The organism is Pseudomonas sp. GM50, assembly GCF_000282375.1.
Classification (GTDB): domain Bacteria; phylum Pseudomonadota; class Gammaproteobacteria; order Pseudomonadales; family Pseudomonadaceae; genus Aquipseudomonas.
Genome location: NZ_AKJK01000009.1, coordinates 1 through 81,980, shown reverse-complemented (window position 1 = coordinate 81,980; position 81,980 = coordinate 1). Strand labels below are relative to the sequence as shown.

Below are 81,980 nucleotides of genomic sequence, written 5' to 3'. Positions count from 1 at the left end.
GCCTTCGGCAGCTCCTACGGGATGTATGGCAAATCACCGATGCCCGGCAACCAACGTTTCCTCGGCTACTGGCACCGCCAGGCTATCAATCACATGCACGCTATACCCCGGAACATTCTTCGCGTGATGCTTGGCCTGTGATGCCATCTCTGCCAACTGGCTCGCATCGAGTTGTCCACAAGCCTGTGGATGCAAATGCACCACGCCGATGGACAGGGACAGCAGCGCAAATTCCTGTCTTACGCCTTGGCGGTTGGGTGCGATGAAGCAGCCGGCTTCCAGGTGTTCGCTGCGGTAAAAGCGTCGGCATTGGCTGTGGAAGTCGTCCAGCAATTGGTTCAGGCGTTTGCGCCAGTCTTCCGGGCCGAGCACCAGCAGAAAGTCGTCGCCGCCGATATGGCCGACGAAGTCGCGGGAAGGGTCGACGCGGTCGTTCAGGCATTGCGCCAGGCACAGTAGGACTTCATCCCCGCGACCGTAGCCATAGATGTCGTTGAAGGGTTTGAAGCTGTCGATGTCCACGTAGCAGATCACCGATTCCCGTTCCTGTTGCAGCAGTCGTGTCAGGCATTGCTGGATCGGCACGTTGCCCGGCAGCAGGGTCAGCGGGTTGGCGTAGCGGGCTTGCTGGATTTTCAGTTCGGTAATCAGCTTGAGCACGTCGATCACCCGACCTAGCCCCAAATAGCCGCCGTTGAGGGTGATGATGAAGTCTTCTTCGATGCGCTGGCGCGCGCGGCTGGTGATCAGGCGGCTGACCTGTTGCAGCGACTGGCTCAGCTCCACGGCGAGGAAGTCGTCGCTCATCAAGCGACTGATGGGCTTGCGGGCGAACAGGTCGGTGGCGAAGGGCTTGAGCAAGGCATCCGAGAGTGAATGACGGTGGACGATGCCGCAGGGCTGGCCCTGTTCGTCGAGCACCGCCAGGGAGTTCAGGTTGGCCTGGCGGCGGAAGGCTTCCAGCACGGTGGCGGTCGGGGTGTTGCTGGTCACCGCCGGTTGGTCATTGAGCAGGGCGCTGAGGTCACTGACTTCCTCGTTCAGTATCGCGGCGACGCTGTTTGGTTTGGGCATCAAGGCTCGGGCTTCGCGGGGCGGATGCTCCTGGGGCCGGCAAAGCAGATAACCCTGGACCAGATCGACGCCCATTTCGGTCAGCACGGCCAGTTCTTCCGGCAATTCGATGCCTTCGGCGATCACTTTTGCCCGGGAAGCCTTGGCGATCTGCAGGATCGAGCCGACGAACTCACGCTTGAGCGCGTCCTGGTGAATGCCGTCGATAAAGTGCCGATCGATCTTGACGTAATCCGGGCGCAATTCAGACCAGAGCCGCAAGCTCGAATAACCGGCACCCAGATCATCCAGCGCAATGGAAAACCCCATTGCCCGATAGTGATGCAGGGCGTTTTGCAGCAACTGGAAATCGTCGGTTGGAGTCTGTTCGGTGAGTTCGATCACCACCTGGCTCGGCGGTATGCCGAAATCCTGCAGCAGTTGCAGGGTGCGTCCGGGTTGGTGGGTGGCTTCGAGCAGGGATTCCGGGGACACATTGAGGAAGAGTTTGCCGGGCAATTGCTGTTCATTGAAGCGTCGGCAAGCACTTTGACGGCAAGCGATCTCCAGTTCGCTGAGGCGACCGGCCTGGCGAGCTACCGCGAACAGGGCAACGGGGGAGTGCAGCGGACTGTTGGAGGGGCCACGGCTGAGGGCTTCGTAACCGATGATACGTCGTTCAGAGAGGGAAATGATCGGCTGGAACAGGCTGTGCAAATCGCTTTGAGTCAGTATCGAGCTCAAGGCACTCAGCTGTTCGGTCGTGGTCATGGCGTTCTCTGGCGATAAAAAAAGGACTGGGCGTGCTCTCGTTAAAGAGCACGCCCAGTCCTGTATTTCACGACAGAATGATGACTGTTTGATGACGCTCCGGGGAGCGTCAGCATTAAATTGCCATCATGCTGATTACAACCACTTAGTGCTTGGCAACCGCGGTGTTGAGTTTCAAGTAATCGAGCAGAATCCGCCCGGTCTCGCTCAGATAAGCATCGTCTTCTGGCTTGGTCTTGTCCGGCTCGGCCGCGAGGGCATCTTCGTCTTCTTTCTTCAGCTCTTTGAGCGGCTCTTCGCCCTTGGCCTTGCGACGGATGTTTTCCATGACAAGTTGCTTGGCTTCGATATCGGCATGTTGTGCGCGACGGTCGGCTTCATTGAGGCTGACGGTTTTTTCGCTCATCAACTTCTGCGCCAGGGCCAGTTTGTCGCGGATGAACACGAACTCCGCGTCTTTGGCCGTGCGCACGTCATGCTCGGACTTGAGCTGCGTGATGTACGGTTTGAACGGGTCTAGCGCAGGCTTGATGGCCGCACGAATGGTGTCCCACGGCATGGCTTCCGGCAGGGCGCTTTCGCCGATTTCCTTGGTGTCGATGATCGACGGGTAATCGATGTCCGGCAGCACGCCCTGATGCTGGGTGCTCTGACCGGAAACCCGGTAGAACTTGGCCAGGGTCAGTTTCAGTTCGCCATGGTTCAGCGGCTGAATAGTCTGCACGGTGCCTTTGCCGAAGGTCTGGCCGCCGATGATCAGTGCGCGGTGGTAGTCCTGCATGGCACCGGCGAAAATCTCCGACGCCGAGGCGGACAAACGGTTGACCAGCAACGCCATCGGGCCTTTGTAGAACGCGCCCGGGTTTTCATCTTCCAGTACATCGACCCGGCCGTCGGCGTTACGCACCAGTACGGTCGGCCCTTTGTCGATGAACAGACTGGTCAGCTCGGTGGCTTCCTGCAAGGAACCGCCGCCGTTGTTGCGCAGGTCGATGACCACGCCGTCGACCTTGTCTTTCTGCAGCTCGGTCAGCAGCTTCTTGACGTCGCGGGTGGTGCTCTTGTAGTCCGGATCGCCGGCACGGAAGGCCTTGAAGTCCAGGTAGAAGGCCGGGATCTCGATGACGCCGAGCTTGTAGTCCTTGCCATCCTGCTTGAGGTTGAGGACCGACTTTTTCACTGCCTGGTCTTCAAGCTTCACCGCTTCGCGGGTGATCGGCACGATCTTGGTGGTCTGGTCGTTCGGCGCATTGCTGGCCGGAATCACTTCCAGGCGCACCACGGTGCCTTTCGGACCACGAATCAGTTTGACCACTTCGTCCAGGCGCCAGCCGACCACGTCGACCATCTCTTTGTTGCCCTGGGCCACGCCGATGATCTTGTCGGCCGGTGCAACCTGCTTGGTCTTGTCGGCCGGGCCGGCAGGCACCAGGCGCACGACTTTCACTTGATCGTTATCGCTCTGCAACACGGCGCCGATGCCCTCGAGGGACAGGCTCATGTTGATGTCGAAGTTCTCCGCGTTATCCGGCGACAGATAGTTGGTGTGCGGGTCGTAGGACATGGCGAAGGTGTTGATGTACGCCTGGAAGATGTCTTCTGCACGGGTCTGGTCCAGACGCGCCAGCTGATTCTTGTAACGCTTGGTCAGGGTTTCCTGAATCTGCTTGGACTCTTTGCCGGAGATCTTCATCCGCAGCACTTCGTCCTTGACGCGTTTGCGCCACAGGTCGTCCAGCTCGGCGGTGGTCTTGAGCCAAGGGGCATCCTTGCGATCGACCAGCAAGGTTTCCTTGGTGGTGAAGTCGATTTTGTCGACGCCCTTGTTCAGCTCGGCAAGGGCAAAGTCCAGACGCGCCTTGACGCGGTCCAGGTAGCGCTTGTAGATGGTGAACCCGGCGTTCAGGTCGCCGCTTTTGAGGAAGTCGTCAAACTGGGTTTTCCATTTGTCGAATTCGGCAATATCGCTGGCCATGAAGTAGCTGCGCGATGGGTCCAGCAGCTTGAGGTAGCTGTCGTAGATGATCACGGAGCGTGCATCGTCGAGCGGTGGCTTGCTGTAATGGTGACGCTTGAGCAATTCGACGACGTTCAGACTGGCGATTACTTCATCACGATCGGGCTGAAGCTTGTCCCAGCTGTTGGCTGCGAACGAATTGCTCGACATCGGCAAAATACCGAGACCAATGACAAGAGCGAGGGCGGTGCTGGGGAGCAGATGCTTCATGCTGATTCGACGCGGGGACAATTGATAACGCATATTAGGCCGTCTTTGAAGTCGCCGGATCCACAAGGACCGGTCGCATAATGCAAAAAGCCCGGCGCTACAGCTTCGGGCTCAGTCCAGACTCACTATGGAGGCACTGTGAAAGCATTGCAAGGCGTTGAGGGGCGAGTGGAGTGGGTTGAAGAGCCGAGTCCTACGTGCGATGTAGGACAAGTTCGCATCCGAGTGGCGGCAGCAGGACTCAATCGCGCCGATTTGTTACAGAAAGCAGGACTTTATCCGCCACCGCCGGGGGCCAGTCAAGTACTGGGTCTTGAGTGTTCGGGGGTGATCAGCGAGGTCGGTCCGGGCTCTTCCTGGCAGGTCGGTGATCGGGTTTGCGCCTTGCTGGCCGGGGGCGGGATGGCCGAAGAGGTAGTTGTCGACGGACGGCATGTGTTGCCGGTTCCCGAAGGTTTGTCGCTGGCCGAGGCGGCAGCGTTGCCGGAAGTGTATGCGACCGTTTGGCTGAATTTGTTTCAACTGGCTGCGCTCAAACCGGGTGAGAAAGTTCTCCTGCACGCCGGAGCGAGTGGAATCGGTTCAGCTGCCATTCAGCTGTGCAAGGCGTTTGGTAACCCGTGCTGGGTCAGCGTCGGTTCCGCCGAGCGTCTGGCTTACTGCGAAGCGTTGGGCGCACAGGGTGGCGTAGTGCGCAATGGCGATCTGGATAGCTTGAATGATCTTGCCCCGTTCGACGTGATCCTCGACCCGGTGGGTGGTAACTATGCGGCGTTGAACCTCAAGCTGCTGGCTCGCGATGGACGTTGGGTGCTGATTGGCTTGATGGGCGGTCGTGAGGCGCAGCTGGATCTGGCGCAGGTGTTGGCCAAGCGGGTGCAACTGCTGGGGTCGACCCTGCGCAGTCGCGACGATCAGTTCAAGGCCGATTTGTTCAGCGATCTTGGCCGGCATGTCTGGCCGCTGTTTGCCGAAGGGCGTTTGAGCCCGCAACTGGCCAGGACATTTGCGATCAAGGATGCTGAAGCGGCGTTTGCGGAACTGGCGACGAATAAGGTTTCCGGCAAACTGGTGTTGGTGATCGACGAAAGCCTGACCTAAACCCTGTGGGAGCGGGCTTGCTCGCGAAGGCGGTGTGTCAGTCGACATCAATGTTGAATGACACACCGCCTTCGAGCAAGCCCGCTCCCACATGGGTTTTTTATTACTTCCAGATATGGATCGGCCAGCCGGCCTTTTCAGCGTGTTCGAGCAGGACCGGATCCGGATTCACCACATGCGGAAAGTCCACTTTCAGCAGCAGCGGCAAGTCATTGCGCGAATCTGAATAGAAACTCGCGCCTTCCAGGTTTTCCTCTTCGGCATCGAGCCATTCCAGCAACCGGGTGATCTTGCCTTCGCGGTAGGTCAGGGTACCAACGGTTTGGCCGCTATAAACCCCGTGGGCCACTTCCAGCTCGATGCCGAGAATCTCGTCGATGCCCAAACGGTCGGCAATCGGCTTGACCAAATGCGTGCCCGAGGCCGAGATCACCAGGATCCGGTCGCCGGCCTTGCGGTGGGCGGCGATGGCTTTGGTGGCGTCGCTGAAGATGATCGGCTCGATGAAGTCTTCCACCCAAGGCCCGACCAGATGGTCGACTTCTTCCGGTGTGCGCCCGATCATCGGCTCAAGGCTGAAGGTCATGTACTCCTCCATGCGCAACTTGCCGTGGCTGTAAGCGTCCATCAGTTCGTTGTTCTGACGCATGAACGACTCGGGATCGACCCAGCCCAGGCGCCCCATTTGTTCGCTCCAGAGGGTGGCGCAGTCGCCGTGGATCAGGGTTTCGTCCAGATCAAAAATTGCCAGGGCCATCAGTGCAGTTCTCTCTTCAACATCAGCAAGATCATCAGGCTACCTCACACAGGGCCGTCGGATCGATGGAAAGTGCCAGGCGCTGACCATCGGGATGCAGGTCGGCTGCCGAACGGTTCAGCACATCCACCACCAATTCCACGCCCCGGGCTTCGACCCGATAGCGAATCACGTTGCCCAACAGGCTGTGGCTGCGAATCTGCGCGTCGAGTTCGCCGTTGAGGCTTAGCTCGATAGCTTCCGGGCGAATCGCGAGGCGATGGGTGATCGGTCGTTGCAACAGCTTACTGGCGCTGTCGGCGTCCAGTAGGTTGTAGTTGCCGATGAAGCCTGCGGCAAACACATCGACTGGTGCGGTGTAGAGGGTTTCTGCATCGCCGCTTTGTACGATCTTTCCCTGATTCATCAGGAAAATTCGGTCAGACATGGTCAGGGCTTCTTCCTGATCGTGAGTGACGAAGATCGTGGTCAGACCCAGTTCGCGCTGGATCTGACGGATCTGTTCGCGCAGGTGCTTGCGAATCCGCGCATCCAATGCCGACAGCGGCTCATCCAGCAACAACAAGCGAGGCCGGGTCACCAGCGAGCGAGCCAGGGCGACACGTTGACACTGGCCGCCGGACAGTTGATGCGGGTAGCGGGCGGCAAAATCATTGAGTTCCACCAGTTGCAACACTTCGGCGACGCGTTTTTGGCTGTCGTCGGCGTTGACCTTTTGCATGCGCAAGCCGAAGGCGACGTTCTGCTCCACGGTCATGTTCGGGAACAGTGCGTAACTCTGGAACACCATGCCGATCCCGCGTTTTTGCGGGCTCAGCGGGACGAGATCCTGACCCTCCAGCAGAATCTTGCCGCCGTCCACCGAGGTCAGGCCGGCGATGCAACGCAACAGGGTGGACTTGCCGCAACCGGACGGGCCGAGAAGGGTGACGAATTCACCTTTCTTGATTTCGCAGTTGATGTCGCTGAACACGGTAGTGCCCGAGTAATTCTTTTGAAGATGTTGGACGCTGACATAGCTCATTCGCTTTTGTCCTTGTTCAAGATATTGGCCGCCCAGGTCAGAACCAGCACAAAGAAGAAGTAGGAAATCACCAGCGCGCTGGTGAAGTGGCCGCTGCTGTTACGCATGTTGTTGAGGTAGACCTGCAGGGTTTCATAGCGGGTGCCGACGAGGATGTTGGCGAACACAAACTCACCGAACAGGAACGAGAACGACAGCAGCAACGCCACCATCAGACCCTTGCGCAGGTTCGGTAGCACCACCAGGAATGCCGCTTGCCAAGTGCTGGCACCGAGCAGTTGCGCGGCGTCCATCAGGTCGCGCAGGTTGATCGCTTGCAGGTTATTGGTGATCGCCCGGTACATGAACGGCAGCGCCACGGTGAAGTAGCAACCAATCAAAATCCAAGGCGTGCCGACCATCGCGAACGGCCCCGAACCGTAGAGCTGCAGGAGCCCGACCGACGATACCACCGGCGGCACCGCGAAGGGCAGCAGGATCAGGATGTTCATCAACGCATCGAGTTTCGGGAAGTGGTAATGCACCACGAACAGCAGCGGCAGAATCAGCACCACCGACAGAATCAGCGAGCCGACACAGACCAGTAACGACTGGCCGAACGCGTCGAGAAAGCGCGGATCGCTCCACAGCTGGATGTACCACTTGAAGGTAAAGCCGCTGGGCAGAATGGTCGCCGACCAACTGCTGGCGATCGAGTAGATCAGCGTGCCGGCCAGCGGCAACAGCAGAATGGCAAACAGCAAATACACCACGACGCGGTGATAGACACCGACGGGGCCCAGTTCAGCGCGAGACATGGTAGCTCCTCTTCAACAGCAACTGATGCACGATGGTCACCAGGGTCATCAACGCCACCAGCACCACGGCCAAGGCGCTGGCCAGGTTCGGGTCGAGGGAAATGTCGCCGGAGACCATCGCCGCGATGCGGATCGGCAACACGTTGAAGTTGCCGGTGGTCAGGGCGTAGACCGTGGCATACGCACCGAGGGCGTTGGCCAGCAGAATCACGAACGTGCCCAGCAGCGCCGGGGTCAGTACCGGCAAACCGATGTGCCGCCAGAACTGCCAGCCGTTGGCGCCCAGCAGCGCGGCGGACTCACGCCAGTCTTCGCGCAGTGCGTCGAACGCCGGGTAGAGCAGCAACACACCCAGGGGAATCTGGAAGTAGGTGTAGAGAATGATCAGCCCGGTTTTCGAGTACAGGTTGAAATCCTGAATGATCCCGGCCTGTTTGAGCATGATGGTGAAGGTGCCGTTGAAGCCCAGCAAAATGATGAACGCGAAGGCCAGGGGCACGCCGGCGAAGTTGCTGGTCATGTTGGCGAAGGCATTGACGAAGTTGCGCAGTTTCGAGTCGACCCGGCGCAAGGAGTAGGCGCCGAGTACGGCGATGATGATGCCGAACACACTGGACCAGAAACTGATCTCGAGGCTGTACTGGATCGCCTGCAAATAGAATCTCGAGTTGAAGATTTTGCTGAAGTTGGCCAGGCCCCAGCCGAACTCTTCCGATTGCAGGCTGTTGATCATTACCCAGAGCAGCGGGGCGATCTGGAACACGAAGAAGAAAATCGCGAAGGGCACCAGGCACAGAGCGGCCAGCCATTTACCACGGGTCATGGCGTTCACTTGAGCAGCTCCCGGCACACAGGTTTGTCGTGGGGCACGCCCAACAGTTCGCAGACGGTGCCGCAGATTTCGGTCTGTTTCGGTGCGGCATTTTTGTTGAAGCTGAAAGCATCGCCGAGGACGAACAGCGGCACTTCGCGTTCTTCGGGCAGCAGGCCGTTGTGCGAGCGGTCGTTATTCATGCCGTGGTCGGCCGTCACCAGCACCTGGTAACCGGCGTCGAGCCAGCCTTGCAGGTAATCGGCGAGGATGATGTCGGCCGAGCGAGCGCTGTTGCGGTACTGCGGGGTGTCGAGGCCGTGCTTGTGCCCGGCGTCGTCGATGTTCATGGGGTGAACCAATAAAAAGTTCGGCGCGTGGCGCAGGCGCAGGTTTTCCGCGTCGGCGAACAGGTGCGAGTCCGGGTAGTGGTCGCTCCAGTAGAAATGACCGTGCTGGATCGGCAGTTTGGCGTCGTCGGTATGACGATCCCGGGCGGCCACGAACGGCGAACGGTTATACAGCTCGCTGACCCAGTGATAGGCCGCGGCGGCGGTTTTCAGGCCGGCGTCGGTGGCGTAGTGGTAGATGCTGCGCTGGTTGGACAGGCGCGAGACGTTGTTGTGAACGATGCCGCTGTCGATCGGCGTAACGCCGGTCAGGATGCATTCATAAAGGGGGCGGGACAGGGCGGGCAGTTCGCACTCCAGCTTGTAGAGTGCCGCGCGTCCTGCGCCAACGTAAGCCTGCAGATGCCCCATGGCGTGGCGCGCGACTTCGTAATTGAGGCCGTCGAGCACGACAAGGATGACGTTGTGCTTCATAGGGGCTGGGACTCCGCAAAATATCGTCAAACCTGTAGGAGCGAAGCTTGCTCGCGAAGGCGGACTGTCAGCCAACATCAATGTTGAATGTCAGTCCCTCTTCGCGGGCAAGCCTCGCTCCTACAATGGATCTCCATCAGATCCCCGAATGGGGATCTACCGTGTTACGGCATATTGATGATGACTTCTTCCTGCCACTTCTGCGGCAGTGCCTTGGAGGTCTTTTCCCATGCATCGGCGTCTTTGATCGGCGTAACCTTTTTGTACTGCTCGTTCGGCAGCAGCTTGGCCTTGACCTCTTCCGGCAGTTTGATGTGCTCGGCACGGATCGGACGGGCGTTGCCTTTCGCCAGGTTGATTTGGCCGGCATCGCTGAAGATGTATTCGCGGGTCAGCTTGGCGGCGTTCGGGTGCTTCGCGTATTTGTTGATGATGGTGGTGTAACCGGAAATCACCGAGCCGTCGGACGGAATCAGCACGATGTAGTCATCCGGATTCGCCATCTTGGCCTTGTAACTCAGGCCGTTGAAGTCCCAGACCACGCCGACTTCGATTTCACCCTTTTCCATGGTGGCGATCGTCGGGTTGGCCATCGACAGGCGGCCTTGCTTGGCGATGTCCGCGAACAGCAACAGGGCTGGCTGAATGTTTTTCTCGTCACCACCATTGGCGAGGGCGGCGGCCAGTACACCGTTGGCAGCCTGGGCCGCGGTGCTCACGTCACCGATAGAAACTTTGTACTTGCCAGTCTTGAGGTCGGCCCATTTGGTCGGTGCTTCAGAACCGTGCAGCAGCTTTTTGTTGACGATGAACGCGATGGTGCCGGTGTAGGCCAGCGCCCAGTTACCGTCCTTGTCCTTGGCCCAATCCGGAATCTGTTCCCAGGTCGTTGGCTTATAAGGTTGCACCACGCCCTGCTTGACCGAGATAGGGCCGAATGCGGCTCCGACGTCGCCGATGTCGGCGCTGGCGTTGTCTTTTTCGGCGGCGAACTTGGCGATTTCCTGAGCCGAGCTCATGTCGGTGTCGATGTGTTTCAGGCCATATTTCTTGGCCAGGTCTTCCCAGGTGCCTTTCCAGTTGGCCCAGTCATCGGGCATGCCGACGCTGTTGACTGCGCCTTCCGCTTTCGCAGCGGCTTCCAGGGTTTTCAGATCATCCGCCGCCATGGCGGAGGTGCACAGGGCAATGGTCGAGCCTAACAATGATGCCAGGAAAAACTGTTTCATCCGAAGCTCCTTTGGGCGTTTTCAACGCTGCGATTGCGGTTGTGTTGGTCTAGGTCAGCAATACCTGAGCCAATTTAGGCGGGTTGGATGACATTTTGATGTCGACGACCGGTCGGCCTGAATTTTCTGCGCTCGGATACGCGGGGTGCGAGATAAGCGTAGACCATGGCTAAAGAGCTGATATGAAAGGGACTTGGCCATAAAATTGCAGGTGTCTGGCGCAACCGTTCGGCGGCTTTGTCATCTGTCAGTCATGTGCAGTGCCTAGGCTTGCAGGCAGTTGAAGGAACCGATTTGAATCACGGTTCTGCCCTGAATCAGTGCTGGTCTAGTCCAGATAGGTAACGTTGATGCGCATCGAGACAACCAAAGCGGTGACAGCCATCGGGCAGGTTCTGCAAGAACAGCTCGACCACGGCTTGTTGGCGCCCGGGAGCAAGTTGCCGGCAGAGCGCAAGCTCAGTGAGTTGTTCGGTACCACGCGGATCACCGTGCGTGAGGCTTTATTGCAGCTGGAGGCCCAGGGTCAGATTTATCGCGAAGAGCGACGCGGCTGGTTCGTGTCGCCACCGCGACTGGCTTATAACCTGATGCAGCGCAGCCACTTTCACGCGATGGTCAGTGCGCAGGGGCGGGTGCCGTCCACCGAGGTAATCTCGGCGCGCTTGCAACCGGCGTCGGCGGCGGTGTGTGCCTGGTTGCAGTTGCCGGCGCTGTCGAGCGTGATCCAGATCTGCCGCTCGCGACGGATTGACGGGCGCTTGGTGTTGTATGTGGAGCACTACCTGAACCCGCAGTTTTTCCCGGGGATTCTGGACTTCGATCTGAATCAGTCGATGACCGAACTGTATGCGCGGCATTACGACTTGCACTACGGGCGGGTGCGTTTCGAGATTGTGCCGACGGCGTTGTCGGTGGATGCGGCGGCGGCTTTACGGGTGTCGGTGGGCAGCCCGGGGTTGCGGATTGCCCGGGTCAATTACGATCAGCACGAGCGGTTGATCGATTGCGACCTCGAATTTTGGCGCCATGATGCGATTCATGTCGGGGTGGATGTGGTCTGAATCCTGGCTGTGCACACGAGCTGCCGAAGGCTGCGATCTTTTGATCTTGATTTTGATCTTCCGTAGGAGCGAGGCTTGCCCGCGAAGAGGGACTGACATTCAACATAGATGTTGGCCGATAGTCCGTCTTCGCGGGCAAGCCTCGCTCCTACAAGGGCTTTTATTCCTTGGCGACTTGCACGCTCATCCGTGGCGTCGCCAGATCCAGCCCGGCTTCATCCAGATGGCGCTTGAGCGACAGGTTGAACGCCCGGGAAACTTCCCACTGTTTGATCGGCGCGGTCTTGAAGCGTGCGCGAAGAATCGCGTTGCCGGATTCGAAACTTTCTATCCCCTGAATCTCCAGCGGCGACCAGATGTTTCGCCGTTGCAGCGGGTCGGTGCGCATTTTCTGGCCGACTTCGCGCATCAGTTTGATCGCTTCGTCGATGTCCATGTTGGAGGGCACCGCCACCCGGAAGATCGCGTAACCGAATTCCCGGGAGTAGTTCTTGATGCTTTTGATTTCGCTGAACGGAATGGTGTGAACGATGCCGTCGATGTCCCGCAGGCGCACGGTGCGGATGGTCAAGCCTTCGACCGTGCCCAAGTGGCCGCCGACGTCCACGTAGTCATCGATGGCCAGGGAGTCTTCGATGATGATGAACAGCCCGGTGATCAGGTCGGCCACCAGTGATTGCGCGCCGAAACCGATGGCCAGGCCGATCACACCAGCACCGGCCAGCAACGGAGTGACGTTCATGCCCATGTTCGCCAGGGCGACGATCAGCGCAATGATGAAAATCGCCACGAACAGCACGTTGCGGATCAACGGCATCATCGTCTGCGCGCGGGCATTGGCCAGGCCTTTGCGCGAGCGGGTGAGGGCGTGATGCACGGCGGTGTCACTGAGGATCCAGATCAGCCAGGCAAAAATCAGCGTGCCGCCGAGGCTGAACAGTTTGACGCTGACTTCATGACCCTCGCCTTCGGTGAAGCGGATCAGCGACATACCCCAGACGCGCAGGCCGAGTTCGATGAATGCCAGCCACACCAGCAGATGGGCGAGGGTGTAGAAGAAGCTTTTCAGGCGATCCGAATACAGCGCGTGGCGCTTCACGCTGCGTTGCGGTTTGAGTGAATGGCGGCGCACCAGCCCATTGATGACCATGCACAACACCAGCAGCACGGTGCAGATCAGTGACTGACGCAAGGCCGTGCTGGTGTCGCCGGCGGAGACGAAGGTGGCGAACAGCGAGATGCCCACCAGCACCAGCGCCGGCAGATACCAAAAGGTGCCGAGGATTTCGATCGTGTCGCTCAAGGCCCGGCGAGTCAGGCGCCGGGATAGCGGTTGATTGCGGATCAAGTGCGCGATGGGCCGACGGAAACGCAGAACGAAAAAACCGGTGGAGATCGCCGCCAACACATTGGCGAACGTTGCTGCGGTGTGAGCCAGGTGACTGCCGAGGCTTTCAACCAGGCGCGGATCGTTCAGGGCTTCACCGAAGGCGGCGAAACTGCCGATCAGCCACAACGGGCGGAAGGCCTGATGCCGCAGGATGTACAAGGCACGGTGGCGATGCGGACCATCCAGCACGGAAAACGCGATCACACAGATCGCCGAGAAACAGGTACCGACGACCAGCGCATAGGCCAACACCATGGCCAGGCTTTTGCCCAATGACGAAGGCAGGGCGTAGGTCATGTAAACCGTCATGACCAAGGCAATCAACCACGGCCCGAGTTTGCGCAAGGCAAAGCGCAGCATGTCCAGCGCCTTCGGGTGTTGTGGCAGTTCTTCGGTGAGACCGAAGCGCATACGTACCCGGTGGCCGAGCCAGATCAGGGCGGCGGCCAGCAGGCTCCAGACCATCAGGATTACAGCGAAAGCGAAGATGATTGGCAGCCATTCATTGGCCGGCAGCATCAGCGCCGCCAGTTCATTCTTGGCCAGATCGACCTCTTCGGACCAGCGATTGAGCGGACTGTCGGCGCCGGAAAATTGCTTTTCGAGACCGGCCAGAGTGCCGCCGATCAGCCCCAACACGCCTTGTTCAGTGGTCGGCTGAGCCTTTTGGGTGACGTCGCGAAGTTTTTTCAGGTCCGTCAGTAGCTGGGTGCGCTGCTGATCGTTTTCCAGGGACTTGATGACTTCGTCCAGCGATTGCCCCAGCGGTTCTTGTGCTTGCGGCTGGGTTTTCGCCGAGCCATTGAGCAGCCCCGGCAAACTGACCGCTTGGGCAGGTGTCATCGGCAGCAGTGTCATCAGGCAGACAAGGAACAAACACGGCAGGGCAAAAAGACGAGCGAACACGGTCAACCTCGGATGAGCGAATCGGCCGAGTGTACGAGCCCGTCAAAATCAATGCGAGCCAGGCGCAAGGTTTTATTCGTTGAGTTTGGCGAGGATCTTGTAGATCACGGTGGCAAGGATCATCAGCATGCCGACCCACATCGCGAATACACCAGCGTTCTTGTCGCGAAAGTTGAAGCCGATGGCCAGCATGATCATCCCGGAAAGAATCGGGATCAGCATGGCGTGGAACGAAGACATCGAGATCATGGTGACAGCCTTGTCGGGGAGGGTACTGCAAGTCTAGGCGGCTTTCGGACGAGGGGAGGTGATGTGGGTCAGAAGTGAGTCAGAAGCAGCGCAATCCGTGTGGGAGCGGGCTTGCTCGCGAAGGCGGGGTGTCAGGCAACATTAATGTCGACTGACACACCGCCTTCGCGAGCAAGCCCGCTCCCACAGGTTGCGATTCGCTCGGGCTACGGCAATTCGCGACAGGCGTAGAACGCGCTCAGCACTTTGACCAGATGCGCCAGATCATGGCTGCCGCACAACTCACGGATCGAGTGCATGGCGAACGTCGGCAAACCGATGTCCACGGTGCGCACGCCCAGGTGGCTGGCGGTGATCGGGCCGATGGTCGAGCCGCAGCCCATGTCGCTGCGCACCACGAAGCTTTGCACCGGTACTTCTTCGGCCATGCACAAATGGCGGAAGAAGCCGGCGGTTTCGCTGTTGGTGGCGTAGCGCTGGTTGCTGTTGACCTTGATCACCGGGCCGGCGTTGAGTTTCGGGCCGTGGTTGGCATCGTGCTTGTCCGCATAGTTCGGGTGCACGCCGTGGGCATTGTCGGCCGAGACCAGCAGGGATTTCTGAATGGTCCGTACGAATTCATCCCCTTCAGGCAACAGGCGACGCAGGGTTTGCTCAAGCATCGGACCGTCGGCGCCACAAGCCGAGCAGGAACCGACTTCTTCGTGATCGTTGCAGACCAGCACGCAGGTTTCGTCGGTTTCGGTCGTCAGCAAAGCTTGCAGGCCGGCGTAGCACGACAGCAAGTTATCCAGGCGCGCACCCGCAATGAAATCGCCATGCAGGCCGATGACCGCAGCGCTTTGGGTGTCGTAGAAGCTAAGCTCGTAATCGAGCACTACATCGGCGTTCAGGCCATGTTCGCGGGCCAGTTGGTCGGTGAGCACGGCGCGGAAGTCCACGCGCTCGTCACCGGCGAATTGCGCGAGGATCGGCGGCAGTTCGGTCTGGGCATTGATCGCCCAGCCCATATTGGCTTCACGGTTGAGGTGAATGGCCAGGTTCGGAATGATCGCGATCGGTGCCTTGAAATCGATCAACTGGCTCTCGACCTTGCCATCACGGCGGAAAGTCACGCGGCCGGCCAGAGACAGATCGCGGTCGAACCACGGCGCCAGCAGTGCACCGCCATAGACTTCGACGCCCAGTTGCCAGAAGCCCTGGCGTTGCAGTTCCGGTTGGGGTTTGACTCGTAGGCACGGGCTATCGGTGTGCGCGCCGACCAGACGGATGCCGCCGTGCAGGGGCGAATGACGGCCCATTTTGAACGCGACGATCGAAGAGTCGTTACGGGTGACGTAGTAACGACCATTGGCTTCGGTGGTCCATGGCTCGCGCTCGTCGAGGCGTATAAAACCGGCCGCTTCCAGACGCTGAACAAGGCTGGCGGTGGCATGGAACGGGGTAGGGGAGGCCTTGAGGAAGTCGATCAGGCCTTGGTTCAACTCTTCGCGCATAAGAAACTCCAGACAGCAATGGGCGGGAGTTTAACGTATTGGCTTGAGGCTTTGGGCCTGACGTTCGCAGGTTGCGTCAGCGGGCCGCGGCTACCCGTTTTTTCAGGTACTTCATGATGATCTGCTCATCTTCAGGCTTTTCTGGCTTGGGCAGTTGTTTGGGCCAGCGATTCTGATGGGTGTCCAGCAGCTGTTTCTGACGGGTGTGGTTCCAGCGAAGAATCTCCCGCGAGGCGGATTCCCACCACTCATGTCGGCATACCGTGTAGTACGGATGATCGGGCGCTGCGCTGCCATAAAGCAAATCGCGACCGACTTTTCTCATGGCGCCGTTCTGGTTGCGTAATTTCCATTTGATTTTCAGCCGTTGCCAGGCCGACGGAACGGGTTTGACTCGCGGCACATCGCGGCACAGTTCCACCAGATTTTGGCTGAACTGCTCGCCATGCTGGGAGAAGAAGTACGCCTGCATCGCATGGAAGAAGCGTTTTTCCGCGAAGTAGTGATAAACGTATTTTTTCGCTTCACCCACCGGTTTGTCGCGCATCGCGAACGACAGGGCGATTTGCTCGATGGTGTGAATGTCGAAGCTGTCGCGGGTCCATTCGTCGATAAACTGGATCGACGCTTCGAACAGCGGCGCGTCGCGCTCGGTCACGCCGCAAAGTCCGCTGTTGTACAACTTGAAACCGTTGTCCGGGGTGATGCCGTGAGCGCGTAGGCGTTCGCCAAGCTTCAGGTAGTCGTGGCGTTCGCAGACGTCCCGCCAGTCGTACTCGAAGCGGTCCATCAGGTAGTGCCCGGGCTGAATCTGGTTGAAGATTCGGTTCGGGTCGCTGGTGAACAGGGTGTCGGTATCGACGAACAAGGTCTTTTCAGCAAGCTTCAGACCGGCGGCCATGGCACAGGCTTTGCGGCGATGGTGATAGCCGTTTTCGCCCTGCCACCGGGTCAGGGTTTCTTCGGTCAGGAACACGGTTTCAACCGGCCAGCCAGCGTAGTCTTGCGGGCGATCCGTCAGGATTCTGATGCACGGCAGCTCGCCGTTCTTCACATGGGAAAGCGCAGTCAAAATGCTGAACTTGGCTTCGCGCCGATAAACGTCCTGATTGCCGTAGATCAGATAAAGCAGCTGATTTCGGGTTTTCTTGACGGGCGTTGCCAAGGAGTCAGTACTACTCATTCTGTTCAATCCTCGCTTTGAAGCGGTGACGCCATGTGGCAGATTTAAAACGGTGCCGGGCATTCGAAACGCAAGCGGTCGCCAGTTTGGGGGTGGGTAAAACTCAACATGCTCGCATGCAGGCACAAGCGCGGCCAGGCAGCCAGTGCTTGCTCATGGGCGTAGAGCCCGTCACCCAACAGCGGGTGGCCGATGGAGAGCATGTGCACGCGCAACTGGTGAGAGCGGCCGGTGATCGGCGTCAGCTCGACGCGACACCAGTCGCCACAACGCTCCAGCACACGCCAGAAGGTCAGGGCGTGCTTGCCAAACTCGTGGTCCACCACATGGCGTGGCTTGGTCGGCGGGTCGTAGCGCAGGGGCAGGTCGATGCTGCCGCTGTCCAGTTCCGGTTGTCCCCAGCACAGGGCGGTGTAGGCTTTTTCGGTTTCGCGGTCGTGAAATTGCCGAGACAGCTCGCGATGAGTGTCCGGGTCACGGGCCAACAGAATGATGCCGGAGGTTTCCCAGTCCAGCCGATGGACAATTCGCGCTTCCGGGTAGCCGTTTTCTTGCAGGCGCGTGATCAGGCAGTCCTTGTTGTCATCGGCCCGGCCAGGGACGGAGAGCAACAGGGTCGGTTTGTCCACCACGAGTACGGCGGCGTCCTGATGGATGATGCGGATGTTGGACAACGGCATTAAAACAGCCTCGTAACAAACGCCAACGGCGGCTCAGGCCCTCACACTCTGTAGGAGCGACCTGTGGCGAGGGGGCTTGCCCCCGTTGGGCTGCGAAGCAGCCCCAAAACTTCCGGTGAACCGAAGGTCCTGTGAGTGCTGCGCACTCAAACGGGGGCAAGCCCCCTCGCCACAGTTCGCCCCCAAACAGGGTCTGGAAGGCCTGAGCCGCCGTGGCTCCCGCCGGATCGACTCAGCGATCTGGCAGGGTGATATTGAGTTCCAGGATCGAGCAGCTGCCCTGGTTTTCCAGAGCGACGTGCACGTCATCGGACCCGATATTGACGTACTTGCGGATCACTTCCACCAGCTCCTTCTGCAAGGCTGGCAGGTAATCCGGCGTACTGCGCTGGCCGCGTTCATGCGCCACGATGATCTGTAGACGCTCTTTCGCTACCGACGCGGTGCTGACCTTTTTACTGGCACGAAAGAAGTCAAAAAGGTTCATTACCTACCTCCAAAAAGTCGCTCGAAGAATCCCTTCTTCTCGACATCGAGGAAACGATGGTCCACGGTTTTGCCCAGCAGACGATCGACGGCATCGCTGTATGCCTGACCGGCATCGCTCTGGTCGTCGAGAATGACCGGCACGCCCTGGTTGGAGGCCTTGAGAACGGCTTGCGATTCCGGAATCACGCCCAGCAGGGTCACCGCCAGGATTTCCTTGACGTCTTCGACGCCGAGCATTTCGCCGTTGCTCACGCGTGTAGGGTTGTAGCGAGTAAGCAGCAGGTGTTCCTTGATCGGGTCTTCGCCGTTTTCGGCGCGACGGGACTTGCTGGCCAACAGGCCCAGCATGCGGTCCGAGTCACGTACGGAGGAGACTTCCGGGTTGGTCACCACGATCGCTTCGTCAGCGAAGTACATGGCCAGGTGGGCGCCTTTCTCGATACCCGCCGGGGAGTCGCAGACCACGAATTCGAAGTCTTCTTTCAGCTGCATCAGGACCTTTTCGACGCCTTCGACAGTCAGCGCGTCTTTATCGCGGGTCTGACTGGCGGCCAGTACGTAGAGGTTTTCCAGACGTTTGTCTTTGATCAGAGCCTGTTGCAGGTTGGCTTCGCCGTTTACCACGTTGACGAAGTCATACACCACGCGGCGCTCGCAACCCATGATCAGGTCGAGGTTACGCAAGCCGACGTCGAAGTCGACGATAACTGTTTTGTGACCACGCAGAGCGAGGCCGGTACCGATAGCGGCGCTGGTGGTGGTCTTACCCACACCACCCTTGCCGGATGTAACCACGAGAATCTTGGCCAAGGTGTTTTACCCCTAAGGAAAAAGGACGTTTAGCCCCTGAAAAACATCTCTTGAAAAACTACTGCAGTCGGACAGCCTTGGCTGGAATCCGGTTTTGAGCGGCGCTTACCCCCGGTAAACACTACTTTTAGCCTTTTTCCTACTTCGTTTGAGCCGTTTTCGCTACGTTTTAGAGATGCTTGGAAAATGCGGCAGTATCCGTTAAAGCCGAATGATGTTCAACACGTCGCCCGACAGGCTGACTTGTACGCCCGCGCCCCACAATGGATCACGACGCAGATCCTCGGAAACCTTGTAGTGGCCGGCGATGGAGACCAGTTCAGCGGTCATTTGCTGACAGAAAATCCTGGCTTTCGTGTCACCTTTGACGCCGGCCAAGACACGACCGCGCATCGCGCCGTATACATGGATGTTCCCATCGGCGAGAAGTTCCGCCCCCGGGCTGACCGACGAAATCACCACCAAATCGCAACCCTGGGCATAAATCTGCTGGCCACCGCGTACCGGCGAGGTAATGATTTTGGTCGGTTTGATGGTCGGTTCCGGTGGTTTTTCCGGTTTTTTCGCAACAGTGCCTTCGAGCGGGTCGAGCGGGCGCTCGCGGGCGCCGGACGGCGGCAGCACTGGCAGATCGACGGCGATGGCGGCGGCAATGTCTTCAATGCGGCTGGCACGAATCGCCAGGGTGCGCAGGCCATGCTGGCGGCAGATGCGCATCAGGCCCGGCAGATCGACCGAGCCTTCGCTGGCCGGGAGTTTGTCCAGGGCCAGTACCAACGGCGCGTTGCTGAAGAAGTTGGGCGCCTGGGCGACCTTGGCGGCCAGTTGTCGATCAAGGTTCTCAAGGTCGTTACGGGCCAGTTCCAGCACCGTAATGGCGAGCATGCTGCCCTTCAACTGGAACACGGGATCTTGGTCTAGCGGTTCGGTTTGGCTCATGGTCGGCATACAACGACTTGTCACTAAAAGTGCCGAGACTTATAACGAGAACGCCCGCGGGCCGCAAGCCGGGTCGAACGATGTAGAATGCGCGGCCACTGTCTTGACGGAACCTTTAATGGATCGCCCGCGTTTTCGAACAGCATTTCTTTCTCCACGTTTCTGGCCGCTGTGGTGTGGCTTGGGGCTGTTGTGGCTGATTGTGCAGCTGCCGTATCCGGCGTTGCTGTCGGTCGGTCGCGTCTTGGGCGCCTTGATGTATCGGGTGGCCGGCGACCGACGGCGCATTGCCAAGCGCAATCTTGAGCTGTGTTTCCCTGAAAAGTCCGCTGCCGAGCGCAAGCGTCTGCTCAAGGAAAACTTCGCCTCCACCGGCATCGCCTTCTTCGAGATGGCCATGAGCTGGTGGTGGTCGCGCAAGCGTCTGGCGAAACTGGCCCATGTCGAAGGCCTGGAGCATTTGAAGCAGGCCCAGACAGAGGGCAAGGGCGTGATTCTGATGGCCGTGCATTTCACCACGCTGGAAATCGGCGCGGCGCTGCTCGGCCAGCAGCACACCATTGATGGCATGTACCGCGAACACAAGAATCCGCTGTTCGACTACATCCAGCGTCGTGGCCGCGAGCGGCACAATCTTGACTCGCTGGCAGTGGAGCGCGACGACGTGCGTGGCATGCTCAAACTGCTGCGGGCAGGCCGAGCGATCTGGTACGCGCCGGATCAGGACTATGGCGCCAAGCAAAGTATCTTCGTGCCGTTGTTCGGGATTCAGGCGGCGACCGTCACCGCCACCAGCAAGTTCGCGCGGTTGGGCAAAGCGCTGGTGGTGCCGTTCACTCAGCAACGCCTGGCTGACGGCAGTGGTTATCGGTTGGTGATCCATGCGCCGCTGGAGGGCTTCCCCGGCGAGACGGAGGAGGCTGACTGCATTCGGATCAACCAGTGGGTCGAAAGCGCGTTGCGCGAATGTCCGGAGCAATACCTTTGGGCACATCGCCGCTTCAAGAGCCGTCCACCGGGCGAACCGAAGCTGTACGCCAAACGCGGTTGAGTCACCGATCCCTTTAAGCACCATGGAGTGTTGCAATGAGTTCTGCTGAACCGGTTACAGGGTTGATACTTTCCGGCGGCGGGGCTCGGGCGGCCTATCAGGTGGGCGTGCTGGCGGCGATTGCCGAGCTGCTGCCGGTGGGGGCGGCGAATCCGTTTCCGGTGATCGTCGGCACCTCTGCCGGCGCGATCAACGCGGTCAGCCTGGCCAGTGGGGCAATGGACTTTCGCGGCGCGATTCAAAGCCTGACCGCCTTCTGGCAAGGATTCCGCAGTCATCTGGTGTTGCGCAGCGACTGGCCGGGGGTGATCCATCAAGCCACCCGCTTTGTCAGTCACAGTCTGCTGGGGATTGGCTCTCAGGTACCAGTGGCCTTGCTCAACAGCTCACCGCTGCGCGGTTTACTCAACGACAAACTGCACATGCCCGGAATTGCCGAGGCCATCGCGCAAAAGCAATTGAAGGCGGTGGCGGTCACGGCGTTTGGCTATGAATCCGGTCAGGCCGTCACGTTTTATCAGGGCGGGGGCACGATCGAGTCCTGGTTGCGCCATCGGCGAATCGGCGTGCCGACCCAATTGAGCGTCGACCATTTGCTGGCCAGTTCGGCGATTCCATTGCTGTTTGCGCCGGTGAAGATCGGCGAAGAATATTTCGGCGATGGCGCGGTGCGTCAATCAGCACCGATCAGCCCGGCCCTGCACCTGGGCGCCAGCCGCGTGCTGGTGGTGGGCGTCAGCGGCAACCCGCGCGGGGTCGACCCGCAACAGCCGTTGCAACGTGCCTATACCGGTCAGCAGCCAACCCTGGCGCAAATCGGCGGGCACATGCTCAACAGTACGTTCATTGACAGCCTGGAAAGTGACATCGAGTTGCTGCAGCGTCTGAACCAGTTCAGCCATCTGCTGCCCGACGGCGCACCGAGTCGGGCATTGGGAGCTGCGCCGGTGGAGGTGCTGGTGATTTCGCCGAGTCAGCCGATCGATGAAATTGCAGCGCGGCACCGACAGGAATTACCGGCGGCCTTGCGCCTGTTTTTGCGCGGGCCGGGGGCGACCAAGACCAGCGGGGCGGGGGTGCTGAGTTATCTGCTGTTCGAGGCGGGGTATTGCAGCGAGTTGATCGATCTGGGGCGGCGCGATGCGTTGGCCAAGCGGGATGAGCTGTGCCGGTTTCTGGGGTTGGTGGAGCCTGCGGTTCCGGCTTGAGATTTGCGGTGTGGCTGTTCGCGGGCAAGCCTCGCTCCTACATTGATCTGTGCCGTTCACAAATCCACTGTAGGAGCGAGGCTTGCCCGCGAAGCTTTTACGATTAGAAGTGGAACTTCACCAGCAAGCTCGTGTTGCTCTGATCGGTCTTGAAGGCCTGGCTGTCCTTGATCCCGTACTTGTCTGACCAGTAGTCGTACTCGACACCCACGTACAACTGCTTCTCGCCAATATTCATCGCTTTACCCAAATCGTATTTGATCTGCGGGTTGAAGTGCAGGTTGGCGTGGTAGGTGCCTTTGCTGTTCTTGTCGTTGTCGACCACCCAGTCCATGAAACCATCGATCAGGATGTTCGAATCGCCCACGGGAATGGTGTAGGACCAGACCGGGGTGATCTGCCAGACGTTGTCACCCGGGCGGCTGCCCTCGGTGTGACGCTGGTAGAAGTTCAACTGGAAGTAGTCGAACCCGGGAATCGCCAGGTCGAAACCCGGACCGATCAGGTAGGACTCGGTATCGCCCTCACCAAACTCGTACGTCATGGCCAGCAGCACGTCCTTGACCGGGCCGAATTCGATCTTCTGGTCGAGAACCTTGCCCAGCGAAATACGTGGCTGGAACTCCCCGTAATAGGTGTTCGGGCCGGCGTTGAAGTCCTTCTCGCCGTTGTAGAAGATCTTGTCGAGGAAGAAGAAGTTATCCCCGTATTTCCAGGCATCGGCGTGCTCGAAGGTGACGGTTTGCTGAATGCGCGGGTTGACCTGGAAGTCCTTGCCATAAAGGTAGGTCAGGCTGTTGTTCTGCCATTGCAGCAAGTCGCCGGCCATTGCCTGGCCCCCGGCCAGCAAGGATCCCGCGAGCATCAGGCTGGTGCACGTACGTTTCATTCGGTTGCTCCCAAAAAGTAGGTGATTCCACGTTATTTTTCTAAGGTCGGCGCTCTGGTGTGGCGCCTTTTCTTGCTGCTTTAATAAATCATCCATTCGGTCAGCTTTGATGCTGTTAGCAAGAGCTGAGCCAAGGCTTTCAAAAAGCCAAAAGACGCCCGTTCGGCTGTTCGAAAACAGTCGATTGAGCGTCATTTCGAGGTGCCTTGGTGCTGTCCAGAGCCGGGATAAGTTGGCTTTCTGGTCAGGAATTAAATCCGGGCTTTTTTTTAGACCGGATTCGGGCGGCCGCGGAGAATACTGACTCCTTGGCCAGGTCTCAAGTGCCCCGCAACAGAGCACTGGTGAGAGGTGTGGGGCACGGTTGTCGGCGGTCAGCCTGGTGTCGCTAGACGACAGGCTTTTCTGGTCATGAATCATCTGTTGCTCCCTCTTGTTTTTATTGTTTGAGGCGCAGGCAGCCACCCTGAGGGAGCAAGCAGGCTCGCTCCCTCAGGGTGTGTGTCTTTACTGTGTCAATGCGGGTGGGCGTGGCAGTCGTTGACGGTCGCGCGGTCGTGACCGCCCAGAATGTTGAACAACAGGTTCAACGACAGGGCACTCAGCGTGGCCATGGCAATACCGCTGTGGGTGATCGGGCTCATCCACATTGGCAGGTGCGCGAAGAATTCCGGACGCACCACGGGGATCAGCCCCATGCCGATGCTCACCGCCACCAGCAACTGGTTGCGACGGTCACCGATGTCGGCTTCCTGAAGAATCTTGATCCCGGTGGCGGCGACCATGCCAAACATCGCAATCGCCGCACCGCCGAGTACTGCAGGTGGAATCGATGCCACCAGGAACGCCGCTTTCGGCAGCAGGCTCAGCACCACCAGTAACCCGCCGGCGACGATGGTCACCGAACGGCAACGTACACCGGTCATCTGCACCAGGCCGATGTTCTGGGCGAAAGAGGAGTGGGTGAAGGTGTTGAAGAAACCGGCGAAAAACGAAGCGCCGGCATCACACAGCAAGCCGCGTCGCAGCATCCGTGGCGTGACATCCTGGCCGGTGATTTTGCCCAGCGCCAGGAACATCCCGGTGGACTCGACGAAAATGATCACCACCACCAGGCACATGGACAGAATCGGTGCGAGTTCGAATTTCGGCATGCCGAAATGCAAAGGGGTGACGATCTGCAGCCATGGCGCCTGGGCCATGCCGCTGAGGTCGACCATGCCGATCACGCCGCAAATGACATAGCCCAGGCACATGCCGATCAATACCGAAATGTTCACCCAGAAACCGCGCATGAAACGATGGACCAACAGAATCGTGGCCAGTACCAGCGCGGCGATGGCCAGGTAAACAGGCGAACCGAATTGAGCCGCACCCGCACCGCCACCAGCCCAGTTCACGGCCACGGGGAACAGCGATAAACCGATCGAGGTGATGACGGTACCGGTCACCAGCGGCGGGAAGAAGCGCACGACTTTGGACATGAACGGCGCGATGAGCATGCCGAAGAAACCGGCGGCGATGGTCGCGCCGAAAATCCCTTGCAGGCCGATGCCAGGCATCCCGGCCATGGCCACCATGCTGCCGACTGCGGCGAAACTGGCGCCCATCATCACCGGCATGCGAATGCCCATCGGGCCGATGCCCAGTGACTGGACGATGGTGGCGATACCGGCCACCAGCAGGTCGGCGTTGATCAGGAAGGCGATTTCTTCACGGCTCAGCCCCGCGGCCTGCCCGATGATCAGCGGCACCGCAATGGCTCCGCCGTACATCAGTAGAACGTGTTGCAGGCCGACCAGGATCAGTTGCAAAAGGGGTAAGCGCTGAATGGCGGGTGCGTCGGGGATGCGGGCTTCGGATAGCTCGGACATGCAACACCTCGGATCTTTTTTATTCTTGTGATTTTTGTATCAGGTGGACCCGTGGCGAGGGAGCTTACTGTGGCGAGGGGGCTTGCCCCCGTTGGGCTGCGGAGCAGCCCCAAAACCAACAACCGCGTCCCATCTGGAGGACCGCATCCTCTGGTTTTGCGACCGCTTCGCGATCGAACGGGGGCAAGCCCCCTCGCCACAAAAGCTCCCACGCCACAACGGCGTGTTGCTTATTGGGTTTGGGCTCCCTGAACAATCCACGCACCAATCAGGTCACGTTCCTGCTGGGTCATCTGGGTGATGTTGCCCAGTGGCATGATCTGGCTGGCAACAGCCTGGGCCTGGATGCGCGGGGCCTGGAGTTTGATCTGCTCGGGGGTATCGAACATCACTCCAGCCGGCGCCGCGCTGAACAGTGGGCTGGTGGGTTTGGCCGAATGGCACACGGCGCAACGTTCCTGAATCACGCTGTGCACCTTGTCGAAACTCGGACCGGCGTTTGCAGCCTGGGCCGGTGCTTCAGCAGGCTTCTCGACGGCAGGTTTGGCACCACCACCCAAGGCAGTTTCCGGCAGCGGCTGGTACTCGATGGTCCCAGGCGCCTTGGCCACTTCAGGTGCGCTGGACATCGGCGCCGGCCCGGTCACGTAGGCCAGGCAGATCATGCCGACCGCCGCGACGGGCAGGGTCCAGGCAAATTTGTGGCTGTCATGACGGGTGTTGAAGTAGTGACGCACCAACACCGCCAGCACCGCGATCCCGGCCAGGATCAGCCAGTTGTATTGGCTGCCATAGGTACTCGGGAAGTGGTTGCTGATCATGATGAACAGCACCGGCAAGGTGAAGTAGTTGTTGTGCCGCGAACGCAGCAAACCTTTGGCCGGCAGGGCCGGATCGGGCGTGCGGTTCTCGGCGATCGCCGCCACCAAGGCGCGCTGCGCCGGCATGATGATGCGGAATACGTTGCCGACCATGATGGTGCCGATGATCGCGCCGACGTGCAGGTACGCACCACGACCGCTGAACACTTTGCTGAAGCCGTAGGCGGCGCCGATGATCAGCACGAACAGGATGAAACCGAGCAGGGCAGGGCGTTTGCCCAGGGCCGAGTCGCAGAGGAAGGAGTAGACGAACCAGCCGATGAACAGCGAGCCGAGACCGATGGCCACGCCTTCAGGGCCGCTCAGTGTGCTGCCCGGTGCCAGCAGGTACAGCGTCGGGTTGGAGTAGAACACCACGCACAGCAGCGCGATCCCTGACATCCAGGTGAAGTAGGCTTCCCATTTGAACCAGTGCAGGTTGTCCGGCATGGTCGGTGGAGCCAGTTTGTATTTTTCCAGGTGGTAGATACCGCCGCCGTGGATCGCCCACAAATCGCCTGCCAGCCCGTTTTTCGGGTTGACCCGGTTGAGGTTGTTCTCCAGCCAGACGAAATAGAACGACGCGCCGATCCAGGCCACGCCAGTGATCATGTGAACCCAGCGCACGCTCAGGTTCAGCCATTCCAACAGATGTGCTTCCACAGTCTTTACCTCTCGCCTGTCACTCTGTCGTCGAGTGATCAGACCTTCTCTTATTGGTGGGGGGCGAGGATCAAACGCTCATCCTCTTTGAAAAAATGCTCATCGCAGTTATTGCCTGTGCCACTGCGATCAACCACCAGGAAGTCATCCCGCTTTTCGATCGTCAGCACCGGATGGTGCCAAACGCCGCGATGGTAATTAATGCCCTGCCTGCCGTTGGTGACGAAGGCGCGGACCAAGCCTGATACAGGTTCATCGCCAAGTGGCGCGACCACGATCAGAAAGGGGTTGCCGAGCAGCGGAATGAAAGCCTGGCTGCCCAGCGGGTGACGCTCCAGCATGCAGACGGTCAGCGGCATATCCTGCGCGTCGGCGCGGAAGATGCTGATGATCGCGTTGTCCTCTGGCGTGGCGGTTTCCACCGTCGCCAGTTTGTGAAAGCGCATGGTCGAACCGTTGTTGATCATGAAGTGATCGCTACCGTCGGTTTCGATCACGTCACCGAAAGGGGCGAAGGCTTCTTTGGTCAGCGGTTCAATCGTCAATGTGCGCATGCTGGTCTTCTTTTCCGAATTCTGTGTTGTTGGTTCTGTTGCTATCGCTAGCAGGCTAGCTCCCACTTTTGGAATGCATTTCCCTGTGGGAGCCAGCCTGCTGGCGATTGGGTTCAGCGCTTATTTAGCGACCTTGCCCAATACCCGCAGGCGGCTCACACCACCATCCGGGAACACGTTAAGGCGGATATGGGTGATCGGGCCCAGCGCCTTGATCTGCTCGGCAAAGGTGTGTTCGGCGTGCATTTCCAGCTTCTGGCTTGGCAGCAGTTCGCGCCAGAACAGCGATTGGGTTTCGATCTGGCTGTCGGTGCCGCCCTTCACGAATGCACCCTGGATTGAACAGGTGTCCGGGTAGTTGCCTTTGAAGTGCAGGGTGTCGACGATGACTTTTTCGATCTCGCCCGCATGGCCCAGCGCGACGATCACCCAGTCATTGCCTGGCGTGCGACGACGTGCGGTTTCCCAGCCATCGCCCATGTTGATGCCACGGCCCGGGTTGAGGATGTTGCTCATGCGGCCGAAGTGCTCGTCGGAGCAGGCCAGCGCACGGCCACCGTTCAGGGCTGCTGCCAGGTCAACTTGCTCGTTGTCGCCCACAGCGGACCAGTCGCGGAACGGAATACCGTACACGCGCAGACGGGCCACGCCACCATCCGGGTAGATGTTGAAGCGCAGGTGGCTGAACGCCTGGTCGTTGTTGATTTCGTGGTAGTGGTGGCTGTTGCCTTGCAGTTCGACGGCCGACAGTACTTCAGTCCACTGGGTGTTTTCGTCCGGCTCGCCCGAGGCCAGGAAGCAGGCTTCCAGGGAAGCCGATGGCGGGTAGTTGCCGGTGAAGAATGAAGTGTCGATGTCCACGCCTTTGATCGAGCCCGGTACGCCCAGGCGGATCACCGCGCTGTCGTAGCCTTCGAAGCGCTTGCGGCGCGACTCCCAGCCGTCCATCCACTTGCCGTTGTCATCGAACACGCCCTCCTTCCACACGGCCGGGGTCGGTTGGAACAGACGGTTGGCGTCTGCGAACCAGTCATCGGTGACCGAGATGATTTTGGTGCCCAGACGGGCGTCGGCCAGGTTGACGAACTTCTCGAAAGGTACGGCGTAAGCTTTCATTCTTCTTGTCTGCCTTTAAATAAGTTGGCTTGGGATGCTTGCAGGGCCCTGGGCGTTTTCCGCGTTTTTTAACACTCGGGCCAAGTTCGCTATAGGGTCAGTAATCGGAACAGGGCGATCTTGTTGATCTCCGCCAGCGCACATTTGAATTCGGTGTCGACCGAGTTGTGAATGCGCGTTTCGAACGCCGCGAGGATCTGATGCCGGTTGCTGCCTTTTACCGCCATGATGAAGGGAAACTTGAACTTCGCTTTATAGGCGTCGTTCAGCTCGGTGAAGCGCTGGAACTCATCGCTCGAGCATTGGTGAATACCGGCGCCAGCCTGTTCATTCGTGCTGGCTTCGGTCAGTTGGCCCTGGACGGCAGCTTTGCCGGCCAGGTCCGGGTGAGCGTTGATCAGGGCCAGTTGGCTTGTGTGATCAGCGCTCAACAGGATGTCGCTCATGCGTTGGTGCAGGGTTTCGATCTGGTCGATCGAAGCGTCCTGGCCCAGGTCGAAGGCCTTCTCGGCCACCCATGGCGAATGTTCGTAGATGTCGGCGAAGGCAGCGACAAACGCATCGCGGCTCAGGGTCGACGGCTTCAGGGTTTGGAAGTGGCTCATTTCGCGGCCTCTTGATACGGGTGGGTTTCGTGCCAGTGGCGAGCGATGTCGACGCGACGGCTGAACCACACCTGTTCATGACTTTTAGCGTATTCGATAAAGCGTTTGAGCGAGGCCAGACGCGCCGGACGGCCAATCAGCCGGCAGTGCAGGCCGATCGACAACATCTTCGGTGCTTCCGCACCTTCGGCATACAGCACGTCGAACGCATCTTTGAGGTATTCGAAAAAGTCGTCGCCCTTGTTGAAGCCCTGGACCTGGGTAAAGCGCATGTCGTTGGTGTCCAGGGTGTACGGGATCACCAGATGCGGCTTGCCGGTCGGGTTGTTCGGTTCCCAGTAGGGCAGGTCGTCGTCGTATGTGTCGCAGTCGTAGAGGAAACCGCCTTCTTCCATCACCAGCCGACGGGTGTTCGGGCCGGTGCGGCCGGTGTACCAGCCCAGTGGGCGCTCGCCGGTGATTTCAGTGAGGATGCGGATCGCTTCGAGCATGTGCTCGCGTTCCTGTGCTTCGTCCATGTACTGGTAGTCGATCCAGCGGTAGCCGTGGCTGCAGATTTCGTGGCCGGCATCGACCATGGCGCGGATCACGTCCGGGTGGCGCTGGGCGGCCATGGCCACGGCGAAGATGGTCAGCGGAATGTCGAATTCCTTGAACAGTTTCAGAATCCGCCAGACGCCGGCACGGCTGCCATACTCGTAAAGGGATTCCATGCTCATGTTGCGCTCGCCTTGCAGCGGCTGCGCCGAGACCATTTCCGAGAGGAAAGCTTCGGACTCTTTATCGCCGTGCAGGATATTGCGCTCGCCACCTTCCTCGTAATTGAGCACGAAGGACAGCGCGATGCGGGCATTGCCCGGCCAGTGTGGGTGAGGAGGGTTACTGCCGTAACCGATCAGGTCGCGTGGATAGTCAGCGCTCACTGCAGTCTTCCTTCTTGTTCGTGTCGACTTGTTCAAAGTCAGGGTGTGTGGCGGCCTGGCGATGAGAGGGCAGGCTGGCGTCACAGCGATGGAGTGATTGTATACAACTTTATATTCACTTTGTAAGCCTGATTTTTTGCATTTTTCACTGACTGGTCACTTTGGAGGGTACTGCAAGAAACCTGCCTGACTGGTCAGCTAATGGATAGGAGGTCCGCTGATCGTATGGTTTGGCGTCAGATTCGCCGTTAAACCCTGAATGGCGGAGCTGGCGGTAAAAATGTCGTTTTTATTGTGTACAATTTTTATTAAAAGTGTCTTAATCAGTCGCTCGCCGCAGCTTTTCGTGCTCCGAAACGGTGCGGTCTCCTTTTCAACTGACTTCGGGAGGCGCGAGGTCTGACTGCTCCACGCAGGCAGGCGCGCAGAATCAATGGGACGTTTGACTACACACGTTTTGGACGCTGCACACGGTTGCCCGGGCAGTTCGATCAAGGTCGAGTTGTACCGCGTTGAAGGTTCGCAGCTGGAATTGGTCGCCACTGCGCTCACCAACAGCGATGGCCGTGTCGATTCGCCGCTGCTGCAAGGCGATGACTACCGGTCCGGGGTCTATCAGCTTCAGTTTCATGCGGGTGATTACTACCGCGCCCGTGGGGTTCAGTTGCCTGAGCCTGCGTTCCTGGATGTGGTGGTGCTGCGTTTCGGCATCTCTGCGGAACAGGATCACTACCATGTGCCGTTGCTGATTTCGCCGTATAGCTATTCCACGTATCGAGGCAGTTGATCCCCCAAGCAGCTGCCTCCTCCGAGAAGCGACTGCGCATATAGCTTCTTTGGTCTTTCGCCCGCTCACACTGCGGGCTTTTTTTTGCCCTGAGATATGTGGTGCATGGGAGGGACCCTTCGCGGGCAAGCCTCGCTCCTACAGGTTTTGAGTCGTTCACGTTATGTAAGAACAACAAAATACCTGTAGGAGCGAGGCTTGCCCGCGAAGCTTTTAGCGGCTCAACAAGGATGCTGCACCCGCACCACTGAACAACCCCGCGCTCACCCGGTTAAACCAGCTCTGCCCCTTGCCGCTACGCAGATACCGCGCAGCGCCATGGGCACCGAGGCCATAAGCCAGCTTGCACAGCAGATCCAGCACGGTCCAGGTGGCAATCATCACCAGCAACTGCGGCAGGAACGGTTGCTCGGCACTCAGAAATTGCGGCAGGAAAGCGGCAAAGAACAAAATGTCTTTCGGATTACTCGCGCCGAGCATGAACGCGCGTCCGAACAGTGCACGAAAGCGCGGCACCGGCGCAGTCTGGGGCACTTCGGCGCCTTGGGATGGCTGACGCGATTGCTGCCAGCTCTGCCAGGCGAGATAGAACAGGTACAGCGCACCGACGATTTTAAGGGCGCTGAACAGCTGTTCCGACGCCAGCAACAATGCGCCCAAGCCAAGCGCCGAAGCACTGAGCAGGCAGATCGACGCAATCACGCCCCCCAGAAACGCCGGGTAAGAACGGCGCAAACCGTAATTCAGACTGTTGCTGATCATCAGCAAAGACAGTGGTCCCGGGATCAGGATCACCACCAGCGCAGCGCCGCTGAACAGCAGCCAGGTTTCCAGACTCATCACTTTCCTCCATTTGCACAAAAGCCTCACCCGACGGGGTGAGGCTGTTTTGAAACACCGTTTTTGAAACGTAGACGGCTTACAAGAAAATGAACTTGGCGATGAAGATCGCGCAAAGCACCCACAGGCTGACGGAAATTTCCTTGTACTTACCGGTGCCGGCCTTCAGCGCCACGTAGGTGATGAAGCCCAGCGCGATGCCGTCGGCGACCGAGAAGGTCAGCGGCATCATGATCGCGGTAACGATCGCCGGAATGCTGTCGGTCGCTTCGTCCCATTCGATGTGCGCCATGCCGCCCATCATCAGCATCGCTACATAAATCAGCGCACCGGCGGTGGCGTAAGCGGGGATCATGCCAGCCAGCGGTGCAAAAAACATTGCGGCAATAAATAGCACACCTACGGTCACGGCGGTAAGACCAGTCCGACCACCAGCGGCTACACCAGCGGCACTTTCCACGTAGCTGGTGACCGGCGGAACACCGACCACCGCACCAAATACGCTGGAAGCACTGTCGGCTTTCATGGCGCGGGAAAGGTTTTCGATCCGGCCGTCAGCGTTCACCAGGTTGGCGCGCTGGGCGACGCCCATCAAGGTGCCGGCGGTGTCGAACATGTGCACAAAGAGGAAAGCGAGTACCACGCTGATCATGCTGACGTTGAATACGCCGGCGACATTCATGGCCATCCAGGTCGGTGCCAGGCTCGGCGGCGCTGACATAATCCCTTCGTAGTGCACCAGGCCCAGGCCCCAACCTGCCAGGGTCACGGTGATGATGCTGATAAGGATCGCGCCGAACACTTTGTGATAGCTGAGCACGGCGATCATCAGGAAGCAGATGGCCGCCAGCAGCGGGCCAGGCTCGCGCAGGGAGCCGAGCTTGATCAGGGTGGCCGGGCTATCGACAACGATGCCCGCGGTTTTCAGGCCGATCAGCCCTAGAAACAAGCCCACACCGGCGCCCATGGCAAAGCGCAAACTCACTGGAATGCTGTTAAGCAGCCATTCGCGAATCCGGGAAAAGGTCAGGAACATGAACAACACACCGGAAACGAACACCGCACCAAGGGCGGTTTCCCAGTTGTAGCCCATGGTGCCGACCACGGTGTAAGTGAAGAACGCGTTCAGGCCCATGCCCGGCGCCAGGCCGACCGGCCAGTTGGCGTACAGGCCCATCAGCAGGCAACCCAGCGCGGCGGCGATGCAGGTGGCGACGAACGCCGCACCGTGGTCGATGCCGGCATCAGCCATGATGTTCGGGTTGACGAAGATGATGTAGGCCATGGTGATGAAGGTTGTCAGACCGGCGATCAGCTCGGTCTTCACCGTGGTGCCGTGCAAGCTGAGTTTGAAGATGCGCTCCAGCCAGCCATTGCGTAATGGCGGCGAGAGTTCCAGCGTCGGGGCTTCGGATTTGCGGCTTTCCACAGCGAGTACTCCTCAAGAGTTTTATTGTTATTTCCAGGGCCGGACCCATGAGGGTGGCAGCGACCCTTTGAGGTACTTGCGAATTTGTTGACCTATTGGTCAGGAACTCGCACGAAGCGAATTATGCTTTTGTATACAAATAAAGCAAATAATGTTTTTGATTTTGTAGACGAAAAGTTTGTTGGTCGGGATATATCGGCTATAGACGATCGTTCCCACGCAGAGCGTGGGAACGATCAGCTTGGAAAGACCTGGGCTTTACCCAGCGCGAGATTCACCGCCAACCACCCATTCACCGCCGTCTCCCCAGCTTCGGCAAACACACGCTCGAGCAATTTCACCTGCTCGCGTCGCAACGACTGCTCGAACCGCGCGCCTTCCGCAGTCAGTTCCAGCAGCCGCTTACGCTTGTCGGTCTCGGACGCGACGCTGTTCACTAAATGCATTTCCACCAACTGACGTAGCGGAATGTTCAGCGCCTGTTTGCTCACACCCAGCAACGCCAGCAACTCCTTGACGCTGAGGGCAGGGTAGCGGGCGATGAAAAACACGATGCGTTGGTGCACCCGGCTCAAGCCGCGACGCTCGAGCATTTCGTCGGCCTTGGCGGTGAACGCCTGGTAACCGAAGAAAAACGCTTCCATGGCTTGTTGCTGAGTGCTGGGGTTTTTAAGGTCAAGCATATTGACGTATCCGCTCGGTCTGTCGTAATTTCGGTCAACCAGTTTGACTCATTTTCCTCAGGCCTCGCTACCGGTGACTCCCATGGCTTTTTCCGAACGTGTCTCGCGCCTTAAAAGTTCTTTGATCCGTGAAATCCTCGCCGCCGCCCAGCGTCCGGAAGTAATGTCGTTCGCTGGCGGTTTACCGGCCGAAGCCATGCTGCCGAAAGTCGAGTGGGCGGATATGCCGCTGTCCATGGGGCAATACGGCATGAGCGAAGGCGAACCGGCACTGCGTGAGGCGCTGGCGGCCGAAGCCCGAGCGTTGGGTGTGCCGTGCGAGGCGAGTCAGGTGTTGGTGGTCAGCGGTTCTCAGCAAACCCTCGATCTGGCGGCCAAGCTCTACATCGACAAAGGCACCGAGATCCTGCTTGAAGCGCCGACCTACCTGGCGGCGTTGCAGATTTTTCAGCTGTTCGGCGCCGACTGCATCACCGTCCCACAGGAAGCCGACGGCCCGAACCTGGTGCAATTGCGCAGCCGTCTGGAAAAACACAAGCCAGCGTTCATCTACCTGATTCCGACGTTTCAGAACCCGTCAGCGGTGCGCTACAGCGAGGCCAAGCGCGATGCAGTGGCGGCGTTGCTCGACGAGTTCGGCGTGACCCTGATCGAAGACGAACCCTACCGTGAGCTGACCTTCGATGGCGGCAGTGCCACGCCGATCGTCAGCCGCTTGAACAAGGCTAGCTGGATCTACACCGGCACCGTGTCGAAAACCCTGTTGCCGGGCCTGCGGGTCGGTTACCTGATCGCCAGCCCGGACCTGTTTGCGCACTTGCTGCGGCTCAAGCAATCGGCCGATCTGCACACCAACCGCATCGGGCAATGGCAAGCGCTGCAATGGATCGGCACCGAAAAATATCAGCAGCACCTGGGTGAGTTGCGTGACTTCTATCGGGGTCGTCGGGATGCATTTCAGTCGGCATTGGAAACGCACTTTTGCGATCTGGCGCGGTGGAACGTGCCGCAGGGCGGGTTGTTTTTCTGGCTGACGCTCAAGCAGCCGCTGGATACGCGCACGCTGCTCAAGGCTGCGCTGGCGGCGGATGTGGCATTTATGCCGGGCGAGCCATTTTTTCCTGAGCCGGACAACAACCCCGGTCATCTGCGGCTGAACTTCAGCCACATCGACCCGGCGCGACTGGACGAAGGGCTCAAGCGATTGGCGACGGTGGTGCGCGAGGCCCAGGCGGCAGAAGCGGCTTGAGGGGATGCAGAAACAAATAAACCGGCCCATGGGCCGGTTTATTTTTGTCTGAAATTTGCAGTCTTTGTGCCGACGCCTTCGCGGGCAAGCCTCGCTCCTACAGAGGTGAGGCTATTCGCACACGCCACCAGTCCGTAGGAGCGAGGCTTGCCCGCGAAGAGGCCATCAGCAGCACCACCACAACACCATCAGGCTGCAGCAAACCGCTTATCCAGATAATCAATGATCACCTTGGACTCATACATCCAGGTGGTCTGGCCATTCTCTTCAATGCGCAGGCACGGCACCTTGATCTTGCCACCTTGCTCCAGCAGAGCCTTGCGATCCTGTTCGTTGTTCTTGGCATCGCGCAACGCCACCGGAACGTTCAGGCGACGCAGGGTGCGACGGGTTTTCACGCAGAACGGGCAGGCGTGGAACTGATACAGGGTCAGGTCCTTGGCGGCTGTGTTGACCTGAGCCTGAGCTTCGGCAGGCCGTTGTTTTTTGCCCGGACGGGTGATGAAGTCGATGAAGATGATCAGTTGGCCAAGGCCGACACGAAGCGCTTTAACGAACACGGTATAAGCCTCACAGGGGCAAACAGAAGGCGCGCAGCTTACCTGATTTTTCGCCGGCGAAAAAAAACCGGCGATGAGTGCCGGTTTTCTTCGTGCTGCAAGTTACTTGATCAGGCTGAGAAACTCGCTGCGGGTGGCCGCGTTTTCGCGGAACTCGCCGAGCATCACCGAGGTGATCATCGTCGAATTCTGTTTCTCCACACCGCGCATCATCATGCACATGTGCTTGGCCTCGATCACCACCGCAACGCCCAGGGCGCCGGTGACTTGCTGGACCGCATCGGCGATCTGGCGACTGAGGTTTTCCTGGATCTGCAGGCGGCGAGCGTACATATCGACGATCCGCGCGACTTTCGACAGCCCCAGGACCTTGCCGCTCGGGATGTAGGCAACGTGCGCCTTACCGATGAACGGCAGCATGTGGTGCTCGCACAACGAGTAGAGCTCGATGTCCTTGACCAGCACCATCTCGCTGTTGTCGGAGCTGAACAAGGCACCGTTGGTGACCTCTTCCAGTGTCTGTTCATAACCTCGGCAGAGGTACTGCATGGCTTTGGCGGCACGTTTTGGCGTGTCGAGCAGGCCCTCGCGGGAGGCGTCCTCGCCCAATTGGCCGAGAATCTCGGTGTAATTCTGTTCCAGGGACATGAAACTACCTGTGGGATTTTACGCAAAGGGCAAGGGTACGGTGACGGACACGGCGCTGCAAGCGTGAAGCGACGGCATCACTCGTCGCGACCTTCCATCATGGTGCGTTTGAGCATCACATAAACCGCTCCGGCGCCGCCATGTTTCGGTTGGCACGAGGTGAAGCCGAGCACCTGTGGATGCTGACGCAGCCACGTGTTGACGTGGCTCTTGATCATCGGCCGCTTGCCGTCCAGGCGCACCGCTTTGCCGTGGGTGACGCGTACGCAGCGGATTTCGAATTTGGTCGCTTCGGCCAGAAAGGCCCACAAGGTTTCACGGGCCTTTTCCACGTTCATGCCATGCAGGTCGAGGCTGCCTTCGAACGGAATCTGTCCGATCTTGAGCTTGCGCATCTGGCTTTCCTGGACGCCGTCGCGGGCCCACATCAGCTCATCTTCGGGGCCGACATCAATAACGAACTGATCGGACAGCCCATCAACGGTGGTGGCATCGGTGCGCACGGTGGCGGCCTGGCGCAGCTTGGCGATTTGCGCGCGGTCGGCCTTGGGTTTGCCGGTTTCGGCGCGATCGTGCTTGATCGGCTTGACGCCTTGGATCGCGCTTTTGAACAGGGAAAAATCGTCGTCTTGCATGTCAGCCTCCGCGAAGGGCGGCCAGTTTACCCAAGTCGAAGCGAATGAGGCGCGACAAAACGCGTGGCGTTCGGCTCAGTCGTGTTTTTTCATCAAATGCGGGGACATGTTCAGCTCTTGCGATTGACGCGAGCGGCGGCGGCAGCGGCGCCACAGCCACACGCCGATGTACAGCACGAACAGGCCAATCGCCAAAATCACTGCCGAACCGACCCGGTTGGTATTCAACTCGCCCAGGGCGGGCGCCTGGCCGAGCAGGCTGGCGGCACCTGCCATCACCAGCAGCACGCCGCACATCGCCAGCAGAGCAGCAATGGCTGCGCCGAAGCGAAAACGCCAGTTGCTTTGGCCTTTGGGCCGCAAGCGGCGTGCATCAAAACCATCGGATAACTTCATTCCGACCTTCCTCAATGGGTATCGGCCCTTCGACCGGGAGTTGACCGGGATGTTCCTGAGGCTAGGGCAATTACAGCAAATGAGAGGCTTTTGCGGATGAGCGGCGGCATGGACCGCTCATCGAAGGGTTGATCAGATCAGTTCGCGGGTCTGGGCGAGGGTGGCGAAATTGTCCGCCATGATCGCCATCTCGGTGTGCTGAACGTGCTCGGCGCTCAGGACGCCACCCTTGTAGGGCAGGTCGCGAGTCGCGCAGGCGTCTTCAACCAATGTGCAACGAAAGCCCAGGTTCTTCGCGGCGCGCACGGTAGTGCTGACGCTGGAGTGGCTCATGAAGCCGCAGACGATAAGGTCCAGCGAGCCGAGATTCTGCAGGCGCTCCAGCAGTTCGGTGCCATGAAATGCACTCGGCAGCAATTTGCCGATGATGGTTTCATCGCCCTGTGGCTCCAGGCCCGGGATGAACTCACCGCGTTCGCCTTGCGGGTCGAACAGCCCACCGACGGTGCCGAGGTGGCGCACGTGCACGATCGGCCGACCGGCTGCACGGGCAGCGGCCACCAGCTGTTTGATGTTCGCGACGGCAGCATCCATGCCGCTCAGTGCCAGGGGGCCGCTGAGGTATTCTTTCTGGGCATCGATGATGACAAGGGTCGCGTGACCCAGATTGGCCGCTGCATAACCACGGCCGCTGAGTTGAAACATCGTTTTTGGAACGGACATTCTGGGGCTCCTTCGGGTGGGGCTTTTGCGACATTGTCCTCTGGCTGAGCGCTTCTGTGAATCGCTACCATCGTAGGCACCGCCGTTGTTGGGTCGCAGCCTTGTCAAGATACCCGTTCTGTTCAATAGCTTGCTGAAAAAATAGAAGAGTCCTACATCTGATCCGGTGTTTTTCCTGCGTCGTCGCGGCGCCTTTTGGCTGTTAGAATCGTCAGTCGTTTTTTCTGGAGTTTGCCCCGTGATCACTTCCCGACTTCGTACCCTGCGTGACCATATCCGTTGGGCCGTCAGCCGCTTCCATGGGGAGGATCTGTTTTTCGGCCATGGGACCGACAACGCCTGGGACGAAGCCCGTCAACTGGTGTTGGGTGCGCTGCACTTGCCGTGGGAAATTGCTGATAGCTACCTCGACTGCAATCTGGAAGAGGACGAACTGGTCAACTTGCAGCGCCTGCTCAAACGTCGCATCGAAGAGCGCATTCCGACCGCTTACCTGCTGGGCGAAGCCTGGTTCTGCGGTATGTCGTTCATTGTCGACGAACGTGTGCTGATCCCGCGTTCGCCAATTGGCGAGCTGATCGAAAAGCGTTTCGAACCGTGGCTCGGCGCCGAACCTGCGCGCATTCTCGACCTGTGCACCGGTTCCGGTTGCATCGGCATCGCCTGTGCTTATGAGTTCCAGAACGCCGAAGTGGTACTGGCCGATCTGTCGTTCGAAGCGCTGGAAGTGGCGAACCAGAACATCGAACGCCACGGTGTCGATGAGCGGGTGTTCACCGTTCAGGGCGATGGTTTTGATGGCTTGCCGGGTCAACGTTTCGACCTGATTGTGTCGAACCCACCCTACGTCGATGCAGAAGATTTCGCCGACATGCCGGACGAGTATCAGCATGAACCGGAGCTGGGCCTGGCCTGTGGCGATGACGGTTTGAACCTGGTGCGTCGCATGCTCGCCGAAGCGGCGGATCATTTGACCGAGAAGGGTTTGTTGATTGTCGAGGTCGGTAACAGCCAGGTTCACGTCGAGGCGCTGTACCCGGAAGTCGATTTCGCCTGGCTGGAGTTCGAGCGCGGCGGGCATGGGGTGTTCATGCTGACAGCGGAGCAGTGCCGCGATCATCAGGCGTTGTTCGCTTCTCGCGTCTGACCTGAGAAAGCCTTCGCGGGCAAGCCTCGCTCCTACGGGGTCTGTGTCGTACCCAAATGATGTGGCACACACAAAACCTGTAGGAGCGAGGCTTGCCCGCGAAGGCCGCGCCGCGGATTACGCTATCAACGGTGCGTAGCAATCCAGATCAACAACCCCGCCTGAAACACCGCAAACGCCACCAGACACGTAATGGTAAAACGCAGCCCGGCGTCTTCGCGTTTGTACTTGCTGACCTTTTCTTCGTGCTTCTTCAGTTTGACTTCCTGTTCCGCCAGGTTCTGCTCGGCTTGCTGGAGCATCTGTGCGGCTTCGAGGATTTCTACCTGTTGCAACTTTTCGCTGTTCCAGTCGCCGAGCAAATCACCGACCGACACCTCTTTAACGCTGCCCTTCAAATGCTGGGCGTCGGCGTAGACCACGTCAAAACCGTGCACCCGCAGAAAGTGATCGCGGCGCAGGCGAGTGTCTTCGTTCAGCGCATCCTTGTTGTTCAGGTCAGTACCGTCGACGGTGTAGGCGGGCCATCTCTTCTTCGCCCACGTAATGCCCTGAGCTGCCATATAGCGCCCGATGCCGCGGTTCATCGGCTCGATCTGCAAGCCGCTTTCCGGCTCGAAATGCACGCGTTTGGCGGTGTGATCGACCCACACGTCCAGATGGTTCTGTTCTTTGCGCACACGCTGGCCCGGCAGCTTGATGGCCATGCGCATCAGGCTGTGTTCCTTGCTATTGCGTTCGGCGTAACCGAATTCGACAAAGCGCAACGGGCGTCCACCGGTATTGCGGTCGGTTTGCAGCGGCGCCAGGCGGAGCATTTTGTGGTGCTCGACGTGGACGTCCGCCCACGGCAGCTCGACCGCTGGCGGTGCGTCTTTTTCAGCGGTGGTGTCGGGTGAAGTCTGGGTATCAGTCATAACGGCGAGATCCTGTCCAAGCCCTGCTTGTCGCCAGCCAGTGCGCTGGCGACAAAGGCTTATCGGCCGTTTTTTTCAGGACTGGAGGGCCAGGGGGCGTTTAACGGGTGCGAAGTCCGTCAATAAACCCGAGGATTCGCGCGCCGAGTTCGGCCGCCAGCGGTAATTGCGGATCTTTATAGGAGGCCAATTGCCGCTTCACGTCGTTGGGCACGATGCGCATCACGTGGTTCATGCCTTCGATCAGCGCCAGTTCGGCGTCCGGTTTGGCCGCCTTGAGCGCTTGGGCATCACCGACGCCGACCTGAATGTCGTTGCTGCCCTGGATGATCAGCGCCGGCATTTTCAGTTTGGCGAAGGCCGCTGCCGGGTCCTGGCGAAACAGCGAAATCAGATACGGCTGCACGCTGGGGCGGAAAATCACCTGCAATTGCGGTGGCACGTTGTCGTCGGTGTGGCCGGCCTTGAGGCTGTCGAGCAGTTCATTGCTGCGCAGCATCAAGGGAGGCGGCAGGCGATTACTCAACTGCTGGCGCAGTACCTGATCGATCGGCCGGGCGCTGCCGGACATGGAAATCACCGCTGCGGCATCGACGTTCGGCGCCGCCAGGCTGGCGATCAACGCACCTTCGCTGTGACCCAGCAAAATCAGTTTGCCAAAACGCGGATCGGTTTTGAGCTTCTGGCCCCAGGCTTCAGCGTCGGCCACATAGGCCTCCACCGACAGATTACGTTCGTCTGGAGTCGCAGCCAGGCTCGCCGCCACGCCGCGCTTGTCGTAGCGCACGCTGGCGATGTTGTGTTTGGCCAGCACCCAGGCCAGCCGTTTGAGGCTGTCGTTGCGTCCGCCGTCGGGGTTGTTTCCGTCACGATCCGTAGGACCTGAGCCGGAAATGATCAGGACAACCGGCACAGGCGTGTCGGACTTGGGCAGCAACAGCGAGCCGAAAAGCTCGCCGCTGCCGGTGTCCAATGTAATCGGGCGTTGCAGGACAGTGGCCTGTGCAAAGCCGGTAAACAGGGTAAGGCTCAAGGCTAGAACTCGCAGCATCATCACGCCATCATCCACTCGGTGCCGGTTGGACTCGCAGGCGGCCATAAGGTTCGAGGATGAACTAGTCGGGTAGCCTGCGTATACTGGCGCGCATTACGTATTTTAGTTTCGATTTCACGGAGCGTCCCGCATGTCCGGCAATACCTACGGCAAGCTGTTCACTGTCACCACCGCGGGCGAAAGCCATGGTCCGGCGTTGGTCGCCATTGTCGATGGCTGCCCGCCGGGCCTGGAGATTTCCCTTGAGGATCTGCAGCGCGACCTGGATCGCCGCAAGCCCGGCACCAGCCGCCACACCACCCAGCGCCAGGAAGCCGACGAAGTCGAAATCCTCTCCGGCGTGTTCGAAGGCCGCACCACCGGTTGCGCCATCGGCCTGTTGATCCGCAACACCGACCAGAAGTCCAAGGACTATTCGGCGATCAAGGATCTGTTCCGCCCGGCCCACGCCGACTACACCTACCACCACAAATACGGCGAGCGCGATTACCGCGGCGGCGGTCGCAGTTCGGCCCGTGAAACGGCCATGCGCGTGGCGGCAGGGGCGATTGCGAAAAAGTACCTGGCCACCCAAGGCATCGTCATTCGTGGTTACATGAGCCAGCTCGGCCCGATCGAAATCCCGTTCAAGACCTGGGATTCGGTGGAAGAGAACGCCTTCTTCAGCCCCGATCCGGACAAAGTGCCGGAGCTGGAAGCCTATATGGACCAGTTGCGTCGCGACCAGGATTCGGTCGGCGCGAAGATCACCGTGGTCGCCGAAGGCGTGATGCCGGGCCTCGGCGAGCCGATCTTCGACCGCCTCGACGCCGAACTGGCCCATGCGCTGATGAGCATCAACGCGGTCAAAGGCGTGGAAATCGGCGCCGGTTTTGCCAGCATCGCCCAGCGCGGCACCGAACACCGCGATGAAATGACCCCGGAAGGTTTCCTCAGCAACAACGCCGGCGGCATTCTCGGTGGCATCTCGTCCGGTCAGCCGATCGTTGCGCACCTGGCGCTCAAACCAACCTCGAGCATCACCACGCCGGGCCGTTCCATCGACATCCATGGTAATCCGGCGGAAGTCGTCACCAAGGGCCGTCACGACCCGTGCGTCGGCATCCGCGCCACGCCGATTGCCGAAGCGATGATGGCCATCGTATTGATGGATCACTTGCTGCGTCACCGCGGACAGAACGCCGATGTGCGTGTGAGCACTCCGGTGCTGGGTCAGCTTTAATGGCTGACCTGATAGCCGCTGCGGTCTGACTGTGGCGGCGCTCCCGTACTGGCGGCTCTCCAGTTTCTATCTGTTCTATTTCGCCTTGCTCGGTTCGACAGCGCCATTCCTGGCGCTGTACTTCGATCACCTGGGCTTTTCCAGTGCGCGCATAGGCGAACTGGTGGCGATCCCGATGCTGATGCGCTGCGTGGCGCCGAACATCTGGGGCTGGCTCGGTGACTACACCGGGCGACGGCTGGCCATCGTGCGGTTCGGCGCGGTCTGTACGTTGCTGACCTTCTCACTGATTTTCGTCAGCAAAAGCTACGTGTGGCTGGCAATGGTCATGGCCTTGCATGCGTTCTTCTGGCACGCGGTATTGCCGCAGTTTGAAGTTATCACCCTGGCGCATTTGCAGGGGCAGACATCTCGCTACAGTCAGATTCGCCTGTGGGGTTCCATCGGTTTCATCATCACCGTGGTCGCCCTCGGCCGGTTGTTCGAGTGGCTTAGCCTGGACATCTATCCGGTGGCGCTGGTGCTGATCTTGGCCGGGATCGTCGTCAGCAGTTTGTGGGTACCCAACGCGCAACCGGTCCAGAGTGAACGGTTGGCGGGGGAGGGATTCCTCCAGCAATTGCGAAACCCCGGGGTGTTGGCGTTCTACGCTTGCGTGGCCCTGATGCAGATGAGCCACGGGCCGTATTACACCTTTCTGACCCTGCACCTTGAGCGACTGGGTTACACCCGTGGCTTGATTGGTATGCTCTGGGCCTTGGGCGTGGTCGCTGAAGTATTAATGTTCCTGGCCATGAGCAAGATTCTGGCGCGCTTCTCGGTGCGCCGGGTGCTGCTGGCGAGTTTCCTGCTGGCGGCTTTGCGTTGGTTGTTGCTCGGTTCGTTTGCGGAGTTCCTCTGGGTATTGCTGTTCGCCCAAGTGCTGCACGCCGCAACTTTCGGCAGCTTTCACGCGGCGGCCATCCAGTTCGTGCAACGTAGCTTCGGCGCGCGTCAGCAAGGGCAGGGGCAGGCGTTGTATGCCGCGTTGGCTGGCACCGGGGGCGCATTGGGCGCGTTGTATTCCGGCTACAGCTGGAATGCCCTCGGCGCCACATTGACCTTTAGCATTGCCAGTCTCGCAGCCTTCGCCGCTGCCGTTATCATTGCCACACGTATGCAAGAGGACAGGCCATGAGCCTGGCCTGCGAACATCTCGCCCAGGAATCATCGACGTGGGGCGCGCGCATGAGCGACGCGCTGAGACAGATCGAGACCTTTGAATTTTTGTTCGAGTGCGAGTTGAAGACGCGCTCGCTCTTGAACCATAAAGCATGAACCGTTAAGGAGTTGCCCAGATGAGCAGCCTGTCCGTTTATCACGTCTCCAGCCCTGAAATACCGAACAAAGTCCTGACCCACCTCGAGGACATCGCCTCGACCCTGGCCGAGCAGGGCGTGCGCTTCGACCGTTGGCAAGCCGCGGCAAAAATCCAGCCCGGCGCCAGCCAGGAAGAAGTGATCGCTGCGTATCAGGAGCACATCGACAAATTGATGACCGAGCGCGGTTACATCACTGTCGACGTCGTCAGTTTGAACAGCGATCACCCGCAACAAGCCGAACTGCGCGCCAGGTTCCTCGATGAACACCGCTACACTGAAGACGAAGTACGATTTTTCGTCGCTGGCCGTGGTTTGTACTCCCTGCACATCGGCGATTACGTCTATGCCGTGCTCTGCGAGAAAAACGACCTGATCTCGGTGCCTGCCGGTACGCCGCATTGGTTCGACATGGGCGAGCACCCGCATTTCGTCGCGATCCGCCTGTTCAACAACCCCGAAGGCAGGGTGGCCAATTTCACCGGCGATGACATCGCCAGCCGCTTCCCGCGGCTTGAGGACTGAGTCGATGCCAATCGTTGCGTCGACCTTCAGCCCTGCAACCCCCCATAACCTGTAGGAGCAGAGCTTGCTCGCGAAGGCGGCGGGTCAGTCAACATTAATGTCGCCTGACACACCGCCTTCGCGAGCAAGCTCTGCTCCTACAAGGGTTGTGCGAAGCCAGAAACAACTCAGGCCGTGAAGCGAAAGCGCTCACGGCCTGTTTGTTTGTAGCGTGTTTATTTGTACAACCGCAGGATTTAAACCGAGTGATAAGTCGGCAGGGCGAACCGTTGTTGGCTTTGCAGCATGGAGATCTGTGGCAGTTCGCTGGCCTGTTCGGCGATGTCACGGCGAATCGCGCTGATCACCCACGACAGCTGATCGCCGGCATGCAATTGCTGGTAGGAAATCGAACGTTTGAAGACTTTGCCGTCCGTACTGCGCAGGGTCAGCAGAATGCCGCCGTCAGGCCGTGGCTGGGTGGTCACTTCGAAGTTGGAGAATAGCGACGAAAATTTTTCCTGGATCAGGCTCATGTCTATCAGCTCCGTGAGTGCTTTGAAGGGCTACATGGAGAGGTAGTTGCAGCGATTGTGCCAGCACCTTATTTTTTAAAAATGCATATAAATCAACAAGTTAGTTTTTAAGTGTTTTTATGGATTCGTGCAATCTGCATGAATGGCCATCGTGCATCCTGCATTTTGCGTGGTCGACCACGATTCGATTGAACCAATCACAACGCCAGGGTTCCGCTTTTCGATGTCTGGTCCGAACGCTTCGGTCGCGGATACAAAACATTTCAAAAACCGCGTGTACAGCTCAAGAACCGCTGACGTATTTTCGGCCTTAATCAACGCCACCCGACAATAAGAAGACCGAACGGGAGCATCATGAGCCGCACGCTGAACGACACGATTACCTGGGGCATGATGCTCCGCAAGCTGCCTTCCATTGCCAAAGCCATTCCCCGCGTGGTGAAGGGCATGAAAGCCGCCAACGTCAAGGACCCGACCCAACCGTGTGGTCTCGGCTGGAGCTTCGAGCAGGCGACGTTGCGCAACCCCGAGGGCCCGGCCTTGCTGCAGGGCGAGGTGGCGCTCACTTATGCACAGGTCAATCAGTGGGCCAATCGCATCGCCCATCACCTGATTGCCCAAGGCATCGGCAAGGGCGATGTGGTTGCGATTTTTATCGAGAACCGTCCGGAACTGTTGGTGACGATATTGGCGGTGGCCAAGGTCGGCGCGATCAGCGCCTTGCTCAATACCTCTCAAACCCGCGACACCTTGGCCCATAGCCTGAACCTGGTGGTGCCGGTGGCGATCGTGGTCGGAGAAGAGCTGGTTCCGGCCTTCAATGCGGTTCGCGAGCGGGTGTCCATCGACGCTGCGCGCACCTGGTTTGTCGCCGATCAAGACACTTATCGCGATCGGGGCAATTCGCCCGATGGCTTCATCAACCTGATGACGGTCAGCGCCCAAGCGTGCAGCGATAACCCCGTCAGCAGCCACCAGGTTTTTCTCGACGATCCTTGTTTCTACATTTACACCTCAGGCACCACCGGGTTGCCCAAGGCCGGGGTGTTCAAACACGGCCGCTGGATGCGCAGCTCCGCCAGCTTCGGGCTGATTGCCCTGGACATGCAGCCGCAGGACGTCGTCTATTGCACCTTGCCGCTGTACCACGCCACCGGGCTTTGCGTGTGCTGGGGCTCGGCGATCAGCGGGGCGTCGGGGTTTGCCATCCGCCGCAAGTTCAGCGCCAGCCAGTTCTGGAGTGACGTGCGCAAATACCGGGCGACCACCCTCGGTTACGTCGGCGAGTTGTGTCGCTACCTTGTGGATCAACCGCGCAACGTCGACGACAGTCGGCACAGCGTGACGAAGATGATCGGCAATGGTCTGCGCCCCGGCGCGTGGAGCGAGTTCAAGACGCGTTTTGCCGTTGACCATATCTGCGAGCTGTACGCCGCCAGCGACGGCAATATCGGCTTCACCAACATCCTCAACTTCGACAACACCATCGGTTTTTCCCTGATGTCATGGGAACTGGTTGCGTACGACCATGACAGCGGCGCACCCACGCGAGATACCAACGGTTTCATGCGCAAAGTGGCCAAGGGCGAGCAGGGTTTGCTGCTGGCGAGGATCGACGACAAGGCGCCGCTGGACGGCTACACCGATCCGCAGAAGACCGCAAAAGTCGTGCTCCACGACGTGTTCAAGAAGGGCGACCGTTATTTCAATACCGGTGACTTGCTGCGTAACATCGGTTTTGGCCACGCGCAATTTGTCGATCGCTTGGGCGACACCTACCGCTGGAAGGGTGAAAACGTCTCGACCACCGAGGTTGAGAACATCCTCCTGCAACATCCGCAGATCGCCGAAGCCGTGGCTTATGGCGTGGAAATCCACAACACCAACGGGCGTGCCGGGATGGCGGCAATCACGCCGGCTGAATCCCTGGCGACCCTGGACTTCAGCGAGTTGCTGGCTTTCGCCAGGCAGCAAATGCCTGCCTATGCGGTGCCACTTTTCCTACGGGTGAAAGTGAAAATGGAAACCACCGGGACCTTCAAATACCAGAAGACGCGACTCAAGGACGAAGCCTTCGACCCGAACAAAACCGGCGATGACCCGATCTACGCCTGGTTGCCGGGTACCCAGACTTATGTGCAAGTCACCGAGCAGGTGCTGGCGGATATTCGCGGTGGCATGTACCGCTATTGAATGTGGCTATAGCCATCCATGAGAAAAAAGAAGTGACAGGTTCCGGAGCGCTCGGGAAACTATCGGCTTTCCGATTGACCGAATGTGGAGTCCCCAATGTCAGACAAAAGCCGCCAGATGACGCCCGAAGAGGCTGCTGAATTTGCCGAACAGGTGTTCAACAAAGCGCGCGAGGGCGATGCGGCCATGATGGCTGCGCTGCTGACCAAGGGCCTGCCGCCGAACCTGCGCAACCACAAGGGCGACACCTTGCTGATGCTCGCCGCGTACCACGGCCATGTCGAAACGGTAAAAGTCCTGCTTGAGCACAAGGCCGACCCGGAAATCCGCAATGACAACGGTCAGAGCCCGATTGCCGGCGCGGCATTCAAGGGTGATCTGGCGGTGGTCAAGGCGCTGGTTGAAGGTGGCGCGCAAGTGGAAGGTTCGTCCTTCGACGGTCGCACTGCGCTGATGATGGCGGCGATGTTCAACCGCGTCGAAATCGTCGACTACCTGATCAGCAAAGGCGCCGACCCGAAAGCCAAGGATGCCAACGGCGTATCCGCGCTGGACGCGGCCAAAACCATGGGCGCGGTGGATACCACCGCACAATTGCAGAAACTCCTGGCCTGACCTCTGTGGTGCTGCGGGGCTTTTGTGGCGAGGGGGCTTGCCCCCGTTGGGTTGCGAAGCGACCCCCATTGGTATTCAGTCAAACCGAGTTCTCTGGTTTTACGACTGCTTCGCAGCCGAACGGGGCGATGCGGCGGTCCGACAAGCCCCCTCGCCACAGGTCATGCCAGGTCCCGCAATCCGTTTCCGAATGCGTTATCCTTCGCGCCCTCAAATCTCCCTCGCTACAGGATCCACCTCATGAAAGCCGCCCTCGTCGAACTCATCAGCAAAATCAGCTCCGGGTGCATGAGCGATGACGAAATTCTGAAAATCGCTGACGAAGCGGCTCAGGCCTACGCCGATCCCGAGGCTTTTCTGACGGCCAATCCGGACATCAACTACGACGACAGCTTCCCGATCCCATTGGGTGAGTGGGTAGTCGTCGGCAGCTTGCCGGAAACCGTGCTGTTCCAGGCTGACACCTACATGGACCTGTTTGCGCAGATCGTCGCTTCGTTCGGCCCCGGCGTCGATTTCAACATCAAACCCAAGCAACTGGCCAAGACCGAAGCCCTGACGGCACTCAATCGCATTCAGGTGCAGATGGGCAGCATGAACAAGGAAAACGGCGGTTACACGCTGATGAACTTCAGCCAATTGCTCGACGACGAACTGCAAGTGGTGCTGGTCTACGGTAACGACGTGCCACGGGTGCTGGAGTTGTGCGCCGAAGTCGGCATCGCCGCCGCGCCCTCCCTGGAAGCCCTGAAAGTCGCGATCCACGTCTGAAGCCGTCTACGACGCTAATAAAACGGAACCCTCGCAAGGCCCGACTATCCTAAGAGGGCATACCACTCTTAGGGAGCGTCACCATGGGTTCCACGTTCAACAGCCTGGTTGGCTTGATTATTCTTGCCCTCGACATCTGGGCCATCATCAACGTGCTTAAAAGTGGCGCCGAGACCGGGATGAAAATCATCTGGGTGCTATTGATCCTCCTGCTGCCGGTCCTGGGCCTGATTATCTGGGCCATCGCCGGGCCACGAGGCAATGTGCGGATCTGACTGCATCCTCAAGCACAACGCATTTCCCTTGTGGGAGCGAGCCTGCTCGCGATAGCGATCTGTCTGCAGCATTAATGCTGAAGGTGCCGCCGTCATCGCGAGCAGGCTCGCTCCCACATTGTTCTGCATGTACTTCAATGACGAAGGTTCGACCTGTCATATTCCGCGACGTAGAATGCGCGCCTTTCCCGTCAATCGAGGCGATCGATTGGCCATCATGGGCGGGTAACCGTTCCGTTGCCACCCGCATTCGCGGAGCACTTCCCATGAATGTACTGCAAGCGGTGAACAAACCCAGCAACGACTAAAATGAACACATAACCCTTGTGTGGGAGCGGGCTTGCTCGCGAAGGCGGCCTGTCAGTCAATACTGATGTCGACTGATACACCGCCTTCGCGAGCAAGCCCGCTCCCACAGGTACTGTGTTTTTTTCATGCCGACATGCGGTAATCCGTTGAACGATCAGTCAGGGGTAAAGTCCAGATAGAAGTAAGCCCATCCATGGGTTTTATCGAGGAGGCACCGATGCAAAAGTGGAAAATCACTTTCGTGGATGATCACGGTGAAACAGTGGACGAACTCTTCGAGTGCGAGGAATGCCCGAATAGCGAGCAAGCCGCCAAACTCATTCTCGAGCGGCGCCTGCCGGTCGTTGCCGGACTGGACCTCAATGATCTGGAGGGGCGTACGCCTGATCCGACCGTCAAAAGTCTGAAGTCCCAGTACAGCATTGAAATCATCAGTATTACCCCGAACTGATACACCTCCTGTCACATTCATAACCAGACCTTGGCAGCAGCTCTATCTTGGGGCTACTCTGCAAGCGAGATCAGCGAATGACTCGCTAAGGTCTGGTCTTGTCAGCTACATGCTTGTTTCCCGTCGGCAACCTCTGTTGCCGTATCGCTCTCACCAATCGGTTGAAAGTGCAGGGAATACGGAAAGTCTATCCATCAGTCTGAGGGGGACGTTTCATGAGCACAGCCTATCAAGAAGACATCAGCAGCAGCGTGCTGCGCCGCATGAAAGAAGGCGGTTTCGACTTTTCACGATTCCATCCCATCGAGTTCTACGCCATTTTTCCGGACGAGGAGCGGGCACGCAGGGCGGCAGGTCATTTCAGTGGTGAATCCTTGAATGCCCAGATCAGCGTGCGCGACGACGGTGCGTGGCATCTGGAACTGAGCAAAGTGATGTACGCCACCTATGACGGGATCGGCGACTTTGAGCAGGACTTCGAGGCGGTGGTCGAGCCTCTGGGCGGTATCATCGAAGGATGGGGCGTCAAGCAGGAGGTACGAGGGCTACTCGCATAACACCATGAACAGCGACGACACTCAGCAACGGCTGACCTTTGGGTTGGCCGTTTTCGTTTTCGCGGTTTGAAAAGGTCAAAAGATCGCAGCCTCGTTGCACTCGACAGCTCCTACACATCTCCTACACAGCTCCTACATTGGATGCGTTCTCCTGTAGGAGCTGTCGAGTGAAACGAGGCTGCGATCTCTTGACCTGGTTTTTGATTCACAACGTTTCAAGCAGGCAAAAAAAACCGCCTGAGCAGGCGGCCAAAGGGAAGTTCGGTAAGTTTCTCCAGCGAATGCGCGGATTATCCGCATCGCCCCCCGGGCAGTGAAATCAACTCTGGCTATGCTGCTGATAGGCGACAGCATTGCTTCGCCATGAAGCGGGGGCGATCAGGTTGGGGCATTTACCGCACAGGATTGGTGCGGTGCGTGCGGCGTCATTATCCAACTGATTGATATCAAAGCGTTTATGCCGATGGCACGGGCCTTGCGAAGGTCTGGATGTCCGGGGTGACAAGGAGTACGGCATGATCCGCACCTATTTTGATGAGATGTACGATGCCGGCGGCCAGGTCCGCCCGCATTATCGGGAGTTTGCCCGTTGGCTTGCCGAAACGCCTGACGAGCTTTTGGCACAACGGCGACGCGAGGCCGACCTGTTATTTCATCGTGCCGGGATTACCTTCACGCTCTATGGTGATGAGCAGGGGACAGAGCGCCTGATTCCCTTCGACACCATTCCCCGCAGTATCCCCGCCAGTGAATGGCGGGTCGTCGAGCGCGGTTGTATTCAGCGGGTCAAGGCATTGAACATGTTCCTTGCCGACCTCTACCACGAGCAGCGCATCATCAAGGCCGGCATCATCCCGGCCGAGCAAGTGCTGGCCAACGAGCAATACCAGTTGGCGATGCAAGGGCTGGATCTGCACCGCGATATCTATTCGCACATTTCCGGCGTCGACCTGGTGCGCGACGGCGACGGCACGTACTACGTGCTCGAAGACAACCTTCGTACACCCAGCGGTGTGAGCTACATGCTCGAAGACCGCAAGATGATGATGCGCCTGTTCCCCGAGTTGTTCGCAGCCCAGCGCATCGCCCCGATCGACCACTATCCGAACCTGTTGCTCGATACCCTGAAAAGCTCCAGCCCGATCGACAACCCGAGCGTTGTGGTGCTGACGCCGGGGCGCTTCAACAGTGCGTTTTTCGAGCATGCGTTTCTGGCCCGGGAAATGGGCGTTGAGCTGGTGGAAGGTGCGGACCTGTTCGTGCGTGACGACAAGGTGTTCATGCGCACCACGGACGGGCCGAAAGCCGTCGATGTGATCTACCGTCGCCTCGACGATGCTTTCCTCGATCCACTGGCGTTCAACCCGGACTCGATGCTTGGCGTTCCAGGGCTGTTGTCGTCCTACCGTTCCGGCAACGTGGTGCTGGCGAATGCCATCGGCACCGGGGTCGCGGATGACAAGTCGGTGTATCCCTTCGTCACTGACATGATTCGTTTCTACCTGGATGAAGAGCCGATCCTGAAGAACGTGCCGACATGGCAGTGTCGCAATCCCTCTGAACTGTCCCACGTGCTGGCCAATCTTCCAGAGCTGGTGGTCAAGGAAACCCAGGGCTCCGGTGGTTACGGAATGCTGGTGGGGCCGGCGGCGACGGCGGCGGAAATCGAATCCTTCCGCGAGCGGATCAAAGCCAAGCCCCACGCGTACATCGCCCAACCGACGTTGTCTTTATCGACCTGTCCGACCTTTGTCGAAAACGGCATCGCTCCACGCCATATCGACCTGCGTCCGTTTGTATTGTCTGGCCGCGAAACCCGGGTTGTGCCCGGCGGTTTGACCCGTGTCGCCTTGCGCGAAGGCTCCCTGGTGGTGAATTCCTCCCAGGGTGGCGGAACCAAGGACACCTGGGTGGTCGAGGATTGAAGGAAGCCTGCCATGTTAAGTAGAACTGCCTCGGATCTGTATTGGATGTCGCGTTACCTGGAACGGGCGGAAAACCTCGCACGGATGCTCGACATCAGTTATTCGCTGTCACTGATGCCTCAGGACGGTCGTGGCGATGGCTTGCACGAACTCGCCATGCCGTTGCTGATCACCGGCACTCTGGACGATTACCTGGAGCGTCACGGCAATCTGCATGCCGAGCGGCTGCTGCATTTTTTCGCCCTGGATGCGGCCAACCCGGCGAGCATCTACAGCTGCCTCGGTGCCGCGCGAGCCAGCGCCCATGCGGTGCGTGGGCGAATCACCGCCGACATGTGGGAAAACATCAACGCCACCTGGCTGGAAATTCGCGGAATCGCCGAGCAGGGCTTGAGTCGCTACGGCATGAGCCGTTTCTGTGAGTGGATCAAGGAACGTTCCCACCTGTTCCGTGGTGCGTCCTACGGGACCATCATGCGTAATGACGCGTTCCGGTTCATTCGTCTGGGCACCTTTATCGAAAGAGCTGACAACACCTTGCGCCTGCTCGACGCCCGTTACGAAATGGCTGGCGATCAGGCCGAAGCGGTCCGCGACGGCACGGCCCACGCCTACTACCAGTGGAGTGCCTTGCTGCGGGCCTTGTCGTCGTTCGAGGCCTATACCGAGATCTATCGCGACGCCCCTGGCGCCCGGCATGTGGCCGAACTGTTGCTGCTGCGCGCCGACGTGCCGCGCTCCCTGCGGGCCTGCACCGAAGAAATCGACCAGATCCTCGCCAGCCTGCCGGGGGCCAATGGCCGTCCTGCCCAGCGTTTGGCGGCAGAGATGGACGCACGCCTGCGCTACACCGGTATCAACGAAATTCTCGACGAAGGCCTGCACGCCTGGCTGACCGAGTTCATCCCGCTGGTGCGCCAGTTGGGCAACGCCATACACAGTTCCTATCTGGAGGCTGCATGAGACTTTCCATTAGCCACGAGACCACCTATCACTATGAAGATCAGGTGCGGGCGAGCATCCAGTACCTGCGACTGACTCCCCACGACAGCGAACGCCAACATGTGCTCAGCTGGCAGCTCGATTTGCCACGCCCGGTGCGTGCGCAACTCGATCCGTTCGGCAACATTCTGCATGTGCTGACGCTGGACGAACCCCACGAGGCAATCATTATCGGCGCCCGTGGGCAGGTAGATATCGACGAGCTGCGCGAAGCCGAGCATGAAAGCCAGTCGGCGCTGCCGTTCCTGCGCTTCACGCGCCTGACCGAAGCCGACGAAGCGCTGCGTGCGTTCGCCGAGAAGGCGTGCAAGCAGCGCCGGGATCGTACGGCGCTGATCGATTTGATGCATGGCCTGAACCAGCACATGACTTATACGCCGGGTTCCACTGAAGTAGACACCAGTGCCGCCCAGGCTTTCGCCGGGCGTTCCGGGGTCTGCCAGGACCACACCCATGCGTTTCTCGCCTGCGCCCGCAGCCTGGGCATTCCCTCGCGTTATGTGTCGGGGTATTTGTACAGCGAGAACAGCGAACACCTGGCCAGTCACGCCTGGGCTGAAGCCTGGCTGGATGACGCCTGGTACAGCTTCGATGTGACCAACGAACTGGCCCGCCCGGAGCGTCACCTGAAACTGGCTGTGGGCCTGGATTACCTCGACGCCTGCCCGGTGCGCGGCATGCGCCGTGGCGGTGGGGGTGAGCAGATGCATGCGAAGGTGTTTGTGTCACCGACGCCAGCGCCGGTGATCTCAGTGCAACAGCAGTAGCAGCGATTCATTGTGGCGAGGGGGCTTGTCCCCGTTGGGTCGCGAAGCGGCCCTGAAACCTGCCTCCTCGATTCGTCAGATGTATCGCGTCAGGCGATTTGCGTCTGCTGCGCAGCCGAACGGGGGCAAGCCCCCTCGCCACAGGGTAGCCACAGGGTATTACTTGGCCGAAGACACCTTGCGCCCCGCCATGTGCTTCAAATACCCCACCAACAATTCCAGATCCCCCTCCGGCAACACGTTCGTCGCGAACGCCGGCATCTTCGCCTGCGGCCACTGACGCAAGCTCTGCGGATCACGAATGTAACGCTTGAGGAAATCCGCGCCGAAATACTCGGTCGGATTGAACGGAATATTCAGGTCCGGCCCGAACTGCGCATCCCCCGCGCCATTGAGTCGATGACACGCCAGGCAGTTCTTCTGAAACAGCGCAAAGCCCTTGTTCACCGGATCGTCCGCCTTCAGCGCAGGGTCGGGCAGCAGGGCAGGGAAGCGCTCGGCCACCGGGGCCATGCGCTTGATGCTCGCCACTTCGAACGGCCATTGCTCGGGGCTGATATTGCCCGCTTGTGGATCGGTCCAGACCAGATAAAACGGCCCCGCACTGTGCTTGCCCTCTGACAACGGCGGCCACGGCTTGGCCGGGTCTTCAATCGCCAGCCAAGCCCGCGCCCCTTGGGTATTGAGCAATGGCGCGGCAGCCAGTTCGGCGGCAAAACCGTCCAGGGCAACGGCTTGCAGATGATCCTCAGGCTTGATGCCCGTCAACAACGCCGCCAACGGCACGGCGCGATAGCTCATGTCCCGTTTGTAGGAAACGTCGTTGGTGATCGTGATGGTCTGAACCTGAGGATGCTTGAGCAATTGCTCGGTCTGCCAGGTGCGAGAACTCGCGCCCAGCTCAAGATTCAGCTGTGCGGCAGCTAGAGGCATGCTGAGCAGCAAGGCCCCGAATAGAATGAGCGTTTTCAAGTGATCGCCGTCCATGTCGTTGAAGTGCCGCAAAGGTTGGCACAGCCACGCTGACCCGGGTAGCGAGCCAATCACATTTTTATCTGGCGAAATGAAAACCCTGATGTTCGATCAGCCAATCACCTTGGTCAGGTTCGGCAAAATCAACAACAGTGTAGTGGCGAATAGAATGAGCCCGGCTTGACGAACTTTCGAATGCTTGAACATGGCTTGACCGCCTTTTTTGTTATTTCCTGATGCCTGCCTGCCTATCTCCATGACGGCAGAGCGCTGCACTTCCTTGTAGGACGAGTGCCTCGGCAAAACCCGACGACAACTTCGTACAGGTTTACCTTAGGGCCCGCGTCACGATTGGCTTAGATCCATTTCGTATGTGCTGAGCACTCATCGCTTTTAAAAAGGCATGAGGCTTATGGCCAGCTTCTTGGGCGCCCGTTTGCTAGACAGCTTGGTGACTTGAATCGGTTTATCCGATAGCAGACTACCGTTCGTCTGAGCGTGACCGTCAACGCCAATGAGCACTGTGGTCATTGAATCCACGGCTGCTCGGCATAAGGTGAGTGCATAAAGATCAGGGTCACACGGTCTCCTGTAGGAGCCGCCGAAGGCTGCGATCTTTTGATCTTTTGATCTTCATTCACCGTCAGGTTCGAGGACGTCATGACCCAAGCTTTGATATTCGACGCGTTACGCACGCCCCGCGGCAAAGGCAAGGCCAATGGCGCCTTGCACAGCGTCAAGCCAGTGAACCTGGTGGCCGGGCTGCTGACGGCGCTGCAGCAGCGCACGTCCCTGGACACCAGTCAGGTCGATGACGTGGTGCTCGGCTGCGTGACGCCCATCGGCGATCAGGGCTCCGACATCGCCAAGACCGCCACGCAGGTGGCCGATTGGGACGTCAGCGTGGCCGGCATGCAGCTCAATCGCTTCTGCGCGTCGGGCCTGGAAGCGGTGAACCTCGGCGCAATGAAAGTACGTTCCGGTTTCGAAGACCTGGTGGTGGTCGGTGGTGTCGAGTCGATGTCCCGCGTGCCGATGGGCAGCGATGGCGGGGCCTGGGCGCTGGACCCGGAAACCAACTTGCACAACCACTTCACGCCCCAGGGCGTGGGTGCCGACCTGATCGCCACGATTGAAGGGTTCAGCCGTCAGGACGTCGATGCCTTCGCGTTGCACTCCCAGCAGAAGGCGGCGCGGGCGCGGGCGAACGGTTCGTTCGACAAGTCGCTGGTGCCGGTGCAGGACCAGAACGGCATCATCCTGCTCGATCACGATGAGTTCATTCGCGCCGAATCGACGATGGAAGGCCTGGGCAAGCTCAAGCCGAGCTTCGAAATGATCGGGCAAATGGGCTTCGACGCCACGGCCCTGCGGGTTTACAGCCAGATCGAGCGGATCAACCACGTTCATACGCCGGGCAACAGCTCCGGGATCGTCGATGGCGCGGTGCTGATGCTGATCGGCTCCGAAGCCAAGGGGCGGGCGCTGGGCTTGCAGCCACGGGCGCGAATCGTCGCCACGGCGGTCACCAGCACTGACCCGACCATCATGCTCACCGGCCCCGCGCCGGCGACCCGCAAGGCGCTGGCCAAGGCCGGGCTACGGGTCGAAGACATTGACCTGTTCGAAGTCAACGAAGCGTTCGCCTCGGTGGTGCTCAAGTTCATCAAAGACATGGCCATCGACCCCGACAAGGTCAACGTCAACGGCGGCTCCATCGCCATGGGCCACCCGCTCGGCGCCACCGGCTGCGCGATTCTCGGCACGCTGCTCGATGAACTGGAAGCCCGGCGCCTGCGCTATGGCCTGGCGACATTGTGTGTCGGCGGCGGCATGGGCATTGCCACCATCATCGAACGCCTCTGAGCCCTGACTTAAAGGAAAATTGCCATGACCGAAGCCATCCGTTACGAAAAGGGTCAGGACCAGATTGTCGTTCTGACCATCGACATGCCGGGCCAGAGTGCCAACACCATGAACGCGGTCTACCGCGACGCCATGGCCACCTGCGTCGCCCGACTGGTCGCCGACAAGGACGCCATTGCCGGCGTGATCATCACCTCGGCCAAGAAGACCTTCTTCGCCGGCGGCGACCTCAATGAACTGATCAAGGTCGGCAAACCCGAAGCCAAAGCCTTTTACGACATGGTGTTGACCCTCAAGGGCCAACTGCGCACCCTGGAAACCCTCGGTAAACCAGTGGTCGCCGCGATCAACGGCGCGGCGCTCGGTGGCGGTTGGGAAATCTGTCTGGCCTGTCATCACCGCGTCGCGCTGGACAATCCGTCGGTGCTGCTGGGGTTGCCGGAAGTCACCCTTGGCCTGTTGCCGGGCGGCGGCGGGGTAGTGCGCATGGTCCGTATGCTGGGCATTGAAAAAGCCCTGCCGTATCTGCTTGAAGGCAAGAAAATCCGGCCGCAACAGGCGTTACAGGCGCGTTTGATCGACGAGTTGGCAGCCGATCGCGATGAGCTGATGGCCAAGGCACGGGCGTGGATTGTTGCTCACCCGGTCGCTGTGCAGCGCTGGGACGTGAAGGGTTACCAGATCCCTGGCGGCACGCCGTCGGATTCGAAGCTCGCGCCGATGCTTGCTATCACGCCATCGATTCTGCGCAGCAAAACCCAGGGCTGCCTGCCCGCGCCGGAGAAAATCCTCTGTGCTGCGGTGGAAGGCGCCCAGGTGGATTTCGACACCGCGCATCTGATCGAAACCCGCTACTTCACCGAACTGACCACCGGCCAGGTGGCGAAAAACCTCATCGGCACGTTCTGGTTTCAGCTCAATGAGATCAATGCCGGCGGCTCTCGGCCCCAAGGCATAGCGCCTTACGTAACGAAGAAAGTCGGCGTGCTCGGCGCCGGGATGATGGGCGCGGGCATCGCGTTTGTCAGCGCATCAGCCGGCATCGACGTGGTGCTCAAAGACATCAATCTCGCCGCGGCAGAGAAGGGCAAGGCCCACTCGGCGACGTTGCTGGACAAGAAGGTTGCGCGTGGTCAGTTAACCCGGGAGCAGCGCGAGGATATTTTGGCGAGAATCCATGCCACCGAAAACGATGCGGATCTGGCCGGTTGCGATTTGATCATTGAAGCGGTGTTCGAAGATCGCGAACTGAAAGCCAAGGTCTCATCGGCGGCGCAAGCAGTCGTCGGCCCGGATGCGGTCATCGCCTCCAACACCTCGACTTTGCCGATCAGCGGCCTGGCCACCGCCGTGCCGGACCAGACGAAATTCATCGGCCTGCATTTCTTCAGTCCCGTGGAGAAAATGCCGCTGGTGGAAATCATCAAAGGCGCCCATACCAGCGACGAAACCCTGGCGCGTGGTTTCGATTTCGTCCTGCAAATCAAGAAAACGCCGATTGTGGTCAACGACAGTCGCGGCTTCTTTACCTCGCGGGTGTTCGGTACCTTCACCAACGAAGGTATTGCCATGCTTGGCGAAGGCGTGAGCGCGCCGATGATCGAGACCGAAGCGCGCAAGGCCGGTATGCCCGTCGGGCCTCTGGCGATCTCCGACGAAGTTTCCCTCAGCCTCATGAGCCATATCCGCGAGCAAACCGCCAAAGACCTGCGAGCAGAAGGGAAAAACCTGATTGAGCACCCGGCATTCGCCGTGATTGACTTATTGCTCAAGGAGTTCAAGCGTCCGGGCAAGGCCGCTGGAGGTGGTTTCTACGATTACCCGGCCACAGGGCAGAAGCATTTGTGGCCAGAGCTGAAAAGCCGTTTCGAGAAAGCCGATGGGCAGATTTCGCCGCAGGACATACGTGATCGACTGCTGTTCGTACAAGCCATCGAAACCGTGCGTTGTATGGAGGAGGGCGTGCTGACCTCGACGGCGGATGCCAACGTCGGCTCGATCTTCGGCATCGGCTTCGCAGCCTGGACCGGCGGTGCGTTGCAGTTCATCAACCAGTACGGCGTCAAAGACTTTGTCGCCCGCGCCCAGTACCTGGCCGAGCAGTACGGCGAGCGCTTCACACCGCCTGCGCTGCTGCTGGAGAAAGCCGCCAAAAACGCGTTGTTCTAAGGGACGTTCCAAGGGACCGATGACGCGTTCCGGGGCTTGCCTTGCCACCGTGTTTCAAGGCAGGCTCTGGGGTGTGCATTATTCCCATCACGTGTCAGGTATTTTTTATGTCGTTACGCATCTGCATTCTGGAAACCGACATCCTGCGTCCGGAACTGGTCGATCAATATCAGGGTTATGGGCAGATGTTCCAGCGTCTGTTTTCGCAGCAACCCATCGCTGCCGAGTTCACCGTGTACAACGTGATGCAGGGCGATTATCCCAGCGATGACCTGACCTTCGATGCGTATCTGGTCACCGGCAGCAAGGCCGATTCCTTCGGCACCGACCCGTGGATTCAAACCCTCAAGACGTATCTGCTGAAACGTTATGAGCGCGGCGACAAACTGCTGGGCGTGTGCTTCGGCCATCAACTGCTGGCGCTGCTGTTGGGTGGCAAGAGCGAGCGTGCGACCCAAGGCTGGGGCGTCGGCACCCACAAGTACAAACTCGCCGCCAAGGCGCCGTGGATGAGCCCGGTGAGGGAAGAACTGACCTTGTTGATCAGCCATCAGGACCAGGTCACCGCGTTGCCGGAAAACGCTACGGTCATCGCTTCGAGCGATTTCTGCCCGTTCGCCGCGTACCACATTAACGATCAAGTGCTGTGCTTCCAGGGGCATCCGGAGTTCATTCACGATTACTCACGGGCGTTGCTGGATATTCGTCAGGAAGCGCTGGGCGAGCAGATTTATTCGAAAGGTATGGCGAGTCTTGAACACGAGCATCACGGTACTACCGTCGCAGAGTGGATGATGCGGTTTGTGGCGCACAAGCCTGAGGGTGAGTCGGTTAAGCCTTAAAAGCTTCGCGGGCAAGTCGGATCGCTGCACCGCTCGCTCCTACAGGTACAGCGATTGCCGCGTGATTTGGGCACGAAACAAAACCTGTAGGAGCGAGGCTTGCCCGCGAATTTCGCAGACGCCTCGGTCCCGACTACAACCACCCAGATTTTTTGAAACTCGCCCACAAACTGATACACCCCACCGCAATAAACCCCAATACCCCGAAATACCCGTAATGCCAACTCAACTCCGGCATGTTCTGGAAGTTCATCCCGTAGATCCCGGCGACCGCCGTCGGGAACGCCAGAATCGCCGCCCATGCCGCAAACTTGCGCTGCACCACGCTTTGCCGTGACGCCTCCAGCAACACCCCGACCTCGATGGTCTGGCTGGCAATGTCCGCCAGGGTCGTCAGGTCTTCCATCTGCCGCGTGACATGAATCTGCACATCGCGGAAATACGGGCGCATGTTCTTGTCGATGAACGGAAAGCTCAGCTTTTGCAGTTCCTCACCAATCTCCACCATCGGTGCCGCATACCGGCGCAAGCGCAATACATCGCGACGCAGGCTGTGGAGTTTCTGGATATCGCGCTCGTTCAGGGAACCGCACATAACGTTTTGTTCCAGCTCATCGATCTCGGCATGGATCGCTTCGCCCATCGGCTGGTAGTTTTCAATCACGAAGTCGAGGATGGCATAGAGTACGAAATCTTCCCCATGCTCCAACAACAGCGGCCGCGCCTCACAGCGCTGTCGGACGTACGCGTAGGACGCCGAATGACCATTGCGTGCGGTAATGATGTAACCCTTGCCGGCGAAGATATGAGTCTCGATGAACTGCAGTTTGCCTTCATTGCGGATAGGCGAATACGTGACGATGAACAGTGCGTCGCCGAACGTCTCCAGCTTCGGTCGGCTGTGTTTTTCCAGGGCATCTTCGATGGCCAGTTCGTGCAGATTGAACTGGCGTTGCAGGTTGAACAGCTCCTGGGCGTTCGGTTCTTCGAGGCCAATCCACACAAAGTGGCCAGGCTTGGCAGCCCAGGCAGCGCCTTCGTCGAGGGTGATATTGGTGACCTTCTTACCGGCGCTGTAAACCGCAGCAGCAACGACTCTACCCATGATGGTGATTCACTTCTTGTTAGCCGCTTTCTATTGGTAAAGACTGGCGGTGCCAGTCAGGATTCAGCTTAACCTTGTCTGCTGCTTGAGAGTCAGCAAAATCTGTAGAGTTCGCAGGCAAAAGAAAACCCGCACAGGGCGGGTTTCATTCAGGCAACTTGCAGTTGCCGATCCATTGAGTCGATGCACTCGCGCATCTGTTCGCGGCACTGGGCAATCAGCATCGGCATGTCATCCAGGCTCAATCCAACCGTCGGAATCGCCGGCAGCGAACGGATCAGAATCTTCCCACTGCGCCAGCGGTTCAAACGCATGTGTTTGACGTAACTGCTGACACACACCGGCACGATCGGCACGCCCGCGGCAATCGCCATCTGGAACGCGCCTTTCTTGAACGGCAGCAGCTCTTCACCGAGGTTACGGGTGCCTTCCGGGAAGACCCAGATCGAGGTGTCTTCATGCTGCAAGGTGCGCGTAGTGGTCAGCATCGACTGGCGTGCCTTGTGCGCGTTGCCGCGGTCAATCAACACATTACCGGCCAGCCAGAACAACTGCCCGAACAGCGGCACCCACTTCAGGCTCTTCTTGCCAATGCATACGGTGCGGCGGGGCACCACGTTGCCGAACACAAACAGGTCGTAGTTGGACTGGTGGTTAGCAATGATCACGCAGCTGTCAGGCTTATCCATCAACGGCCCGACGTCCGCTTTCACCCGCAAACGCAAAATGCACATCGCCGGCCACGCATACAGACGCGCGCATAAACGGCTGTTGTCCGGATTAAACGGGCGGCACAGACCGAGGATCACTCCAAGCATACCGGCCAGAATAAAGTGCAAGCCCATCAATAACATACGAAACACAAACAGCATTTAAAGGGCCCACCGGGACAAAAGGTGGCGCAGTGTACGGATGTGCACTGTTTTCGGCAATTGCCGCTATAGAAGTGGGAGATAGCCGATGTTTGAGCGCATGTTTCCGACTTATGGGTCAGAGGCGGTTTAGAGCGGTTGTAAGGTTTTAAACCAGACACGCAAGAAAAAGCCCGACACGACGGTCGGGCTTTTCGGTGCAACGCGTTCGGGCTTAACCCATATGCTCCTGATCCAGGATGATCGCGTTGTCCAGCGTCTCCAGCAGCGCCTTGCGCACTTTCAGCTTGGTGTTCTTGTGGGCGATCATGTTGAGCTTCTTCAACTGACGAGCCGCTGCCAGTGCCGCGCCTTGCAGCTCTTCGGCCGACACCACCACATCAAGGAAGCCGGCATCCACAGCACTCTGCGGATTGAACATCTCGGCATTGATCACCGCACGATGAAACGCCGACTTGCGCAGACGATCACGCGCCAGCTCGATACCGGCGTGGTGCATGGTCATACCGATCTGCACTTCGTTCAGGCCAATGCTGAACGGGCCATCGACACCAATGCGGTAGTCAGCCGACAACAGAATAAACGCACCCTTGGCCACCGCATGCCCGGGGCACGCCACGACCACCGGGAACGGGTGCGACAGCAGGCGACGAGCCAATGTCGAACCGGCTGCCACCAGCGCTCTGGCTTCGTTAGGGCCGGCCGTCATCACCTTCAAGTCGTAACCGCCCGAAAAAATCCCCGGCTGACTGGTAATGATCACTACCGCCCGATCTTCCACCGCCCGATCCAGCGCAGCGTTAAACGCAACAATCACGTCCGGCGAGATGGCATTGACCTTGCCATTGCTCAAGGTCAGGGTCGCGATACCGTCTTCGAGATGGTAAGAAATCAACTCACTCATGACGCCAATCCTTCTAATAAAGTAGGGCAGACGTTACCCACCGCCGTAGGCCAGGTAAAGCGCCGTGACTGACCACCCGGTCACCCTTTTCCTCGCCCGGCAAGCGTTGCCGGCCACGCCAGCCGCGCATTCCCCTCTATATAGAAGAGGGCGCGAAGCCGGAGATTGGCGGGTTTGCCATGGCACGGCACTCGCCGGAACGACTAAATCGCTAACCGCATGAAAATTCTGCAAAAAAAGTTTGCCATCAGAAAAGCTTTCGACTACATTAGCGCGCCTCGACAGACAGAACATGTTTGACGAGATACGGTGAAGTGTCCGAGTGGCTTAAGGAGCACGCCTGGAAAGTGTGTATACAAGAAATTGTATCGAGAGTTCGAATCTCTCCTTCACCGCCACATTTTGAAAACACAAACCCCTGATTTTTCTAGAGAAAGTCGGGGGTTTGTGGTTTTTGGCGTCTGGAAAATGGCGATATGGGAATACGAACGTATTTTTGAATCGCTTCAACCAGTGGCAAAAGCTTCGGGCACAATTGGATAAGCCGAGAGGTGTAGCGACGCTGTTGGACACATGCAAGACGCAAGTTTGTCGAGGCGCAAAAGGTGCAGCCCAAAGGCAAAACCGGGCGTGCGGATATCGTCCTGAATCTGATCAACTAGCTGTACGGTATCGAGCGAGATTTAAAAGAAGTCGGCGATGAACATCGCCATGAAAGCCGACAACAAGACAGCCTGCCGGTGTTGGCCCAATTGCACACATGGCTGGAGAAAACCCAGCCACAAGTAACTGCCCAAAATGCACTGGGCAAAACCATCAGCTACCTGGCCAGCAACTGGATCAAGTTGGTGCGCTACACTGAAGCCGGTTACTTGCCGATCGACAACAACGCCGCCGAGCGCGCGATCAGGCCCTTCGTGATCGAGCGCAAGAATTGGCTGTTCAGCGACACGCCCAAAGGTGCGATGGCCAGCGCTCAACTTTACAGCCTGGTCGAGACGGCTAAAGCCAACGGCCAAGAGCCCTATGCGTGGCTGCGCCACGCACTTGAGCGCCTGCCGACGGCTTCTTCGGTTGAGGATTACGAAGCTTTACTGCCCTGGAACTGCTCGCCGGTATTGCATAGTTAAACGCGCTGTCCATCTTGATGGCTGGTAGGGTTTACGGTGAGTTTAAAGAATGAGCGGAGCAACGATCATGGAATACGACGATAAACTGATTGAAGAAGCCGTGCTTGCCCTGTTGGCAACCTTCAGTTTTGATAACGGCAATGCTTGGAAAGGGTTCGACTTCGAGACCATGAGCCGATTGCATGAACATGGTTTCATCAGCAATCCGGTGAACAAGAACAAATCGATTTGGTTGACGGCTGAAGGGCTGGAGCGAGGTCGGCAGATAGCCGACCGGTTGTTTGGGGTAAGAACTCAAGTGGAGCCTGTATCCGACTCGGATACCTGACTTCATACCACGGCCATACACTAGGTGGGGTTTATGGGGCGCTTATATTTCCTGTTGGCTAGAACTGGGCGTTTCATCTTCTGGTTTGCTCCCTGAGCCAACAGGCCTAGTTTGTGACGACGCCGTGTTTAATGCCGAGCAATACGGCAGCGCGATGGGCCTCGCCCCGTAGATATTTCTTCTGTCCGTTCAACACTGCGTACACCGTCGACGCATTGAGGTGATACTGATCGGCCCAGTCTTTCGCTGACAGATCTTGATGTGCGAGGCGCTCTCGAGCCTCTCGCATGCTTGCTCGGTGGGGTATGCGTTCGGCATAGTCTCGTTTCGTATGATTTCGTGTGATGATAGGTGGAGTTTTTCCCATGATTGTGGGTGTTTCAACTCACCGTGGAGACGTTTGTGGGGATTGGTGATCGCCTAAAAGAAGAACGCGAGCGCTTAGGGTTTAATCAGACCGAGTTTGCGGCGAAAGCCGGTGTCTCGAAGAACAGTCAGTACAACTATGAAAAAGGCGAGCGAAGCCCAGATGCGACCTGTCTCGCAGCGATAGCTGAAAACGGCGTCGATATTTTGTACGTGGTGACCGGTGAACATAAGCCTGTGAGCGCCGACTGGATTAGTACTGATGCGGCAAGTTTTCTGGTTTTTTTTCAGAGCATCAGCGAGCCAGATCGAGATGTGTTGTTCCGTATGGCTGCTGCCTTTGCGAAGGCCGCAAGCATCGATGCAAAAAAAGACAACGACTGACCTGGTCAAAAGCTGCCTAGGTAAGTGGATGCAGTACACCGGCTACGATGGCCGGCTTTTTCATGGATATGGAGCGGAGCGGTTCGAATGGCATTAAAACCCTGCAAATCTTGCAAACACAGCGTTTCTACTTCAGCTAAGACCTGCCCCAGTTGCGGTGTTGCGAATCCCGGCGTAACTGGGTTGCAACAGATTGGCGGGTTCGTAATTCTGGCGATCATTATCGGTGTGGCAGTTTCGATTTTCTCAAGTGGAAGCAAGGACCAACCCGTGGAGACGGTCGCGCAGAGCGCCACAAAGCTTATGTATAAGATCACCGAGGACGAATTTAGTGAAGGTCAGCCGCGGAGAGTAAAAGTTCTTCTGAACCAACGGTTCACCGAAGAGGAACTAGCCGAGGTTTCTAAAATTATTCAGGCCAATAGCAAATCTAATGCGGAAATGACCTTTATCGGATTTCGTGTTGAAGGGCAAAGCGATAAGGCGTACTGGGCGCAGGTTAAATTCACTCCTGATTACGAAAGCACGCTCTACGGTCTCAGCGTCCAGGAGTATCAGCAGCTGAAAGCGTTGGATCTGAAGGACTATCCGGACAGGATCGGCAGTTGGTTACGCGACGGTACTCTTGGCCATGTGATGGTGCTTTATCAGCGTGATGGGAAATTCTTTATCGATTCGATCTTCCCTACCGGAGGAAAAAACACCGTGAGCTACATCGGGCAAAAGCTTCCCGATGGTGGGTTGCGCTTGCAAACCCCTGATAACGCCTTCGGCGAATACTATGTCATCGACGCTAAAGGGACTTTGCAGGGGTGGGGTGAGAATGGTGTCTACCTGACCCTTCCACCGAACCAGCCTGCCTCCTAAGGCCCAAGCGACATTGGTACTTACATTTCCTACGTGATGAGCAGCTACGGCAGTGGTCGTCTTGATGGCGGCTCCCATTCAAACCAGCCCTGAATATTTTTTTTGGGGGCTGGTGACACACAAAAACGTGCTGAGAATGGGTGACTCCCGGGCGATTAGGGCGCGCGCGATCACAGAGGGGCGCAACATTCCTGTGGCAGCCTTTGTTGCGCAGTACCTTGCTGCTAGAAGGAATGTGATCGAGTTGCGAGGATGTTACGACGAGCAGTTTTTTGTGGATCTGATCATCAAACATACGGACGGGACGGCTGTGTTTTTTGAAGACGCTCATTCCCGTGACCGATGATCAATTTGAGCTCTTAGAGCTATTAACCGGAGTAGATAATCATGAGTGCAGCTAAAGGTGGGGTATCCAGCCCTTTGGCTGACTTTTTCACCAAGGCGTCCGCTGAGACGAAGCGGGATGTTTATAACTCTGTGATCAGCAAAGCCATTGCTTCTCAACGGGCTGTTATCGAAAAGGCTGAGGCGATCAAAAAGGCGAATGCAGCCGCCGAGAAGAACGCTTAAAGATTAGTGTTGCCCGAATTCCCACGCCCAGCCGATGCTGGGCTTTTTGTTTTCATCATCTCCACACTTGGGAATAATGCGTGCCTCTATGAAGAAGGAAATCTCATGATCACCACCACAACCCACACCATCGAAGGTCGGCAAATCACCGCTTACCTGGACATCGTCAGCGCTGAGTCGGTGCAGGGCGTTAACGTGATCCGCGATCTGTTCGCCGGTATGCGGGATTTTTTCGGCGGGCGGTCTCAAACGTTGGAGCGGGCATTGAAGGATGCGCGGATACAGGCCACCGACGAGATCAAGGAGCGGGCGCGGGCGCTTCAAGCGGATGCAGTGGTAGGGCTCGATTATGAGATCAGCATGCCGGCCGGCAAGGGTGGAATGGTGGTGGTGTTTGTGACCGGGACGGCGGTCAAGCTTAGGTAGGACGCCGCGCTGGCCATTCGTCGGGCACGTAATAATCTGAATCACAAGTCCGGGAATGACCGACTAGTCTCAAAATCCTGGGTGGTCGATATTTTTCAGGCAAATAGGGCTTGCCGGTATCGACCCGTTTTGAGAGGAGCGAAGATATGGCTGAGCCGTATATCGAAGACGACGGGGCAGAGTTTCCGATCAATAATTGCGTGCAGTGTGGTCAGACGGACTATGTGCCGAGCTTCGGTGAAGACCGTATCAAAATCAACAAAATCAAATCTACGGTACCTCGAACTCGGGGGCCGAAATCGAAATTCATGCCCAAGCTGGGTGCGCCTTCCCGGAAGTAAACAGTGACTCGTACGAGCCCCGCCATTGAGCGGGGTTTCTTGTTTTTGAAGGGGAAAAAAGCATGCATGGAGGCAATACGGGGAAGTGTCCTACAACATTGCGAGCACTAGTGGTTTTTTTCACAAACTTTTCACACCTGCCTACGTAGGCTCAGCTCATCCGTTAGAAAGCAGTACCCTGGCCCGTCTCCCCAGCGGGCTTTTTTTTGCCTGTCATAAAACCTTTTCCATAAATGCTGTCCAACCGTCGCCAATGACGAGGTTGTTCCGTGTTTGTGTCTGGACTTTGCCTCCTCTAAAGCATTCAATCTCCGGCCTTTCGGTTTTCCCTTTTTTGAGGTTCTCGTTATGCGTTTGACACTGCCTGCTCTGGTTCTGGGCCTTTTGGTTGCTCAAGGTGCGATGGCTGCCGGTGATGGTACTGCCGCGCTCGGTGGTGGTCTGGGTGGCGCACTGGGTAATGTGATCGGCCAGAAAATGGGCGGCAGCACAGGTGCAGCGATTGGTGCTGGCGTAGCGGGCGCAGCCGGCAGTGCTGTTGCAGCCCGCAAAGGCAGCCGCACCAAAGCGGCCATTGGCGGCGGTGTCGGCGCGGCGGGCGGTTCGGTGATCGGCAACAGCCTGGGCGGCAAGACAGGTTCCACCATCGGCGCCGGCCTGGGTGGTGCATTGGGCGGCGGCGTGGGCAGCAATCTGTCCAAAAAGCGCCATTGATTCTGAAATGATTCGCTTAAAAAGCCCGGCTCGATGCCGGGCTTTTTCATTTTGGAACGTTTTTCCATTGTGCGGCTCAAATCTCGTACAGTCGGTATTTGCTTTGCTGTTCAACAGACGCAGATGCCAGACTGATGCCTATCCGCGGCACGATCTTCCCCCGATGCGGAAATTAGAGGTTCATATCATGCGTTTGACATTGTCCACGGTGGTTTTGGGACTTTTGATTGCTCAGGGTGCGATGGCTGCCGGCGACGGCACCGCTGCAGTGGGCGGTGGTCTTGGCGGCGCGTTGGGTAACGTGGTCGGCGGTCAACTAGGCGGCAGCACAGGAGCCGCGGTGGGTGCCGGCGTCGGCGGTGCGGCAGGTAGCGCGGTCGGTGCGCGCAAGGGCAGTCGAACAGAAGCGGCTGTTGGCGGCGGTATCGGCGCAGCGGGCGGCTCAGTGATCGGCAATAGCCTGGGCGGCTCCACCGGCTCGACCATTGGTGCGGGCCTGGGCGGTGCAGCCGGTGGCGCGGTGGGCAGCAACCTGGGTAATGACAGCGGCAGCTCGCATTCCGGTGGCGGCAACCACAAACACAAGCATAAAAATAAGTACAAGCATCGCTAACTCGATATCGAGTGACAGTAAAAACCCGGCTCAGCGCCGGGTTTTTTCGTATCTGTCACCAGGACTCTGGAACGTTTGCCTGTAGGACGCCTCGAACTTCATACACCCCTGAACGTTTTGAGGCATGTCATGACTCCGGAAACCGAAGGCATGGAAGATGAAGGTCCGATCAACGATCCTGGCAACGAAGATCCGGGGTCTCTGATGGACGACGCCACGGTGCCGCTCAACGATGCCGATGACGCAGGCGATGTGGGCAATTGCGAGTACGACGAATACGACGAGGAAGACGACGAGTGATCGTGCTTTGCGGTCGGACCGACCGATCATCTCTCTGATCGAACCGCGTCTAGGGTGTTGTCCTCGAAATGTCAGGATCTGCTTTTCAGGTCCATTGAGAGGTGCGTTATGAACGCTGATCCAAAAGACTCCGATATCGACGATACCCCCGAATATCCGCTGCCTTCCCCCACCAATCCCCTGAGTCGCGACCAGCGCCCGCCCGACGATGACGACACCGCTGTGGAGCAAGTACCCAGCGATGATGTGAAGCGCGGTGACGTGGAAGCCCATCCCGATGACCCGGACATTGCCGGTGACGATCTATCGGGAGAACCGAGCTGAAACCTGCGCAGCGATCCATCGCCGCTCGTCGTTTGTGCGGCATCTTTAAAAAGCGACCGCTGCCAGACATCAGGTAAAGCACTCTTTAAAGGAGGTGCGCCATGATCAGGTCAAAACTGACGACCCTGACAGTGGTCGGCTTATTGTCGATCAGTTCATTGGCGGCGTTTGCTCAATCTTCTGGCCGCGATGCGCCGGTCGACAAGGGCGGGATGCCGCCATACTCGGAAATGAATGCGGGCGCCTCGGATGGGAAGGTACCGCCACCGGACACCATTGGTGGTGGGAATGGTGGTGATGCCAGCGGGAGTAGCACCAGCCCGGGGGAGGGAAGTGGGTCGATGAGCGATGGCAGTTCGATGGGGAGTGGTTCTGGAAGTGGGTCTGGAGAGTCAGGTGATTTTGAGATAAATGAGACCGCTGGTGGAGCAGAAAGTGGAGGCAAAACCGGCGGTTAGAGTTTTTTTGATGCTAATCTAGCCCGGACATGAGCCGGGCTTTTGATCATATAACTAATCAGATTTTTCTGATTCAATCCAGTGTCTATAGAAAGATAATTGTTCATGCGGGTCGTTTGTTAGATTGTTATCCTCATAATCAAAGATATTAACTACATCGTTGAGTGATGACGTTTTACCCAATGTCAATTCATATGCTTTCAAGCCAAGTGACATCTGTGATGACATGCTTGAGGGATGTACGTTGATTTTTGACCCCTTGCAGAGAAATTGTATGTTGGGGTTGTCTTCTCGAAGGTGAGCGAAGCATTTATAAAAATTACTGTCTGAATATATTTTATTAAATCCGCTTTTCATTGTAAAAATTATAGTTACGCTTTTGTTGTCGCATGTGAGATTGGCGATTTCCTTTGTGCCGTCGATGCTTATGGTTATTTCAACCTTAAATATCATTTTTTTATTATCCTGTACGGATTAGGTATGGAGTAGCCGAGCTCTCTGCCATCATCAATGATTAGGGTGGCGCCAAGTACGTCGACATTTTCTATACGGTTAGCGATCGCTATCTCTTTTTCTGCTCCGAAAAGATAAGCTTGTCCAAGCTCTTTCTGCAAATCATATCCATCTATTTTTTTAAGAGTATAGAGGTAACCTACTTTTGTGTGATAACCGGTCGCGAAAAGTTTGCCAACATCTCGCGACGGCGACGTGCTGATGAAATTACTCGGTGGGTTTTCACTATCTATAGAGTGGAGTAATAGATCATTACTTTTCCCTTTGCTTTTAAAGCCGTTTTGAAATACATCATTGGGCTCTCGTTCATCCCCGCGGTATAAGTAATCCTCTTCTTTTTTAGGTGAAGGCGTTGTTGGCTCCCCCTCATCAACCCCCACCTTACCCGCCGGATCCTCATCCCCAAACGACGGCTTCTTACACCCATCCCCTCCAGGACACTCACTCAACCCCAGCGGATCAATCCAACCCGCCGGATTGCGCGTGTACTGATACCCGTTTAACCCGCCCGCCAGCTTGCTCGGGTCCGGTGTCAGATACCGGCCGACATCCGGATTGTAGTACCGGTGCCGGTTGTAATGCAGGCCGGTTTCCGCGTCGAAATACTGTCCTTGAAAGCGCAGCGGTTGATCGAGGACCTGGTGGGTGTCGCGGTTCAGGCGGGTGAGTCGGCCGTAGGCGGTGTATCGGGCGGCCCAGATGATGTCGCCGCTGTAGTCGGTGAGTTCTTGCGGTGTGCCGAGGTGGTCGAGTTGGTAGTAGAACGGGCAGGCTTGACGTGGGCCTTTGCCGTCGAGCATGGCCAGTGGACGGAATGTGCCGGGTTCGTAGATGTAGCTTCGATGGTGATCCTGGCTGTGTTCGGCGACGAGGTGGTCGCCTTGCCAGAAGAACTCGGTGGTTTTGCCGTCGACGGATTTGCTGGTACGGCGGCCGAAGGCGTCGTAGCGGTAAGTGGCTTGGCTGCCATTGGGCAGGGTGGCGCCGATCAACCGGTGCTGGCAGTCGTAGTGGTATTCGGTGACGAGTTTTTGCGCGGTGCCGCGACGCTCGCGGATCAGGTTGCCGAAGGCGTCGTAGTCGTAATGTCGATCGCCTTGCATCAGCAGGCGATTACCCAGCACCTTTGCAACGCCGGAACGATCCTGCATCAACAGGTTGCCCGCAGGGTCGTGGGCGAAGCTTTCCGGCGATTGATCACGGGAATGGCGGACGCGGATCAGGCGGTCGAGCGAGTCGTATTGGTAGCTGCGCTGGTCGTGGCGGGTGTCGGCGATGTGGTCGAGATTGCCGTTGGCGCTGTAGGCATAGTCGCGACGGTACAGCGGATGTTGATGTTGGCTGACGGCATGGGCCTTCAGCCGGCTCTGGTCGTCGTAGGCGTATTCGCTGAGCAACAGACCCTGTTGGCGGTTTTGTTCGCGACCGAAGGAAAACTGGTGGCTGGTGAGTCGTGTGCCATTGAGGTCAATGGCCGTCAGCGCGCCGCCCTTGGCGTGGTGGTAATCGAGTTTGCTGTTGTCTGGCAGGCGCAGGTGATTGAGTCGGCCGCACGCGTCGTAGCGGTAACGTAAGGTGCCCCAACTTTGGTGCTCGGTGATCAGCCGGTCCTGGGCGTCGTATTCGAACTCCAGCGGATGGTCTTGGCCGTCGTCGACACTGATCAGTCGGCCGAGGCGGTCGTAGCGGTACTTGACCTTGACGCCATCGGGCAGGGTCTTGACCAACAGACGTCCAGCCGAATCCCGTTGATAGCCGGTAACCAGTTGCGAACCGTCATCACCGAACTCGGTTTTCTCCTGCAGGTGGCCGTTGAGGTCGTAGCTATAAGCAGTACGGCGGCCGTCGAAGCCGGTTTCCTGTCGGATCAGGCCGTTGGGCGTGTAGTCCAGGCGATATTTTTCACCGGATTCATTTTCGATTTCTGTCAGCAGCAGCTGCGCGCTGTCGTAGCGATAACGCAGTTGCGTGCCATCGGGGTTGATCCGGCGGCTGACCAGGTGCAAATCGTCGGCGTATTCGTAGCGGGTGACGCGGCCCAGCTCATCGCTTTCAGCGGTGATCTTGCCGTAGGCGTTGTAACTGAAGGAGCGAGTGGCGCCGGTCGGCAGCGTCGTCTGAACCAGTCGACCGACGGCATCCCATTGGTACTGGGTGAGCGAACCGTGTTCGTCCTGACGGGTCGTCTGCCGGCCTAGCGCATCGTAGGAAAAGCGCCGCTGACCACCGTCCGGCAAGGTCTCTTCGAGCAACTGCCCCAAGGCGTTCCAGACGAACACATGCCGACTGGTGTCCGGGTAGCGGATTGACAGCAAACGCCCCTGAGCGTCGTGGTGATAGTGAGTGACCTGGCCATCCGGATCGGTGGCTTCGGTGACGTCTCCCTGAACATTGCGCTGATATTTCCACACCGCTTTGCCGTGATAGCGCGCATGCAGGAAACCGTTGCGGTATTCGTAGGATGTTGGCTCGTCTTCTGGCGGAATCAGCGCCACCAACCGACCGACTTCGTCATAACGGTATTCAGTAACGGCCCCGAGCGGATCCTGCTCGGCCACCAAGCGGCCCTGTTCGTCATAGGCCTTGAGGTGTTCGCCACCGTCCAGCTCAACCTTGCGCACCAGCCGCGCCCGATCATCGTGGACATAAATCTCTTCGCTGCCATCGATGTTCTGGACGGTCACGCCGCCCTGGTCGTCCCAGGCATAACGCGTGTCCATCTGGGAAAACGACGCCCAATGCCGGATGCAACGCGCCGCTTTGCCTGACCGTTCCCACTCCCAGAAGAAACTCGCGCCCCCGGCCAGTTGCCGCTGCAGGATCACGTGCCGGTCGTCGTAGTCGTAACGTTCGCTTTCACCGGCGGCGTTGGTCGCTTCAATCAACCGTTGGCGGGCGTCGTAGCGATAGAAAACCAGCGTCTGTTCTGTACGCCAGGCTTCATCCGGGGCATCGGTGGGATGAAACGACTGGTATTCAATGGCGACGAGGTGCCTGCGTTCATAGCAAAACAGCAGCGAACGGCCCGCGCCGTTATCGAGGCGTTGAATGCGATCCAGACGGTCACGAGTGATGTGGAGGCGGTTGTTGTAGGCGTCGCTGATCGCCGTTAAGCGCCCCTCTCGAAAGTGGTAGAACCGGCTCGTCTCGCCAGCCAGCGCGAGAATCAACTCCTCCGGTTCGCCTCCGAGGTAAATCGCCGCCCGCGAGAGGCTGTTGTGGATCACCGGGCGCTCGACACTCGGCAGCGGAAACGCCGTACGACGGTTTTCATGGTCGACCCAGACGACCTGTTTATCGTCCAGCTCCAACCGCTGTGCCAACGAATGGCTCCAACCCCAGCCCAGTCCGCAATCAATCTCCACCGCGCTGGTGCGGTACAACCGGGTAAAGGCAAACGGCAGTAGCCCATCCAGCGAGCCGTCGGTCAGGGTCAGCAGTTCTTCGCCGGTGACCATCGACACCGGGCAGTTGTTGGTGCAGGTCAGTGCCGCGCAATCGGCACTGTCGCCGTTGGGGTTTTTCGCCTGATTCGATGCATCGTCGTGAGGTTCGTGACGGCCCAGCCGGGTCATGGCGTCGGACTTGTCGCGAGCAATGGCAACCGGATTGTTCACCTGTACAACTGGAGAGTCGCCGGCACGGATCTGCAACGGAACCGTCGGTGCCGGTTTCAGTGGTGCATTGCGCGCGCTGACCACCAGCGGCTTGAGCGCGCCAGCGTGGGCTGTCAGGTCAGATTTGGCCGCCAGTTCGGCCAGCCGCAAACTGGCCCCCGCCAACCACTGCCGAGCCTGCCGGGACTGGATTTTGTCCAATACTTTGGCGCTCATGCCGAGCTTCAGGCCTGTAGGGCCGGTGAGGCGCACCAGCAGGAAACTGATCAACAGTTCTGTACGAATTTGCGCCACGACTTCGGCGATGTACTGCGGCGGCAGCATCCTCAGCCAACTGGTAAAGGCCGCGAGATGGATGAACATCAACGGTTCATCGCTCAACATCAGCAACACATTGGCGATGGCTTCAGCCGAAGCGTTCAGCAACGTCTCAAGCTCGCCTTGAGTCAGGTACTCAAGGAGTTTTTCGCTGTTGGTTTGCAGGTCTGCCAGCAGGGCGTAGACCTGCTTCACGTCATCCCACAAACCCTGCAGCGAACGCTCGAAGCCGCGCCAGTCGGCCTGTTGCAGCAGGCCGTAGCGCTGGGTGAACCCTGCCTCGGAAAACTCTGCCCACAACGGCTGGAATTCACTCGTCCATTCATTGCGCAACCAGCCTTCCAACTCGCCGATCACGCCTTGATAGGAGGCGTAGAGCGCTTTGACATGCTCAGCTGAAACATTGGGAAAAAAGGTGATGCGATAACGCTGGCCGCGCCAGCATTCGGGGATTTCAAGGATGCCGCTGGGACCAATGGTTTTGTGGACGGGCTCACCGAACGTCAGTTCACCATTACGCTGCGAGATAACCGGTTCGAGCATCACCGGCGTATTGCCGATCGGCACGAAACGCGCGGCCTCAAACAGGTGCACCAGGGTCAATGGACCGCTGGCCGGGCACATGGCGAGCGTCGAACTGACAGGGGCGGTGGAGTCCTTCGGTGCGCTGAGCCGGACTTCGTTGCCGACCTTGAATACCTGCTCGACACTCAGCGCCCCACCGCTCCAGAAGTTTTCCGCCCAGGCCTCGTAGTCGTTGAGGCAGAGTCGAAAATCACCGAGCAACGCTTCGACGTTCGGCTGCTCGGGGTTCATGGCGGCGACCACCAGCAGGCCGATGGCATTGTTCAAGGCCAGGACCTTGTCGGGTTCGAACATTCGCAGTCCCTCGCGCTGATTAATCTGGAGCGCAAGACTTTGCGGGGGATCAACGAGGAAAGAAGTCGGGAAAGGAGGTGTTTGGTGTAGGGGAAATCGCTAAATGATCGCGGGCGTCCCGACACAGTTTTTTGTATCCGCCAGGCATTGCCCGTTGCTCTCTGCCAACCGCGCTCGCTATGCTGCTGAACCCTTTAATCCATCACGGACCCGGTCGTGCCTGAGCCGCTCCTGGGATGTCATGAGAAAACGGATCAGATGCGATGAATGCACCCTTGGATGAGTTCGGCCCGATCAAGGCCGTGATTTTCGATATGGACGGCTTGTTGCTGGACACCGAGGGCATTTACACCGAGGTCACGTCCATCATTGCCGGGCGCTATGGCCGGACCTTCGACTGGAGCGTCAAACAGAACATCATCGGTCGTGGCGCGGGTGATCTGGCGCGCTATGTGGTCGAGGCGCTGGACCTGCCAATTACAGCCGAAGAGTTTCTGGTGATCCGCGAACCGCTGATGCGCGAGCGTTTTCCGACGGCGCTGGCGATGCCTGGCGCAGAGGAGCTGGTTCGGCACTTGAAGGCCAACAACATTCCTATTGCGGTGGGCACCAGTTCTTCACGTCAGTCGTTCGGCCAGAAAACCACCTTGCACCGCGACTGGTTTGCGCTGTTCGACTTCATCGTCACCGCGGATGACCCGGAAGTGGGCGCGGCCAAACCGGCGCCGGATATCTTCCTGACGGCGGCGCGGCGCCTGGGTGTCGCGCCTGAGGATTGCCTGGTGTTCGAGGATTCACCGTTTGGCGTCACCGCAGCGAAAGCGGCGGGGATGACGGCGATTGCGATCCCGGATGCGGCGATGGCCGACGAAAAGTACGCACACGCCGATGGCATTCTTCGTACGTTGAAGGCGTTCAAGCCCAGCGCATGTGGCCTGCCGGCACTTGAGTGGGCTTAACACCGGTAAATGTGGGCGCGGGCTAATGTGGCGAGGGGCTTGCCCCCGTTGGGGCGCGAAGCACCCCTGAAACCAGTCACAGCGGTCTTGAATTAGAACGCGGTTACCTGTTTTACGACTGCTTCGCAGTCGGACGGGGGCAAGCCCCCTCGCCACATAAACCCACTTCCACAGTGACCTGCATCAGGCGCCGAAACCACCGTCGATGGTCAGGCTGGCACCGGTGATGTAGCCGGCTTCGGGACCAACAAGATAAGCGACGAAGCTGGCGATTTCTTCCACTCTTCCGTAACGACCCACGGCCATCAGCGGGATCAGGCTTTCAGCAAAGTCGCCACTGGCGGGGTTCATGTCAGTATCGACCGGGCCTGGTTGCACGTTGTTGATGGTGATACCCCGTGGGCCGAGGTCGCGAGCCAACCCTTTGGTCAGGCCGACCAGCGCCGATTTGCTCATGGCGTACGGGCCACCACCAGCGAAGGGCATGCGCTCGGCATTGGTGCTGCCGATGTTAATGATGCGGCCGCCTTCGGTCATATGTTTGGCCGCTTCCTGGGTGGCGATAAACACGCTGCGTACGTTGATGGCCAGGGTCTGGTCGAAGTCTTCGAGTTTGAAGTCTTCCAGCGGTGCGACGGCCAGAACGCCTGCGTTGTTGACCAGGATGTCCAGGCGACCGAAGGCTTCGACGGTGGCATTAACGGCATTACGAATGGCGACGGCATCGGCGCTGTCGGCCTTGATGGCCAGGGCTTTGCCACCGGCGCTGGTGATGCTGTTTTGCAGCTCTTCGGCTTTGGCGGTGGAGCTGACGTAAGTGAAGGCGACGGTAGCGCCTTCGGCGGCCAGGCGTTTGACGATGGCAGCACCGATGCCGCGTGAACCGCCTTGAATCAGAGCTACTTTACCGCTGAGGTGTTGAGTGGTCATGTCGATCTCCAGAAATTCAAGGCGGGCTGCCTTGTTGTTGGAGTCGAGTATCGGCCTCGCAATACGCTCCGGGTAGACCGTCATTGCTATAGTCTGTGTAAACCAAAAGTTTATAGTGGCGCTTATGGAAACCTTCAGCAGTATCGAATGCTTTGTGCGTAGCGCCGAGGTTGGCAGCTTCGCCGAAGCTGCGCGGCGCTTGAGCCTGACGCCGGCGGCGGTGGGTAAGAGCGTTGCCAAACTGGAGGCGCGACTGGGTGTACGGCTGTTCCAGCGCAGCACGCGTAGCCTGACACTGACTGAGGCCGGCCAGCTGTTTCTCGGCGAAGTCAGTGCCAGCCTGCACACGATCCAGAATGCCGTGGCCAACCTGGCCAGCGCCGAAGGACGTCCGGCAGGCACGCTCAAGGTCAGTATGGGGACGGTGTTCGGACGTTTGTACATCGTGCCGTTGCTGGGCGAGTTTCTGCAGCGCTTTCCAGCGATCAACCCGGACTGGCATTTCGATAACCGCCAGGTCGACCTGATCGGCCAGGGTTTCGATGCGGCGATTGGTGGCGGATTCGAACTGCCCCAAGGGGTGGTGGCGCGAAAGCTGACGCCCGCCCATCGGGTGTTGGTGGCTTCAGCCGAGTACCTCGCGGGGCACGAGACGATCGTCGAGCCTGACGACCTCAAAAACCACGATGGCATCTTGATACGCTCACCGCAGACGGGGCGCGTGCGTTCCTGGCAGTTGACCAGTCGCACTCGGCAACACAGCCCGCTAACGCTCAAGGCGCGGATGACCATGAGCGATTCGGAAGCCGCCTGCGCCACGGCGGCTCAGGGGTTGGGCATTGCGTTGGTGAGCATGCCGTTTGCCGTGGGCTATCTGGATGCGGGGACGTTGCAGCGAGTGTTGCCCGACTGGTACGTCGACGACGGCAACATCTCCATCTATTACGCCGAACACAAACTGCTGCCGGGCAAGACCCGGGCGTTTGTCGATTTCATCATTGAGCAGTTTGCGGAGCAGGGGTTGGGGACACGGTTTAGTGCTCTTTGAACCAGGCTTAAGACCGCGTCATCGTTCATCGCGAGCAGGCTCGCTCCCACAGGGGATTTATGAACACCACAGACCCCATGTGGGAGCGAGCCTGCTCGCGATGAACGATAACGCGGTCTACCTGCCAAACCGCCCCGGCCAACCAATAATGGTCTTCGGCCGAGGCGTCGCATACGTCCGCACTTTCGACGTCGACAACCCCAACCGCACCAGCGATTCGGCAATGGTCACCGCCGCTGTCACGCCATCCACCACGGGCACGCCGGTGCGCCGACGAATCTGCTCATCCAGCCCCGCCATGCCGCCGCATCCCAGGCAGATCACCTCGGCCTTGTCTTCACTCACCGCCAGTTCCGCCTGCCGAACAATTGCCTCCAGCGCACGCTCTGGATCGGATTCCAGTTCCAATACCGCCAAACCACTGGCCCGCACCGATGCACAACGGTCCCAGAGGCCGGACAGTTTGAGGCGATCCTCGATCAGCGGCACGGTGCGGTCCAGGGTGGTGACCACCGAGTAGGCATGCCCGAGGAACATCGCGGTGCTGGCGCCAGCATCGGTGATGTCCACTACCGGCACGTTGAGCAACTCCTGCAAACCTTCGCGGCCGTGCTCGCCATAACCGGCCTGGATAACCGCATCGAAGGGCTGATCGTAGGACATGACCCGATCCATCACCGCAATAGCAGCCAGATAACTTTCGAAATTGCCTTCGATGGAGTCGGCACCAAAATGCGGGGTCAGGCCAATGATTTCCGTGCCGGGCGAGGCTACGGACTGGGCCTGGCGGGCAATGGCCTGGGTAATGGATTCGGTAGTGTTGACGTTGACCACGAGAATTCGCATGGGAGGTCCTTTTATAGCGAGGTGGTTCTGCGGCCCGATGTTGCCGGACCGCCCGGGGATCAATGGCTGACGTTATCGACCGCGATGGCTTCACCGCTGACATCTGCGTAGTAAGGCTGCCGTTTGGCGATGATCAGGTAGAGCATCCCTGCAATCGCAGCGCCAATCAGCCAGGAGAACGGTGAAATGCTGTCGAAACCTGGCACCAGGGCCAGGACAATGGCGATCAAGGCTGCCGGAATGAACGCCGCCACGGCCCGCAAATTGACCCCATGGCTGTAGTAATAATCGCCATTGGGATCTTCGCTGTACAACTGTGGCACGTTGATCCGGCCTTTTCGTACCTGCCAGTAGTCGACCATGATCACCCCGTACAACGGGCCGAGCAGGGCGCCGAGGCCGGACAGGAAATAGACGATCACCAGCGGGCTGTTGTAGAGGTTCCACGGCAGGATCAGCACCGCAATCGTCGCACTGATCAGCCCGGCGCGGCGGAAGGTCAGGTACTTGGGCGCCAGATTACTCAATACGAAGGCCGGGGCCACGAAGTTGGCCATGATGTTCACCGCCACGGTGACAATCAGGAACGCCAGGCAACCGAGTACCAGAAAGAAGGTGTTGGGAATCGACGCGATGATCTCCGTCGGGCTTTCGATGATCCGGCCATTGATCTGAAATTGCGCACCGCACAGTAGGACCGTGATCCCGGCGAATACCAGAATGTTGACGGGCAGGCCCCAGAAGTTACCGACCCGGATGGTCTTGCGGCAGGGCGAAGAGCGGGCGAAGTCACAGAAATTCAGGATCAGCGTGCCGTAGATCGACAGCCACAATGCGCCGCCGGCAAAGATATTGCGCCACATCTCGCCACCGCTAAGCGGCTCGCGAATCGACCAGGCGATGGTTGCGTTGGCCTGGAAATACATCCACCCGGCAAGCGCGGCGACGGTCAGCAAAATCACCGGGCCGGCAAACGCCTCGTAGCGTCGCACCATCTCCATGCCATAGGCCAGGATCGCCAACTGCACGAACCAGATCGCCACGAAACACACCCAACCCAGGCTTGACAGCCCGAGGATCGAGTCGTGGTCGTAATCGGCGAAGCCGGGGTGCACCGCCGTCAGTAATACACGAAAGACCACTGACGCCAGGTACGTCTGAATCCCGAACCAGGCAATGGCGATAACGGCGCGAATCAATGCAGGAATTTGCGCCCCATGGATGCCGAAACTGATCCGGCTGATCACCGGAAACGGCACACCGGTTTTCTGGCCCATGTAACCGGAAAGGTTCATGAAGCCATACACCAGTGCCGCGCCGATTCCCAGGGACAGCAGAATCTGCCAGCCGCCCAAGCCTAGTGCATACAGGCCAATGGCGAAGGAGTAGTTGGCAATGTTGTGCACGTCATTCGTCCACAACGCAAAGATACTGTAACGACCCCAACGCCGGCCTTCAGCCTTGGTCGGCGCCAAGTCCTTGTTGTGCAGACGGGGGCTGAGTACCACGGGTGGTTGAAGTGTTTGATCGTGAATGACGGACGTGGAAAGTGAAGAGGGCAGATCCAGCGCGATGTTGTTATTGGGCAGGCTAGTACGCATTCCGGCAGGCTCCAGAAGCTCGTGGCCGCGATGACTGTGCATGAGCGTGGGCTCGACAAATCTTCGTCGCGGGCGGAAGAGCATCATTGGTTACGGGGCATCTGCAGCCTGTACGGGATAGGGCGCTTCAGGCTTGCGGATCTAAAGTGTGTGTATGTTTTAGTATTTATTGTATACAAAACATGTATTCACTTAAGCCATATCTGTGCCAGTCATTGATCTATGAATTACTTGGATAATTTCGTTTTGTTATTGATTGAAACTAAGTAGTTGAAAAGTTGGCACTATAAATTGACCGATTGAACAGGTATTTATTTTCGGCGGGGTTTTGTGGGAATGATCGACTGAGAACGTCAGAACAGGGGAATGTAACTTTTGGGGGCGCTGAAACTAAAAGTGCACACATAAATGGCACCGATGGTGACATTTATGTGTACACGTTTTGAGGTGAAGCACTGACCTGTGGGAGCGAGCCTGCTCGCGATGACGGACTGATATTCAACATTGAATTATCGGGTCCATCGCTATCGCGAGCAGGCTCGCTCCCACAAGGAGGATTGCATAGGGCGGGGATTACGCCTTGGATTTGCTGATGATATTGCCCGCATGCAGCCCGCATTCTTTCTGCGTAGCTTCTTCCCACCACCAACGACCTTCGCGCTCATGCTGGTTCGGCAACACCGGACGGGTGCAAGGCTCGCAGCCGATGCTGATGAAGCCGCGCTCATGCAGGCTGTTGTACGGCAGCTCCAGCATGCGGATGTAGCCCCAGATCTCTTCGCTGGTCATTTGCGCCAGCGGATTGAATTTGTACAGGGTGCGTTCCGGGGTGGAGAACGCGGTATCGATTTCCAGCACCGCGACCGCGCTACGGGTACCCGGGCTCTGGTCCCGACGCTGGCCGGTGGCCCAGGCGGTCACGCCCGAGAGCTTGCGACGCAACGGCTCGATCTTGCGGATGCCGCAGCATTCGCCATGACCGTCCTTGTAGAAACTGAACAGGCCCTTTTCCTTCACGAAAGGTTCGAGCTTGGTGTAGTCCGGCGACACGATTTCGATATCGATCTTGTAGTGCTCGCGCACCTGTTCGATAAAGCGGTAGGTCTCGGGGTGCAAGCGGCCGGTGTCGAGACTGAACACTTTGACGTTTTTGTTCAGCTTCCAGGCCATGTCCACCAGCACCACATCCTCGGCGCCGCTGAAAGATATCCACAGGTCATCGCCGAACTCGGCGAACGCGAGTTTCAGGATGTCCTGGGCGGATTTGTTGGCATAGGTCGTGGCGAGTTCCACGACATCGAACGATGGGCTCATCAGGGCGGCTTCCTACAGGTCGGTGGCGCTGGGCGCTCTATATGTGCCTGATGGTAACAAAATCCTGCGGCGGCTGGTGCGCCCTCTGCGTTGCACAGAGGAGGGCGAGTCGCTAGAGTTCGGCAGTCCTTTTGATCGCTCGACTCAATAAACAGTACAAAATGGGAGTGTCTTGTGGAAATTGCCTGTCTGGATCTTGAAGGTGTGCTGGTCCCGGAAATCTGGATCGCCTTTGCCGAAAAAACCGGGATCGACTCCCTCAGGGCCACCACTCGGGACATTCCCGACTATGACGTGTTGATGAAGCAGCGCCTGCGGATTCTCGACGAGCACGGCCTGAAGCTTTCCGACATCCAGGAAGTGATCGCCACGCTCAAGCCTCTGGACGGCGCCAGTGAGTTCGTCGACTGGCTGCGTGAGCGCTTTCAGGTGGTGATTCTGTCGGACACTTTTTACGAATTCTCCCAGCCACTGATGCGTCAGCTGGGCTTCCCGACCTTGCTTTGCCATCGTCTGATTACCGACGATGCCGGTCGGGTCACGGGCTATCAGTTGCGTCAGAAAGATCCCAAGCGGCAGTCGGTGTTGGCGTTCAAGAGCCTCTATTACCGGGTGATCGCGGCGGGCGATTCCTATAACGACACGACGATGCTGGGCGAGGCGGATGCCGGGATTCTGTTCCATGCGCCGGACAATGTGATTCGCGAGTTTCCACAGTTCCCGGCGGTGCACAGCTTTGCGCAGTTGAAGCAGGAATTCATCAAGGCTTCGAATCGGGCGTTGAGTTTGTAATCGTTTTCGAGGACGCCTTCGCGGGCAAGCCTCGCTCCTACAGGATTTCCGGCGAACGGCACAAATCCTGTAGGAGCGAGGCTTGCCCGCGAAGCTTTTAAAGGCCCCGCAAAGTGTCGAGCAACACCTTCACCTTGGTAATCGATTCCTGATATTCCGCCTGCCAGTCCGAGTCCGCGACGATTCCACCACCACCCCAGCAGCACACCTGCCCATCCTTGACCAGCAAACTGCGAATGGCGATGGAGCTGTCCATCTCGCCGCGCACGTCCAGGTACAGCAATGAACCGCAATACAACCCACGACGGGTCGGTTCCAGCTCATCGATGATCTGCATGGCCCTAATCTTTGGCGCGCCGGTAATCGAGCCGCCAGGGAAGCTGCCGGCGATCAGATCCAGCGCATCCTTGTCATCCGCCAGCTCGCCGGTAACGCTGCTCACCAGGTGATGCACGTTCGGGTAGCTTTCCAGACTGAACAACTCCGGCACCCGTACCGAGCCGATACGGCAGGGGG

The 81,980-nt window shown here is 58.5% G+C and carries 82 protein-coding genes, 1 tRNA gene and 3 pseudogenes; 40 read left to right on the top strand and 46 right to left on the bottom strand.

Going from position 1 to position 81,980, the window contains the following annotated elements:
- Positions 1–33: 33 nt before the first annotated feature.
- Positions 34–1,824 carry a bifunctional diguanylate cyclase/phosphodiesterase gene (locus PMI30_RS26910; protein ID WP_008005685.1) on the bottom strand — a complete coding sequence of 597 codons (1,791 nt, stop codon included), beginning with the start codon at positions 1,822–1,824 and terminating at the stop codon, positions 34–36.
- A 145-nt stretch (positions 1,825–1,969) separates the two neighbouring features.
- Positions 1,970–4,051 (bottom strand): carboxy terminal-processing peptidase, encoded by a 2,082-nt coding sequence (locus tag PMI30_RS26915; protein ID WP_008005683.1) that lies wholly within the window; start codon positions 4,049–4,051, stop codon positions 1,970–1,972.
- Positions 4,052–4,189: 138 nt separating this feature from the next.
- On the opposite strand from PMI30_RS26915, the gene PMI30_RS26920 reads away from it, so the two are divergent.
- Positions 4,190–5,152 (top strand): zinc-binding dehydrogenase, encoded by a 963-nt coding sequence (locus tag PMI30_RS26920; RefSeq protein WP_008005681.1) that lies wholly within the window; start codon positions 4,190–4,192, stop codon positions 5,150–5,152.
- Positions 5,153–5,255: 103 nt separating this feature from the next.
- Here the strand turns inward: PMI30_RS26920 and PMI30_RS26925 are convergent, their stop codons facing one another.
- The 6 genes from PMI30_RS26925 to PMI30_RS26950 all read right to left on the bottom strand — a co-directional run bounded on the left by PMI30_RS26925 (position 5,256) and on the right by PMI30_RS26950 (position 10,594).
- The gene (locus tag PMI30_RS26925) at positions 5,256–5,909 is read right to left on the bottom strand and encodes an HAD family hydrolase (RefSeq protein WP_008005680.1); all 654 of its coding nucleotides are present in this window, start codon (positions 5,907–5,909) and stop codon (positions 5,256–5,258) included.
- A gap of 34 nt (positions 5,910–5,943) precedes the next feature.
- Positions 5,944–6,933, bottom strand: coding sequence for an ABC transporter ATP-binding protein (locus tag PMI30_RS26930; RefSeq protein WP_008005678.1), 990 nt, complete (start codon positions 6,931–6,933; stop codon positions 5,944–5,946).
- The gene (locus tag PMI30_RS26935) at positions 6,930–7,730 is read right to left on the bottom strand and encodes an ABC transporter permease (protein ID WP_008005677.1); all 801 of its coding nucleotides are present in this window, start codon (positions 7,728–7,730) and stop codon (positions 6,930–6,932) included. The genes PMI30_RS26930 and PMI30_RS26935 overlap by 4 nt, the downstream gene beginning before the upstream one ends.
- Positions 7,717–8,553: an ABC transporter permease gene (locus tag PMI30_RS26940; RefSeq protein ID WP_162130596.1), complete on the bottom strand. Its 837-nt coding sequence runs from the start codon at positions 8,551–8,553 to the stop codon at positions 7,717–7,719. Before PMI30_RS26940 ends, PMI30_RS26935 begins: the two co-directional genes overlap by 14 nt.
- Positions 8,554–8,558: 5 nt before the next feature.
- Positions 8,559–9,365 carry an alkaline phosphatase family protein gene (locus PMI30_RS26945; RefSeq protein ID WP_008005674.1) on the bottom strand — a complete coding sequence of 269 codons (807 nt, stop codon included), beginning with the start codon at positions 9,363–9,365 and terminating at the stop codon, positions 8,559–8,561.
- 164 nt (positions 9,366–9,529) lie between these two features.
- On the bottom strand, positions 9,530–10,594 hold the full coding sequence (locus PMI30_RS26950) for an ABC transporter substrate-binding protein (protein ID WP_008005672.1): 1,065 nt from the start codon (positions 10,592–10,594) through the stop codon (positions 9,530–9,532).
- A 350-nt stretch (positions 10,595–10,944) separates the two neighbouring features.
- Here PMI30_RS26950 and PMI30_RS26955 point away from each other — a divergent pair, with 350 nt between their 5' ends.
- Positions 10,945–11,658 (top strand): UTRA domain-containing protein, encoded by a 714-nt coding sequence (locus PMI30_RS26955; RefSeq protein ID WP_007898856.1) that lies wholly within the window; start codon positions 10,945–10,947, stop codon positions 11,656–11,658.
- Positions 11,659–11,818: 160 nt separating this feature from the next.
- Here PMI30_RS26955 and PMI30_RS26960 read toward each other — a convergent pair whose 3' ends face one another.
- From PMI30_RS26960 to minC, 8 genes are all read right to left on the bottom strand, one after another.
- A complete protein-coding gene (locus tag PMI30_RS26960; protein WP_008005669.1) occupies positions 11,819–13,954 on the bottom strand; it encodes a mechanosensitive ion channel family protein in 2,136 nt (711 codons plus the stop codon).
- Between the two features lie 72 nt (positions 13,955–14,026).
- Positions 14,027–14,203, bottom strand: coding sequence for a hypothetical protein (locus tag PMI30_RS31465; protein ID WP_008005668.1), 177 nt, complete (start codon positions 14,201–14,203; stop codon positions 14,027–14,029).
- Positions 14,204–14,409: 206 nt separating this feature from the next.
- Positions 14,410–15,699 (bottom strand): M18 family aminopeptidase, encoded by a 1,290-nt coding sequence (locus tag PMI30_RS26965; protein WP_008005665.1) that lies wholly within the window; start codon positions 15,697–15,699, stop codon positions 14,410–14,412.
- Positions 15,700–15,775: 76 nt separating this feature from the next.
- Positions 15,776–16,882 (bottom strand): hypothetical protein, encoded by a 1,107-nt coding sequence (locus tag PMI30_RS26970; protein WP_008005663.1) that lies wholly within the window; start codon positions 16,880–16,882, stop codon positions 15,776–15,778.
- A 44-nt stretch (positions 16,883–16,926) separates the two neighbouring features.
- Positions 16,927–17,562, bottom strand: a complete 636-nt coding sequence (locus PMI30_RS26975) for an RluA family pseudouridine synthase (RefSeq protein WP_008005662.1) — start codon at positions 17,560–17,562, stop codon at positions 16,927–16,929.
- A gap of 232 nt (positions 17,563–17,794) precedes the next feature.
- Complete coding sequence (gene minE / locus PMI30_RS26980; protein ID WP_007898843.1) at positions 17,795–18,049, bottom strand: cell division topological specificity factor MinE; 255 nt, start codon at positions 18,047–18,049, stop codon at positions 17,795–17,797.
- Complete coding sequence (minD, locus tag PMI30_RS26985) at positions 18,049–18,861, bottom strand: septum site-determining protein MinD (protein WP_007898841.1); 813 nt, start codon at positions 18,859–18,861, stop codon at positions 18,049–18,051. The genes minE and minD overlap by 1 nt, the downstream gene beginning before the upstream one ends.
- A gap of 201 nt (positions 18,862–19,062) precedes the next feature.
- Positions 19,063–19,800, bottom strand: coding sequence for a septum site-determining protein MinC (gene minC, locus PMI30_RS26990; RefSeq protein ID WP_007898840.1), 738 nt, complete (start codon positions 19,798–19,800; stop codon positions 19,063–19,065).
- 118 nt (positions 19,801–19,918) lie between these two features.
- On the opposite strand from minC, the gene PMI30_RS26995 reads away from it, so the two are divergent.
- Positions 19,919–20,851 (top strand): lipid A biosynthesis lauroyl acyltransferase, encoded by a 933-nt coding sequence (locus PMI30_RS26995; protein ID WP_008005660.1) that lies wholly within the window; start codon positions 19,919–19,921, stop codon positions 20,849–20,851.
- 35 nt (positions 20,852–20,886) lie between these two features.
- Positions 20,887–22,059 (top strand): patatin-like phospholipase family protein, encoded by a 1,173-nt coding sequence (locus tag PMI30_RS27000; protein WP_008005659.1) that lies wholly within the window; start codon positions 20,887–20,889, stop codon positions 22,057–22,059.
- A 103-nt stretch (positions 22,060–22,162) separates the two neighbouring features.
- Here PMI30_RS27000 and PMI30_RS27005 read toward each other — a convergent pair whose 3' ends face one another.
- The 7 genes from PMI30_RS27005 to puuE all read right to left on the bottom strand — a co-directional run bounded on the left by PMI30_RS27005 (position 22,163) and on the right by puuE (position 29,543).
- Entirely contained in the window at positions 22,163–22,948 is a 786-nt protein-coding gene (locus tag PMI30_RS27005) for an outer membrane protein OmpK (protein WP_008005658.1), read from the bottom strand.
- Positions 22,949–23,463: 515 nt separating this feature from the next.
- Complete coding sequence (locus PMI30_RS27010) at positions 23,464–24,822, bottom strand: nucleobase:cation symporter-2 family protein (protein WP_008005657.1); 1,359 nt, start codon at positions 24,820–24,822, stop codon at positions 23,464–23,466.
- A 230-nt stretch (positions 24,823–25,052) separates the two neighbouring features.
- Positions 25,053–26,345 carry a urate hydroxylase PuuD gene (locus PMI30_RS27015; RefSeq protein WP_008005656.1) on the bottom strand — a complete coding sequence of 431 codons (1,293 nt, stop codon included), beginning with the start codon at positions 26,343–26,345 and terminating at the stop codon, positions 25,053–25,055.
- Positions 26,346–26,395: 50 nt separating this feature from the next.
- Positions 26,396–26,899 (bottom strand): ureidoglycolate lyase, encoded by a 504-nt coding sequence (locus PMI30_RS27020; RefSeq protein ID WP_008005655.1) that lies wholly within the window; start codon positions 26,897–26,899, stop codon positions 26,396–26,398.
- Positions 26,900–27,019: 120 nt separating this feature from the next.
- Entirely contained in the window at positions 27,020–28,015 is a 996-nt protein-coding gene (gene alc / locus PMI30_RS27025) for an allantoicase (protein ID WP_007898829.1), read from the bottom strand.
- Between the two features lie 89 nt (positions 28,016–28,104).
- Positions 28,105–28,620, bottom strand: coding sequence for a 2-oxo-4-hydroxy-4-carboxy-5-ureidoimidazoline decarboxylase (gene uraD / locus PMI30_RS27030; protein WP_008005653.1), 516 nt, complete (start codon positions 28,618–28,620; stop codon positions 28,105–28,107).
- Complete coding sequence (gene puuE / locus PMI30_RS27035; protein ID WP_008005652.1) at positions 28,617–29,543, bottom strand: allantoinase PuuE; 927 nt, start codon at positions 29,541–29,543, stop codon at positions 28,617–28,619. Before puuE ends, uraD begins: the two co-directional genes overlap by 4 nt.
- Positions 29,544–29,976: 433 nt before the next feature.
- Here puuE and uraH point away from each other — a divergent pair, with 433 nt between their 5' ends.
- Positions 29,977–30,330 (top strand): hydroxyisourate hydrolase, encoded by a 354-nt coding sequence (gene uraH / locus PMI30_RS27040; protein WP_007898824.1) that lies wholly within the window; start codon positions 29,977–29,979, stop codon positions 30,328–30,330.
- Positions 30,331–30,543: 213 nt separating this feature from the next.
- Here uraH and PMI30_RS27045 read toward each other — a convergent pair whose 3' ends face one another.
- The 3 genes from PMI30_RS27045 to PMI30_RS27055 all read right to left on the bottom strand — a co-directional run bounded on the left by PMI30_RS27045 (position 30,544) and on the right by PMI30_RS27055 (position 33,282).
- Positions 30,544–31,170: a LysE family translocator gene (locus PMI30_RS27045; protein ID WP_008005651.1), complete on the bottom strand. Its 627-nt coding sequence runs from the start codon at positions 31,168–31,170 to the stop codon at positions 30,544–30,546.
- 79 nt (positions 31,171–31,249) lie between these two features.
- A complete protein-coding gene (locus tag PMI30_RS27050; protein WP_008005650.1) occupies positions 31,250–32,599 on the bottom strand; it encodes an NCS2 family permease in 1,350 nt (449 codons plus the stop codon).
- 236 nt (positions 32,600–32,835) lie between these two features.
- Positions 32,836–33,282, bottom strand: coding sequence for a MarR family winged helix-turn-helix transcriptional regulator (locus PMI30_RS27055; protein ID WP_007898821.1), 447 nt, complete (start codon positions 33,280–33,282; stop codon positions 32,836–32,838).
- Positions 33,283–33,364: 82 nt separating this feature from the next.
- Here PMI30_RS27055 and PMI30_RS27060 point away from each other — a divergent pair, with 82 nt between their 5' ends.
- On the top strand, positions 33,365–34,531 hold the full coding sequence (locus tag PMI30_RS27060) for an aminotransferase-like domain-containing protein (protein WP_008005649.1): 1,167 nt from the start codon (positions 33,365–33,367) through the stop codon (positions 34,529–34,531).
- A gap of 188 nt (positions 34,532–34,719) precedes the next feature.
- Here PMI30_RS27060 and PMI30_RS27065 read toward each other — a convergent pair whose 3' ends face one another.
- The 5 genes from PMI30_RS27065 to PMI30_RS27085 form a co-directional block, all read right to left on the bottom strand.
- Positions 34,720–35,091, bottom strand: a complete 372-nt coding sequence (locus PMI30_RS27065; protein ID WP_008005648.1) for a glutathione S-transferase N-terminal domain-containing protein — start codon at positions 35,089–35,091, stop codon at positions 34,720–34,722.
- Between the two features lie 102 nt (positions 35,092–35,193).
- The gene (gene folE, locus PMI30_RS27070; protein ID WP_007898818.1) at positions 35,194–35,739 is read right to left on the bottom strand and encodes a GTP cyclohydrolase I FolE; all 546 of its coding nucleotides are present in this window, start codon (positions 35,737–35,739) and stop codon (positions 35,194–35,196) included.
- Positions 35,740–35,816: 77 nt separating this feature from the next.
- Positions 35,817–36,374, bottom strand: coding sequence for a Smr/MutS family protein (locus PMI30_RS27075; RefSeq protein ID WP_008005647.1), 558 nt, complete (start codon positions 36,372–36,374; stop codon positions 35,817–35,819).
- Between the two features lie 75 nt (positions 36,375–36,449).
- The gene (locus PMI30_RS27080) at positions 36,450–36,770 is read right to left on the bottom strand and encodes a hypothetical protein (protein ID WP_007898816.1); all 321 of its coding nucleotides are present in this window, start codon (positions 36,768–36,770) and stop codon (positions 36,450–36,452) included.
- 132 nt (positions 36,771–36,902) lie between these two features.
- Entirely contained in the window at positions 36,903–37,493 is a 591-nt protein-coding gene (locus PMI30_RS27085; RefSeq protein ID WP_008005646.1) for a cysteine hydrolase family protein, read from the bottom strand.
- A 238-nt stretch (positions 37,494–37,731) separates the two neighbouring features.
- Here PMI30_RS27085 and prmB point away from each other — a divergent pair, with 238 nt between their 5' ends.
- Complete coding sequence (prmB, locus tag PMI30_RS27090) at positions 37,732–38,640, top strand: 50S ribosomal protein L3 N(5)-glutamine methyltransferase (protein WP_008005645.1); 909 nt, start codon at positions 37,732–37,734, stop codon at positions 38,638–38,640.
- Positions 38,641–38,765: 125 nt separating this feature from the next.
- On the opposite strand, the gene PMI30_RS27095 is transcribed toward prmB, so the two are convergent.
- Both PMI30_RS27095 and PMI30_RS27100 read right to left on the bottom strand, forming a co-directional pair.
- A complete protein-coding gene (locus tag PMI30_RS27095; protein WP_008005643.1) occupies positions 38,766–39,557 on the bottom strand; it encodes a hypothetical protein in 792 nt (263 codons plus the stop codon).
- Between the two features lie 100 nt (positions 39,558–39,657).
- The gene (locus tag PMI30_RS27100) at positions 39,658–40,656 is read right to left on the bottom strand and encodes an alpha/beta hydrolase (RefSeq protein WP_032834737.1); all 999 of its coding nucleotides are present in this window, start codon (positions 40,654–40,656) and stop codon (positions 39,658–39,660) included.
- An 85-nt stretch (positions 40,657–40,741) separates the two neighbouring features.
- Between PMI30_RS27100 and aroC the strand changes: the two genes are divergently transcribed.
- The 4 genes and pseudogenes from aroC (at position 40,742) to PMI30_RS27115 (ending at position 43,716) form a co-directional block, all read left to right on the top strand.
- Positions 40,742–41,833, top strand: a complete 1,092-nt coding sequence (gene aroC, locus PMI30_RS27105; RefSeq protein WP_007898811.1) for a chorismate synthase — start codon at positions 40,742–40,744, stop codon at positions 41,831–41,833.
- Between the two features lie 31 nt (positions 41,834–41,864).
- On the top strand, positions 41,865–43,010 hold the full coding sequence (locus tag PMI30_RS27110; RefSeq protein ID WP_008005641.1) for an MFS transporter: 1,146 nt from the start codon (positions 41,865–41,867) through the stop codon (positions 43,008–43,010).
- 35 nt (positions 43,011–43,045) lie between these two features.
- Positions 43,046–43,150 (top strand): annotated as a pseudogene (locus PMI30_RS31460) (hypothetical protein); the annotation flags it as partial.
- A gap of 20 nt (positions 43,151–43,170) precedes the next feature.
- Entirely contained in the window at positions 43,171–43,716 is a 546-nt protein-coding gene (locus PMI30_RS27115) for a 1,2-dihydroxy-3-keto-5-methylthiopentene dioxygenase (protein WP_008005639.1), read from the top strand.
- 236 nt (positions 43,717–43,952) lie between these two features.
- Here the strand turns inward: PMI30_RS27115 and PMI30_RS27120 are convergent, their stop codons facing one another.
- Entirely contained in the window at positions 43,953–44,231 is a 279-nt protein-coding gene (locus PMI30_RS27120) for a DUF3509 domain-containing protein (protein ID WP_008005638.1), read from the bottom strand.
- Between the two features lie 354 nt (positions 44,232–44,585).
- Here PMI30_RS27120 and PMI30_RS27125 point away from each other — a divergent pair, with 354 nt between their 5' ends.
- The 9 genes from PMI30_RS27125 to PMI30_RS27165 all read left to right on the top strand — a co-directional run bounded on the left by PMI30_RS27125 (position 44,586) and on the right by PMI30_RS27165 (position 53,096).
- Entirely contained in the window at positions 44,586–46,424 is a 1,839-nt protein-coding gene (locus tag PMI30_RS27125; protein ID WP_008005637.1) for a long-chain-acyl-CoA synthetase, read from the top strand.
- 96 nt (positions 46,425–46,520) lie between these two features.
- Positions 46,521–47,039 carry an ankyrin repeat domain-containing protein gene (locus tag PMI30_RS27130; protein ID WP_007898805.1) on the top strand — a complete coding sequence of 173 codons (519 nt, stop codon included), beginning with the start codon at positions 46,521–46,523 and terminating at the stop codon, positions 47,037–47,039.
- A 240-nt stretch (positions 47,040–47,279) separates the two neighbouring features.
- Positions 47,280–47,810, top strand: a complete 531-nt coding sequence (locus tag PMI30_RS27135; RefSeq protein ID WP_008005636.1) for a hypothetical protein — start codon at positions 47,280–47,282, stop codon at positions 47,808–47,810.
- 83 nt (positions 47,811–47,893) lie between these two features.
- Positions 47,894–48,085 (top strand): PLDc N-terminal domain-containing protein, encoded by a 192-nt coding sequence (locus PMI30_RS27140; protein ID WP_007902193.1) that lies wholly within the window; start codon positions 47,894–47,896, stop codon positions 48,083–48,085.
- Between the two features lie 526 nt (positions 48,086–48,611).
- Complete coding sequence (locus PMI30_RS27145) at positions 48,612–48,845, top strand: hypothetical protein (RefSeq protein WP_008005635.1); 234 nt, start codon at positions 48,612–48,614, stop codon at positions 48,843–48,845.
- A 215-nt stretch (positions 48,846–49,060) separates the two neighbouring features.
- Positions 49,061–49,402, top strand: a complete 342-nt coding sequence (locus PMI30_RS27150; RefSeq protein ID WP_008005633.1) for a ribonuclease E inhibitor RraB — start codon at positions 49,061–49,063, stop codon at positions 49,400–49,402.
- Between the two features lie 515 nt (positions 49,403–49,917).
- Entirely contained in the window at positions 49,918–51,327 is a 1,410-nt protein-coding gene (locus PMI30_RS27155; protein WP_007902187.1) for a circularly permuted type 2 ATP-grasp protein, read from the top strand.
- A 12-nt stretch (positions 51,328–51,339) separates the two neighbouring features.
- A complete protein-coding gene (locus tag PMI30_RS27160) occupies positions 51,340–52,290 on the top strand; it encodes an alpha-E domain-containing protein (RefSeq protein WP_008005631.1) in 951 nt (316 codons plus the stop codon).
- Positions 52,287–53,096, top strand: a complete 810-nt coding sequence (locus PMI30_RS27165) for a transglutaminase family protein (protein ID WP_008005629.1) — start codon at positions 52,287–52,289, stop codon at positions 53,094–53,096. Before PMI30_RS27160 ends, PMI30_RS27165 begins: the two co-directional genes overlap by 4 nt.
- A 159-nt stretch (positions 53,097–53,255) precedes the next feature.
- Here PMI30_RS27165 and PMI30_RS27170 read toward each other — a convergent pair whose 3' ends face one another.
- Entirely contained in the window at positions 53,256–54,083 is an 828-nt protein-coding gene (locus PMI30_RS27170) for a c-type cytochrome (RefSeq protein WP_008005622.1), read from the bottom strand.
- Positions 54,084–54,728: 645 nt separating this feature from the next.
- Between PMI30_RS27170 and PMI30_RS27175 the strand changes: the two genes are divergently transcribed.
- From PMI30_RS27175 to PMI30_RS27185, 3 genes are all read left to right on the top strand, one after another.
- The gene (locus PMI30_RS27175; protein ID WP_008005617.1) at positions 54,729–55,934 is read left to right on the top strand and encodes an acetyl-CoA C-acetyltransferase; all 1,206 of its coding nucleotides are present in this window, start codon (positions 54,729–54,731) and stop codon (positions 55,932–55,934) included.
- Between the two features lie 24 nt (positions 55,935–55,958).
- Positions 55,959–58,103 carry a 3-hydroxyacyl-CoA dehydrogenase NAD-binding domain-containing protein gene (locus tag PMI30_RS27180; RefSeq protein WP_008005615.1) on the top strand — a complete coding sequence of 715 codons (2,145 nt, stop codon included), beginning with the start codon at positions 55,959–55,961 and terminating at the stop codon, positions 58,101–58,103.
- A 107-nt stretch (positions 58,104–58,210) separates the two neighbouring features.
- On the top strand, positions 58,211–58,945 hold the full coding sequence (locus PMI30_RS27185) for an amidotransferase (RefSeq protein WP_007902162.1): 735 nt from the start codon (positions 58,211–58,213) through the stop codon (positions 58,943–58,945).
- Positions 58,946–59,078: 133 nt separating this feature from the next.
- Here PMI30_RS27185 and PMI30_RS27190 read toward each other — a convergent pair whose 3' ends face one another.
- The 3 genes from PMI30_RS27190 to PMI30_RS27200 form a co-directional block, all read right to left on the bottom strand.
- Entirely contained in the window at positions 59,079–60,050 is a 972-nt protein-coding gene (locus tag PMI30_RS27190; protein ID WP_008005613.1) for a magnesium and cobalt transport protein CorA, read from the bottom strand.
- 149 nt (positions 60,051–60,199) lie between these two features.
- Positions 60,200–60,922, bottom strand: coding sequence for a lysophospholipid acyltransferase family protein (locus PMI30_RS27195; RefSeq protein WP_008005611.1), 723 nt, complete (start codon positions 60,920–60,922; stop codon positions 60,200–60,202).
- Positions 60,923–61,136: 214 nt separating this feature from the next.
- Complete coding sequence (locus PMI30_RS27200; RefSeq protein WP_008005608.1) at positions 61,137–61,826, bottom strand: crotonase/enoyl-CoA hydratase family protein; 690 nt, start codon at positions 61,824–61,826, stop codon at positions 61,137–61,139.
- 308 nt (positions 61,827–62,134) lie between these two features.
- Here PMI30_RS27200 and PMI30_RS27205 point away from each other — a divergent pair.
- The 3 genes and pseudogenes from PMI30_RS27205 (at position 62,135) to PMI30_RS27210 (ending at position 63,284) form a co-directional block, all read left to right on the top strand.
- Positions 62,135–62,224, top strand: a tRNA-Ser gene (locus PMI30_RS27205).
- Between the two features lie 165 nt (positions 62,225–62,389).
- Positions 62,390–62,956, top strand: a pseudogene (gene tnpC / locus PMI30_RS0129370) (IS66 family transposase); the annotation flags it as partial.
- Positions 62,957–63,023: 67 nt separating this feature from the next.
- A complete protein-coding gene (locus tag PMI30_RS27210) occupies positions 63,024–63,284 on the top strand; it encodes a DUF6429 family protein (protein WP_008005604.1) in 261 nt (86 codons plus the stop codon).
- Between the two features lie 106 nt (positions 63,285–63,390).
- On the opposite strand, the pseudogene PMI30_RS27215 reads toward PMI30_RS27210, so the two are convergent.
- Positions 63,391–63,602 (bottom strand): annotated as a pseudogene (locus tag PMI30_RS27215) (DNA-binding protein).
- A gap of 84 nt (positions 63,603–63,686) precedes the next feature.
- Here PMI30_RS27215 and PMI30_RS27220 point away from each other — a divergent pair.
- From PMI30_RS27220 to PMI30_RS27265, 11 genes are all read left to right on the top strand, one after another.
- On the top strand, positions 63,687–64,034 hold the full coding sequence (locus PMI30_RS27220; protein ID WP_008005600.1) for a helix-turn-helix domain-containing protein: 348 nt from the start codon (positions 63,687–63,689) through the stop codon (positions 64,032–64,034).
- Between the two features lie 87 nt (positions 64,035–64,121).
- Positions 64,122–64,901 (top strand): hypothetical protein, encoded by a 780-nt coding sequence (locus PMI30_RS27225; protein ID WP_008005598.1) that lies wholly within the window; start codon positions 64,122–64,124, stop codon positions 64,899–64,901.
- 64 nt (positions 64,902–64,965) lie between these two features.
- Entirely contained in the window at positions 64,966–65,247 is a 282-nt protein-coding gene (locus tag PMI30_RS27230) for a hypothetical protein (RefSeq protein ID WP_008005596.1), read from the top strand.
- Between the two features lie 41 nt (positions 65,248–65,288).
- Positions 65,289–65,471, top strand: a complete 183-nt coding sequence (locus tag PMI30_RS27235) for a hypothetical protein (RefSeq protein WP_008005593.1) — start codon at positions 65,289–65,291, stop codon at positions 65,469–65,471.
- Positions 65,472–65,576: 105 nt separating this feature from the next.
- The gene (locus tag PMI30_RS27240) at positions 65,577–65,897 is read left to right on the top strand and encodes a YbjQ family protein (RefSeq protein WP_007902143.1); all 321 of its coding nucleotides are present in this window, start codon (positions 65,577–65,579) and stop codon (positions 65,895–65,897) included.
- 146 nt (positions 65,898–66,043) lie between these two features.
- On the top strand, positions 66,044–66,238 hold the full coding sequence (locus tag PMI30_RS27245) for a hypothetical protein (protein ID WP_007902142.1): 195 nt from the start codon (positions 66,044–66,046) through the stop codon (positions 66,236–66,238).
- Between the two features lie 348 nt (positions 66,239–66,586).
- A complete protein-coding gene (locus PMI30_RS27250) occupies positions 66,587–66,952 on the top strand; it encodes a glycine zipper domain-containing protein (protein ID WP_008005590.1) in 366 nt (121 codons plus the stop codon).
- 187 nt (positions 66,953–67,139) lie between these two features.
- On the top strand, positions 67,140–67,565 hold the full coding sequence (locus PMI30_RS27255) for a hypothetical protein (RefSeq protein WP_007902137.1): 426 nt from the start codon (positions 67,140–67,142) through the stop codon (positions 67,563–67,565).
- A gap of 129 nt (positions 67,566–67,694) precedes the next feature.
- Entirely contained in the window at positions 67,695–67,865 is a 171-nt protein-coding gene (locus PMI30_RS31455; protein WP_007902135.1) for a hypothetical protein, read from the top strand.
- A gap of 108 nt (positions 67,866–67,973) precedes the next feature.
- Positions 67,974–68,189 (top strand): hypothetical protein, encoded by a 216-nt coding sequence (locus PMI30_RS27260; protein ID WP_008005588.1) that lies wholly within the window; start codon positions 67,974–67,976, stop codon positions 68,187–68,189.
- A 101-nt stretch (positions 68,190–68,290) separates the two neighbouring features.
- Entirely contained in the window at positions 68,291–68,647 is a 357-nt protein-coding gene (locus PMI30_RS27265; protein ID WP_008005586.1) for a hypothetical protein, read from the top strand.
- Between the two features lie 54 nt (positions 68,648–68,701).
- Here the strand turns inward: PMI30_RS27265 and PMI30_RS31640 are convergent, their stop codons facing one another.
- Together PMI30_RS31640 and PMI30_RS27275 are read right to left on the bottom strand one after the other, a co-directional pair.
- Positions 68,702–69,100, bottom strand: a complete 399-nt coding sequence (locus tag PMI30_RS31640) for a hypothetical protein (RefSeq protein WP_008005584.1) — start codon at positions 69,098–69,100, stop codon at positions 68,702–68,704.
- The gene (locus tag PMI30_RS27275; protein ID WP_008005582.1) at positions 69,097–73,974 is read right to left on the bottom strand and encodes an RHS repeat-associated core domain-containing protein; all 4,878 of its coding nucleotides are present in this window, start codon (positions 73,972–73,974) and stop codon (positions 69,097–69,099) included. The genes PMI30_RS31640 and PMI30_RS27275 overlap by 4 nt, the downstream gene beginning before the upstream one ends.
- A 263-nt stretch (positions 73,975–74,237) precedes the next feature.
- On the opposite strand from PMI30_RS27275, the gene PMI30_RS27280 reads away from it, so the two are divergent.
- Positions 74,238–74,933, top strand: coding sequence for an HAD-IA family hydrolase (locus PMI30_RS27280; protein ID WP_007902125.1), 696 nt, complete (start codon positions 74,238–74,240; stop codon positions 74,931–74,933).
- A gap of 183 nt (positions 74,934–75,116) precedes the next feature.
- On the opposite strand, the gene PMI30_RS27285 is transcribed toward PMI30_RS27280, so the two are convergent.
- Entirely contained in the window at positions 75,117–75,863 is a 747-nt protein-coding gene (locus tag PMI30_RS27285) for a 3-oxoacyl-ACP reductase family protein (protein WP_032834748.1), read from the bottom strand.
- A gap of 124 nt (positions 75,864–75,987) precedes the next feature.
- Here PMI30_RS27285 and PMI30_RS27290 point away from each other — a divergent pair, with 124 nt between their 5' ends.
- Complete coding sequence (locus tag PMI30_RS27290) at positions 75,988–76,911, top strand: LysR family transcriptional regulator (RefSeq protein WP_008005578.1); 924 nt, start codon at positions 75,988–75,990, stop codon at positions 76,909–76,911.
- A gap of 117 nt (positions 76,912–77,028) precedes the next feature.
- Here the strand turns inward: PMI30_RS27290 and PMI30_RS27295 are convergent, their stop codons facing one another.
- The 3 genes from PMI30_RS27295 to PMI30_RS27305 form a co-directional block, all read right to left on the bottom strand.
- Positions 77,029–77,757: an aspartate/glutamate racemase family protein gene (locus PMI30_RS27295; RefSeq protein WP_008005576.1), complete on the bottom strand. Its 729-nt coding sequence runs from the start codon at positions 77,755–77,757 to the stop codon at positions 77,029–77,031.
- Between the two features lie 59 nt (positions 77,758–77,816).
- Positions 77,817–79,358 (bottom strand): NCS1 family nucleobase:cation symporter-1, encoded by a 1,542-nt coding sequence (locus PMI30_RS27300; RefSeq protein WP_008005574.1) that lies wholly within the window; start codon positions 79,356–79,358, stop codon positions 77,817–77,819.
- A 573-nt stretch (positions 79,359–79,931) separates the two neighbouring features.
- Positions 79,932–80,672: a phosphoadenylyl-sulfate reductase gene (locus tag PMI30_RS27305; RefSeq protein ID WP_008005572.1), complete on the bottom strand. Its 741-nt coding sequence runs from the start codon at positions 80,670–80,672 to the stop codon at positions 79,932–79,934.
- A 174-nt stretch (positions 80,673–80,846) separates the two neighbouring features.
- Between PMI30_RS27305 and thrH the strand changes: the two genes are divergently transcribed.
- On the top strand, positions 80,847–81,464 hold the full coding sequence (gene thrH / locus PMI30_RS27310; RefSeq protein WP_008005569.1) for a bifunctional phosphoserine phosphatase/homoserine phosphotransferase ThrH: 618 nt from the start codon (positions 80,847–80,849) through the stop codon (positions 81,462–81,464).
- A 97-nt stretch (positions 81,465–81,561) separates the two neighbouring features.
- On the opposite strand, the gene PMI30_RS27315 is transcribed toward thrH, so the two are convergent.
- Positions 81,562–81,980, bottom strand: a 419-nt coding sequence (locus tag PMI30_RS27315; RefSeq protein ID WP_008005567.1) for a chorismate-binding protein, incomplete at its 5' end; no start/stop codon positions are given.

Excerpts from the sequence above, each read along its gene's own strand:
- PMI30_RS26910 (WP_008005685.1), bottom strand. The coding sequence starts at position 1,824 with ATGACCACGACCGAACAGCTGAGTGCCTTGAGCTCGATACTGACTCAA.
- PMI30_RS26915 (WP_008005683.1), bottom strand. The coding sequence starts at position 4,051 with ATGAAGCATCTGCTCCCCAGCACCGCCCTCGCTCTTGTCATTGGTCTC.
- PMI30_RS26925 (WP_008005680.1), bottom strand. The coding sequence starts at position 5,909 with ATGGCCCTGGCAATTTTTGATCTGGACGAAACCCTGATCCACGGCGAC.
- PMI30_RS26930 (WP_008005678.1), bottom strand. The coding sequence starts at position 6,933 with ATGAGCTATGTCAGCGTCCAACATCTTCAAAAGAATTACTCGGGCACT.
- PMI30_RS26935 (WP_008005677.1), bottom strand. The coding sequence starts at position 7,730 with ATGTCTCGCGCTGAACTGGGCCCCGTCGGTGTCTATCACCGCGTCGTG.
- PMI30_RS26940 (WP_162130596.1), bottom strand. The coding sequence starts at position 8,553 with ATGACCCGTGGTAAATGGCTGGCCGCTCTGTGCCTGGTGCCCTTCGCG.
- PMI30_RS26945 (WP_008005674.1), bottom strand. The coding sequence starts at position 9,365 with ATGAAGCACAACGTCATCCTTGTCGTGCTCGACGGCCTCAATTACGAA.
- PMI30_RS26950 (WP_008005672.1), bottom strand. The coding sequence starts at position 10,594 with ATGAAACAGTTTTTCCTGGCATCATTGTTAGGCTCGACCATTGCCCTG.
- PMI30_RS26955 (WP_007898856.1), top strand. The coding sequence starts at position 10,945 with ATGCGCATCGAGACAACCAAAGCGGTGACAGCCATCGGGCAGGTTCTG.
- PMI30_RS31465 (WP_008005668.1), bottom strand. The coding sequence starts at position 14,203 with ATGATCTCGATGTCTTCGTTCCACGCCATGCTGATCCCGATTCTTTCC.
- PMI30_RS26965 (WP_008005665.1), bottom strand. The coding sequence starts at position 15,699 with ATGCGCGAAGAGTTGAACCAAGGCCTGATCGACTTCCTCAAGGCCTCC.
- PMI30_RS26970 (WP_008005663.1), bottom strand. The coding sequence starts at position 16,882 with ATGAGTAGTACTGACTCCTTGGCAACGCCCGTCAAGAAAACCCGAAAT.
- PMI30_RS26975 (WP_008005662.1), bottom strand. The coding sequence starts at position 17,562 with ATGCCGTTGTCCAACATCCGCATCATCCATCAGGACGCCGCCGTACTC.
- minE (WP_007898843.1), bottom strand. The coding sequence starts at position 18,049 with ATGAACCTTTTTGACTTCTTTCGTGCCAGTAAAAAGGTCAGCACCGCG.
- minC (WP_007898840.1), bottom strand. The coding sequence starts at position 19,800 with ATGAGCCAAACCGAACCGCTAGACCAAGATCCCGTGTTCCAGTTGAAG.
- PMI30_RS26995 (WP_008005660.1), top strand. The coding sequence starts at position 19,919 with ATGGATCGCCCGCGTTTTCGAACAGCATTTCTTTCTCCACGTTTCTGG.
- PMI30_RS27000 (WP_008005659.1), top strand. The coding sequence starts at position 20,887 with ATGAGTTCTGCTGAACCGGTTACAGGGTTGATACTTTCCGGCGGCGGG.
- PMI30_RS27005 (WP_008005658.1), bottom strand. The coding sequence starts at position 22,948 with ATGAAACGTACGTGCACCAGCCTGATGCTCGCGGGATCCTTGCTGGCC.
- PMI30_RS27010 (WP_008005657.1), bottom strand. The coding sequence starts at position 24,822 with ATGTCCGAGCTATCCGAAGCCCGCATCCCCGACGCACCCGCCATTCAG.
- PMI30_RS27020 (WP_008005655.1), bottom strand. The coding sequence starts at position 26,899 with ATGCGCACATTGACGATTGAACCGCTGACCAAAGAAGCCTTCGCCCCT.
- alc (WP_007898829.1), bottom strand. The coding sequence starts at position 28,015 with ATGAAAGCTTACGCCGTACCTTTCGAGAAGTTCGTCAACCTGGCCGAC.
- uraD (WP_008005653.1), bottom strand. The coding sequence starts at position 28,620 with ATGAGCCACTTCCAAACCCTGAAGCCGTCGACCCTGAGCCGCGATGCG.
- uraH (WP_007898824.1), top strand. The coding sequence starts at position 29,977 with ATGGGACGTTTGACTACACACGTTTTGGACGCTGCACACGGTTGCCCG.
- PMI30_RS27045 (WP_008005651.1), bottom strand. The coding sequence starts at position 31,170 with ATGAGTCTGGAAACCTGGCTGCTGTTCAGCGGCGCTGCGCTGGTGGTG.
- PMI30_RS27055 (WP_007898821.1), bottom strand. The coding sequence starts at position 33,282 with ATGCTTGACCTTAAAAACCCCAGCACTCAGCAACAAGCCATGGAAGCG.
- PMI30_RS27060 (WP_008005649.1), top strand. The coding sequence starts at position 33,365 with ATGGCTTTTTCCGAACGTGTCTCGCGCCTTAAAAGTTCTTTGATCCGT.
- folE (WP_007898818.1), bottom strand. The coding sequence starts at position 35,739 with ATGTCCCTGGAACAGAATTACACCGAGATTCTCGGCCAATTGGGCGAG.
- PMI30_RS27075 (WP_008005647.1), bottom strand. The coding sequence starts at position 36,374 with ATGCAAGACGACGATTTTTCCCTGTTCAAAAGCGCGATCCAAGGCGTC.
- PMI30_RS27080 (WP_007898816.1), bottom strand. The coding sequence starts at position 36,770 with ATGAAGTTATCCGATGGTTTTGATGCACGCCGCTTGCGGCCCAAAGGC.
- PMI30_RS27085 (WP_008005646.1), bottom strand. The coding sequence starts at position 37,493 with ATGTCCGTTCCAAAAACGATGTTTCAACTCAGCGGCCGTGGTTATGCA.
- PMI30_RS27095 (WP_008005643.1), bottom strand. The coding sequence starts at position 39,557 with ATGACTGATACCCAGACTTCACCCGACACCACCGCTGAAAAAGACGCA.
- PMI30_RS27100 (WP_032834737.1), bottom strand. The coding sequence starts at position 40,656 with ATGGCCGCCTGCGAGTCCAACCGGCACCGAGTGGATGATGGCGTGATG.
- aroC (WP_007898811.1), top strand. The coding sequence starts at position 40,742 with ATGTCCGGCAATACCTACGGCAAGCTGTTCACTGTCACCACCGCGGGC.
- PMI30_RS27115 (WP_008005639.1), top strand. The coding sequence starts at position 43,171 with ATGAGCAGCCTGTCCGTTTATCACGTCTCCAGCCCTGAAATACCGAAC.
- PMI30_RS27120 (WP_008005638.1), bottom strand. The coding sequence starts at position 44,231 with ATGAGCCTGATCCAGGAAAAATTTTCGTCGCTATTCTCCAACTTCGAA.
- PMI30_RS27125 (WP_008005637.1), top strand. The coding sequence starts at position 44,586 with ATGAGCCGCACGCTGAACGACACGATTACCTGGGGCATGATGCTCCGC.
- PMI30_RS27130 (WP_007898805.1), top strand. The coding sequence starts at position 46,521 with ATGTCAGACAAAAGCCGCCAGATGACGCCCGAAGAGGCTGCTGAATTT.
- PMI30_RS27135 (WP_008005636.1), top strand. The coding sequence starts at position 47,280 with ATGAAAGCCGCCCTCGTCGAACTCATCAGCAAAATCAGCTCCGGGTGC.
- PMI30_RS27140 (WP_007902193.1), top strand. The coding sequence starts at position 47,894 with ATGGGTTCCACGTTCAACAGCCTGGTTGGCTTGATTATTCTTGCCCTC.
- PMI30_RS27145 (WP_008005635.1), top strand. The coding sequence starts at position 48,612 with ATGCAAAAGTGGAAAATCACTTTCGTGGATGATCACGGTGAAACAGTG.
- PMI30_RS27150 (WP_008005633.1), top strand. The coding sequence starts at position 49,061 with ATGAGCACAGCCTATCAAGAAGACATCAGCAGCAGCGTGCTGCGCCGC.
- PMI30_RS27155 (WP_007902187.1), top strand. The coding sequence starts at position 49,918 with ATGATCCGCACCTATTTTGATGAGATGTACGATGCCGGCGGCCAGGTC.
- PMI30_RS27160 (WP_008005631.1), top strand. The coding sequence starts at position 51,340 with ATGTTAAGTAGAACTGCCTCGGATCTGTATTGGATGTCGCGTTACCTG.
- PMI30_RS27165 (WP_008005629.1), top strand. The coding sequence starts at position 52,287 with ATGAGACTTTCCATTAGCCACGAGACCACCTATCACTATGAAGATCAG.
- PMI30_RS27170 (WP_008005622.1), bottom strand. The coding sequence starts at position 54,083 with ATGGACGGCGATCACTTGAAAACGCTCATTCTATTCGGGGCCTTGCTG.
- PMI30_RS27175 (WP_008005617.1), top strand. The coding sequence starts at position 54,729 with ATGACCCAAGCTTTGATATTCGACGCGTTACGCACGCCCCGCGGCAAA.
- PMI30_RS27180 (WP_008005615.1), top strand. The coding sequence starts at position 55,959 with ATGACCGAAGCCATCCGTTACGAAAAGGGTCAGGACCAGATTGTCGTT.
- PMI30_RS27185 (WP_007902162.1), top strand. The coding sequence starts at position 58,211 with ATGTCGTTACGCATCTGCATTCTGGAAACCGACATCCTGCGTCCGGAA.
- PMI30_RS27190 (WP_008005613.1), bottom strand. The coding sequence starts at position 60,050 with ATGGGTAGAGTCGTTGCTGCTGCGGTTTACAGCGCCGGTAAGAAGGTC.
- PMI30_RS27195 (WP_008005611.1), bottom strand. The coding sequence starts at position 60,922 with ATGCTGTTTGTGTTTCGTATGTTATTGATGGGCTTGCACTTTATTCTG.
- PMI30_RS27200 (WP_008005608.1), bottom strand. The coding sequence starts at position 61,826 with ATGAGTGAGTTGATTTCTTACCATCTCGAAGACGGTATCGCGACCCTG.
- PMI30_RS27210 (WP_008005604.1), top strand. The coding sequence starts at position 63,024 with ATGGAATACGACGATAAACTGATTGAAGAAGCCGTGCTTGCCCTGTTG.
- PMI30_RS27225 (WP_008005598.1), top strand. The coding sequence starts at position 64,122 with ATGGCATTAAAACCCTGCAAATCTTGCAAACACAGCGTTTCTACTTCA.
- PMI30_RS27230 (WP_008005596.1), top strand. The coding sequence starts at position 64,966 with ATGGCGGCTCCCATTCAAACCAGCCCTGAATATTTTTTTTGGGGGCTG.
- PMI30_RS27235 (WP_008005593.1), top strand. The coding sequence starts at position 65,289 with ATGAGTGCAGCTAAAGGTGGGGTATCCAGCCCTTTGGCTGACTTTTTC.
- PMI30_RS27240 (WP_007902143.1), top strand. The coding sequence starts at position 65,577 with ATGATCACCACCACAACCCACACCATCGAAGGTCGGCAAATCACCGCT.
- PMI30_RS27245 (WP_007902142.1), top strand. The coding sequence starts at position 66,044 with ATGGCTGAGCCGTATATCGAAGACGACGGGGCAGAGTTTCCGATCAAT.
- PMI30_RS27250 (WP_008005590.1), top strand. The coding sequence starts at position 66,587 with ATGCGTTTGACACTGCCTGCTCTGGTTCTGGGCCTTTTGGTTGCTCAA.
- PMI30_RS27255 (WP_007902137.1), top strand. The coding sequence starts at position 67,140 with ATGCGTTTGACATTGTCCACGGTGGTTTTGGGACTTTTGATTGCTCAG.
- PMI30_RS31455 (WP_007902135.1), top strand. The coding sequence starts at position 67,695 with ATGACTCCGGAAACCGAAGGCATGGAAGATGAAGGTCCGATCAACGAT.
- PMI30_RS27260 (WP_008005588.1), top strand. The coding sequence starts at position 67,974 with ATGAACGCTGATCCAAAAGACTCCGATATCGACGATACCCCCGAATAT.
- PMI30_RS27265 (WP_008005586.1), top strand. The coding sequence starts at position 68,291 with ATGATCAGGTCAAAACTGACGACCCTGACAGTGGTCGGCTTATTGTCG.
- PMI30_RS31640 (WP_008005584.1), bottom strand. The coding sequence starts at position 69,100 with ATGATATTTAAGGTTGAAATAACCATAAGCATCGACGGCACAAAGGAA.
- PMI30_RS27275 (WP_008005582.1), bottom strand. The coding sequence starts at position 73,974 with ATGTTCGAACCCGACAAGGTCCTGGCCTTGAACAATGCCATCGGCCTG.
- PMI30_RS27280 (WP_007902125.1), top strand. The coding sequence starts at position 74,238 with ATGAATGCACCCTTGGATGAGTTCGGCCCGATCAAGGCCGTGATTTTC.
- PMI30_RS27285 (WP_032834748.1), bottom strand. The coding sequence starts at position 75,863 with ATGACCACTCAACACCTCAGCGGTAAAGTAGCTCTGATTCAAGGCGGT.
- PMI30_RS27290 (WP_008005578.1), top strand. The coding sequence starts at position 75,988 with ATGGAAACCTTCAGCAGTATCGAATGCTTTGTGCGTAGCGCCGAGGTT.
- PMI30_RS27295 (WP_008005576.1), bottom strand. The coding sequence starts at position 77,757 with ATGCGAATTCTCGTGGTCAACGTCAACACTACCGAATCCATTACCCAG.
- PMI30_RS27300 (WP_008005574.1), bottom strand. The coding sequence starts at position 79,358 with ATGCGTACTAGCCTGCCCAATAACAACATCGCGCTGGATCTGCCCTCT.
- PMI30_RS27305 (WP_008005572.1), bottom strand. The coding sequence starts at position 80,672 with ATGAGCCCATCGTTCGATGTCGTGGAACTCGCCACGACCTATGCCAAC.